Annotated in this window: 108 protein-coding genes and 12 pseudogenes (2 of these 120 running past the window's edge); 51 read left to right on the top strand and 69 right to left on the bottom strand. The window is 55.6% G+C overall.

The annotated features are described in order from the left end of the window. Together ACSQ3H_RS13110 and ACSQ3H_RS13105 are read left to right on the top strand one after the other, a co-directional pair. Positions 1–501, top strand: the 3' portion of a protein-coding gene (locus tag ACSQ3H_RS13110) for a class I SAM-dependent methyltransferase (RefSeq protein WP_436117464.1). 237 nt of this gene lie to the left of the window's left edge; only the last 501 of its 738 coding nucleotides appear in the window; its start codon lies off the left edge, out of view; the stop codon is at positions 499–501. A gap of 230 nt (positions 502–731) precedes the next feature. Then, entirely contained in the window at positions 732–1,631 is a 900-nt protein-coding gene (locus ACSQ3H_RS13105) for a hypothetical protein (RefSeq protein WP_436117463.1), read from the top strand. A 120-nt stretch (positions 1,632–1,751) separates the two neighbouring features. On the opposite strand, the gene ACSQ3H_RS13100 is transcribed toward ACSQ3H_RS13105, so the two are convergent. The 3 genes from ACSQ3H_RS13100 to ACSQ3H_RS13090 all read right to left on the bottom strand — a co-directional run bounded on the left by ACSQ3H_RS13100 (position 1,752) and on the right by ACSQ3H_RS13090 (position 5,574). Beyond that, a complete protein-coding gene (locus ACSQ3H_RS13100; RefSeq protein ID WP_436117462.1) occupies positions 1,752–3,533 on the bottom strand; it encodes a B12-binding domain-containing radical SAM protein in 1,782 nt (593 codons plus the stop codon). A 141-nt stretch (positions 3,534–3,674) separates the two neighbouring features. Continuing rightward, entirely contained in the window at positions 3,675–4,439 is a 765-nt protein-coding gene (locus tag ACSQ3H_RS13095) for an SDR family oxidoreductase (protein WP_436117461.1), read from the bottom strand. A 238-nt stretch (positions 4,440–4,677) separates the two neighbouring features. Then, a complete protein-coding gene (locus tag ACSQ3H_RS13090; protein ID WP_436117460.1) occupies positions 4,678–5,574 on the bottom strand; it encodes a LysR family transcriptional regulator in 897 nt (298 codons plus the stop codon). 136 nt (positions 5,575–5,710) lie between these two features. Between ACSQ3H_RS13090 and ACSQ3H_RS13085 the strand changes: the two genes are divergently transcribed. The 4 genes and pseudogenes from ACSQ3H_RS13085 to ACSQ3H_RS13070 all read left to right on the top strand — a co-directional run bounded on the left by ACSQ3H_RS13085 (position 5,711) and on the right by ACSQ3H_RS13070 (position 8,665). After that, entirely contained in the window at positions 5,711–6,085 is a 375-nt protein-coding gene (locus tag ACSQ3H_RS13085; protein WP_436117459.1) for an Atu4866 domain-containing protein, read from the top strand. Positions 6,086–6,227: 142 nt separating this feature from the next. Further along, positions 6,228–6,557, top strand: a pseudogene (locus ACSQ3H_RS13080) (SDR family oxidoreductase); the annotation flags it as partial. A gap of 440 nt (positions 6,558–6,997) precedes the next feature. After that, positions 6,998–7,759, top strand: a complete 762-nt coding sequence (locus tag ACSQ3H_RS13075; RefSeq protein WP_436119438.1) for a helix-turn-helix domain-containing protein — start codon at positions 6,998–7,000, stop codon at positions 7,757–7,759. Positions 7,760–7,918: 159 nt separating this feature from the next. Next, positions 7,919–8,665: an SDR family oxidoreductase gene (locus tag ACSQ3H_RS13070; RefSeq protein ID WP_436117458.1), complete on the top strand. Its 747-nt coding sequence runs from the start codon at positions 7,919–7,921 to the stop codon at positions 8,663–8,665. A 343-nt stretch (positions 8,666–9,008) separates the two neighbouring features. Here the strand turns inward: ACSQ3H_RS13070 and ACSQ3H_RS13065 are convergent, their stop codons facing one another. Beyond that, positions 9,009–9,635: a hypothetical protein gene (locus ACSQ3H_RS13065; RefSeq protein ID WP_436117457.1), complete on the bottom strand. Its 627-nt coding sequence runs from the start codon at positions 9,633–9,635 to the stop codon at positions 9,009–9,011. A 253-nt stretch (positions 9,636–9,888) separates the two neighbouring features. Continuing rightward, on the bottom strand, positions 9,889–11,739 hold the full coding sequence (locus ACSQ3H_RS13060) for an adenylate/guanylate cyclase domain-containing protein (RefSeq protein WP_436117456.1): 1,851 nt from the start codon (positions 11,737–11,739) through the stop codon (positions 9,889–9,891). A 511-nt stretch (positions 11,740–12,250) separates the two neighbouring features. On the opposite strand from ACSQ3H_RS13060, the gene ACSQ3H_RS13055 reads away from it, so the two are divergent. Continuing rightward, complete coding sequence (locus ACSQ3H_RS13055) at positions 12,251–12,520, top strand: DUF982 domain-containing protein (protein ID WP_436117455.1); 270 nt, start codon at positions 12,251–12,253, stop codon at positions 12,518–12,520. A 62-nt stretch (positions 12,521–12,582) separates the two neighbouring features. Continuing rightward, the gene (locus ACSQ3H_RS13050; protein ID WP_436117454.1) at positions 12,583–12,843 is read left to right on the top strand and encodes a DUF982 domain-containing protein; all 261 of its coding nucleotides are present in this window, start codon (positions 12,583–12,585) and stop codon (positions 12,841–12,843) included. 184 nt (positions 12,844–13,027) lie between these two features. Here the strand turns inward: ACSQ3H_RS13050 and ACSQ3H_RS13045 are convergent, their stop codons facing one another. Next, positions 13,028–13,174 (bottom strand): hypothetical protein, encoded by a 147-nt coding sequence (locus ACSQ3H_RS13045; RefSeq protein ID WP_436117453.1) that lies wholly within the window; start codon positions 13,172–13,174, stop codon positions 13,028–13,030. Between the two features lie 392 nt (positions 13,175–13,566). On the opposite strand from ACSQ3H_RS13045, the gene ACSQ3H_RS13040 reads away from it, so the two are divergent. Then, positions 13,567–14,379 (top strand): Ivy family c-type lysozyme inhibitor, encoded by an 813-nt coding sequence (locus tag ACSQ3H_RS13040; protein ID WP_436117452.1) that lies wholly within the window; start codon positions 13,567–13,569, stop codon positions 14,377–14,379. Between the two features lie 156 nt (positions 14,380–14,535). Next, positions 14,536–14,949, top strand: a complete 414-nt coding sequence (locus tag ACSQ3H_RS13035; protein ID WP_436117451.1) for a cupin domain-containing protein — start codon at positions 14,536–14,538, stop codon at positions 14,947–14,949. 100 nt (positions 14,950–15,049) lie between these two features. On the opposite strand, the gene ACSQ3H_RS13030 is transcribed toward ACSQ3H_RS13035, so the two are convergent. The 3 genes from ACSQ3H_RS13030 to ACSQ3H_RS13020 all read right to left on the bottom strand — a co-directional run bounded on the left by ACSQ3H_RS13030 (position 15,050) and on the right by ACSQ3H_RS13020 (position 19,684). Further along, a complete protein-coding gene (locus ACSQ3H_RS13030; RefSeq protein WP_436117450.1) occupies positions 15,050–15,955 on the bottom strand; it encodes a hypothetical protein in 906 nt (301 codons plus the stop codon). Between the two features lie 124 nt (positions 15,956–16,079). After that, complete coding sequence (locus ACSQ3H_RS13025) at positions 16,080–17,462, bottom strand: pyridoxal phosphate-dependent decarboxylase family protein (protein WP_436117449.1); 1,383 nt, start codon at positions 17,460–17,462, stop codon at positions 16,080–16,082. Between the two features lie 1,002 nt (positions 17,463–18,464). Beyond that, a protein-coding gene (locus ACSQ3H_RS13020; RefSeq protein WP_436115654.1) for an IS3 family transposase occupies positions 18,465–19,684 on the bottom strand; the annotation gives its coding sequence in 2 pieces (ribosomal slippage) (positions 18,465–19,345 and positions 19,345–19,684; 1,221 coding nt in all). Positions 19,685–19,818: 134 nt separating this feature from the next. On the opposite strand from ACSQ3H_RS13020, the gene ACSQ3H_RS13015 reads away from it, so the two are divergent. After that, entirely contained in the window at positions 19,819–20,181 is a 363-nt protein-coding gene (locus ACSQ3H_RS13015) for a hypothetical protein (RefSeq protein ID WP_436117448.1), read from the top strand. A 500-nt stretch (positions 20,182–20,681) separates the two neighbouring features. Here ACSQ3H_RS13015 and ACSQ3H_RS13010 read toward each other — a convergent pair whose 3' ends face one another. The 5 genes from ACSQ3H_RS13010 to ACSQ3H_RS12990 form a co-directional block, all read right to left on the bottom strand. After that, positions 20,682–22,022 carry a tyrosine-type recombinase/integrase gene (locus tag ACSQ3H_RS13010; RefSeq protein ID WP_436117447.1) on the bottom strand — a complete coding sequence of 447 codons (1,341 nt, stop codon included), beginning with the start codon at positions 22,020–22,022 and terminating at the stop codon, positions 20,682–20,684. A 40-nt stretch (positions 22,023–22,062) separates the two neighbouring features. After that, positions 22,063–22,554, bottom strand: coding sequence for a hypothetical protein (locus ACSQ3H_RS13005; RefSeq protein ID WP_436119553.1), 492 nt, complete (start codon positions 22,552–22,554; stop codon positions 22,063–22,065). Between the two features lie 27 nt (positions 22,555–22,581). Further along, entirely contained in the window at positions 22,582–22,818 is a 237-nt protein-coding gene (locus tag ACSQ3H_RS13000; protein ID WP_436117446.1) for a DUF982 domain-containing protein, read from the bottom strand. Between the two features lie 80 nt (positions 22,819–22,898). After that, complete coding sequence (locus tag ACSQ3H_RS12995) at positions 22,899–23,345, bottom strand: hypothetical protein (protein WP_436117445.1); 447 nt, start codon at positions 23,343–23,345, stop codon at positions 22,899–22,901. A gap of 947 nt (positions 23,346–24,292) precedes the next feature. Further along, the gene (locus ACSQ3H_RS12990; protein ID WP_436117444.1) at positions 24,293–24,490 is read right to left on the bottom strand and encodes a hypothetical protein; all 198 of its coding nucleotides are present in this window, start codon (positions 24,488–24,490) and stop codon (positions 24,293–24,295) included. A gap of 581 nt (positions 24,491–25,071) precedes the next feature. Here ACSQ3H_RS12990 and ACSQ3H_RS12985 point away from each other — a divergent pair. Next, the gene (locus tag ACSQ3H_RS12985; RefSeq protein ID WP_436117443.1) at positions 25,072–25,380 is read left to right on the top strand and encodes a hypothetical protein; all 309 of its coding nucleotides are present in this window, start codon (positions 25,072–25,074) and stop codon (positions 25,378–25,380) included. Here the strand turns inward: ACSQ3H_RS12985 and ACSQ3H_RS12980 are convergent, their stop codons facing one another. After that, positions 25,381–26,436: an SDR family oxidoreductase gene (locus ACSQ3H_RS12980; RefSeq protein ID WP_436117442.1), complete on the bottom strand. Its 1,056-nt coding sequence runs from the start codon at positions 26,434–26,436 to the stop codon at positions 25,381–25,383. A 205-nt stretch (positions 26,437–26,641) separates the two neighbouring features. Between ACSQ3H_RS12980 and ACSQ3H_RS12975 the strand changes: the two are divergent. Then, a pseudogene (locus ACSQ3H_RS12975) lies at positions 26,642–26,752 on the top strand (SDR family oxidoreductase); the annotation flags it as partial. 197 nt (positions 26,753–26,949) lie between these two features. On the opposite strand, the gene ACSQ3H_RS12970 reads toward ACSQ3H_RS12975, so the two are convergent. The 10 genes from ACSQ3H_RS12970 to ACSQ3H_RS12925 all read right to left on the bottom strand — a co-directional run bounded on the left by ACSQ3H_RS12970 (position 26,950) and on the right by ACSQ3H_RS12925 (position 36,247). Then, positions 26,950–27,771 carry a nickel-binding protein gene (locus ACSQ3H_RS12970; RefSeq protein WP_436117441.1) on the bottom strand — a complete coding sequence of 274 codons (822 nt, stop codon included), beginning with the start codon at positions 27,769–27,771 and terminating at the stop codon, positions 26,950–26,952. Positions 27,772–28,484: 713 nt separating this feature from the next. Beyond that, positions 28,485–29,351: a Pnap_2097 family protein gene (locus ACSQ3H_RS12965; protein ID WP_436117440.1), complete on the bottom strand. Its 867-nt coding sequence runs from the start codon at positions 29,349–29,351 to the stop codon at positions 28,485–28,487. Further along, positions 29,351–30,634, bottom strand: a complete 1,284-nt coding sequence (locus ACSQ3H_RS12960) for an MSMEG_0569 family flavin-dependent oxidoreductase (protein WP_436117439.1) — start codon at positions 30,632–30,634, stop codon at positions 29,351–29,353. The genes ACSQ3H_RS12965 and ACSQ3H_RS12960 overlap by 1 nt, the downstream gene beginning before the upstream one ends. A gap of 10 nt (positions 30,635–30,644) precedes the next feature. Further along, positions 30,645–30,932 carry an MSMEG_0570 family nitrogen starvation response protein gene (locus ACSQ3H_RS12955; RefSeq protein ID WP_436117438.1) on the bottom strand — a complete coding sequence of 96 codons (288 nt, stop codon included), beginning with the start codon at positions 30,930–30,932 and terminating at the stop codon, positions 30,645–30,647. After that, the gene (locus ACSQ3H_RS12950) at positions 30,925–32,082 is read right to left on the bottom strand and encodes an MSMEG_0565 family glycosyltransferase (protein ID WP_436117437.1); all 1,158 of its coding nucleotides are present in this window, start codon (positions 32,080–32,082) and stop codon (positions 30,925–30,927) included. The genes ACSQ3H_RS12955 and ACSQ3H_RS12950 overlap by 8 nt, the downstream gene beginning before the upstream one ends. Continuing rightward, positions 32,079–33,068 carry a sll0787 family AIR synthase-like protein gene (locus ACSQ3H_RS12945; RefSeq protein ID WP_436117436.1) on the bottom strand — a complete coding sequence of 330 codons (990 nt, stop codon included), beginning with the start codon at positions 33,066–33,068 and terminating at the stop codon, positions 32,079–32,081. The genes ACSQ3H_RS12950 and ACSQ3H_RS12945 overlap by 4 nt, the downstream gene beginning before the upstream one ends. Then, complete coding sequence (locus tag ACSQ3H_RS12940) at positions 33,068–33,610, bottom strand: MSMEG_0567/Sll0786 family nitrogen starvation N-acetyltransferase (RefSeq protein ID WP_436117435.1); 543 nt, start codon at positions 33,608–33,610, stop codon at positions 33,068–33,070. Before ACSQ3H_RS12940 ends, ACSQ3H_RS12945 begins: the two co-directional genes overlap by 1 nt. After that, positions 33,607–34,725: an MSMEG_0568 family radical SAM protein gene (locus tag ACSQ3H_RS12935; RefSeq protein WP_436117434.1), complete on the bottom strand. Its 1,119-nt coding sequence runs from the start codon at positions 34,723–34,725 to the stop codon at positions 33,607–33,609. The genes ACSQ3H_RS12940 and ACSQ3H_RS12935 overlap by 4 nt, the downstream gene beginning before the upstream one ends. Next, positions 34,661–35,695 carry a Nit6803 family nitrilase gene (locus ACSQ3H_RS12930; protein WP_436117433.1) on the bottom strand — a complete coding sequence of 345 codons (1,035 nt, stop codon included), beginning with the start codon at positions 35,693–35,695 and terminating at the stop codon, positions 34,661–34,663. Before ACSQ3H_RS12930 ends, ACSQ3H_RS12935 begins: the two co-directional genes overlap by 65 nt. Before the next feature lie 69 nt (positions 35,696–35,764). Then, positions 35,765–36,247, bottom strand: a complete 483-nt coding sequence (locus ACSQ3H_RS12925; protein ID WP_436117432.1) for an MSMEG_0572/Sll0783 family nitrogen starvation response protein — start codon at positions 36,245–36,247, stop codon at positions 35,765–35,767. Between the two features lie 352 nt (positions 36,248–36,599). On the opposite strand from ACSQ3H_RS12925, the gene ACSQ3H_RS12920 reads away from it, so the two are divergent. Next, on the top strand, positions 36,600–38,003 hold the full coding sequence (locus ACSQ3H_RS12920) for a PLP-dependent aminotransferase family protein (RefSeq protein WP_436117431.1): 1,404 nt from the start codon (positions 36,600–36,602) through the stop codon (positions 38,001–38,003). Between the two features lie 222 nt (positions 38,004–38,225). Here ACSQ3H_RS12920 and ACSQ3H_RS12915 read toward each other — a convergent pair. Next, positions 38,226–38,456, bottom strand: a pseudogene (locus ACSQ3H_RS12915) (amidase family protein); the annotation flags it as partial. Position 38,457: 1 nt separating this feature from the next. On the opposite strand from ACSQ3H_RS12915, the pseudogene ACSQ3H_RS12910 reads away from it, so the two are divergent. The 7 genes and pseudogenes from ACSQ3H_RS12910 to plsY all read left to right on the top strand — a co-directional run. Beyond that, positions 38,458–38,757, top strand: a pseudogene (locus ACSQ3H_RS12910) (hypothetical protein); the annotation flags it as partial. A gap of 148 nt (positions 38,758–38,905) precedes the next feature. Beyond that, a complete protein-coding gene (locus ACSQ3H_RS12905; protein WP_436117430.1) occupies positions 38,906–39,805 on the top strand; it encodes a transglutaminase family protein in 900 nt (299 codons plus the stop codon). Positions 39,806–39,849: 44 nt separating this feature from the next. Then, positions 39,850–40,662: a transglutaminase-like domain-containing protein gene (locus ACSQ3H_RS12900; RefSeq protein WP_436117429.1), complete on the top strand. Its 813-nt coding sequence runs from the start codon at positions 39,850–39,852 to the stop codon at positions 40,660–40,662. Between the two features lie 358 nt (positions 40,663–41,020). Beyond that, the gene (locus ACSQ3H_RS12895; RefSeq protein ID WP_436117428.1) at positions 41,021–41,521 is read left to right on the top strand and encodes a (2Fe-2S)-binding protein; all 501 of its coding nucleotides are present in this window, start codon (positions 41,021–41,023) and stop codon (positions 41,519–41,521) included. Further along, the gene (locus ACSQ3H_RS12890; RefSeq protein ID WP_436117427.1) at positions 41,518–42,534 is read left to right on the top strand and encodes an FAD binding domain-containing protein; all 1,017 of its coding nucleotides are present in this window, start codon (positions 41,518–41,520) and stop codon (positions 42,532–42,534) included. The genes ACSQ3H_RS12895 and ACSQ3H_RS12890 overlap by 4 nt, the downstream gene beginning before the upstream one ends. 11 nt (positions 42,535–42,545) lie before the next feature. Continuing rightward, the gene (locus tag ACSQ3H_RS12885) at positions 42,546–44,747 is read left to right on the top strand and encodes a xanthine dehydrogenase family protein molybdopterin-binding subunit (protein WP_436117426.1); all 2,202 of its coding nucleotides are present in this window, start codon (positions 42,546–42,548) and stop codon (positions 44,745–44,747) included. Between the two features lie 183 nt (positions 44,748–44,930). Further along, positions 44,931–45,610, top strand: a pseudogene (gene plsY / locus ACSQ3H_RS12880) (glycerol-3-phosphate 1-O-acyltransferase PlsY). Between the two features lie 260 nt (positions 45,611–45,870). On the opposite strand, the gene ACSQ3H_RS12875 reads toward plsY, so the two are convergent. Continuing rightward, positions 45,871–46,080 carry a dodecin gene (locus ACSQ3H_RS12875; RefSeq protein ID WP_106666108.1) on the bottom strand — a complete coding sequence of 70 codons (210 nt, stop codon included), beginning with the start codon at positions 46,078–46,080 and terminating at the stop codon, positions 45,871–45,873. Between the two features lie 340 nt (positions 46,081–46,420). Here ACSQ3H_RS12875 and ACSQ3H_RS12870 point away from each other — a divergent pair, with 340 nt between their 5' ends. Further along, the gene (locus ACSQ3H_RS12870; RefSeq protein WP_436117425.1) at positions 46,421–46,801 is read left to right on the top strand and encodes a hypothetical protein; all 381 of its coding nucleotides are present in this window, start codon (positions 46,421–46,423) and stop codon (positions 46,799–46,801) included. Positions 46,802–46,989: 188 nt separating this feature from the next. On the opposite strand, the pseudogene ACSQ3H_RS12865 reads toward ACSQ3H_RS12870, so the two are convergent. Beyond that, positions 46,990–47,323: pseudogene (locus ACSQ3H_RS12865) on the bottom strand (glutathione binding-like protein); the annotation flags it as partial. Positions 47,324–47,357: 34 nt separating this feature from the next. After that, entirely contained in the window at positions 47,358–47,801 is a 444-nt protein-coding gene (locus ACSQ3H_RS12860; RefSeq protein WP_436117424.1) for an SRPBCC family protein, read from the bottom strand. Positions 47,802–48,527: 726 nt separating this feature from the next. On the opposite strand from ACSQ3H_RS12860, the gene ACSQ3H_RS12855 reads away from it, so the two are divergent. Beyond that, complete coding sequence (locus ACSQ3H_RS12855; RefSeq protein WP_436117423.1) at positions 48,528–48,959, top strand: hypothetical protein; 432 nt, start codon at positions 48,528–48,530, stop codon at positions 48,957–48,959. A gap of 474 nt (positions 48,960–49,433) precedes the next feature. Here ACSQ3H_RS12855 and ACSQ3H_RS12850 read toward each other — a convergent pair whose 3' ends face one another. From ACSQ3H_RS12850 to ACSQ3H_RS12830, 5 genes and pseudogenes are all read right to left on the bottom strand, one after another. After that, positions 49,434–50,078, bottom strand: coding sequence for a phosphoribosyltransferase (locus tag ACSQ3H_RS12850; protein WP_436117422.1), 645 nt, complete (start codon positions 50,076–50,078; stop codon positions 49,434–49,436). 84 nt (positions 50,079–50,162) lie between these two features. Then, a complete protein-coding gene (locus ACSQ3H_RS12845; RefSeq protein ID WP_436119437.1) occupies positions 50,163–50,624 on the bottom strand; it encodes a DUF4126 domain-containing protein in 462 nt (153 codons plus the stop codon). Between the two features lie 539 nt (positions 50,625–51,163). Beyond that, positions 51,164–51,291: pseudogene (locus tag ACSQ3H_RS12840) on the bottom strand (efflux transporter periplasmic adaptor subunit); the annotation flags it as partial. Positions 51,292–51,295: 4 nt separating this feature from the next. Next, entirely contained in the window at positions 51,296–51,730 is a 435-nt protein-coding gene (locus ACSQ3H_RS12835) for a DUF1810 domain-containing protein (protein ID WP_436117421.1), read from the bottom strand. Positions 51,731–51,752: 22 nt separating this feature from the next. Further along, positions 51,753–52,013 carry a GlsB/YeaQ/YmgE family stress response membrane protein gene (locus ACSQ3H_RS12830; protein ID WP_436117420.1) on the bottom strand — a complete coding sequence of 87 codons (261 nt, stop codon included), beginning with the start codon at positions 52,011–52,013 and terminating at the stop codon, positions 51,753–51,755. A gap of 241 nt (positions 52,014–52,254) precedes the next feature. Here ACSQ3H_RS12830 and ACSQ3H_RS12825 point away from each other — a divergent pair, with 241 nt between their 5' ends. Then, positions 52,255–52,464, top strand: a complete 210-nt coding sequence (locus tag ACSQ3H_RS12825; RefSeq protein ID WP_436117419.1) for a hypothetical protein — start codon at positions 52,255–52,257, stop codon at positions 52,462–52,464. Positions 52,465–52,892: 428 nt separating this feature from the next. Here ACSQ3H_RS12825 and ACSQ3H_RS12820 read toward each other — a convergent pair whose 3' ends face one another. Beyond that, the gene (locus tag ACSQ3H_RS12820) at positions 52,893–53,927 is read right to left on the bottom strand and encodes a patatin-like phospholipase family protein (protein ID WP_436117418.1); all 1,035 of its coding nucleotides are present in this window, start codon (positions 53,925–53,927) and stop codon (positions 52,893–52,895) included. Between the two features lie 5 nt (positions 53,928–53,932). Between ACSQ3H_RS12820 and ACSQ3H_RS12815 the strand changes: the two genes are divergently transcribed. From ACSQ3H_RS12815 to ACSQ3H_RS12805, 3 genes are all read left to right on the top strand, one after another. Beyond that, a complete protein-coding gene (locus tag ACSQ3H_RS12815) occupies positions 53,933–55,321 on the top strand; it encodes a hypothetical protein (RefSeq protein WP_436117417.1) in 1,389 nt (462 codons plus the stop codon). Beyond that, positions 55,314–55,799, top strand: coding sequence for a hypothetical protein (locus ACSQ3H_RS12810; RefSeq protein WP_436117416.1), 486 nt, complete (start codon positions 55,314–55,316; stop codon positions 55,797–55,799). Before ACSQ3H_RS12815 ends, ACSQ3H_RS12810 begins: the two co-directional genes overlap by 8 nt. A gap of 579 nt (positions 55,800–56,378) precedes the next feature. Beyond that, complete coding sequence (locus ACSQ3H_RS12805) at positions 56,379–58,238, top strand: ABC transporter ATP-binding protein/permease (RefSeq protein ID WP_436117415.1); 1,860 nt, start codon at positions 56,379–56,381, stop codon at positions 58,236–58,238. 649 nt (positions 58,239–58,887) lie between these two features. On the opposite strand, the gene ACSQ3H_RS12800 is transcribed toward ACSQ3H_RS12805, so the two are convergent. After that, the gene (locus tag ACSQ3H_RS12800) at positions 58,888–59,070 is read right to left on the bottom strand and encodes a type II toxin-antitoxin system YhaV family toxin (RefSeq protein WP_436117414.1); all 183 of its coding nucleotides are present in this window, start codon (positions 59,068–59,070) and stop codon (positions 58,888–58,890) included. Positions 59,071–60,116: 1,046 nt separating this feature from the next. Continuing rightward, a complete protein-coding gene (locus ACSQ3H_RS12795) occupies positions 60,117–60,758 on the bottom strand; it encodes a cysteine hydrolase (RefSeq protein ID WP_436117413.1) in 642 nt (213 codons plus the stop codon). A 186-nt stretch (positions 60,759–60,944) separates the two neighbouring features. Between ACSQ3H_RS12795 and ACSQ3H_RS12790 the strand changes: the two genes are divergently transcribed. Next, a complete protein-coding gene (locus ACSQ3H_RS12790; protein WP_436117412.1) occupies positions 60,945–61,358 on the top strand; it encodes a winged helix-turn-helix domain-containing protein in 414 nt (137 codons plus the stop codon). On the opposite strand, the gene modC is transcribed toward ACSQ3H_RS12790, so the two are convergent. From modC to ACSQ3H_RS12770, 4 genes are all read right to left on the bottom strand, one after another. Then, positions 61,330–62,406, bottom strand: coding sequence for a molybdenum ABC transporter ATP-binding protein (gene modC / locus ACSQ3H_RS12785; protein ID WP_436117411.1), 1,077 nt, complete (start codon positions 62,404–62,406; stop codon positions 61,330–61,332). The two genes, ACSQ3H_RS12790 and modC, sit on opposite strands and share 29 nt — an antisense overlap. Beyond that, on the bottom strand, positions 62,403–63,104 hold the full coding sequence (modB, locus tag ACSQ3H_RS12780; RefSeq protein ID WP_436117410.1) for a molybdate ABC transporter permease subunit: 702 nt from the start codon (positions 63,102–63,104) through the stop codon (positions 62,403–62,405). Before modB ends, modC begins: the two co-directional genes overlap by 4 nt. Before the next feature lie 72 nt (positions 63,105–63,176). Beyond that, on the bottom strand, positions 63,177–63,974 hold the full coding sequence (modA, locus tag ACSQ3H_RS12775) for a molybdate ABC transporter substrate-binding protein (protein WP_436117409.1): 798 nt from the start codon (positions 63,972–63,974) through the stop codon (positions 63,177–63,179). Between the two features lie 171 nt (positions 63,975–64,145). Then, positions 64,146–64,463, bottom strand: a complete 318-nt coding sequence (locus ACSQ3H_RS12770) for a DUF982 domain-containing protein (RefSeq protein ID WP_436117408.1) — start codon at positions 64,461–64,463, stop codon at positions 64,146–64,148. A 291-nt stretch (positions 64,464–64,754) separates the two neighbouring features. Between ACSQ3H_RS12770 and ACSQ3H_RS12765 the strand changes: the two genes are divergently transcribed. Then, positions 64,755–65,303, top strand: a complete 549-nt coding sequence (locus ACSQ3H_RS12765) for a hypothetical protein (protein WP_436117407.1) — start codon at positions 64,755–64,757, stop codon at positions 65,301–65,303. Between the two features lie 532 nt (positions 65,304–65,835). Next, positions 65,836–65,988 (top strand): annotated as a pseudogene (locus ACSQ3H_RS12760) (sorbosone dehydrogenase family protein); the annotation flags it as partial. A gap of 90 nt (positions 65,989–66,078) precedes the next feature. On the opposite strand, the gene ACSQ3H_RS12755 reads toward ACSQ3H_RS12760, so the two are convergent. The 4 genes and pseudogenes from ACSQ3H_RS12755 to ACSQ3H_RS12740 form a co-directional block, all read right to left on the bottom strand. Next, positions 66,079–66,474 carry a hypothetical protein gene (locus tag ACSQ3H_RS12755; RefSeq protein WP_436117406.1) on the bottom strand — a complete coding sequence of 132 codons (396 nt, stop codon included), beginning with the start codon at positions 66,472–66,474 and terminating at the stop codon, positions 66,079–66,081. 186 nt (positions 66,475–66,660) lie between these two features. Next, positions 66,661–67,620, bottom strand: coding sequence for a substrate-binding domain-containing protein (locus tag ACSQ3H_RS12750; protein WP_436119436.1), 960 nt, complete (start codon positions 67,618–67,620; stop codon positions 66,661–66,663). Between the two features lie 38 nt (positions 67,621–67,658). Beyond that, positions 67,659–68,939, bottom strand: a pseudogene (locus tag ACSQ3H_RS12745) (ABC transporter permease). A gap of 20 nt (positions 68,940–68,959) precedes the next feature. Beyond that, positions 68,960–70,557: pseudogene (locus ACSQ3H_RS12740) on the bottom strand (sugar ABC transporter ATP-binding protein). Between the two features lie 86 nt (positions 70,558–70,643). Here ACSQ3H_RS12740 and ACSQ3H_RS12735 point away from each other — a divergent pair. Continuing rightward, positions 70,644–71,348 (top strand): GntR family transcriptional regulator, encoded by a 705-nt coding sequence (locus ACSQ3H_RS12735; RefSeq protein ID WP_436117405.1) that lies wholly within the window; start codon positions 70,644–70,646, stop codon positions 71,346–71,348. Here the strand turns inward: ACSQ3H_RS12735 and ACSQ3H_RS12730 are convergent. The 4 genes from ACSQ3H_RS12730 to ACSQ3H_RS12715 form a co-directional block, all read right to left on the bottom strand. Next, positions 71,345–71,917 (bottom strand): DUF1349 domain-containing protein, encoded by a 573-nt coding sequence (locus ACSQ3H_RS12730; protein ID WP_436117404.1) that lies wholly within the window; start codon positions 71,915–71,917, stop codon positions 71,345–71,347. The genes ACSQ3H_RS12735 and ACSQ3H_RS12730 overlap by 4 nt on opposite strands. Before the next feature lie 23 nt (positions 71,918–71,940). Then, positions 71,941–73,005, bottom strand: a complete 1,065-nt coding sequence (locus ACSQ3H_RS12725; protein ID WP_436117403.1) for an ABC transporter ATP-binding protein — start codon at positions 73,003–73,005, stop codon at positions 71,941–71,943. Then, on the bottom strand, positions 73,002–74,531 hold the full coding sequence (locus ACSQ3H_RS12720) for an ABC transporter permease (protein WP_436119435.1): 1,530 nt from the start codon (positions 74,529–74,531) through the stop codon (positions 73,002–73,004). The genes ACSQ3H_RS12725 and ACSQ3H_RS12720 overlap by 4 nt, the downstream gene beginning before the upstream one ends. Positions 74,532–74,725: 194 nt before the next feature. Next, the gene (locus tag ACSQ3H_RS12715; RefSeq protein ID WP_436117402.1) at positions 74,726–75,745 is read right to left on the bottom strand and encodes an iron ABC transporter substrate-binding protein; all 1,020 of its coding nucleotides are present in this window, start codon (positions 75,743–75,745) and stop codon (positions 74,726–74,728) included. A gap of 256 nt (positions 75,746–76,001) precedes the next feature. Between ACSQ3H_RS12715 and ACSQ3H_RS12710 the strand changes: the two genes are divergently transcribed. Together ACSQ3H_RS12710 and ACSQ3H_RS12705 are read left to right on the top strand one after the other, a co-directional pair. Then, positions 76,002–76,754 (top strand): DUF1868 domain-containing protein, encoded by a 753-nt coding sequence (locus ACSQ3H_RS12710; protein WP_436119434.1) that lies wholly within the window; start codon positions 76,002–76,004, stop codon positions 76,752–76,754. Between the two features lie 140 nt (positions 76,755–76,894). Beyond that, entirely contained in the window at positions 76,895–78,694 is a 1,800-nt protein-coding gene (locus ACSQ3H_RS12705) for a GGDEF domain-containing protein (RefSeq protein WP_436117401.1), read from the top strand. Positions 78,695–78,738: 44 nt separating this feature from the next. Here ACSQ3H_RS12705 and ACSQ3H_RS12700 read toward each other — a convergent pair whose 3' ends face one another. From ACSQ3H_RS12700 to ACSQ3H_RS12685, 4 genes and pseudogenes are all read right to left on the bottom strand, one after another. After that, entirely contained in the window at positions 78,739–80,121 is a 1,383-nt protein-coding gene (locus tag ACSQ3H_RS12700) for a virulence factor family protein (protein ID WP_436117400.1), read from the bottom strand. Beyond that, entirely contained in the window at positions 80,118–82,739 is a 2,622-nt protein-coding gene (gene mprF / locus ACSQ3H_RS12695; protein WP_436117399.1) for a bifunctional lysylphosphatidylglycerol flippase/synthetase MprF, read from the bottom strand. The genes ACSQ3H_RS12700 and mprF overlap by 4 nt, the downstream gene beginning before the upstream one ends. A gap of 191 nt (positions 82,740–82,930) precedes the next feature. After that, a complete protein-coding gene (locus ACSQ3H_RS12690; RefSeq protein WP_436117398.1) occupies positions 82,931–83,410 on the bottom strand; it encodes a hypothetical protein in 480 nt (159 codons plus the stop codon). Between the two features lie 301 nt (positions 83,411–83,711). Beyond that, positions 83,712–83,867, bottom strand: a pseudogene (locus tag ACSQ3H_RS12685) (fumarylacetoacetate hydrolase family protein); the annotation flags it as partial. Positions 83,868–83,936: 69 nt separating this feature from the next. Between ACSQ3H_RS12685 and ACSQ3H_RS12680 the strand changes: the two are divergent. Continuing rightward, positions 83,937–85,156 (top strand): IS3 family transposase gene (locus tag ACSQ3H_RS12680; protein WP_436115654.1). Its coding sequence is split into 2 segments (ribosomal slippage): positions 83,937–84,276 and positions 84,276–85,156, totalling 1,221 coding nucleotides; the frame shifts between segments, so codons are not numbered across the junction. A gap of 28 nt (positions 85,157–85,184) precedes the next feature. Here the strand turns inward: ACSQ3H_RS12680 and ACSQ3H_RS12675 are convergent. Then, a pseudogene (locus ACSQ3H_RS12675) lies at positions 85,185–85,730 on the bottom strand (fumarylacetoacetate hydrolase family protein); the annotation flags it as partial. A 156-nt stretch (positions 85,731–85,886) separates the two neighbouring features. Here ACSQ3H_RS12675 and ACSQ3H_RS12670 point away from each other — a divergent pair. Beyond that, positions 85,887–87,185: a glucoamylase family protein gene (locus ACSQ3H_RS12670; RefSeq protein WP_436117397.1), complete on the top strand. Its 1,299-nt coding sequence runs from the start codon at positions 85,887–85,889 to the stop codon at positions 87,183–87,185. A 70-nt stretch (positions 87,186–87,255) separates the two neighbouring features. Then, positions 87,256–88,167 (top strand): diacylglycerol/lipid kinase family protein, encoded by a 912-nt coding sequence (locus tag ACSQ3H_RS12665; RefSeq protein ID WP_436117396.1) that lies wholly within the window; start codon positions 87,256–87,258, stop codon positions 88,165–88,167. A 47-nt stretch (positions 88,168–88,214) separates the two neighbouring features. Here the strand turns inward: ACSQ3H_RS12665 and ACSQ3H_RS12660 are convergent, their stop codons facing one another. The 8 genes from ACSQ3H_RS12660 to ACSQ3H_RS12625 form a co-directional block, all read right to left on the bottom strand. After that, positions 88,215–88,637 (bottom strand): hypothetical protein, encoded by a 423-nt coding sequence (locus ACSQ3H_RS12660; RefSeq protein WP_436117395.1) that lies wholly within the window; start codon positions 88,635–88,637, stop codon positions 88,215–88,217. Between the two features lie 123 nt (positions 88,638–88,760). Continuing rightward, entirely contained in the window at positions 88,761–89,636 is an 876-nt protein-coding gene (locus ACSQ3H_RS12655; protein ID WP_436117394.1) for an alpha/beta hydrolase, read from the bottom strand. Positions 89,637–89,646: 10 nt separating this feature from the next. Continuing rightward, the gene (locus tag ACSQ3H_RS12650) at positions 89,647–91,266 is read right to left on the bottom strand and encodes an NTP transferase domain-containing protein (protein WP_436117393.1); all 1,620 of its coding nucleotides are present in this window, start codon (positions 91,264–91,266) and stop codon (positions 89,647–89,649) included. Then, positions 91,263–91,976 carry an XdhC family protein gene (locus ACSQ3H_RS12645; protein ID WP_436117392.1) on the bottom strand — a complete coding sequence of 238 codons (714 nt, stop codon included), beginning with the start codon at positions 91,974–91,976 and terminating at the stop codon, positions 91,263–91,265. Before ACSQ3H_RS12645 ends, ACSQ3H_RS12650 begins: the two co-directional genes overlap by 4 nt. A 2-nt stretch (positions 91,977–91,978) precedes the next feature. Then, complete coding sequence (locus ACSQ3H_RS12640) at positions 91,979–92,317, bottom strand: XdhC family protein (RefSeq protein ID WP_436117391.1); 339 nt, start codon at positions 92,315–92,317, stop codon at positions 91,979–91,981. Between the two features lie 16 nt (positions 92,318–92,333). Then, positions 92,334–93,596: a vWA domain-containing protein gene (locus ACSQ3H_RS12635; protein ID WP_436117390.1), complete on the bottom strand. Its 1,263-nt coding sequence runs from the start codon at positions 93,594–93,596 to the stop codon at positions 92,334–92,336. 1 nt (position 93,597) lies between these two features. Then, on the bottom strand, positions 93,598–94,509 hold the full coding sequence (locus ACSQ3H_RS12630) for an AAA family ATPase (protein WP_436117389.1): 912 nt from the start codon (positions 94,507–94,509) through the stop codon (positions 93,598–93,600). A 7-nt stretch (positions 94,510–94,516) separates the two neighbouring features. After that, complete coding sequence (locus ACSQ3H_RS12625) at positions 94,517–94,972, bottom strand: flavin reductase (protein ID WP_436119433.1); 456 nt, start codon at positions 94,970–94,972, stop codon at positions 94,517–94,519. A 242-nt stretch (positions 94,973–95,214) separates the two neighbouring features. Between ACSQ3H_RS12625 and ACSQ3H_RS12620 the strand changes: the two genes are divergently transcribed. From ACSQ3H_RS12620 to purB, 5 genes are all read left to right on the top strand, one after another. Further along, positions 95,215–96,297, top strand: coding sequence for a branched-chain amino acid ABC transporter substrate-binding protein (locus ACSQ3H_RS12620; protein ID WP_436117388.1), 1,083 nt, complete (start codon positions 95,215–95,217; stop codon positions 96,295–96,297). Next, on the top strand, positions 96,298–97,305 hold the full coding sequence (locus ACSQ3H_RS12615) for a P1 family peptidase (RefSeq protein WP_436117387.1): 1,008 nt from the start codon (positions 96,298–96,300) through the stop codon (positions 97,303–97,305). It abuts the gene before it with no gap. Between the two features lie 70 nt (positions 97,306–97,375). Then, positions 97,376–98,050: a ribulose-phosphate 3-epimerase gene (gene rpe, locus ACSQ3H_RS12610; protein ID WP_436117386.1), complete on the top strand. Its 675-nt coding sequence runs from the start codon at positions 97,376–97,378 to the stop codon at positions 98,048–98,050. After that, positions 98,050–98,778 (top strand): DUF2259 domain-containing protein, encoded by a 729-nt coding sequence (locus ACSQ3H_RS12605; RefSeq protein WP_436117385.1) that lies wholly within the window; start codon positions 98,050–98,052, stop codon positions 98,776–98,778. Before rpe ends, ACSQ3H_RS12605 begins: the two co-directional genes overlap by 1 nt. A gap of 95 nt (positions 98,779–98,873) precedes the next feature. Further along, entirely contained in the window at positions 98,874–100,190 is a 1,317-nt protein-coding gene (purB, locus tag ACSQ3H_RS12600; RefSeq protein ID WP_436117384.1) for an adenylosuccinate lyase, read from the top strand. Positions 100,191–100,651: 461 nt separating this feature from the next. Here the strand turns inward: purB and ACSQ3H_RS12595 are convergent, their stop codons facing one another. The 3 genes from ACSQ3H_RS12595 to ACSQ3H_RS12585 form a co-directional block, all read right to left on the bottom strand. Further along, positions 100,652–101,542, bottom strand: coding sequence for a VOC family protein (locus ACSQ3H_RS12595; RefSeq protein WP_436117383.1), 891 nt, complete (start codon positions 101,540–101,542; stop codon positions 100,652–100,654). A gap of 163 nt (positions 101,543–101,705) precedes the next feature. Next, positions 101,706–102,101, bottom strand: a complete 396-nt coding sequence (locus tag ACSQ3H_RS12590) for a type II toxin-antitoxin system HicB family antitoxin (protein ID WP_436117382.1) — start codon at positions 102,099–102,101, stop codon at positions 101,706–101,708. A 48-nt stretch (positions 102,102–102,149) separates the two neighbouring features. Then, positions 102,150–102,344 carry a type II toxin-antitoxin system HicA family toxin gene (locus ACSQ3H_RS12585; RefSeq protein ID WP_436117381.1) on the bottom strand — a complete coding sequence of 65 codons (195 nt, stop codon included), beginning with the start codon at positions 102,342–102,344 and terminating at the stop codon, positions 102,150–102,152. A 408-nt stretch (positions 102,345–102,752) separates the two neighbouring features. Between ACSQ3H_RS12585 and ACSQ3H_RS12580 the strand changes: the two genes are divergently transcribed. The 3 genes from ACSQ3H_RS12580 to ACSQ3H_RS12570 all read left to right on the top strand — a co-directional run bounded on the left by ACSQ3H_RS12580 (position 102,753) and on the right by ACSQ3H_RS12570 (position 104,590). After that, the gene (locus tag ACSQ3H_RS12580; protein ID WP_436117380.1) at positions 102,753–103,301 is read left to right on the top strand and encodes an RBBP9/YdeN family alpha/beta hydrolase; all 549 of its coding nucleotides are present in this window, start codon (positions 102,753–102,755) and stop codon (positions 103,299–103,301) included. A 114-nt stretch (positions 103,302–103,415) separates the two neighbouring features. Beyond that, entirely contained in the window at positions 103,416–104,075 is a 660-nt protein-coding gene (locus ACSQ3H_RS12575) for a glutathione S-transferase family protein (protein WP_436117379.1), read from the top strand. A 98-nt stretch (positions 104,076–104,173) separates the two neighbouring features. After that, the gene (locus ACSQ3H_RS12570; RefSeq protein WP_436117378.1) at positions 104,174–104,590 is read left to right on the top strand and encodes a hypothetical protein; all 417 of its coding nucleotides are present in this window, start codon (positions 104,174–104,176) and stop codon (positions 104,588–104,590) included. Positions 104,591–104,653: 63 nt separating this feature from the next. Here ACSQ3H_RS12570 and ACSQ3H_RS12565 read toward each other — a convergent pair whose 3' ends face one another. Together ACSQ3H_RS12565 and ACSQ3H_RS12560 are read right to left on the bottom strand one after the other, a co-directional pair. Further along, positions 104,654–104,869: a DUF1127 domain-containing protein gene (locus ACSQ3H_RS12565; RefSeq protein WP_436117377.1), complete on the bottom strand. Its 216-nt coding sequence runs from the start codon at positions 104,867–104,869 to the stop codon at positions 104,654–104,656. Positions 104,870–104,939: 70 nt separating this feature from the next. Beyond that, positions 104,940–105,173, bottom strand: a complete 234-nt coding sequence (locus tag ACSQ3H_RS12560) for a DUF1127 domain-containing protein (protein WP_436117376.1) — start codon at positions 105,171–105,173, stop codon at positions 104,940–104,942. 92 nt (positions 105,174–105,265) lie between these two features. Here ACSQ3H_RS12560 and ACSQ3H_RS12555 point away from each other — a divergent pair, with 92 nt between their 5' ends. The 3 genes from ACSQ3H_RS12555 (at position 105,266) to ACSQ3H_RS12545 (ending at position 107,389) form a co-directional block, all read left to right on the top strand. After that, positions 105,266–106,681, top strand: coding sequence for a PLP-dependent aminotransferase family protein (locus ACSQ3H_RS12555; RefSeq protein ID WP_436117375.1), 1,416 nt, complete (start codon positions 105,266–105,268; stop codon positions 106,679–106,681). A gap of 103 nt (positions 106,682–106,784) precedes the next feature. Next, positions 106,785–107,108 (top strand): type II toxin-antitoxin system RelE/ParE family toxin, encoded by a 324-nt coding sequence (locus ACSQ3H_RS12550; RefSeq protein ID WP_436117374.1) that lies wholly within the window; start codon positions 106,785–106,787, stop codon positions 107,106–107,108. Further along, positions 107,108–107,389 carry a helix-turn-helix domain-containing protein gene (locus tag ACSQ3H_RS12545; RefSeq protein WP_436117373.1) on the top strand — a complete coding sequence of 94 codons (282 nt, stop codon included), beginning with the start codon at positions 107,108–107,110 and terminating at the stop codon, positions 107,387–107,389. The genes ACSQ3H_RS12550 and ACSQ3H_RS12545 overlap by 1 nt, the downstream gene beginning before the upstream one ends. Positions 107,390–107,401: 12 nt before the next feature. Here the strand turns inward: ACSQ3H_RS12545 and ACSQ3H_RS12540 are convergent, their stop codons facing one another. Together ACSQ3H_RS12540 and ACSQ3H_RS12535 are read right to left on the bottom strand one after the other, a co-directional pair. Further along, positions 107,402–107,728 carry a DUF1330 domain-containing protein gene (locus tag ACSQ3H_RS12540; protein ID WP_436117372.1) on the bottom strand — a complete coding sequence of 109 codons (327 nt, stop codon included), beginning with the start codon at positions 107,726–107,728 and terminating at the stop codon, positions 107,402–107,404. 114 nt (positions 107,729–107,842) lie between these two features. Continuing rightward, complete coding sequence (locus tag ACSQ3H_RS12535; protein ID WP_436117371.1) at positions 107,843–108,610, bottom strand: SDR family NAD(P)-dependent oxidoreductase; 768 nt, start codon at positions 108,608–108,610, stop codon at positions 107,843–107,845. 189 nt (positions 108,611–108,799) lie between these two features. Here ACSQ3H_RS12535 and purL point away from each other — a divergent pair, with 189 nt between their 5' ends. The 4 genes from purL to grxD form a co-directional block, all read left to right on the top strand. After that, a complete protein-coding gene (gene purL / locus ACSQ3H_RS12530) occupies positions 108,800–111,031 on the top strand; it encodes a phosphoribosylformylglycinamidine synthase subunit PurL (protein ID WP_436117370.1) in 2,232 nt (743 codons plus the stop codon). A gap of 12 nt (positions 111,032–111,043) precedes the next feature. Continuing rightward, positions 111,044–111,277 carry a BolA/IbaG family iron-sulfur metabolism protein gene (locus ACSQ3H_RS12525; RefSeq protein ID WP_436117369.1) on the top strand — a complete coding sequence of 78 codons (234 nt, stop codon included), beginning with the start codon at positions 111,044–111,046 and terminating at the stop codon, positions 111,275–111,277. Between the two features lie 83 nt (positions 111,278–111,360). Then, entirely contained in the window at positions 111,361–111,699 is a 339-nt protein-coding gene (locus ACSQ3H_RS12520) for an addiction module antidote protein (RefSeq protein ID WP_436117368.1), read from the top strand. A 120-nt stretch (positions 111,700–111,819) separates the two neighbouring features. Further along, positions 111,820–111,855, top strand: partial view of a Grx4 family monothiol glutaredoxin gene (gene grxD, locus ACSQ3H_RS12515; RefSeq protein WP_436117367.1) — the 5' end (the start) only. The gene runs 297 nt beyond the window's last position; 36 of the gene's 333 nt are visible here — the first part of the coding sequence; the start codon lies at positions 111,820–111,822; the stop codon falls past the right edge of the window.

Genomic DNA, 111,855 nt, shown 5'->3' with positions numbered 1-111,855 from the left:
AGCGCCATCGACCACTATTACGGGATCGACCTCTCGCTGCAGTCATTGGAGCTTGCAAGAGAAGCGCTGAAGTCCTTGCTATGTCCTGTCGACCTGCGGTGTTGCGATTTCGTCGAGGCAATGGCCGACTGGTCCGATTCCGTAGACGTCGTGTGGATTGGAATGTCGCTTCATCATCTGCAGTCGGAAGGAAAGGTCCGACTGATGAAAAATGTGCACGATACATTGACCCGAAGTGGTCTGTTTTTGATCTGGGAACCCACCCTCCTTGAGGGGGAGAACCGGGCCGAATGGCTTGATCGATTTTCGACATATCGGATCGTATGCGCCGCAATAACCGACGAGGAATTTGCGGCGATGGAAGCTCATATGAGGCTGGCCGACTTCCCGGAATCGGCCGACACCCGGAAGGCGATGGGCCGTCAAGCCGGATTTTCCCATGCCGAACAAATATTCCTGATGCCCAATCGTTTCGGGAGAGTCTTCCAATTCTGGAACTAACATCGCGTTCGCAGTACTAAGCTTCCCGTATGATCAATTCACGTGTTGGTATGGGATTTCTCCATTGTGGAGATGATCCCGTTAACGCCTGACAGGAATTTTCGATGCATGTCGCAGCATTTGACGTGCGACCAATAGGATCGGGCTTTCGCCCTCTCCCACTCAACCAAGAACCATTGAGGCTCGACACGCGTTTTAATTCAGACGCAACCATTGTCGAGCCGCGCCTCATGGCAAACAAAGTCAATGATCATCCTCCGCCCGAAACTGAAACGCCCGGTGTTGCAGCTGCATTTCCTTATGACCGGATGACGGTGGAACGCTTTCGCGAGGCGTTTCCTCGGGCAAGATGGAATGACGAGCACAAAGCCTGGTTTGTCCCTGGCAAAACGGCAGAGCGCCGGGTCGACCGCTGGCTCGCGCGTGAGGCCGAGCAAGTGGGTGTCTATGCGGATATCAAAGGGCGCGACGCCTATGAATTCGATCCAATCGCAAGTCCCTACCTCGAGGTGGCCGACGACATGCGGATCCGAACGCCCTATTCGAGGACCGTCCTTGCCGCGTTGCGAAAAATTCCGTGGTCCCATTGGGACGACGACCTCAGGGCGTGGCGGATTCCGTTTCGATCCTATGAGGAACTTCAGCAGAGATGGCAGATAATTGAGGCGGCGGCTCGCCGCAACGAACCAGAGGAAAGGAAGCGAAGACGCGAAGCGGAACGAAACTCTCCGGAGCAACGGCTCGCCCGACTTCGGTCTGCAGAGCAGCGGCGGCGGAGGTACCCGCTTGCTGTCGAAGATGAACTCCCGCCGATCGACCGACCAGTGACAACGAAGCAATACGGCATCGTTGTCTTCACCGAGTTCGCTGGGGAACTCGCGGACGATTCCACATTGGTCACTTTCTACCCGCACTCTGTCTCTGATGGGTTCAGTTACATCTGGGGAACGTGGCGCACAGCGACGTTGTCCGAACTTGTCGCGACTTGGCCCGCGCGGCAGGATCCGGAGCCGAAAGATTTCTCCAGAGGTTGGTGGCGGCCAACCCTAAGCGAACTTCGCGAAGCGCGTCACAAAGCAAGATCCCTGGAGCGTCGCCGACAAGTGCGTTCGCCAGCTGTCGATACTTGACGGACCTGAATACTTGCGAAGAGTGGCCGTCCTTCATTCGGAGACACCATCCTGACCGCCTTGGTGACTAAAGTCTCGTTTCAGTTCCACCCACTCTGCAGCACCGCAAACACGGGCGCGTCAGATGGCTCGACCTGGGTGTGTCAGCCGCGCGATCTTTTTCATATGGTTCACCGCCGCGCTGCCACCCGTCGTTTGGGTAAAGAGGTCAAGTTTCTCGTCGCCATCAGCACCGACGGCCATCAAAGCCCGATCCAGGTATTTCCTTGAGTCCGGGCTTTGCGAGATGAAGAGTGCCGTCGAGACCAGCCGGACAATCGTAGCGGCGAGGATGACGTGCTTGGCAAGAGTTCCCCAAACGAAGCTAGGCCAAAAGATCAAGGGATTTTCCCGTGGCATTTCGGGTCGTCTTTCTGAGGGACGTTTCAAACGCAGGATGCCGCTCTGCAATGGATGCACGTGCTCGAGATGGACCATCGTGGCGAAAGCAACAAGCACCTTGACAAGACTGCCCACCGGAACGCCAGTTGCAATCGCACGACGCAGCAGGGTCTTCATGTGTTTCGGCGTGTAGTAGAGCGACCACGCCTCCCGATAAATGGCCTCCCATTCACGCTTGCTCATCTTGGCGTGGGCAGTGCAGACATGCTCTACATCGTAGATGTTGAGATCGGTGTCCATCTCGACGCCGCTTTTCCACAGGACCTGATGATCCTCCGATCCCGGCAGCGGTGTAAGGCAGAAAAACTCAATGACATCGATCGGGAGCTCTTCTTGAATGATCGCAATATCACGTCTGATTGTTTCGGGCGTGTCCGCGGGAAAGCCGAGGATGTAGCCAGCCAGCGTCATGATGCCCTGACCCTTCCACGCCAGCAGCATCCTGCGGTATTCGGTGATCTTGTTCTGGGCCTTCTTTGCCGCAATGAGGTTGTCCGGGTTGACGTTCTCCAGTCCGATGAAAACGCGGGTGACACCAGCACGCTTCGCCTTCTCCACGAAGTTTTCGATCCTGTGGCAGAGCGTATCGACCTGGATCATCAAACCAAGCGGGATTCCTTCCTTCTCTTTCAACGCTATCAGCCGATCAAAGATCGCTTCCCACTCTTTGTTTCGCGCGAAATTATCGTCGGTAATGAAGAACTTGTGGATGCCATGCGCCCAGTTGAGGCGCACCAGCTTCTCGACATCATCAGCCGAGCGGAAGCGCGATTTGCGTCCCTGGACATTGATGATCGTGCAGAATGAACATTGATAGGGACAACCGCGTCCGGCATCGAAGCTCGCGCTGAGGCCGAGTGTGTGCTCGATATAACGTTTGGGCAGGAACGGTACGGGGGCACCTTCAATACCAGGCAGATCATTCATGAAATTGTAAAGCGGTTGCAGACAGCCAGACGCAGCATCACGCAGGACGGTCTCCAGCCGGCCTTCGGCCTCGCCGGCAAACATGGCAATGCCCATCTTGCGACATGCGTCGAGCCCGACAGCGCTTCCATCAAGCATGGCCAAGCAACCCGACACGTGAAAGCCTCCCATGGCGACGGGCAGCGATGCATCTCGGAACGGGCGGGCAATATCGAGGGCGCGCGGATATTGATTGGACTGGACACCAATCAGAGCGACCATTCCAAAATTGTCGTTTCGCCGAAATTGAGCCAAGAGCACCGGAATATTGACACGCGTATTGGTCTCGTCAATGACCGTGATATCAATGGCAATATCCGAACCGAGTACCTCACGATTTGCGCAGTCAACGGCAATGCCGTAAAGAGCAGCGAGCGAATTCGAGGGAATCATGGCTCGCCACCAACGGATCACATATCCGTTGTCGTCATAGTGCGATGGTTTGATCAGAATCAGCTGGAAGCGTCGATTTCTAGCCTCTGAAACATGTGACAAATCAATCTTTCGGGGTTGGCGGAGATTCCGCAGCACTTCCGCAACTCACGCCAGTCGGTGCTGATAACGCATAAGCAATTTAACCGTATCGTACTTTCCGGTGAATGTCTTGCAGAAGACAATAGATTGTCACGCGCGCGGCTACCAACACATAAAACCGCCATCCACGACGAGATCGATACCAGTTACGAATGATGAAGCCCGGCTTGAAAGGAAAACGGCAGGACCGACTATTTCTTCGGGAACTGCCAGGCGGCCCATGGGAGTGTCCCGTTCGAATATTTTCACCTGATCAGCGACTTCAGCTCGACGGTTCATGGGTGTCAGCGTGTAGCCCGGGCTGATCGAATTGACCCGGATACCTCGATCAATCCATTCCATCGCCAGGCTTTTTGACAGGTGGATAACCGCAGCCTTGGATGAGTTGTAGTCGGCTTGTTTCAAATCACGATTGACTATCGAGCCTGACATTGAAGCAATGTTAATGATGGAGCCCCTCTTTCGGGGAAGCATTACGCGTGCTTGCGCTTGGCAGGACAAAAAAACACCCGTTACATTTACATCATAGACCCGTTGCCAGTTCTCCAGTGGAAGCGTCTCGGCATCTCCGCCAGCACCAACACCTGCGTTGTTGACAGCAACCGTCAAAGAGCCAAGCTCGTTTTCTATCAAATCGATCGCTCCCTTCAGGTCCGCGGCAGAGGTTACGGTGCCTTCGAGCGTTAAGGCTCGGCGGCCAAGAGCGCGAATTTTATCCGCCGTTCCGTTCAAACCGCCGTTTGAGAGATGGCCAAAGCAGGCTACGTCGGCTCCAGCCTCGGCCAAACCAATCGCAATAGCCTGGCCGATGCCGCTGCCCGAACCCGTAACCATCGCTACTTGTCCTTTAAGGTCGAACAATTCCATCGATCTCTTCCCTTCGTCAGAATCCTGCCTTCGGCGATAGCTGAACTGAAAATGACTATAATCTACATGGAAAAAAGTCGCGTCGGTGTTCTAACGCGCTCTGTCTCAAAAAGTCCGATTTCAACGTATTGAATATCCACCTTGCGCCAAAAGTCGACCTTCGCTTGTTGGATACGATCCGATACTAACCGCAACAGACACGTTACTGGACCAACGACGAGGCACAAAGTCCTGGTATCTAGAGCTTACTGGACTTGCGAACATAATCGACGAGCGCACGGAGCTTTAGCGGCTGTCGTTGCCGTTTAGGATAGTAGAGATAGAATCCTGGAAACGGCGGACAAAAAGTTTCAAGCAGCGGCACCAGTTCGCCCCGATCGATGTAGGATCGGAACGTATCTACCATGCCGAAAGTGATCCCGGCTCCAGCGCAAGCCATGCGGATCATCATTCCCATATCGTTGGTTGTCACCGCCGGATCGACAGAGACATCGAAATCACGACCATTCTCGGTAAACTCCCAGCGATATGGCGCAGTGTCGGGACGCGGCCGCCATCCGATGCAAACATGGGTCGGCAGGTCGCGGGGATGCTCGGGCCGGCCCCGACGTGCCAGATAACTGTACGATGCAATGGCGCACTGTTTCTGTTGCGATGAGACGGGCACTGCGATCATGTCCTGCTCGATCACCTCTCCAAGCCGGACGCCAGCATCGAAGCCTGCTTCAACGATGTCGAATTCATCGTCGGTGATGGTAATGTCGAGTTTTATCTCCGGATAGGTTTCCAGAAAGCCAGCGAGGATCGTACCGGACAGGAAGCTTTCAGCGATTGTGGATACGGTGATCCTCAGGATTCCGCTTGGACGGGTCTGCGTCTCTCGCACAGCCTGCAGAGCATCTCGGACCTGCATGACCGAAGGGCAAACAGCTTCGTAGAACGTCGCGCCGGCTTCGGTTAAACGAACACTGCGGGTCGTGCGCTGAACCAGAGCCACCCCGATCCGATCTTCGAGACGCTGCAACGCCTGACTCACCGCAGAGCGCGTGACGCCGAGCCGCTCGCCTGCGACGCGGAAATTCCGCGCTTCGGCCACTGCCAGAAATACTGAAATGCCTTCGAGATCATCCGCCATTGGTTAGATAACCTAAACAAGCTGTCTTGGATTGGCAAATCGATACCGACAAACAGAAGGTTTATTTTCGTAGTCACGATCGATTGGCGACGCGGAGACCGAGATCGCTCACTCGTTCAAACCAAAGGAGCAGACCATGCTGACACAGCCCAACAACGCAGCACTCGGTCTCGTGATCGCGTTCACGGCAGTTGGCGCGGCAACCGCGTCAGCATCAGGAGAAACCGCGAACCGAGCCATATCGGCCAAACAGCGTGCAAGCGAGAAAACAATGTCACAGCATCCTTATGTCGGCATGTGGGTCACCGATGATGGCCATGTTCGCCACGAACTCCTTCCCAATGGCCGTTATGACGAGGCGCGCGGCCAAATGGAGAGCGCCTATCGGGGTCGTTACGAAGTGTCCGGCAATCATATCGAGTACTGGGACGATACGGGCTTTACCGCCGACGGCGATTTCGTCGATGCCAACACCCTTCACCATGGCGGCATGATCCTTCGCCGCAAATGACGGCTTAATGCGCTGCGCGCAAACTTTGACGCTTGGGCGGAGGTCAGCTCAGTGCCAATTTCCCCACCTGACGCCGAGCATTTCCCTGCCTCACCGCTCGCTTCCGGCGGGCAAAACACAAAACGGAGTATAGAATGTCCAAGAGATCATCAACCTCTCCTCAATCGGTGGTCACAGCGTGTCCCCTACAGCCGCAGTCTATTGCGCTACCAAATTCGCGGTCCGCGCGATCTCTGATGGACTGCGTCAGGAAACCGATCAAATCCGCGTAACGATAATCTCTCCCGGCACGACGACATCGGAACTCGCTGACACGATAAGTGATCCTACGGCTCGAGACGCGATGAAAGCTTGGCGCGCAATCACGATAAGCCCCGAGTCCGTTGCCAATTCGATCCTTTACGCCGTCAGCCAACCGGAAGACGTTGACGTAAGTGAGATCGTCATCCGGCCAACTGCCAGCCCCCATTGAGCTTAGTTACGCGGTGCAATCCAAAGAGTTGAGCTGCTGATGCCACTCAACACACCACCATCACTCACTACTCTGGCGAAAAACTGAACTAATGGTTCCCTGGTTGGGCGGCCATTCTCGCTATAGTCCCTGTTTCCGTAGGTTCACGGTCTTGGCCCGAGACCATCGCACCCGCGATCGGTCGGGGCCACAGCGATTTTGGCAGCTCCGTAATTGCTTTTGTTGACCCTAGCTTGTTAGAACATCCACCAGTGACTTGCTCGAGTGATGTTCAAGATCCTTTAACGCCTGGAGGCAATATCCTGGTCCCGGAGCGAACGTCCGCAGAAAATTTGCGACGACATATCCACGGCAGATTGCTTGCTGGCAGCAGTGGCCAAGCATGGCGTGATGTTCTCGTCCATATCCTCTCCCATCAACAAGTGGGAGAGAGTTTGATCGTGCCAGCTGTGGCTGAACCGCTGATTGTTTGGATTTTGTCCGGATCCGCCATCATCGACGAACGCGAGCTCGGCGGCACCTGGATCTCCAACGAAGTGAAGGTCGGTGATTTCTTCCTGACCAATTCAGACACCCCCTACGAGATGCGTTGGCAGGTCACAGGACCAGAACGGTTCGAGGTGATGCATCTTTATCTTGGTTTGCCTATTTTCGAACAAGCCGTTGCTGAGACCCTTGGCACTTCGATCGAAGCGGTTCAAATTCTCGATATCTCCGGCAAACAGGACCGTATCCTCTCGCTCTTGCTGGAACAATTTCGCGTAGAACTGACGTCCGGGCACGATCCAAGTCCACTATTCGTTCAAGGCATCGCTCAAAGCCTGGCGGTGCATCTTGTCCGCAATTATGCGGTTTTGGACGAGAGGCGTATCAGCCGGCGCAACGCCCTCCCCGCTTTCAAACTGCGCCGGGTGACCGAACTTATGGCCGCTCAACTTGACAAGGAATTCAGTCTCAGCCAACTGGCGCGCGAGGCTGATATGAGCGTTTCCCATTTCAGCCGGCTGTTCAAGAAGGCGACAAGTTTTTCGCCTTCCCAATATTTCATCCAGCTTCGCATCCAGGAAGCGCAACGCTTGTTGCGTGAGACCGACCGCAGTGTGATCGATGTCGGACTCGATGTCGGGTACTCCAGCCCGAGCCATTTCGCGCAGGTGTTTCGGCGCACAGTGGGTGTCTCGCCGACAGAGTACCGCGGTTAACCGATCATCCCTTTTCGCGATGCATTTTTGAGCAAAAGTCCGACAGTTCGAGCAAGGCCCCGAGCGAGGGCCGATGCTGATCTTCCTAATGTGGTTACGTCAAAAGCAAGCCAGCCCATGGCAAACGCCGGGCGTGGCACAACCACGAAGGAAAGCATTATGACTATCAAGGGAAAAGTCGCGCTCGTAACCGGGGCGTCCAGCGGTATCGGCGCAGCAACTGCGCTCAAGCTGGCGGAAAACGGTGTCAAGGTCGGTTTGGCCGCGCGCCGTATCGATCGCCTGACGGATCTGCAAAATCAGATCCGTGCCATGGGCGGCACAGCCATCGCCATTGAAATGGATGTGGTGGATGAAGCCTCCGTCGCCGCCGGCGTTGAAAAACTGGCAAAGGAATTCGGTACCATCGACATCGTCTTCAACAATGCAGGACTGATGCCAATTTCGGACGTGGATAGTCTTAAAACCGACGAATGGCATCGCATGGTCGATGTGAACGTCAAGGGTCTCCTGAATACGACGGCTGCTGTACTGCCCTATATGACAAGGCAGTCCTCAGGCCACATCATAAACACATCGTCCATTGCCGGCCGCAAGGTGTTCAAGGGCCTGTCGGTCTACTGCGCCACAAAGCACGCGGTGACCGCTTTCAGCGATGGTTTGCGCATGGAACTGGCACCCAAGCACAGTATCCGGGTGACCTGCATCCAGCCTGGCGCAGTCGAGTCGGAACTCTTCGAACATATCTCCGACAAGGATTATGCGGACCAAATGGAAGATCTCAAGGGCCAGATGGAATTCCTGAAGGCAGTCGATATAGCCGATACGATCCTTTTCGCCCTCAATGCCCCCAAGCACGTGAACGTTGCCGAGCTCTTCGTTCTGCCGACACAACAGGCTTGGTAGCAACTCGATGGCAACACCTCTCCGGCGTCCAGCCGGAAAGGTTAGCCGCCGGCCTATTGAAGGAAACCTGCTTGCGACTTCACGGCCAAGGCTCTGGACGAGGTGAGCGGTCTGGCCGAGCTCTCGCCTATTCCCCACGATCCAGCCTAATCCCGAAGACATTTGGGGAAAGCGTGTGTTGGCACTCGCCACGGTCTATGACGCCGGCCGCGTCATTGCACTGTGCTCGGACCGAATCGGACACAGGTGTCGGAACACCTGAAAGGGCGGCCAGTCGCCGCTTTGAGGAGCACGGCCAGCCACTGCTATCGAGTGCTCGTCCTCTTTGCTTGCACTATTCTGGTCAATCGACCGCGAAACAATAAAAGAGTCCATCGCCTCCGGTAGTCTTGAAGGCCTCCAGCGTGCAGCCGCCGCGCGTGGTATGTGATGAATTCCACGACTTGGCCTCAGCGGAGTCGTTCAAGCCCGTGCGGTCACTGTGGCCGACGAAAGCGGCACCCTCCGAACCTCCCATCGTCCAGTTCCCGCAGGTTTCCGGCGCAACGGTACCGTCGCTCTTCGAACCCGTCAGGATGTCATGGCGGTTTGGTGTGTCACCGCGACCGTTGACCACTTCGCCTTTTTCATTGAGAGCAGTCTGTTTTGTCAGGGTATTCTTATCGCTGTGCAGAGACGCAACATCGTCGGCGATCTTTTCGCCCTTGGCGTTGTGCCAAGGTCCCTTGCCGATGCGATCTTTCGCGTTCTCCGTGTCCGTCGAAAGGTAGGCTTTCCAAGTCTTGCCTGTCGACCCAGCGGTTGTCGCGAGCTTGGCGCAGTAGGCGTCAGCACCAGCGAGGCCACCGAGGTCGCCGCCCTTTCCAGGATTCGCACTGGTGACGAAGAAACTCATGGCGGTGTCTTGTGCATGAAGCCCCACAACTGAATACGCCAAAGCCGCCGCCACCATTCCAAGCTTGAGTTTCATAGCGTTCCTCCCTGATACGCGTTTGAATCCCGAGCCAAACTATCGCGGGCCAGGATCGGTGTAAAATCGAAATCCCGTGATAGATTTTGGCCACAAATCACTATCAACGAGCATCTCCGGACCGAGAAAGTCCCCATATCGATCATAGGTGGCAGGGCGATGCGGATCAGCAGCAGCAAACTATCAAGCTTGTCACTCGGCTTCCTGCCACCCTCCGTATCAATTACACCTGTAAAATCAGTCCGCAGCGATGCTAGTTCTCCGGCAGCCCCGCCGTGGCGAGATCTGCAAGGTAGGTTTTGAGAAGCGGCTCGACGTATTGTGGCTGCTTCGTTGTCGGAAACACAGCTTCCTTCTGGATGGTCCAGTCCGGTTTGTCTTTGAGAAGCTTTGCAATGCTGGCACGTGCCTGGTCGAGCTTGCCGAGACGCGCGTAGGCTGCTGCCAGATTGATGTCCCATGGTGCTTTCATTTTCTGGAGCATGACCACGGAATCCGCCGGACGGTCGGCGAAATAATAGGCGATAGCCAGATTTCCGAAGTACCAGTCCATGTTCTTGGCATCGCGCCGGATCGAATCTTCCAAGTACTCGATCGCCCTGTCTGTTTTGCCGGCAGCGGCCAGATAGTATGCAAGGTCGGCGCGGGCCCAGGCATCATAGGGAACCAGGCTGGCCGCCGCCTCGGCCTCGACAACCGAGCGCGCGAAATCGCCCTCATGCCACTGGTACAAGGCCGTCATCACCCAGTGGCAAAACAAGGTCTCCAGCCGCGATTTATGTGGAATGGCCTGCGCCTCCGTACCGAGCCTCCACGCCAGTTCCGTATCGCGCCAGGGATCGTCGGTGCCGCCCCACCCGATATCATGAATGTAACTAAAGGCTATTTTCGTCCGCAACAGTGCGGAGTCGGGAAACTGCGCCAACCCTTCCTGCCAGATTGCGCGCGCCTTGGCGTTGTCTTCCTTGGTGAAGCGAAAGTACAACTGGTGGCCACGCAGATAGTAGTCGTATTCCTCCAGCACGGGAGCGGCTTTGCTCCAGGCGTCGGCTTCCTCCTTCTTCCTGATTTCGCCCCTCAACCCGGCGACGGTATCATTCACCCTGTTGGCCACGTTATCCTGCAAGAGGGCCACGTCGCTGCCCTCTTCGTCATAGCGATTGGCCCAGACATGTTCTCCCGTCGATGCATCGACGAGCTGGGCGGTGACGCGCACCTTATCGCCCGCTCTTCTGACGCTTCCTTCGATGACGTAGCTGACTTTCAGGTCTTCCCCGACCTGCTGCACCTTCATCGGCTTGTCATAGGCGAAGCTCGAGGAGCGGGAGACGACGCGCAGATCGGGAAAGGAGGACAGCATAGTGATGATGTCCTCCGCGATGCCGGAGCCGAGATAATCCTGGGCCGGATCGCCACTCATGTTGGCGAAGGGCAGGACCGCGATCGAGGGCTCGCGCGCCATGGCCGCAGGACGCTGCAGAGCGTACCAACCACCACCACCCGCAATCAGCAGAGCGAGGAGGCCGCCGACCGCGACGGCGGACCAATATTTTCCCTGTTTGACGGCGCGTCTCGGCAGTAACGGAATGCCATCAAACTTGACGCGGAAGGCCTGTATCGGTTCGGTGATGTTCTTGACCTTTTGCTCGCCCATTGCCTCAAAGCCGAAGGAGAGCTTCTTCTCCACTTCGCGTGCCACCTTGGCCGACACGCAGATGCCGCCGGGATCGGCGAGCTGTTCGAGCCGCGCGGCGATGTTGACGCCGTCGCCGTAGCAGTCGTCTCCGTCGATGATCACCTCACCGATGTTGATGCCGATGCGCACCTGAATGCGCTGGTCCTCTGAGATGTTAAGGTTGCGTTCCGCCAGGCCCCGCTGCAGGCACACCGCGCATTCGACCGCATCGACGACGCTGCCGAACTCCGCCAGGAGGCCGTCTCCCATAAGTTTGAAGATGCGGCCATGATGGCGGGCGATTTCGGGGTCGAACAGTTCTTTTCGCCCGGCCCTGAGACGCTCGAAGGTCCCCTGTTCGTCCTGCTCCATCAGCGTGGAGTAGCCAACGACATCGGCGGCAAGAATGGCAGCAAGCTTCCGGTCCATGACCGTCCCCTTGTTTGGGTCGAAGTTCCCCGCGCTCACAATAACACAAACTGGTGCAAAGGCGCGCTTTCGAACAGGTGGTTGCGGTTGGAGTTGTGTTCGCCTGGATCAACATGGTATCCGAAAAGATCACATCTCCATTTCCCGGAATCTGGCCCGCTAGTATGGATGGCGTGCTTTGTTTAGGCTCGTGGAAACAAGTTTTTGGTCGCTTGCGTCACTCGATCCGAATGATTTGACCGTCGTGCATTTCGAACACGCCGTTTTCGCCGCTTGCAATGAAATCCGCTTCAAACTCAGCCCATGCACCCATATAGCTGCCGCATGCACTGCAATGGATTGGCGTGCTCGGAGCCACGTCTCGGGTGAGGGTAAGATAGATAATTTGACAGGTTTTACATTCGAGTTGCTGTCCAGTTTTTTTCCCACATCCGTTCCCAAAGACAAAGCCAGACTCCTGAACCGTATGCTGATCATTTGGAACTGCAAATGATTTCCCGCGTTTCTGAGCATGCGCGCATTGCCCTTTCATCACGTGACAATCATGGCCCAACCTGGCGGGCAAATGCTGAACGTTGCATCGGTGGAAGAAGCCACGGAATTCCTTCTGCAGCACTGGCCCGACGAGAGAGGAAGAAAATACAAAGCCGCCCGTCAGACTTGTCTTGATGCACTGGGAGGCAGGGTTACCACGCGGCACGCGAGGTCCGCGTTCATAGCGGCGGCGAAGGAGGCTGATATCTACGTTAGAGAACGAACACCCACACCTGGTAATCCTTAGCCCAGCCATGATGGCGGCGACGTCTGCCGGAGCCGGAAATCCTCGTTGCGAGTTTTTCGGCCATGCGTAATTTGCCATTCCCATACGTGACGGTCCTCACTGGCGATGCCGATAAAACGCGGAATATTTCGTCTATCGATGAGGCGGCAGAATTTCTGTTGTACCACTGGCCGCTTCCAATCGGTGAAAAGCTTTCAGCAGCCCGGCAGGCTTGCATAGAGGCGCTGCACGGCAAAATCACTTGCACCCGAGCGCGCGACACATTTATCGAGGCTGCGAAGGAAGCCGATATTTATGTCGGTCAGCAGATTCTCAAACACTAGCTGCCGAGAAGTATCTCGCTTTACGTATAGAAATGCGCTCCGGCCCCTGTTGGCAGATTGAGGCGATGGCGTTCGGGCATGGTTCCCGCCATGGATGAGCGAAAGCCGCGCAGCTTTTGCACCTGGACATTTGCGACTGCCAGCTTGCAATGTTAACAAACTGACCAAGTTCGAAAGCGTTAAACTATGACGACTGGACCATCGCGACGGTAACCTCGCTGCCTGGACGATCTTTAGGTTTGATCGTCGATCGACCCTCGTTCAGGAGCTCTTCAACCATCTTGTCGAAATCTACTTCCGATCCGATGACAGGTTTGATTAACTCTGTCATGGCCTCAAAACTCATTCGATTTGGACCTATGACGATCTCACCGTTTGTATAGCTCGTGAGTGTAACGTCGGTCAGATGTAGATTAATGGTCTTTCTCCGCGTTGCCGGGCAACTGAACCTTGATCAGCGGAGCCTTGTCAAGTTGCGTCCAGACGTATGCCTATTCCTGCAACAGGAATAGAATGCCTGAAAGGTCCATCGGTGGCGTCGCATAGTGATGAAATCTTCATCGGTATCCGGTTCAATGTTCCGGTTATGAATGAGTAACGGGACTCGATATGAACAAAAGTCTGATTTTAGTTGGCTTATTGCTGACTATGTTGTTCGCATATCCTGGCGTCTCATTCGCGGGCTACGATCACACTTATACCGACGTCAGCAAATGCCGAGCCTTGAACACGAGTCCCGACGAATTCGTCCATTTATGCAAGGGCCCTGGCGGCATCGCTGCCGTCCTGCATTATGTCGACGGCAGGGCCATCCTCGTTTTCGGCAAAGCTTCAGGCAGCCGCGGTGATGAAGTCTCCGGAACTCCTTTGAATGCAAATGACATCGCGATAGCCGTTGGTGGCTCCGGCAAAGTCTTTGGTCCCAAAATCGAGTGGATTCTAGACTCGGGCAAGCCTTGCGCTGCTATCGTTCGCGTTTCCACCGATAAGGGGAGCAGATTGGTCACCACTGCCCTAATCAATGGCAAAGGACGGGTGTCGGTTGAAAAGGCAAATGATGCCGCTCGCGCAAGTGCCGAGATATCGTGTTCTGGCGCTGCACCTGCGACGAATTCTGCTGACGTTTCTCGGCCAGCCGACGTACCCAGATTGACACCCAGAGGGACCGCCTCCACGCCGAAAGTGGAAGCGGGTGGAGGGACGTATTTGTTCAACGTGCTCAAGGAAAAGCCCCTATACAAGGCCACACTGGCCGCGCTTTTTTCAACGCAGAAAGACCTGCCCGACTGGATGAAAGAGATACCAAATGATGGAAATCTCGTCGCGGGACCATCAATAATCGTGTCAGTCGATGGGCAAAGATTTGAAGTCTTTTACGCCTGCGAGACTCACAACTGCGCGGACAGCTTCGTCAGAATTCTCTATACGTTGGACGGGTCATCAGCGTGGGCGAAACTCTATAATAAAGGCAAGGTCACGTACGCCGGAAATCCGACAGTGGTTCAAAGGCAGGCAATGGAAATCGATGCCGAGTGACCTGTAAGAACCTTCCTACGCCGAATTTCGAATTTTGCGGAATTTGGCAGCAACTGCCATGAAAGGCGGCGTTGGGTCAAAAGCTTTTGATTTCCGCTACTGCCAATCCTTTATGTTAGTGTTCAAGCCCGGTCATGATTTCCATGGAGGATAGTGATGGACGCAAAATCAAAGCCCACCTGCCGTATTGTCAAACCCCACCACACCTATGGCGGCAAGCAGGGGCTCAACTATTTCGAGGGTATCGCGGCGGAGACGGTCGGATCCACGGGTATCTGCATGCATCTTCTGACCATCCCGCCAGGCGCGCGCGCCAAGGCGCATCTGCACGAGGCTCACGAGACGGCGATCTATGTGCTGTCGGGCGAGGCGCATACCTGGTACGGCGATCGACTGGAGGAGCATGTCGTGGTGCATGCGGGGGAGCTTTTCTACATTCCGGCCGGCGTTCCGCATCTACCCGCCAATCTCAGCAGCACGCCCTGCACCGCGATCATCGCCCGCACCGACCCGAACGAGCAGGAAAGCGTTGTACTGCTGCCGGAGCTGGATGCATTGGTGCCGGCTTAAGCCGCTGCGTCGATCAATGATTATAGAGCGATCACAATCACCGGATAACTCAAGGTTTTCCCAGGATGTATCAATTGATGGGCGTGGTGTTCTGGAAGTGTCAGGACACGGCCAGAATTTGGTCGATTGCCGCATCGAATTTTTTTGCGATCTTCTTTGAAGCTTTTTCGTTGGGGTGAAGTTCATCATGCCAATTGCCCTGGCAGCAATTTCTTGCATCAACAAGATTTACCTTTGCGGATGAATCCGCGACTCCCGCCAGCAATTCATAAAACCTGTCGACGGAGTATTTCACGATCTCTTTGGCGATATCGCTGTCCCAGGCGTATCCCAGTGCCTTGAACGGTTTGCCCAGCCATGGTCCGTTGTTGCGCGGATGCGCATAGTCGTACCCCTGCAGCAGGACATGGGTGTAGCCGCTTGACCAGACGTTGACGTTCTTCACCATCTGTCTGTATCCGGCTTTGAGTCCGTTCAGGATTACCTTGAACTCATTCTCTTTGATGTAGTCACGCGGATCACTGGAGCCTCCGCCTTGGGAAAAGCGCTTGACGTACTTGGCCAGGCTGCCGCCTCCAAGGAAGTCGTTGCCGCCACCTGAAAATATGAAAAACTGCCTTTGTCCTCCCGAAATCGGTTGCTTGTATTGGGGCGGATTTTTTGTAATTTCCGCGAACGTGTCGCCCGGAAAACCAATATTAAGTGTGTCGTACTTTGCCGTATCTTTGGCGAGGGCGTTAACAAAGGTCATTTCGTATCCCAACGCGCTTGACTCGGGCCAGAGGATGTTGATCCAAGAATCTCCCTCAGCAAGAATCTTTATCCTGCCTCCCACCGACATCGTTGTTACCAACTGCTCCGCAAGTGTTATACGCCGCATTGTCCTAACCGCATCAGATGCCGAAACACCCTTTAGCGCCGTGATCTTGAACACGAGAGCTTCTTTTGGATCGGGCTTCATCTTGAAGGCCGACTTGAAATCAAGATGAGCAGCGGTTTTAGCCATGACGGGTCCCCCCAAAAGCTTGCGCACCAGCGACAATCCGAGGCGGACGATATGCCGTCACGGAACATCCCGCCATTAAATCTTTGCCCTCAGCCGTCATGCGTAGTCGCCATACAACGGCTGATCAACGATTGAGTTCGTCGGCGACGACGATAACCTCGGACACAATCGTTCTCACATCAGCTGTGCTCGTCCGGTGATTGACGAAACAGGCCCGCAGCGCGAACTGGCCATTGATTGTTGCATTGGACAGATACACTCGGCCGCGCGCGATCACACCTCGTAAAATCGCTTCGTTGTCCTTCGCACGGTGGCGGAAGCAGACTGCGCTTAGCGGAACGGGCGCAAGCAGTTCCAGCTCCGGATGCAATGCGATTGTCTCTGCCAGCAGCTGGGCATGGTGGAGGTCGCGCGCGATGGCTTCGCGAAAGGCACGGCGTCCGTGATACTGCAGTGACATCCAAACCTTTAGCGCCCGGAAACGCCGCGAGAGTTCGAATGACTCCTCAAAAAAAGCAAACGCCTCCGTAGGATCTTCGCTCAGCGTCCTGACGTAGTCGTCGCTGTGCGAAAAGGTTGCGCGTGCGATCTGTGGATGACGATGCAGCAGACAGCCGCAATCGAGCGGCTGATACAGCCATTTGTGCGCGTCGAGCGACAGCGAATCCGCTGAAGATAGTCCCCGGAGTTTCTCCGGCAACGCCAACGCTGCCAGTACTCCGTACGCACCGTCGACGTGGAGCCATAGTCCCTCGCTCCTGGCGATATCGGCGATTTCGTGCATGGGATCGATCGCACCGGAGACGATGGTGCCGACCGTGGCCACGATGGCGATGGGCGTGTTTCCAGCTTCGCGGTCGGCCGCAATGGCTGCTTGGAGGGCGTCTACCTGCATCCTGAATTCGCCGTCGACAGGGATCAAGCGAAGATTTTTTCTACCAATACCCAGCAGCGCGACAGCCTTCGGAATGGACATGTGAACTTGCTCGGAGGCATAAACCACGCAGGGCAGCCGCGCGCCCGTTTCATTGGCGGGGGCTTTCGCTTCACGTGCCATCGCCAACGCCATGAGGTTGGCCGCCGAGCCGCCACCACACAGGCTCCCCGTGAATCCGGCGCAGCCGACTGCTTCCGCCAACCACCCGATGACCGCGTGTTCGATGGATGTCGCCGCCGGGGCTGACCGCCACGACGTCACGTTCTGATTAAGCACTGCAGCGAGCAATTCTCCGAGCGCCCCTATCGGTTCGCCTGAACCGACGACATAGCCGAAGAATCTGCCAGTTGAAGGTCGCACATGCTCGGCGATTGACTTGAAGTCCTGCAAGACGTCCTGACCACGCCCCTCCTCCAGCCAAGGCCGCGAGAAGAGTTCCGTCGTTTGTTTGCCGCTGGTCGACGGATACGCCGGACGCTCCTCAAGAGACGCCCAATAGGTTTTGGCGAGATCCAGAGCTTCGTCCGCCAAGGCTGATAGTTCCTGATTGGAAATTTCCAATTCGCGCATGTCTTCAGCTCAATAGAAATGTTGGTGCCGAACCGCAGGGTAATCTCTCGATCTAAATGCAACAACCCTTCACCATTGGGGGCGCAGACGTTGGGTCGTTGCAGCAATCTACATCCGTTGTCGAACCCAACACCCAATCGGAGCTTGGAACAGGCGGTGCATATGCGAGGATGTGGGACGAAACCGCTCCGGAGCTGAGGTAGTTGTCGCAAAATTCTTCTTGGCCCTCTTGTCCCATGCAAAAGTGAAAAGTTGCCCGAACTACGGGCAGACGGCCAAGGCCAGTGCAACGGCTTGGTTCAGTCTGAGGGCACGATGCAACTTGAGATAGGGAGGTCCTTTGTCGCAGGTCCCCAGGTTGTACGACAACTAACGTTGTTGTATCCTCCCGAGACTGACTGCCGAACACCCCCATTGCAGTCAGGAATACTGGCCGGAGTAGCTTGAAGCACCATCCCAACACGTTTCTCCCCGTGCCCTTGCTTCGCACTCCGGCCCCTTCTCCCCCGGGACTACCGCGAACCGAAGGCCTGCCCTCATGGATCGTATAATAAATGCGCTGGCGGTTGCCGTGCTCGTGCTCGGCGTCTCGTTCACGTTGGCAATCCATTTTAGCCTGACGTAAGGGCCTGTCGCAGTGAACCCCACCCCAAGGCTCCTAGTGTGGTTTGTGGTCGGGACCATCTAGGCCCTCTTCCAGCTGCATTATGAGCGCCTCTAATTTTTTGATCTCGCGCCGTTCCCTGCGAATGAATTGCTTCCGTTCAGCTTCAGTCCGTAGGCTTGCTTCCGTTCAGCTTCAGTCCGTAGGCGGTTTCGTAATTCGCGCCGTATGTGGTCCAAGTGCATGTCAATCAGCACCCTGAAAGACGCGATCATCCCTTGATGGGGCATCTCAGTTCTCCTGAAATACCCTACCACACCTCACGTGGACTTCCGACCGATCAAGGAATAACAATCTAGGCGGGGAATGTGTAGATGCCCCCGAAAGATCGGACAGTTTCACGGGTTGATTTGGTCAGCGATGAACTCTCGGGGTGAACGATATCCGAGAGCTTTGTGCGGGTGAAGAGCATTGTAGTGCTCGAACCACAAAGGCAAGGATTTAATGACGGTTTTTGCGTCTGGCGCTGGATTAACGTCGGCGTAGTCGCGCTTGAAGGTTTTGACGAGGGCTTCGGCCATGCCGTTCGATTCCGGGCTTCTGACCGGAGTGGTTCGTGCTTCCATGCCAATGTCCTTGAGCAGGGATTTGGTGTCTTTGGCAATGAAACAGGAGCCATTGTCCGTCAGCCATTCAATGGAGTGCGGCAATGTATTGACCTGGCCGAAGCGGCTTTCGACAGCAAGGATGGCGAGGTCCTGCACGTCTTCGCTCTTGATCCCTTCTGTGGTTGCGACATGGCCGATCACTTCCCGATCGCAGCAATCGAGAGCGAAGGCGACACGGACTTTTTCGCCATTGTCGCATCCGATCTCGAAGCCGTCGGAACACCACCGCAGATTGGATTGGTCAACGCTGACACGGCCGTCATGCTTGCGGCTTTCGTGATTGCCGGTATGGCGCTGAAGCAAGAGGCCATGAACCTTCATCACCCGGTGAACCCGCTTGTGATTGGGCCATGAACGGTTTTCCGCCTTGGCATTTCGGCGCAAAACTGCATGAACACGGCGATAGCCGTATGTCGGCATGGCACTAATAATGGCTTTGATCTCTTCGACCAAATCAGCATCGGGTTGTGGCGGACGGCCGCGCCGCATGGCCGGTCTGCCGGATGAGCGTTCGGCAATATTAGAGCGGGAAACATTCAAGATATCGCAGATGGGGTTCATCGGGTGCCGTCCTTCGGCCACGACAAGGACCGCAATGTCTGTTTTTTTGAATCCGTGGCGACCTCAAGGGCATCCTTGAGGATTTCCGTTTCCATGGTTTTCTTGCCTAGAAGCCGCTGAAGTTCACGGACCTGGTTCTGAAGGGCGCGGTATTGCGAAGCTGGCACAACTTCTTCTTCCGATCCCGTTGCCATCAAGGCACCCTGAGCTGCCAGCTTGCGCCAGCCAAACAGCTGATTGGGCGCAACACCCCGGCGACGGGCAACGAGACTGACCGTAGCGCCAGGCTCGTAGGTTTCCTGAACCATTTCCAGCTTCTCGGCTGTCGTCCAACGACGGCGCCGTTCCGGTCCGTTCAAAATCTCAATATGGGGCATGCGACTGGTCATATTCCTAACAATACTCCTACCACTTAATTAAGTGTGAGGGACTGTCCGGATAATTCGGGGGCTATTTCAGAATGTTCATGGAGCACAACGAAGTCGAGAGAACACACACGCGTCAAGTTAGGTTCTGGCGATGGATGGAAGTTCACGTCTACCAGTCTGCAGTCATCTTTGCGGGTCTGGCTCTCGTCTGCCTTGGCGCAGCGACACAGGTCTGGGAGTACCCCAGACCGCGAACCGACTTCGGTGCTCTAATCAAGCTCAGCCTGATGCTTGCCGTGATCGCTTGGTTTGTCCATTACAACGTGCAGGAGTATGTCCGGGACCTCGAAGCCGGAAGAGCGCGAGGCAAATGGAGCGAGGTCATTCCGCTGCTCCTCAGTTACACCATTCTTCTCGGCGTTATATTTTTCTGCGTGAACAGCATTATCGACAACCACTACGGATGGTGCCTTTTCGAAGACAGCGCGGTCTGCACCCAGAAGGCCACGACACCATAAGGAGAAACGGTGGTTGACCATTTTGCCACACATACCGCAACCCGGAACGGGTGTATTCTCTCTGTACTGACCGCGAGGTACCAACCTTGACCAAATCATCCCCCGATTAAGCGGTCGGCCTAATTGAGAGGTGGAGACGCAAACGCCTCTCTTTTCCTCCCCACAGAGGCCCCATGCGGCCTTGCGATCATCTAGGGAGCACGCGCCTGATGTTCAGCAAAATCCTTTATGCCGCGCCGTGGGTGGGGCTTGCAATGTTCATTGTTGGTATTGCGTATGTTGCCTTCTACTACACCCCTTAAGACTCCGGCTTCTGGTGCGGGTGCTGATCGCGATCATCTAGGCGTAGGAATGGTCTGACAGCCAATCGATACTATAACCACGATTACCCCAGTCCAGCTTAAGAGGTTTTGGCGGCGCTGGAAGGCCAACTCATTTCGAGAACGAGAAACATCTGCGGGATCACACCAATGAGCGTTCCATTCATCGCGGTCGATTGGTCATCCGCCATTAGTCAGAGTAGGTGGCCCCGGTGTGTGAGAACAGGCGCTAGTCGCCGCTGAGGGTAAAAGACTTGCAAAGCGCAAATTCACCTCGGACTGCCTCAACTGTGGTGCCAAATGACCGTATGTTCTTATAACGGTATTGCAGTCGCTATGTCCTAGCTGCTCTGAAACGACGATTAAAGGAGCGCCGTCCGCAATGAGCTGGCTGGCGTAGGTGTGGCGTAAGCTATGAAAGCAGAAGCCCTTTGGCAGGCCCGCTAAAGCGACCGCCTTTCTAAACAGCTCCTTGTAGTTGAAAAAGGAACGCCCGCGGGAGTTCACAAATAATAAATCGCTCGCCGCTTTGCCCGCCGCAAGATCTCGGAAAAAATCCATCCCTTCGTCCGGCAGAAAAACAAATCGTTCCCGGTAACATTTGACGGGAGTGACGTACACTCGCGGTCCATCTCGTCCCATGTCGCCTGCCGTCATGCGTAGCAGTTCGGTCACCCGGCAGCCTGTGTAGAGCGCGGCGAGCACAATGCTGTACAGGTGCTTACCGCAATGGCCAAGCAGTTCATGACATTCAGAGCGAGTTAGGTGCAGAATGCGAGGACGATCAACAACGGGCAATCGACGTATACAGCGCCATACGCGATCAGAGTCGATTTTACCATTCTCCCATGCCATTTGAACGGCGACCCGAAGTATCCCCAGTAGTGTATTGACCGTCTTTTTCCTTTTTCGTAATTGGTCCTCCGTCATCTCGCTGATCGGGCGTTTAGGCTTTAATGGTTTGTTGCCGTAACGGGGTGGCGTCTCGAGCACGTCGCGCACAAAATGTCTTACAAGTTCCCCGTTAAACTGCTCCGCACCGATGGACGCAACTCTCGGAACCAAGTGGAAGTTGATTAGAGAAATAAGCGTCAGAAAGTGCGATCGCGCTGCAGCTATGCGCTTCCACTCGACATAGTCGCGCAATGCATGTCCAAGGGTGAAAATCTGCCCGGCAGGACAAAAGATAAGTTCCTCCCTACTTCCGATTGGAATTGGGTCTATACACTCCAAGTAATTGCGCTTGTGTGAGAACCACTCCTCAGCCTTCAGCAGCGCTTCATCAAAGTTCAAGCCAATTTCACATTCGCCTTCTTTCACGGCACTTACTCGGCGTTGTCGATAATTTCCATTTTTTTGCCGAAGGCGCGCTACCCAAAAACTTCTGTCCAAAGCATAATGGTGGTATCCGATTGCCCTGCCATATTGGGTGACCTGCCAATAGGCCGGATAGCGGAGCGGCAAGGTGGCTCTGGCGGCTTCATCCGAGAGGTCGAAACCAAAAGCATTTAGGTGGGCCATTTTGGAACTCCACATTGCTTAAAAGACAGCTAGACGCCGTTTACAACGAAACAGCAAGTAACGAAGCCAGCGTCACAGCTCCAAACGCGGCAATCTCCGCAAACTTCTCGGCGACAGCTCGCTGGCCAGGGTTCCTGCGCGTATCTCCAAAAACGACAATACATGTTGCTGCTAGCCCGCTGGCTACGGTCAGGAAAACGGTGATGTAGAACGCGATTTCAAAGGGAACCATTTTTGGGCCTCCAGTTTTTCGACTGGAAGCATTATCTCTCAAGTGTTTATGGGGTGGATAAGTCGGCACGGATTTTCTGGTGGCTGGTGTGTCTGCTATGCGCCCAACACCGGACATTGCTGCTGCATGAGCAATGTTTTTGATTTTGGCATGGTGGCGACGTTCTCCCGGCGGGAGGGTCGCTTCTTCGTCCGCACAGAAGGACCCGACGGCAGAGACGCGGAGTTCGAGGTCAGATGCACATTTGCCTATGAACTTGCCGATCTCGCCAGGATTGGATTGCCAGAGAAGTGATGGCAATCCGGTTCGAATGGGTCTGACCTCGAACTATTTGCCCTTCTTCACATAATCGACGAAAATATGAGCTTCCTTGGCAGCTTCGATAAATGCAGAGCGAGCATCGGCGGCAGATGCTTTTCCGTCCAAGGCATCAAAGCACCGCTGGCGTGCTGCCTTCAATTTTTGGCCTTCGTGTACGGGCCATTTCATCAACAAAAACTCGGCAGCTTCGGTAACTGAGCAAATATTCTTGGGCTTGCCTAAGCGGCGCGATTCAATTGTCACTGGTGGAAATGGGCAGCTCATATTGCCAAAATGCGCCCGTTGTTCATTTCAATTCAATTCCCAGAATTCGGTAACAACCGTCACCAAAGTCTGCTTTGACGCAAAAAGCTGACCTCGTCCCTCGAGACATGGCTGCCGTCAAAGGAAAATGGGAGCCTATTCGCCACAACAGCAGTATGATGCAGCTCGACCAGGACGGCCATTAATTCGTCGTCGATTGTTACTAGCGTGGGAGAGTTGTGGTTCACTTTAACATCTGCGCGCACACTGCCATCTGTGACCCAGATTTCAGCATGAAACTTTGCCGATTTCTCGGTAAAAATCCTCAGTTCCGAGTCCAGTTCTAGTCTTGGTGCGACTGTTAATTCGATCAACTCGCCCGATACGAGCTTGCCCTTGAAACATCTGACGCGGTGACCGATAATCCTTTGTCGTTCAGGGTCAGGATTGAAACGAATTTCAGTACTCGCGATCAGATGCAATTTCTGATGGACCAGAAAGTTCGCGTCTCGGACTTCGATATACATTGAACGACCTTAGATTTGAGTGTTAGCCGATAATCTGACTGGCACAGCAAACTCAAAGCGACTCAGGATGTCTTGGAATTGTTCGGATGTCTTGCACCCGTTAGTCCATTCGCGCAACTCGATAGCTATCGAATGTCCAAATTTCATCGACCTACCCTCGTCTATTGCAAGCTCGCGGGTCGAATAGGTGCGATGTCGGTGGAGCCATCCTTAGCTTGCCGTAATGCAATGGATAGTTGAGACGAGCCCGGTCGAGCCGCGCCCCAATCCTGCGGAGGCATGAGCGCTGCTCCGTGAAAACAAAGCAAAGGAAATAGGACATCGCAACGGACGCGCCTGCGGAAAAGAACATTTCTATCGTCATCGGTTGAACCCCTGTTTAAGCGGGTTGCCACTGTTGTAGGCTGCTTCGCAGGGACCATAGTGTGCGAAAATGCGGGTGTTTTAAATCATACACTGGTATCAACACACCGAACCTTAGTTGCTACATGGCTCCATCAACCCTTCCGCTTTAGCGGCGCGCGGTTCACTGGCCTTCGTCCATGGTTGCACCGAGGCGCTCCATGGCCAAGGGCCGCATAGCAAATGGCTGCGTCGGCCAGAAGCGGCCAATCACAATTGTCCGCTTCGCGCCACTTCCGGACATTCATTAGTGTCGACTTCGCGCCGCCACTACCGGACCTTGCCGTGGCGATGAGCAACGTACGGCAATGTCGACGCGGCGCGACGGTTGAATTTTACTTCATCGGTCCCGCGGTGCGAGTGGGCTTTTGGACCTCGCCAAGCGGCTCGACCAGGAAATTGTCGTTTCCGATGCACTCGCCCGCGAGGTCAAGTTGCCTTTAACCGAGTTAGGCCGGTTCCAATTGCAGGGTGGCGGAACGTCAGCAAGTTTTCACGCTCTTGCGCTCCTGCGCCACTTTCGTGGCATAGTGCAGCTGAGCCGGTCAACCGATCGCTGTGACGATGTGACCAATCGCGTATGCGGCAAGCCAGGCGGACAGCATCAACAGCGTCATACCGAGGATGATGTCGGAAGCGCGCGCACGTCTGGATTTAGTGGCTTTTTTGTAGGGCAGTGGCAGTGAACCCTGCCGCATATGATGATGTTGGAGGGTTCCATGATGGATTGAGCGCGGTAGCATCGTATTTATCCTTCTTGGCATCGTTTAACGCCTCACTTCGTGCGGCACACGCCGACGATCGGAGAACGAACAATTGCAGAATGGGAAAGGACAAATATTTTTTCGATTGGTGAAGAATCGGAAAGACATCAAAATGCTATAAAGAAATTGCCAGTCTCTATCTCCAACTATACCGGAGGTGCTCTATGACGCAGCAATCCGTTATACTCCCCGTGTTGGTCGCGATGTTCGCACTATTGGCGGCACTGGCCTTTTTATCGCGGGATGAACCTCAGGGCCAACCCGGACAAACCCAACCACTGGATCAATCCGGCATTGAAGGCAATTAGACGGTGTCGCTTGGCCACGCGATCCTCGGGGCCGTACGCTTCACACCATGGTCACAACAAACTGAATTGCAGACCGTGATTTGCGTACCCATTTCCGGCAAGGCGCACGATCGTGCCCGATATTTGGTGCAAAGTGATTTCCCCATGAGGTGGTGAGCCTTCACGACTGGGTCGAGGTCAGGATGAAATGTGCTGCCATTACCGGAATACTTCGCCAAGCGCCGCGCAACAACTTCGTCCAGGAGATGTGATATGTCTATCAAACCATTGGTTTTTATCACTGTGATAGGGCTGTCGAGCCTACCGTTGACTGCATACGCCGAGGGATACTTTTACGAGTATGATCCATCTGGCGGCATTCCGTTTACGGATCATGCGCCCAACCACCTCGATATTCATGACAACGGCGGCTATGGTGACCACAATTTCCTTAACTTCGTCGGCGCAGACGAGCGGGAACCGGCGTCCGCACGTCCGGCTTGCGCCATGAGCAGTCGTCAGAGACCGAGACCCAAGCCTGTGGGAGTAGTCAATGTCGACTTGCCTCCTTTTTCGTTATGATCAGGGGATAATGCGATCCGCACGCAACCGATCGAAGGCGTCGGTGAAGGACGCAACCGTATCCTGATATTCGAGGAAGCCGAGCTTCCGGCTCAGCGTCATGTCATTGAAAGTCTCGACTTCGCGGCCGAGATCAGCGTCCGTATGCCAGAAGGATGCAACCTTGGAAAGATGATTTGGCTCAAGGGCGTATTTGGCAACAATGCCATCCCAGATCGGTGCTGTATCGGCCATGCTTGTCTCCAATGGCCCTGACTTACCCGGATAGGGTGCTGCCTCGATACCGAAGTAGGCAGCCAATCGCGGCCACAGCCAATTCCATCGGAAAATCTCGCCGTTGACCACATTAAGAGCGAGATTCTTGGCTTGAGGATTCGTGCTCGCCCAAAGCAGATGCTTCGCAAGAATTCGACCGTCTGTCACATCTATGGCCGCTTCCCATTGCTGTGGTGAACCTGGAAAGACAAATGGACGACCTGTCTCCTTGCAGATCGAAGCGTACACAGCGAGGGTGGCCGCCATGTTCATGACATTCCCTACTGCATATCCAATCAGGGTATGAGGCCGGTGCACGGACCAAGTGAAACCATCCCGCTTTGCCGCCGCGAAAACCTCATCTTCCTGAACGTAGTAGAAATTGTCGAAAGGAAGCCGCGGCTGATCCTCACGGAAGGGAGTTTCAGGCTTTGACTTGGCGTAAGCCTCGAATGGTCCAAGATAGTGCTTGGTTCCTGTGACCAAAGCGGTGTGCTCCACGCCTTGGCCCTCGACCGCCTTCAGAAGGTTGCGGACCATGCCGCCGTTAACACGGATATTCTCGACTTCGGTCGCCTGCCGCGACCATGTGGTGATGAAGACATGCGTGGGTTGCAGATCCGTCAGAACGGACTTGAGACTGGAAGGATCATTCAGGTCCGCACTTAGCGAATTCACGCCATTCAAACGGGATGCGGATCGTGACAGGCCAGAAACCGTCCATCCTCCCACGTCGAGGAGATGTTCCGCGAGATGGCCGCCCACGATTCCGGTAACGCCAGCGATGAGTGCATGTTTCATGAAAGTCGTCTCAACTGGTGAGGAGAGGTAGTTTGATGCTACGCGGAGCATCCCGACCGAATGCAATGCCTTAACGGCTCGATCAGGGCGAAATCCTGCGTCTGGATCGGTGAAAGGTCAGGCCGGTTCCCTCCAACGAATTGCCGCAGGCCGTACCCCCGAAGAAGCCAATACCTTCCTTCACCGTTAAGTTCCGCTTGGTCGGCTTGCCGAGCCCGTCGAAATGGCTCAGGTCGCTTTGTTCCTGCTTTCCGATAGAGCCTCGTATGTAAACGGCCAAGAGATCGTTGTTGACGGCGGACAGAGCATAACCTGATCTGCAAGTGAGCTCCGGTGCCATCCGGAGCTCAACTGGTTCGTGCTCAGATTCGGAGGTTCGAAGAAAAGTTCACGAGGAACAATCCGCATCCCTGCGAGCACCCATGGTGCGGCAACGCCGCAGTTACCAGTCGCCATCGCTCGGCGTCGCGATCCATTCTTGGACGCAAGAAACGAGCCAAAGAAATAGGGACTCTACGCGCGATTTTTCCAAACGCATGCGAATGCGGTGATAGGGCTGGTAAAGCCCTTTAGGCTCAGTGGCTCGGTCATTTCAAAGATATCCTGGTGTCCGCATTCGCGGCGTATATTTTCGGAAACGAAAATCTGGTCAGCCGAGGCGGCTGAGCATAAGCGGGCAGCAAGTTGAACCGTAGAGCCGAAAAGATCGTTGCTGTCCTCAACCGGTTCCCCGCAATCAAGGCCGATCCGAATATGAATTGGCTCTGAGTTGCCGTTATTGAACCGCAGAAACTGCTGCTGGATCACAGTAGCGCAGCCAATGGCCTCAGGTGTGGATGCAAAGGAGGCCATGATACCGTCGCCAGTGTGCTTTATTTCGCGCCCGCCTGAATGTTTCAGGCACCTGCGCACGATGGCATCATGAGCCCGAACCAGCTCGGTAGCTCTGCGATCGCCAAGACGCTCGGTCATCTCTGTTGACCCCACGATGTCGGTGAACATGATCGCTCGATGTCCTGAATCCACTCCTGCAGATAAGCGGCCGGGTGGCGGATCCGGATCCTGAATTCGGCCGAGGAATGCCTCCACCGCCGATAGAGCGACTTCCACGATTTCTCCCGGGACATGTCCATGCGCCTCCCGATGCACGCACTGCACGGTGCTTTCGTCCGGCGCATCAATAAGGCAGAAAGTTGTGCCGCGCTGCTCATCAAACCAGTATGTCAGGAACTTCACGCCATAGCGGTCCTGAATTTCCAGATCCTTGCGATGCGCTTCTGCGATCTCGGCCGCAGTAGCTCCCTGGAGATCATGGCGGTCCATAAATATGGCCATTGTCGCTTCCCACTGGATTCACCGCGATGACACAGGTGACCGAAGCACGACGCAGCCACCTCTTGATCGCCCGTCAAAATCTTCCGACGGCTGAAATTATTGTACTACACACGCAGCCATCAGCAAACGAGGAGCTAAACATGGAGAGGCGCAGTCATCCGCGGCTCTACCTCAATTTCAGCACGAACGTGCTATTTGAGGCGCATCTTGACTCTTTTGGATAACGGAACAAATATAGAACATACGCGGTGCGACGGAGGGAGGCTGAGGACATCCCGGTTCCCGTCATATCTTGTTCCGTTGATGAAGAGCGAAGAAGTGCCATTCACCCCGCTGCGGGCACCGCCCATAAAGTCCTTCTGAATCCTGGCATCGTAACGGCCATCGAATGCCTACATCACTTGCTGCTCAGTCATGCCAAGGCTTATGGCAGCACAGCACGTCAAGGAAATCGATGCGGCGATATAGGAATTGATTTCCTCGCGTCGCCAGGAAATCCTACAGATAGCACAGAACGGTGCAAACCCTGGACCGCTGAAGAATCTGGTGGACATTCAGACGGCTATCGATGCCCTCTACCGAGCACGCGAACAGGAAGGAGTACATTCCTGAATAAGCGGACGCAGTTCATTCGGCTGCGGAGACTGGACCGCAAGACACGTCCGATGCAGAAATCAAGGACGTCGTCGTTCGACTGGAGGCTTCAACAATCTTTAACCGCAGGTTCTTCCGCGGAGGTATATGCTCGCGATCTGCGCTCCGTTGTGCCGCAGAATACGCACGTAGGAACCGAAATCCCTCCCGGCCAGTTTGGCACTCACAAGCTCCACATCGACAATGTCCCCGGCATTCAAATTTCCTGCATAAAAGACGTCACGATCGAAACTTTCCAATTGTGCTGGGTAGAATCCGAGTTCTTGTCTGATAATGCCGTCGGCTATGGCTGGGAAGTTTGAAAAGTAAAGGAGCCCCGCGCCATTAAAATCCCGAACTACATCGGGTTCAAATGTTTTCCGTGCGCGCACTTCGGTTTGATCTAAGTGGAAACCGAAATGAACAGCAGCGGTTTTGCTTCTTAATGCAGCTGCAACCTGGGGAAAACCTCGCTGGTCGATTTCCGGCAAACCGTCGATCGAGACACGCGCGATCGAATGATTGTCACCCTCACGAGCCCGAACAACAAACGTCGAGATCATTTCCACTGAGCCGGCTGGCGTTCCGTTCGCTTCCAAATCGTGGCGACTCCAGCACTGGGTGCGGGAAATCCGCCGAACACTCGAAGAAATCGTCAGCACAGAGTTGGCCTTTATCCTCAGCAGCTTTACGCCCTTCATGGAAAGCGCCGATATCGCGGCATAAACCTCCCTGCCCCCGCGGTCGCGAAAGTCGGCATCTTCCATGTTTGCGGCACGTGCCACCAGCAACCAATGACGGTGACCAAGCTCCTTAAGCAGCCAGCTTTCAGACAGGCCAAAAGGCGTGAGATGTGGCATGCCCATGAGGACGTTTGGCGACAAGGCCCGGTCAAGCTCCGTTTGTTCCCATCGGAACTCAAGCGATGAATCCAGACGGATGTTCATCACACTCGAATCTCGGCTCGTGCCTCAGCACGCCGCATCGGTGTCTCAAGACTGTTAGCCAAATTGGCGACTACGTATTCCGCATCTTTACCCACGCCAAGGAAACGACCGGATCCCCATGTCCAAAGCCAAGGCATGCCAAGCACATATACGCCTTTCATGCTCGTGACGCCGCGACGATGTGCCGGATAGCCAGTTCCATCGAAGATCGGGAGCTCCACGAATGACCAGTCCGAACGAAAACCAGTACTCCAGACGATACTCGTAATGCCTTCGGCCACGGGATCGAGGAGCTGTAGATGCTGATCCAGCTGCCATACAGGCTCGTAATGTTTGCCTGGAGGTGCGTTAATGCCTTCGTTTTCAATGTGTCGATCAATCAGCCCGCAGATTCCATTGTAGACCGCGTCGGCCGAATCGAGGTTGCGGACAAGATCGTCGTTGAAGTGCATGCCGTCATTCGAAATCTCCGTCAGCCGGCCGTATAGTTTCATTCCATCCTTCGCGAACTGGCGCAGATCGATATCGCGACCGCCATCGCGACCCGTCAGATAGTGGTTGGCATTCTTTCGAACTTTTTCTTTAAGCGGATGGTCCTCGACCGGAAGGTCGTACTGGCCAAGGTCCGCGAGCCAATCGACCGCATCCCGGCCACGGTAAAAGCGAGGACAACGCGGGGCACTTCCGGTGACCAGATGCACCTGACGCCCGGACAAATGAAGATCTTCGGCAATCTGGCACCCCGATTGACCTGAGCCAACCACCATTGCGGCACCTTCCGGCAACTGTTTGTCGTTGCGGTACTGCGAAGAATGGATTTGCGTCAAGCTATCCGGAAGCCGTTCGGCGATCCGTGGGATGTTGGGTGTATGATATGCGCTGACAGCCAGGATCACGGCGTTGGCGGTGACGTCGCCAACGCTGCTTTCTACCCTGAATACATCATCACCCCGCGAAACGCGCGAAACGGCGACACCTTCCCACACAGGAGCAGAAATCTTCCTCGCGAACTCCTCCACGTAGGCGACGATATCGTGCTTCACCATGAAACCGTGTGGCTCATCTCCTGGATAGGGAAAATCGGGAAGCTGACATTGCCAATTCGGCGTCACCAGACAGAAGGCATCCCAGCGTTGCGTTTTCCACGTGTGAGCGATCGTATGTTTTTCGAAGATCACATGGTCAATGCCTTCGCGCGATAGATGCACACTGGCGGAAAGCCCGGCTTGGCCGCCGCCAACGACAATGACGGGATAATGAGGTCGTAGATCTGTGCGTTCCATCTGGGTTCCTCTAAATGATGAAGCTCTGACAAAGGACCGTAGCGTCGGGTTGCCCCGCGAAGGACTGGGCCCGCGCCCGAATGCGCTCAAGTTGGTGAAAGGCGAGCGAGCAGGGGAAACCGTACTTAGCCTGAACCCTGTCACTAGCGATGGTCAGCGCGTCGGTGGTGCGAACAAGAAATTCGGCAATCGGATAGCGCCCGCCTTCGGCAAGAAAGTCATTCACGACAAGTGATGGCGAATAGCAGGTCTCTTCTTCGCCATTAGGCCAGATCACGATGAAGCGCATCTCAGGCATAGGCGGACTCCTCAAGGCTGTGATAGATGCGAAGATGAGACTTGGCGACAGCCTTCCAATCGTGTCGCTTGGCGACCAAAAGCCCGCGGGGGATCACCACTTCGCGAAGGGCCGTATTCAACGACAGCTCCATGGCATCGATGATTGTTCTCAAGTTGTCGGGTTTGCACCAGATGACATCATGCTCTTCGAGATACTCGGTGAACGGTTCGATGGCCGACGTCACGACAGGAGCCCCACTCGCCATGGCCTCCAACACCACCAGACCAAAACCCTCCTTGATTGACGGGAAGATAAGGGAATCGGCGAGCCGATAGAGTGCTGGCATGTCACGGTCGTTTATCGGACCGAGAATATGAATATTCGATGCGTTTGGTCCGGCCAGCCGGAGACATGCATCAAACCGTGCGCGGTAAGTCTCGTGATCCAGGAGAGAAACACCGCCTGCTATCAAAAGCTGACTATCCGGCCGCACGTTTCTGAACTCAAGAAATGCCTCAAGAATGCTCAGGGTGTTCTTGCGCTCTTCTACTCCGCCAACGCTCAAAAAGACTGGTCCCGGCCCTAGACCGAGCTGCTTGCGAAGTTCGTGGTCGCTGAGGTTCGCTGCCGGAGAATAGCGCGCCAGGTCGACGCCATTGCCTACAACTTCGGCCTGAATTCCATAACTGGATTGCAGCGCCGCTTGCCACTTTCGGCTGACTGAAAAATGTGCATCCGCGCTCAGTATCGATCGTTCCTGCAGGGCCATCAGAGTCGGATCAACAAAGCTGTCGATGTGATGAACCGTTCGGACAAAACCGTTGATGAGCCCGCGCTCCTTCAATGTCGCCAGGGCGTTGCCGGAGATGCCGTCGTGGGCATGGAATAGATCAAAATCCTGCGTTCCCGCTTGAGCAAAATAATCAACGTATTCGGCGATCCGCTGCTCAACCATTGCCGTGATATCGAGGCTTGCGGGGCCCACAGGAATGCCGACCGCGCTGCATCGTGTTTGGCGGAAGAAACCTGTGCCACGGGAATCTGGAGCAAAGAGCCTCAAGTGGTGTCCCAGATCACTCAAAGCATCGGACAGTGCCATTGCATGGACCACGCCACCTCGCGGGTTGGTGGAATGGGTCAACATCGCAATGTGCAGGAAGCTTTTCATGCCGCTTCCTCGCCGCCTTGGGTGGGCACCGAAAGCCGCATCAGCTGCTGGGTCTGATGGTCCCTGACCAAGGCGCGCGAACTGCCGTCCGTGATCGTGACTTCACTGCCCGAATGAACGGAACCGATCACCGAGGTCGTTATTCCGCGATCGGTGAAACGACTGATGACAGCATCGACATTTCCGGGAGTGACCGACAAAAGGTAGCCGAAACTTGGAAATGTTAGCAGCCAGCGTTCGAGCTCGATGCCGTCAGGCACGGGAATGGCGGTTATATCGATCTCGATGCCGACGCCGGAACATTCTGCAAGCATGATGCTCGTGCCAATGATACCGCCCTGGCTGATGTCCTTGGCGGCGACGGCTAATCCGCACTCGGCTATCTGTGGCAGTATCTCCAGATCGCCGCGCAATCGCGCTTGGGGAGCTTTCGTTGCCGCCTCCCAATTGGAAAACGGTTCGCGATAACCACCGCGATGATCGATTGCTGCAATCAGCCGATCGCCCGGTTTGGCATCGAAACTGCTTAGTAATTTCGTCGCCCGGCCCAGAATGGCGACCGACAACTGGCCGCGGTCGGTCTGGACGTTGGTGTGGCCGCCGACGATGGGCACGCCGAACGCCGTCGCAGCTGCGCGCATGCCTTCGAGCACGGGAATGGCTTGGCTTTCGCCGTTGGCCCAGATCGCATCGGCGATGGCGACTGGCCGTCCGCCCATTGCGGCAATGTCGGAAATGTTGACCATGACGCCGCACCAGCCGGCAAACCACGGATCACCCGCCACGAACTCGTTCATAAAGCCTTCGATGGCAAAGAGCAGATAGCCGTCACCATCCGGAATGGCGGCGCAATCGTCGCCGACAGCAATTCCCTGCCCCTTAAGGCCAAGAGCCGCAGCCGCCGCGCCTATATCCTGCTTGGCCGCAACGCCCCTGCTGGCTGCCAATGTCTGCGCAAGGGAGTGAATATCCGGAACAGTTTTCATCAAGCAGCCTTTCGCGGGAGGGCGACGAATCCTGTCTCCGGCGACAAGCAAGGCGGGTAGTAATCGAGGTTTGCGGTCATACGCAGATGCGGTCGGCCGTGGATCTCGAACTCACCTTGAGTGTGCCAATGCAACCGGGTGAAGAGTGGACCGTTCTGGCTCTGCACGTTGGCGAAGAACCTTTGGCAACCCATCGCATGAGCTGACGAGACCGCCAGGCGGATCAGCGTCGCTCCCAATGCCCCAATCTTGCGGAAATCCCTTGCCACTGCGAGGCGCGATCCCCACCAGATGCCGGGCTCCTCTTCATGGATTCTGACGGTTCCCACTACCGCGTCAGCGGTGACACCGAGCATGGACAGTGCGACGATCGGGATTGCATGATCGTCGGTCTTGTCCCGGTCATCATTGGCAAAAATGCCCTGCTCGTCGCAGAAAACCGAACGACGCAACCCATGTGCCTGCTCCCGCTCCCAGCGGCACGTAGCGAATTTCACCTGGAATTCGCTTACGGAAAAGGGACTGAATGGTTCGAGGATCATCTGGTCAACATCCTTTCGTAGGTCGAGAGCGCGGAACAAGCCCCGCATTTGCCGCAGCCAGCCTTGATGTCGGCGGCCTTCAGTCCGTTTTCGACCAGCATGCTTGACAGCGGTCCAAGGATTGAATGCATGAAGTCTGGTTTCGGCGCGGGATGGCTTTCGAGTGGTGTGCCGGCAATCGGTACGAACGGCACAACAAAGGGATAGACCCCGATGGCGATGAGACGCTCGCAAATGTCTAGGATCGCTTCGCGGGTGTCACCCAGCCCCGCAAGAATGTAGGTGGAGACTTGGCCGCGCCCGAACACGGGAACGGCGGCCGCGAACGAAGCAAAGTATTTTTCCAGGCTGACTTGCGCCTTTCCGGGCATAATGCGCGCCCGTATCTCCGCCGTGACGGCTTCGAGATGCATGCCAAGAGCATCAACACCTGCCTCTTTCATACGGGCAAACCAGACATCGTCTTCCGGTGGCTCGCATTGTGCCTGAATGGGCAGGTTGACCGCGGCCTTGATGGCTCGCGCGCTGTCGGCAAGGATCGATGCTCCACGGTCGTCGCCTTTGGGCGTCCCCGTGGTCATGACCATGTGCTTGACGCCATCGAGCTCAACCGCCGCTTTGGCGACTTCCGCCAATTGGTCCGGCGTCTTGTGGGCTATCGTGCGGCCAGCAGCCAATGACTGTCCGATTGCGCAGAATTGGCAGGTCTTGGTCCGGCTTTGATAGCGTATGCAGGTTTGCAGAATGGTTGTCGCAAGGACATCACGTCCATGCAGAACGGCGATCTTCGAATAGGGAATGCCATCCGCAGTCGATCGTTCGTAGAACCTGGGTCGAAGCGGAAACGTGACTTCACCAAGGACTGTGCCATCGCGGCTGATTTGGCTCCTGCCGTCACCGTCGGGCTTTTCAATCAGATAGGGACTGTCGAAAGCTGGGGCCGTGTGCACGGGCACCATCACGGTCATCCCGTCAATGGTAACAGCCTTATGGTCCGACGGTCCTGCTCCGCCGCGCCTGCTTTCGAGGCCAACCTTTGGATCAACAAGCCTAACGCCGAAGGACTGCAACTCGTTGATCAGTTGCTCCGTTGGCAGCGCTGTCGTCTTCTGCATCGTTCTGTGTCCCTTTGTTGGTTTTGGAAAAGGCCTCTGGAAGCTCTGCCATGGGTTGTGTCTGGCGATTGTCGAGAACGAGTTGCAGGAGTTCGGGCCGGGCATAATGACCAACCGAATCCATCATGCGCTTTCGTTTGACGATCAGGCTCATATCGAGATCGGCGATGAGTATGCCCTCGCCCTCTGTCAGCGGCGGCACGATGTGGCTTCCCTCGGGGGATATGATGGCGGTCATGCAGCCGCCCCGCAGTGTTTTTTGCAGCCCTTGGTCCGGGGTGACGGAGGCTATTTGCTCATCCGTCAGCCATCCGGTTGCATTGACGACAAAGCAGCCGCTTTCCAGCGCGTGGTGCCGGATCGTGACTTCGATCTGCTCGGCGAATATCGGGCCGACAAGGGAGCCTGGAAACTGCGCGACATGTATCTCCTCATGCTGCGCCATCAGCGCGTAGCGGGCGAGCGGGTTATAGTGTTCCCAGCAGGCAAGCGCGCCTACACGGCCAACTGCCGTCTCAACCACTTGCAGCCCTGATCCGTCGCCCTGCCCCCAAATCATCCGTTCGTGAAAAGTCGGAGTGATCTTCCGGCGTTTGAGGGCGAGGCGACCATCAGCATCGAAAATCAGCTGCGTATTATAAAGCGAACCGTGATCGCGCTCGTTGATACCGAGGACTACAACGATGCAGTTGTCGCGGGCGCAGGCAGCTACGCTGTTTGTTTCGTCACTCGGAACAGGGACGGCTTCCTTGTACAGCCGGATGTGCTCTTTCCCGGAAAGTACGGGAGGCAGGACGAACGAAAAATATGGATACCAGGGGACAAACGTTTCGGGGAAGACCACGAGATCAGCACCCTTGGAAGCCGCCTCGCGGATGGCGTCCAGTACCTTCACCATTGTCTTGCTGCGCGATGTCAAATCAGGTGAAATCTGCACAGCAGCTGCCCTGATTGTTGGTGTATTAGACATTGCAGGTCTCCTTGAAAGCGGCGATCAAGAGGACGGACATTGCCCGCCCTCTCTGCTGAAAAAATCCGATCAAAGGGTCCAGGTATCGAGCACGAAAGCTCCATCGCGGCGGTGGAGAAGAATGAGGTCAAGGACATCGAGCGGACTGATCGGCTGAATGCCTTCAATCAAAGAAGGCTCACCGTGGCCGTAAAGGGCCTGCAGCGCAAAACGGCAGGCATAGACCTTGCCACCTTCGGAAATGAACTTGCTGATCTGGTTGTTGAAGTTGAGATGACCTGGAAAGGCCTCATCGCCGAGTTTCGGGAAACCCCGTTGCACGCCCAACGTCACACCGGGCCCGTAAAGCAGGATCGACGTTTCGAAACCTTTGCGCTTCAAGCGCGTCGCTTGCAGCAGGTTGACGAACCCGATCGATCCCTCAAACGCAACGGTATGGAACGTGACAAGGGCCTTCTCGCCATCCTTGGCTTGAACGTCCTCAAAGACCTTCTCTTCATAGTCGACAAAGAAATCACCCTTCTCGTGGGCTGGCTTGGTAACTGCGGGCATTGGCGGCTCCTGACAAATTTGAACGAGCGTTTCATACGCAACAGGAGCGTTGCAATAACCGTGCCAAATTGAATGTGCCTAATTAGCAGTCAATTATATCCAATTTCCATTCAATTATGCATTCATTGTCCGCTGAAATATTGAACATCGAGACTCGTGCTGTTCGTCGGAGAATATTCCGCTGAAGCATTTTTGTGCACACATGCACTGGATCGATGCGCTCAATCTACCGTCAATGTGCTACGGCTCATTCGAACACCTAGTCGAATGCTTAAGTTTTCCCGACTCCTCATTTCCGCGTGACAGTTGGAGGCAGCCGCAATATACAGTCAATCCGATCAACCCATTAGGGATGTCGAAAATGTGGAATCCCGACCTGTCAGTCAGTGCTGGGCCTTTGTATCTGGCTATCGCAGAGGCCATCGCGTCGGATGTGCGCAGCGGTCGACTGCGTGCAGGCGATCGATTGCCGCCGCAGCGTGAACTTGCCAGGCGGCTCGACATAGACTTCACGACAGTGGCCAGGGGATACGTCGAAGCGCGGAAACGCGGGCTCGTCGACGCCCACATCGGGCGAGGAACCTTTGTGCTCGCGACGCCCGAAGCGCAATTGTCGATCCTCCCTATCGGCACGCCAGATCCAAAGCGGCAGGAACTGATAGATTTATCAATGAATCTCCCACCTGAACCGGACGATCCTGATTTGATTGCCAGAATGCGTGAGGGGCTATCGACTGTCGCCGCGAATATGGTGCCCCTGCTCCGCTATCAGAGCTTCGGCGGCTCTGCTCAGGACAAGGAAGCGGCTTCGGCATGGCTAAGTCGCCGCGGACTTGTACCCTCGCAGCAACGGGTATTTGTCACACCGGGGGCGCACCCTGCGATACTCGCGATCTTTAGCATGCTAGCCAAACCTGGCCAGACAATCCTGTCGGAAAATATAACTTATCCTGGTGCTCGCTCCATTGCGGCACAGCTGCGCTTACACATGCATGGACTGCCAATGGACGAAAAGGGCATATTGCCGGATGCGTTCTCGGATGCCTGCGAAAAGATGGCTCCAAAGGCCCTCTACCTCAATCCCACCCTGCAGAATCCGACCACCATCACAATCCCTGAAGAACGACGAGCGGAGATATGTGCAGTTGCACGTCGCTTCCATGTCCCCATTGTTGAGGATGACGCCTATGGTTTCATTCCCGTGCATGCCCCCGCCCCGCTCGCCACGATCGCACCCGACCTGGTGTGGCATATAGGGGGCCTGGCGAAATGCATCGGTGCGGGCCTTCGGCTGGCGTACGTTGTGGCCCCTGATACTCGCGCGATCTGGCCGTTTGTAAGCGCGATGAAAGCTTCCAACGTCATGGCCTCCCCGTTGACCGTTGCTCTGGCCACGCGCTGGATCGAAGACGGAACGGCCGATATGATCTTGCGCTTTATCCGGAAGGAAACCGGGGCCCGCCAGGCAATGGCCGCTGAAATGCTTGCTCCGGGAAGCTTCAAAGCGGATCCGCTTAGTTTCAATATTTGGCTGCCGTTGAGCAATGGCTGGACCAGGTCCGGATTGATAAATCACATGCGCGCGTCAGGTATTGGGGTCTTGGCAAGCGATGCCTTTACAGTGGGCGGAACCCCGGCAGAAGCCGCTAGGGTGTGTTTGGGAGGGCCGATATCGCGACCACAGCTAAGACTCGGGTTGGAATATCTTGCGCACGCGCTGGAAGGGTCTCCGGAAATGGCATCGGCATTCTTCTGACGACGCGCTCAGGGGACAATTCCTTGATGGGTACGATCAACGACCGTTCCAATCTTAAGCTGAAAATGTGAAGGGACGTCTTAGACTTTGCATCCCTGCCAACTGCCGCTATTGGCGCAAAGTGGACATCGGCTACAATAGCTGCACTCGGCTCAACCTGCCCCGATCACTCAATCTGGAAGGACCGAGTTGGGTGGAGAGCCGCCAAGCCTGAAACCAGGTTCAGTCAGGTGAGCGTGGGTCGATTGGCGTCATTCGGCGCAGATTCAGAACGAGCTCAAGGGCACGCGCTGCAGCCAGGACACGTCCCTCGGCACGCGCGCGCCCAACCATTTGCAATCCTACCGGGCGTCCATCAGAGGTGAATCCGCAAGGAAGACTTAGCGCTGGCGAAGTCGTTAGCGTGATCGCATACGCTATCGCCAGCCACTCGACATAATTCGAGAAGGTGTAGGGGTGGCTGCTGTTGCATTCCAGCCTCAGTTACGGATGCGTTCTGGGCGGGTCAACGCCGGCTCTCTAATCCTCGAGGAACCCGACAACCATCTGGACATAGATTCGATCGAAGCGGTCGAGGCAGGGCTGCGGGCCCATGTCGGCGGGCTGCTGGTCGTCAGCCATGATGAAACGCTCCTGGAAAGCGATCGGGGGTTCCAGGAGGCTGGGCCTGCCAATCGGCCGCGACCAACGAGATGAATGCCAAATTATTATGCGGCCTTGTCGAAAAGCCCCAGCTTTCGGGCGCGTAATCTGAGGACACGAGCTTCTTCGGCCGCCTTTTCCGCCGCAAGACGGGCTTGTCCCCGGCGCACTATCGTCTTCGTTTTGGCTCGTTGCACCAGGCACTGAACACAAGTAGAAAAATCTGATAAAACTGAAACTTTCTCCGCGTTGAGATTACCATGACTATTTTCTCCGTGAGACATTCGACGGTCTATCGCTATGTGAGACCAGTCGCATTCGGAGAGCATCGTTTGATGTTTCGTCCGCGAGACAGTTTTGACCAGCGCCTGCTTGAGGCGACATTGGTTGTCGAACCGGAACCCACACGAATACGCTGGATTCACGACGTGTTCGGCAATTGTGTCGCGCTCGCGGAAATCTCTGCAGCTGCGTCCGAGTTGCGCTTTCAAAGTCATATTCGCCTCGACCACACGCCGGACGTCGCGCTCGATCTGCAGATCGATGAAGAGGCGCTCACCTATCCCTTCGCTTATGATAACGATGAGATTGCCGATCTGGAGCACACAATTGAACGTCACTATCCCGATCAGGACGATGAAGTCGGCCACTGGGCCAGACAGTTCGTTCGGGTCGGCCATCCTACGGAAACGGGCCACCTGCTAATGACGCTCTGCTACGGAATTCATGAGAGCTTTGTGTATGAGCGTCGCGCAGCGCGGGGAACGCAGTCCCCTGTTCAGACGTTGCAACTACGGCGAGGCACCTGCCGGGACTTTGCCGTGCTGATGATGGAGGCCGCCCGTTCATTGGGTTTAGCGGCGCGCTTTGTCACTGGTTACATTTACGTACCAAGTCGCGATGGCTCGATAACTCGCGGTGGCGGATCGACTCATGCGTGGTGCCAAATCTATCTCCCCGGAGCCGGATGGGTGGAATTCGATCCAACGAATGGGATAGTCGGAAACAGGGATTTGATCCGGGTGGCTGTTGCCCGTGACCCGCGGCAAGCCATTCCATTGACGGGAAGTTACGACGGTGCCGCCTCCGACTATGATGGAATGTCGGTGCAGGTGAATGTCACAACAGAGAACACAAGAACTATGATCGAGGGCTTGTAGGGAACCGTCGCGACTTCTTAGCGTTCCCGGATCAAGGAGAGACGATGAAGATACGCGCAGGGTTCACGCTGGGCTACGAGTACCCGAAACCGACAGCAATGTTGCTCGTGCTTAATATTCATCCCTCCCGTCGCGTCGATCTTCTGACCGAACAGAAATTGACCTTCAACCAACCGATCGATGCGTGGGGCTATAGGGATGGCTTTGGCAATGCCTGCACCCGTATTGTTGCCCCGCGCGGGCTGACAACAATATCCACTGAATTCGAAATTTATGACAGCGGCGAGCCCAACTTCATTCCCCGAAATGCGGCCCAGCACGAGATCAAGGATTTACCCGACGATGTCCTCGTCTTCCTCCTTGGCAGCCGCTATTGCGAAACGGACCGACTTGGCGACTTTGCCTGGTCGCGGTTCTCATCAACACCGTTGGGATGGCCACGGGTCGAGGCCATCCGGGACTACGTCCATGACCACATAACCTTCGACTATCAGAAAGCCGATCCCCTAAGAACAGCCTATGGCGCATATACGGATAAGTCAGGTGTATGCAGAGACTTTTCCCATCTCGCCATCACCCTGTGCCGCTGCATGAACATTCCCGCGCGCTATTGCACGGGCTATCTTGGCGACATCGGCGTGCCATTCAATCCAGATCCCATGGACTTCAGCGCATGGTTCGAAGTCTATCTTGGCGGACACTGGCATACTGTCGATGCCCGCTTCAACACGCCGCGCATAGGGCGCATACTCATGGCCACCGGGCGTGACGCAACCGACGTGGCCATATCGACCAGTTTTGGTCCATCGTTACTAACTCGCTTCGAGGTGATTACAGAAGAAATAACGACGGGTTAACGATCGCGCTTCAGGATGTCTGCCACTGTGTCCGCTTCGGGCCAAAACCGGACGCTCGCTTGGCGAAGGACCAGTTTCATGCGCCGCGGATGGTCTGCTATTGTCATGTTGGTCCAGGCATGAGCTCAGGCACCACTGCGCGCTATGTTCGCAGATTCCTTGCCTCGAAACAGACGGGGAGAATTGGCTGGCTGCTAAAAGTGCTTGCGATATAGCGTTCGCGGCTTTTGCTTCGCTCAGGGCTAAGGGGTCAACTCGCTGTTTGCATAAAGGTCTGCTTTCAAACTTGTCAGAGCGTTGATGCGCGCCTAGAGTTTTTTACCCGCATCGATACGAGCTCGAGTCCAAAGGGACGAAGATGGAAGCGAGGTCAAAGACAGCACTCCACGTGACACTGACCATCAACGGCGTTGCCCGCAACGCCAGTATTGAACCGTGCGTGACATTGCTTGATCTGCTGCGTGAGGAATTTCACCTTACAGGCACGAAAAAGGGCTGTGATCACGGCCAGTGCGGCGCATGCACGGTCCTCGTCAATGGAACGCGTATCAATAGCTGCCTGGTGCTCGCCGTGAGCCGCAATGGCTCCGAAATCACAACGATTGAAGGAATTGGTACGCCCAACGAACTCCATCCCCTACAGGAGGCATTCGTGCGGCATGACGCCCTTCAGTGCGGTTATTGTACGCCCGGCCAGATATGCTCGGCTATGGGCCTCATCTCGGAAGGCAGGGCCAAAACGCGTGACGAGATCCGAGAGGCAATGAGCGGCAATCTTTGCCGCTGTGGTGCATACATTGGCATTGTCGATGCGATCGAAGAGGTCATTGCAGCTCCCAAGCGGAAGACGGTGCCATGAGACGTTTTGAATATTTGCGCGTGGCGAGCATCAGTCAAGCTATCGAGAGGCTTTCTGACGAGCCTGGCGCAAAACTCTTGGCAGGCGGCACCAACCTCGTCGATTTGATGAAGTACGATGTAGCGACCCCGACCACCATCATTGACATTAACGACCTGCCGCTTCGGGATATTAGCGAAACCTCGGACGGGGGCCTCAGGATCGGCGCTCTCGTGACGAATTCGGACGTGGCTTTCCATCCAGTCATCGAAAACCGTTATCCCTTGCTGGCGAGCGCCATTCTCGCGGGTGCATCTGCGCAGCTCCGCAACGCTGCCACAGTCGGTGGCAACCTGCTGCAGCGCACGCGTTGTTCCTATTTTTATGACGTGATGACACCGTGCAACAAACGAACACCCGGCACCGGCTGTCCTGCGCGGAATGGACTAAATCGGAACCACGCCATTCTTGGCGCAAGCCAGGACTGCGTAGCCACCCACCCTTCCGACATGTGTGTCGCTCTTGCCGCGATAGGAACGATGATCGTCGTGCAAGGCCCTAACGGAGCGCGCTCGATTTCGCTGGCAGATTTTCATCGACTGCCCGGCGATACACCCGAGCAGGACACAACTCTGCGAAACAACGAGATCATTCTTGGAATCGAGTTGCCCCCTGCGCCCGAGTTTCAGCGATACAGCTATCTAAAGATCCGCGACCGCTTGTCCTATGCTTTTGCGCTCGTATCGGCTGCAGCGTTGCTGACAATCGATGATGGCGTGATCTCGACGGCGCATGTGGCCTTGGGTGGTGTGGCGCACAAACCCTGGCGGGACACGGCTGCGGAAGTCGTGCTTGTCGGGCGACCCGCATCCCGCGGAAATTTCGATCAGTTTGCGTCGATGCTGCTGTTACGGTCCGATGCGCTGTCGGAGAATGGCTTCAAGATAGAACTCGCCCGCAGAACTGCCGTTCGGGCGCTCGAACAGGCCGCGTCGCGAATGCCGCAGTCGCAGTCCGACAAGCACATCCATTGAAAGAGCCAATTATGGATCAGGGACCTGCTATCACGGGCAAGAGCATCCCTCGGATTGACGGGCCGCTGAAGGTTCGGGGTCAGGCAAAATACGCCGCGGAATATGAAGTTGCGGATCTGCTGCATGCCGCCATCGTATCTGCATCGATCGCAAAAGGCCGGGTGATCTCGATCGATAGCGCAGCCGCAAAAAACTTCCCCGGCGTTGTCGCGGTGCTCACCCATAAAAACCGCCCCTGGTTCTGGCCGTTCAGCTTTCTCTACAAGGATCCCGTTGGCCCGCCCGGCCAACCCTTCCGGCCCCTGTACAATGATCGGGTGCATTTCAGCGGCCAGCCGGTGGCTCTCGTTGTCGGCGACACCTACGAAGCGGCACGCGATGCGGCGGCGTTGGTCCGCGTCTCCTATCACCGCGAGCAACACGCGACTGACTTGGCGGCAGAAGTATCAAGAGCCTATAAGCCCCCGAGACATCGGCTCGGTCTTGCTCCAACACCGCAGCCCGCCGGTGATGCTGACCGCGCATTTTCGGAGGCTCCCGTCAAGGTTGAGGCAACCTACACGACCGCTGCTGAAAACCATCATCCGATGGAACTGTTCGCAACAACGGTTGAATGGAGCAACAAGACCGTCACAGTCTATGACAAGACACAGAGCCCCAAGAGCGTGGAGATTTTTCTTAAGGTCGCCTTCCGCCTGTTTCGACGCAAAGTGCGTGTTGTAAGCAGCTTTGTCGGCGGCGCGTTCGGTCTCGGTCTTCGACCTCAGCAATCCGTTTTCCTCGCGGTTCTGGCAGCTAAGGCGCTCAAGCGATCCGTTCGGCTGGTGCTCGCGCGCGACCACATGTTCGCGCTCGGGTACCGCGCTAATGCCATACAAACCGTCTCCCTCGGTGCCGACGAGAACGGCCGCCTGCTCGCGATCAAGCATCGAGCCATTGCAGCCACGTCGCGAAACGAGGACGCCCAAGATCCGATGCTGAATTTCTCGGCGAGCCTTTACCGCTGCGATAACGTCAAACTCGCCTACGAACTCGCAAAACTTGACACCGTTTCGCCGTGCGACATGCGCGCACCCGGCGCGGCCACCGGTATGTTCGCGCTGGAATGCGCGATGGATGAGCTGGCTTACGCCATCAATGTTGATCCGCTTGCCCTGCGCCTCGCAAACTACACGGAGCGCGATCAGAGCGAAAACCGCCCGTTCAGCAGCAAAGCCCTCCGCGAATGCTATGCTCAAGGTGCCGAGCGCTTCGGTTGGGCGAAGCGCAGCCACGCGCCACGATCGATGCGTAAGGGGAAAGATCTGATTGGGTGGGGTATGGCAACCGGGGTTTGGGAGGCGGCAATGTCACCCGTGCCCGCACGTGCCAAGGTCAGCCTTCTTGCCGATGGCCGGTTCGAAGTGACAACGTCTATTACGGACATCGGCACCGGAACCTACACGATCCTTACCCAAATTGCCGCCGATGCGCTCGGAGCGCCCATGGAACGAGTGGTTGTCAAGCTTGGTGACTCCGCCCTGCCTTTCAATCCCATTCAAGGAGGTTCATGGACTGCCGCAACCTCAGGCTCTGCCGTCCAAGCGGCCTGCGACAAGCTGAAGAAGACGATCCTGTCGTGTGCGAAGCAAGCCGGGATTGTGGGAAATGGGCAAGCAACCGAATTGCTTTCTCCGGCTGCTCTCGCTGATTTATTGAAACTGTCGGGCCGCCATAATCTGAGCGCCACCGCAACCATCCTTAAATTTCCCTTCGGCAAGAGATACACGAGCGCCACTCATTCTGCGGTTTTTGCCGAGGTCCGCATCGATGAAGAACTTGCGGTCGTTCGGGTCACCCGGCTTGTATGCGCGGTCGCCGCGGGGCGCATCCTCAATCCTGCAACAGCCCGAAGCCAGATCATCGGTGCGTCCGTCATGGGGATCGGCAAGACCCTCTACGAAGACGCGGCCATCGACCATAATCTAGGGCGATGCATGGCTCACAGTTTCGGAGACTATCACATCCCATCGAACGCCGATGTCTATGATATCGAAGTCCTGTTCGTTGAAGAAACTGATAACAAAGTCAGTCCGATCGGTGTGAAAGGTGTGGGCGAAATCGGCTCGGTCGCGGTCGCTCCGTCGATCGCAAATGCTATATTCCATGCAACAGGGCAACGGATGCGGGATCTTCCAATTACCATTGATCGTCTGGCACGATCGAGAGATTAGACCCAACGATCTGCTCGTCCTATTATCTGCACCGGGCCGGCAGCGGACGATATGATTAATGTCCGCTTAGCGCCACAAGCGGTCATGCGAGGATATACGCGCTTGACTTTGATGCTGGCCGGACGACTGTGCGGCTAACAGGGGTACAATAATGATGATGATCTGCGAGGAAGAGTAGGTTCCATGGCATTCTGGATAGGAAATGCCGTTGGATTGATGATTGCTTATCTCTTCGGCTCTACGCCCACGGGCTACTTGGCGGGTAAACTGCTTCGGGGCATTGATATCCGAAAGCACGGCTCCAAATCAATCGGGGCAACGAACGTACTGCGAACGCTAGGCAAATGGCCAGCGTTGGTCGTGCTTCTCGTAGATGTACTAAAAGGTGTGGCCGCGATTGTCTTTGCTCGCTGGTTTTATCCTTGGTTCTCTACGTTACCGTCTTTCACGCCACACACAGCGCTTGATCTTCAAACATGGGTGCCTTGGGCTGTTTGCTTATCTGGACTAGCGGTGTTGTTGGGGCATGGCCGTTCGATTTGGTTGAACTTCACAGGCGGCAAATCCGCTGCAACGGGACTCGGCGTGTTGCTGGCGATGTCTTTGCCGTAGGCTTAGGCGCGGTGGCGGTTTGGGGCGCTGTGCTGGCTATTTTTCGAATTGTTTCCCTCAGTTCGATACTCGCCGCCTTGACTGCAATCGCACTCGTCTTCAGCTTCGAGCAACCGCTGCCCTATCGGTTACTGGTGATCGCAGGTGGCATGTATGTGATTGCGCGCCATCGCGCCAACATTCATCGGCCTTTGGATGGGGCAGAGCCACGGCTGGAGCAAAGTGGCCCGGGATCGAACGTGGGGCAGTAAATTTGTGGAGGCGATTGTCCGCGTCGCGCCAAAAACGGTCACTGTCGGTGACGCCGTTGACCAGCTCAAAGTAATTATGCGCGATGAATTGAACGGCACCCTATTCCAAGCCGAAGCAACCACTTGGACGGTCTTTTGCTGCGTTCACAACGCCCGCTCCAAAGCACACGGCCCAGCGACGGTTAAAGTGCGCTTAGGGTGGATCCCCAACTGCTGGGTATTCATAATCGCGCTGATATCGAAAGGCACGCGCCCGCTCTTTAGTCCAAGCGGAAGCCGGCTTTAAGGACGACTTGGAATCGGGCCACCTTGCCATCTTGAATGTGCCCCCTGATCTGATCGACCTCGAACCAGTCGAGTTGTCTCACGCTCTGGGATGCGCGCGCGATGGCATTCTTGATCGCTGAATCAACCGAATCGGTTGAACTGCCAACGAGTTCGATCTTCTTGTAAACATGATCCTCACCCATAAGATCCTCCTCTCGGGCTGCTCGCGCCATGGTTTCGGCATGTTCGGCATTCAACCCACACCGATATTCTGGGCCGACCAGGTGCAAATGTGAAGTTTCATTCAGCACTCCCTAATCCGGCACATATGAAATCGGTATGACATCTTATTCATGAGAGGCGCGTGTAGCTACGCTGGATTGAAGTCCGCAATGCGCGAAGGCAAGACTTACTCAGCCGAAGTTTGCCGTATGGCCAAGATGAAATAGTCGTCGTAGGCTGCCCCAAAAATCAATTTTGACGAATCGGGGGCGCATCAGCTTGAGTCACATGAGCCTTTTGAGGAAATGCAAGACGCTCGCCGTGATCGCCTTTATCCTGTTTTTCGGCCAAATTACCCCCTCTTTTGGCGACGCTGCCAAGAGCTGCGTAATCGGAACCGAAAACGAAAAAGGTTGGCTTTTCGTCAACACCTGTGATCGCGAAGTGGTCATCGAAATCTGCTTCGAGGAGACATCCGATGAACCATTGAATTGTGCCAGCGTAGTACAGCACCAAGGTGATCGGTTATATCCGGCCACGGTGATCGCCGCAAAGGCGGGATTGCAGCTTTTGAGCGTTGGTGGGCGTGCCCGGATCAGATGGGGCGCTTGTTATCATAACCCAGGGGGCGACAGGAACCCAGGAAAGCCTGAAGGAGAATATAAATTTACGTACCGCTGCAAGGACTCCAACGTCGAGTGACCTGATCAGTCATCAGGGACGCAGACAAAGGCCGTGAAAAAGCGGATCGGACAGCATCAGCCTATATCTGGTTCCGAACTGCGACGATGTTCGACTACGTCGGAACAAGGACCTCGTCTGAATGGCTCCTATAAGCCAACAGCGGTCGTGCACAGCTCGCAACTGTCAGCTTTTGGTCCACGTGATGCTCAGTCTGCCGCAGCAAAATGCGCCATCTGGTCTGCGTGTGCCTTTACGAAGGACCGGGCGGGCCGTGGCGCGCTCGACATAGTCACGACACCCGGGATGTCCCGCCAGCCCGTCGAACCGATCGACAAGGCGCAGCACATCCGCCATGAGTATGTCGGCGACGGAGAAGGACCTGGCCAGCCATTCGCGTCCTGCCAAGACCGGCTCCAGGTGCTGGAGCCGGGATTTGAGGAACTCGTCCAAACGTTTCCATCCCGGCGTATCACCTGTGTCACCAGAGAATATCAGTATGGGCCAGGGCAGACTTGCCGCCTCGACAGAATTGAGCGACGCGATCCGATTGCCACCCTTTGCTTGACTTGATGCGCTATTCGTTGATCTCCGGCTCGACGAGCCTTGCCAAGTTTTTCAGCGACTCCTGCCAACCGAGATAACAAGCCTCAGGTGGAATGACGTCTGGCACGCCTGCCTGCGTTATATGGAGCTCGGTCCCGACCGACACTTTGTTCAGCGTCACAGTTACCTCCATTTCGCCGGGAAGGTTGGGGGCGTCGAATTTGTCCGTGTAGCGTAGGCATTCACCTGGAACGAGCTCGATGTATTCGCCGCCAAACGCGTGGCACTTGCCAGTTGTAAAGTTCCGGAAGGACATTTTGAACCTGCCGCCGACCTTTGGTTCTGAGTGATGCACAGTACAAACAAAACCGTTGGGTGGAAGCCACTTGGCGAGCGCGTCCGCCTCGATGAAAGCGCGATAAACCTTGTCTGGGCTGGTTGCCAGAACGCGGTGCAAGCTTATGGTATTCGGCATGGTCGTGATCCTCCTAAATTGCCGGAATATAGGCCCTTAGGACGAACGAGACTTTGCCAATCCGACACCGGTTCGAGCTGTTAATGTGTGCCGCTAATCCTGGCGCGCAGGGAAACCGAAGCTGCATTTTCCAACGACTTGATGATGCGGTCATAGGACGTCCAATTGATCCAGCTTCAGGATTCCCGTCCGATGGGCCCCACGTTCGGCTGAGGTCGGGCTTGGTACCAGCTATCTCAATTTATCACGCCCTACGGCGCATCATTTCGGGATGTTTTCCCGGAAAATTGATAACTTAGCGTTAAATGTTCAACCCAATTAGCTACTGTCGAGGCAATCTACAGAGGGATATAATTTGTGGGCTGAGGTACTCCACCACCCCGGGATTTCAGCGGAGGCCTGGCGTCTCCTCTCCAACCCTGATGCTGGGCCTCACGGGCGGGTGTCAATTCTACCTCGCGATTGACTGGAGCGCCGTAGGTGGACCAATCCTACTTGATCATTACGTCCGACATTTAGAGGGGGCGGCACGCCTGCCGGAGTTTGCTTTAGAAAGTCGACTATGAATATTTGATTGATATTGGTTGCCAGGCAGACAATTTTGGATGCACAGCGCTGGCAGCCGATTATAGCTTTTCTTCCCGAGGTTGTCTCTTTCAGCGCGCCTGCAGAAGGGAACGTTTTTGACCACCCGTGGTTAATGTCGCACATTCAATGGAGGAGAAAATGAAGCACTTTGCACTCGAACAATTGCAAACCGTTGCCGATGTCGCGAGGGACCAGCCGCCCCTGTCTCGCAATAAACGCATTGAGCGCTGGGCGGAACTGCTTGAACTGAACCCCGGTCAGCGTCTCGTGACGCTGTATCAGACAGAAAACCTGCCGTCCAAGGAGCGAGAGTGTATCCGCGCCGATGGATCGCCGATCTCGGTGGCTTTCAAAGACCCCATTCTACGTGCGGCCGGATTGGAAGGTGACAGTTATGGCGACGCAAAGCGGTTTTTCCAGCTGACCGATTACCAATTGCACAGGGCTCTATGCTATTGCCATTTCGGAGTGACCGTAACCGCGGCAACGGCAGCCCCCTACGTTCGCAAGGCAGTTGGCAACAGGCGGCGGAATCTGATCGCGTGGTTATGGGATAAACTGGCCGACTAGCGCAGATCCGTTGTGATGAGAGATGCTTGCCCGCACTCGTTTCATCAGGGGAGCCACTGAAGCGGTCCTCCTTGCGGCTCTAGAACGGCGCATTTTTAGGCATGAGGCCGTCGTTACTTCATCGTCTTTATCGTCAGTCAAGCCATGAGAAACAGCTCGCCCTGCCCGGATCTCACTCGTCCCTAAAGCAATGAAATCTAGACAGTTTCGAGCCACCGCGCCGACGGCAGATATGGCTGTCTCATATGTCGATCGTTGACGCAAGCAACTGCGTCGCTGGCATTGTCACACAATTCGACCCGATTGCAGCTCTATTTCAGCAACGCCACTCTGGAACAGCAGGATGAGCTCGACGGGGACATCAGGCACACCAAAGCAGCTTAGTCGGCCTATTCGTCACATAAGGTTGATACACGACAATCCTGTTCCTCGATCAGTGATGTTGACGGTGTTTTTTGCTTCCTCTGCGCCAGTTCACGCCAACCGCAGGGACGATATCGATTCCAGGATCTCATCGTCAGTCAACTGCGGAAAGTCGCCATAATGCAAGCTGATCGCATCGAGCGCCGCGGGTTCCTCAAGGCAGACCATTTCATCGACATCTTGCCTCAACGCTTCAATCGTTTCGCTCGCTCCGACCGGCACGGCGAGAACGATCTTACGCGGTCCGGCCTGCCTCAGACCGACGATCGCCGCCCGGACCGTTGCTCCTGTGGCGATGCCGTCGTCGACGAGTATCACCGTACGTCCGACGATATCGATCGGAACCCGCCGCCCGAAATATTGCCGACGACGGCGATCGATTTCCTCCATCTCCTTCGCACATTCATTCTGGAACTCTTCTTCAGAGATTCCATAGCTGCGAATGACGTCGTCATTACGGACAGTTACCGCATGGGAGCCGTCCATGACCGCCCCCATGGCGAGCTCCGGTTGATACGGAACACCGACTTTGCGCACGATGAGGACATCAAGCGGCGCGCCGAGCTCCCTTGCAATTTCAACCGCAACGGGAACCCCACCCCGTGGAAGGGCCAATACAATGACATCTGGGCTGCGGTAGCCCTTCAAGGCTTTGGCCAATTGTTTGCCTGCATCGACTCTGTCTTCGAACATCATGAACACCCTCCGGAGTCTAAACGTTCGACGGCGCTTGTTGATTCGGCCCTGCTTTTTATGGCGAGTGCAGCCACTGAGCGAAGCTCAGGGCAACGTAGCCACGATCAGAAATGCGCCGCCAATGGCCACGGCGTCCTCGATGAGCGCGGCCGGACGATCCTGCCCAAAGCTTCTGGCGAGCCGCCCGCGGACATCGGCACCCTCCAGAGTTCCAATGACGGCACCGATTGCCCCTGCGATCGGGCCGCCAAACAGCGTACCACCACCGATACCGCTGGCAGCACCACAGAGTGCTCCCATAACAATCCGCACACCGAATTGCATCGGCACTCTACGGCTTGGCGTGGACGGCAATTGGTCGGTGACCAATTCGGCGATCGCCAATACGGTCAATATCCACGGCGTGAACGTATAGCCGAGGAAAGCGAGCCAGCTGTCACCGAGGTTGAGCCAACCGAGATGCGCTGCCCAACTGACTGCCGCCGGAGCTGTCATTGCACGCAGACCTGCGATGATTCCGATCAATAGTGCCGGCAACAAAGTCATCACCATCGCTTCATCCAATTCGCAGGCAGGACACGTTTTTTTACCGTGCTAACGATGTCACAAAGATGGTCAGCTTGCGTTCATCAAATTAAAAACCAGAGCCATTCCCCTCTTCGTTGGCAATGCCCTGAATACGCAACAATCCACTGAGGAGGTCGGCTCGATCGCCACCGCTGTGGTTCATCGTGGTCGTATTGGATCAAGTAGAGCAAACACCGTCAACAACTGAACAACAGCATTTTTTTAACGGCCGTCCGGCGTGCACAGGCAGATCCACTTGTTGTTCACAGCCTCATAATGCTCTTCCGGACGATATTCCGCGACCTGCAAGCTGATCTGCCCATCCCTATAACACCTTGCTCGGCGACGCGAATCCGACGGATTCCACGCAAATCGTCTGGCGGCCGTGCGGTAATTCACGTTCAACCGATAGTCCGCCAGCACTATGTCGCATGGCGCACTATCGATACGCCTGGCGTCTAATAGGTAAGTTGGGCTTAACAGCACGCTGTGTCCATGAGCCGTCCAGACTCTCCAGTTCAAAACGGGTTCACGTAGTTTGTAATGGCGACTTGGCGAAGAAACACCTTTCGATCACATGGGCTGCATTAACATGATCCGTAAAGATCGCCGCACTGCCCGTACTACCCGCTGGCAGGCGGCGGGCGGCCTCAACCCGAACGCAAGAGTTCCAGGGTCCGGCTGTCCATATGGCCGCCGCAAAACTGATCTAGCGCCCGATCGAAGATAAAGGGATCACTGGACGCGTGCGAGAACAACGTCATCGACGATCGGAATTTCAGGTCGTCGGGTGATCCCAGTATCTGATTGAGGGATTTGTCGGTATGGCCGAGCAGGGATTCGGTGCAGAGGACAAGCCTCGGTCCAAGAAGGCCGTGGCCCAGATAAGCCCGCGCTTCTCCAAGCGACACAATGCCATAAAATCGGGCCGTCGATGAATACCCGAGGCCCTTCAACTGTGGAAAGATGAACCACATCCAATGGCTGCGCTTTTGACCTGCCCTCAGCTCTTTGAGGACCTGCAGAAAGATGGGTTCCTGCGCCTCCACGAACCGTTCAAGATCGAATTGCAATCCAAGGGTCATTGGCTAGCGTTATTCACTCCCGCTATGCTGCAGATCGTCGAAACATCCTGGCGATGGCAATCAAAATGCAGGCACCAATAAAGCCCGCGATCAGATAGCCGAGCCAGCCGCCAAGGACCACGCCGAACAGGGACAACAGCGCGTTGGCAATAAGTGCTCCAACAATCCCCAGAACGACGTTCATGATGACGCCCATGTTGCTCTTCATGAACATCTCGGCCAGCCAGCCTGCGATGCCGCCGATGATGATGGCTGCGATCCAACCAATTCCGGCAGTTTCCATCAGATGTCTCCAATTCCCGTTATTTTGATCCCACCCACACAACCCCGGGTGCATCGGATTGTTCCGATGCGCCTGAGATGAGCGTCGCTGAGTTTATGCAGGTGCGTTTTTCCCAACGGCCGGGAACACAACCAACTGAGCGAAGTTGCGTTGTGAAATCGGCCTCGAGGATCAGGACGCTCGCACCCTGTCCATAAGCGAGGACAAGCGTTGACGACAAATCCGATCGTGGAGGAAATAAATGGAAAACAATTCAAAGCAAAATGACCCAACATACCATTCCACTTGCGCTAACGATGCGCCCTTGGTGGATCAGGTATTGCAGCAACCCGAGAGGGAGGCTCAACTGACGGTTTTTGAAGAAGCTGACATGTCAGAACAACTTTCGGCCATGCGACTGGAAACCCTCCCAGCGCTTCAGCATGTGTTCGACGGTTCGTGGAGCACATAGATATGGTCCCAAAAATTGTTTGTTTGTGGCACCCGGCTAATCGAACTTTCGCAAATGAATTTCAGCTTCCCACCGTCCGGGCGCGGCGGCCCCGTCTTCAATTTCCGATCGGAGGGACGACGCTTTCGGTCACATAGTGGCGTTCGGCTCCCGGTCTCGGAACGAATAGAAATATGGCTTCAGCCGGCGCATTCTTCTTGGAGACCTCTGCCACAGGTAGGACGCTCGTGCCCCCGATTCTTGCAATCCCCATGGTGCTTACTTCTATTCGCGGAAGGGCACTGCAGCGGCGAGGCCTACGAATGTTTGACAAATACCTGATGGCGATTGTCATCGGGTGACCTGTTCTCTCAATGAGCCTGCCCCTTAGTCGGACGATGACTTCGGAGGTCGTCAACGCATGGCCGCACCTCATTGGCAAGCTCATCTCAAAAATCCGGGCGGTGCCTTTTTCCATGGCAGCCGTTGCGGCCCATCTCGTAGCCTTCTGCGTACAGGGCGCGCATGAACGTGTTGTCGAAGGGGCTCTTCGCTTTAAGGGTGAAGTCCGTCGGGATGTCTATGTAGTTGTAGTCAATCCCATCACGTTTGGCGATCGCGTAGAGCCGATAGAGGTCGCCGATGCCTTGCGCCTTGATCAGCGACGAGACCGCCTTCTCGGCGATATCCGGCAGGCCGGCTTTGACCGAGCTGTACTCCGGCGTGGTCCGACCGTTGCGGATCACGTACAGCCGTACCTTGACCCTGGTGTGGAAGGTCTTGTCGAGCTCGCCGAGCGTCAGCCCGGCTGGCATGAGAAAGACCTCGTTGGCGGTGCCGCCGTCCACATGCATCTCGTGATAGGTCCTGCCGGCTGCGGTCACTTCCAGGTTGACGGGTGGAAAGATACCAGGAACGGACGTGGAGGCGAGGATGACCTCCTTGAACAGCTTCATGCGATCCGGCCGCCTGCTCGCTGCAATCGCTCCCATGTCCCAGATGACAGCCCGATCGGCATCAAGGTTGGTCGTACCGACGAACAGGCGACGTCCCTTGGAATACTCCCGCGCGACTTCATCAAGCATGCGGTCGGTAATGTGTTCGTCGAGCAGCTTGGCCAGCGGTGCATTGCTGGCGAATGCCCCGTCGGCGAGTGCCGCGAGCAGTCCGCGCTTTATGTAGATGTTGGCATCGGTGACCGTGGTGAAACCTGCCTCGATCTCGGCATCATAAGCTGGTCCAAGGAAGGCGAAGGGCGCAATCAGCGCGCCTGCGCTGATCCCGGTGACGATATCGAACTTCGGTCTGGTCCCGGCCTTGGTCCAGCCGACAACCACTCCGGCTCCGAAAGCCCCGTTGCTGCCACCGCCCGACAGCGTGAGGGCGTTAAGTTCTCTCAACTTAATAGAGGTGTCGGTCTTGGACGCCTTGAGCCGCTCGTTGCGCAGCCGGACCAGTCGCTGGTCCGGATATGGCGAGCGCATCGGAAATGCGCGCGAAGGCTAAGAAAAAAAAGGCATATAGCAACGAGTACGTAACTGAAATTATTTCTCGTGGGATCTGGATGAACGAGAATCTTTCTGAATCAGTTATCGAATGCTGGAGGATGACTGAAGAAATAAACGCAAAATGGTCTGGTTCTAAAAGCAATATTCCACAATCGTTGAAAGATGCCAGAAACGCCATCATTCAAAATTTTGATTGGCTAGATAGTTTCGGCAATCCGATCATGAAATTGCCATTCAATATTAAACAACGAACCCACCGCCAATACTACGAATTCTCAAATAGATGGCCACCGACATACGCTACGCTGTTGCTGGTCGTGGGGATCATTCAAGCCCTCAACTTTAACAAGATCGCGTTTTGTACTGGAGGTAGGCACAGCGAGAATGCTGGGGCCGACGCAACATCGGAACATGCGTTAGCCAACAACCAACTGGTTTCGCAAACATACAAGCACGTTGATGTGATTGGAGGAGCCTCCCGTGACTGGCCTCTTCATCCCATGGCGGTGCGAGCGCTTTTACTTCAAGATTCATTGGCCGATGTCATAAGACCAGATGGAACGAAGCATATTTGGGTTCAGTTTTCGGACTACAAAGACTCAAAACGAGGGTATCCCTTGGCCAATATGTCGATGGTCCTGTCTGAGGCGGTAAAAAATCTTGATTTAGCAGATAAAAGTGAAGGCTGGGCCCAAGCCCAACGTTGGCGTCATACAATGGCTCACTTAATCGCTTTGACCGTCGTCGACGCCGTACAAGTTCTCTATGATCTGTTCGGTCATGCCGACGTCGAGGCAACGATGCACTATATGCTGTCGGACGGTGTTCTCGCGTCCGAAGCTATGCGGGTTTCGATGGAAGCGTCGATTGCAATGGCCGAAGATGCAATATCAGAGGTACTTGATCACAAGGCTGGGGGCCCGGCAAAGCCCAACCTTTTATCAGGACTTAACGGCATGGCTATGCGGTTGGGCATTGACACGTTCGGAACTGATGACATTACAAGGGCTGCGAAGATACTTACTGCGAATGGGATCGCATGGATCCGGGTTCGACCAGGCGTACTTTGTACGAAGGCACCCGGACAATTTGGACCGTGCACGCAGGCACGGGGCGAAGCGGATCCTGGAAACTGTAGAACCACTTGCCTCCATCGGTTGGAACTAGATCTGGGAAAATCTCAATGCCGCCAGCAGCTCCAAATGTTGCGCGAAGATCATGACCATGCGATCGAGGATGGTAGAGTGATGCAGGCGGTCAATTTCGCCGGTCAGATCTTGGCAAATTTACACCGCTGGGACGATGTCCGAGATGAATTTTTGCAAGAATTTCCCCACATGCGCGGCATATGGAGTACCTCAAATGCATGAAAAGGGTTACAAACGTGGTTCCCGCAATATTACAGCGGTGGTTCCAACCAAGCAGAAGCACCGCGTGAAACGGATGTTCGTCCCATCAGCTCCAGATGGACTATCATCGTTGGCGAAAATCGATTGGGCTCTCAGATCGATTATGAAAGAGGTCAAGAATGGAAACGGTAACTATCCATACGGAACCCTTAACATCCAAGAGGTAATTCGACGAGCTGGAGTGGGCAGGACGTATTTGGAGAGTAAAGGATTAAGCAAAAACATAGAGAATTCTAAGGTAGGATGTAAAAATAAAATAAAGAGAGTTATACGCATACTAAAAGGAAAATACTACTACGATATCGTCGATACCAATCCGGTGACGACTACGCTAATTTATCAAAAGATGGCGATTGATATCAAACAAAAATGGGTTGAGGCTGAGCTCGAATACATCGAGATGTCGAATAGATTGAAGGCTTACGAAGACGGAGCATGAAACAGAAAAAGCTGAAATACTTATCCGGTCGCTCAGGTAGATACCATATATAGATATTGGCTTGGTGAGAGATGGCTCCTCCTCGAGCCGTGGCAGGCGCTGCCAGCGGGGTACTTTCACGTCATAGGTGGATCAGATTCGCTCGGCAGGACCTAACAGCGGCGCGACATCCTGCCGGAAGTGGGATGCGAGGATTGCTTCGCCTTGCACGGGGAACAGCGATCAACCTCTTTGCTAGGGACATGTCGCGCTGTCCAAGGCATAGAGCTGACGTCTGGTTGCAGGCACCATTGCCACAGGGCAAGTGACGAGGAAAGCTTCAAATAACCTTCCAAAACGATCGAGGTGCCATCGGGACTACTCCAATTGGGGAATTGAGCAACGCCGGGATCAGCTAAAATGGTTCCTGTTGCAGATTTGACTCGGTCTGCGAGCTAAATCTAATCACCCGGTGTTTCAATGCGCAAGACTATGTTACCGTTTTGAGCGATTCGAAGTGGGGGTGTCCAGTTGGAGCAGCGAAGTGAACGGGGGAACAGCCGAGTCCGGAACAATCCGGTTAGCGGTCCCGTGTCGTCGATGCGCACATTCTGGGGGTTGATGAGAGCCTACTGGTTCTCGGATCGCTGGATGGAGGCTTGGCTTCTCACCGTCGCCATAGGGCTGCTGACGGCGGCCGCAAGCAAGGCCAGCGTGTGGATGGCCGTGGCCTCGGGTGAACTTCTCAACTCGATCGTCGGCATCCGCGAGCCTTTCGTCGCCAATCCTGTGACTGCAATAATGGCGAAGGCCGGGTTTCTGGTCCTCTTGATGGTCATGAAAGAGGCGGGCTTCATCGGCTTTCGCCATCTACTGTCGACGACGCTTCATCGAAAATGGCGCGGCTGGCTGAACGGCAGGTTCAATGAGGCCCTGCTCGACAACAACCACACCCACTATCACCTGCAGCAGGGATCGGCTGCGGACGACGGCATACAGATGCCTGAGGCCATTGATCAACGCATGCAGGAATCGATAAAGTCGATGACCGGAGGCGCGATCGGTCTGGCCATGGGAATTCTGAGCGTCGCCATGTCCGTCCTTTTCGTCGGTCAGAAGCTGTTGGAGATGTCGACTGAGGTCGTGGGTCTGGAATTTCTCGGAAGCTACGGCAGCGCGGTGCTCGCCTTTGCCGCGATCGTCGTCTACGTGCCTTTCAACACCTGGTTCGCCGTAAGGATCGGAGCGGTGCTTGAGAAGCTGACGATCCAGATTCAGCTGACTGAAGGAAGCTACAGAAAGGAATTGACGACGTTCCTGCGTCGCAGTTTCCACGTTGCGGCATCGAGCGGCGAAAATGTGCAGAAGTCCGTAAACGAGAAGCTTTACTCCGGCGTGGACAGCGCTTGGGGACGCTTCAACAAGTATGATGCATTCTATATGTCATTCTCGTCGATCTACAATTTTTTCGGCGCGAAGATCGTCGCGTATCTGCCGGGGCTCCTGCCCTACATGGGCAACACCGTCAGCCTCAAGACCTACATTACCGGCGCGGAACTGGTCGGCTCCATGATCAACGAATGCTCATGGTTCATCCAAGTGATGCCGGCGATCGCCAACCTGAAGGGGAACGCAAAACTCGTTACGGAAATGGCGGAGGCAGTCGCGGTGGTTCGACATCCGTCGGCCTTCTATCAATCGAACGGCGTCAGTGAGTTCAGATACTCGACCCAACATGACCGTTTCGGACTGAGCGTTCGCAATCTTGAACTGATGCACCGTGATCGGGATGCCGCCCCATTTTTGACCGTGGCGAACGTCAGTTTCAGGAAGGGTGACTGGACCTATCTGAAAGGCGGCTCGGGTACCGGCAAAACTTGCCTCTTGAAAGCGATAAACGGTCTCTGGGGCTACGGACGCGGGGATGTCATTTACCCCGAAAGCGCGTCTATCATGTATGCCGCCCAAGAGGTCAAGCTCCCGAGCGTTTCATTAAAGCAGCTTGCATGCCTCCCGTTGGACGAAAGCGAATTCACCGATGCTTCCGTGGCCGCCGCTCTTTACCGTGCGGGCATGGGAGAGTTCATCGAACATTTGGAACAGGATGCCCGCGACGGCAGTTCATGGGACGAGTCCCTTTCCGGCGGACAGAAACAGAAACTGGTGCTCGCACGCATACTCCTGCACAAACCGGCTATCTTGTTCCTGGATGAGGCAACCGGACAACTTGACCCGGAATCGAAGACCGCCTTCCATCAAGCCATCAAAAACCACTGCCGCACGATCATCGTCATCAGCGTCATGCACGAACAAGAACCACCCAAAGCTGCCGACGGCACCGACTTCTATTCCCATGTGCTGGAAATCCGGGACGGTCGTGCCGAGTTGATGGTCCATGACACGGTCGCTGACGTCATGCCGCATCCTGACGTGGCAATTTCGCTGGTCGCCGCAGAATAACTGAGCCGGGATTTCAGGCCGTACCTGCACTTGAACCACAACCCGCTTTTGGTATCATCCTTTTACACTCGGACGGCCCAGGGGAACATGTGATCAAACGGAGGACTGCGCATCTCGCGGTTGCTGTCGCCACGTTTCTCGGGACGCTGACACATTCCCATGCGCGAACGATCGATCCTGAACAGAACGCCGTTTGCGCGGCAATGGCACAGAGTATTGTCGGCGCGTTGGGTGCAATGATAGCGAACAGAACTGACGCTATATACTTCCTTGCGATCGGGGACTTCAAAGACATCCATTTTATTTGCGACAGGACCAATTCCTTGAGGCAGTTCGACGGCATCGACATCTCGTACAACGACGGAGGAGAACCGCCGGAATCGTGGTGGACGATCCTCGGGCTCGCCGGAGCGGCCTACTCGGGGCGGACCAAAACGCGGAGTTGGCGAGGTCCTGTCTTGCCGATGCGGCCGGCGATGCGCTTGGCCAGATCACGTCAAATCAGATTCACATTGAATGCAGTACCGGACAACCGGGAACACGCACCTATGTCCGCATTTTCCCCGAACGAGAGAACTGAGCGAAAGGCGCGGGATTATGTAGCCACTCGCGCGGCCGTATTACGATTTGGCCCTAGTGGCGGCTTTTTTCAGCCGACAGTTTTTCTGTCGGACGCAGATTTCTCCAGAGTCACGCAATCGTCAGGAGGATTGCCGCTGTTCACCATGTCCTTGAAAACCTGATACGCATCAGTTTTCGAACCGCGCGTCTTCAACGTTTCTGCATCATTGACCCATGCGAAAATGATGATCTTCTTCGCATTGCTATTCATTCCATCACGATTGACTCCGTTCTCTAGAGCACAACATGCGCAGGTAGTTAATGTTCCGTTGTCTGTCGCAAAGTAAACTGGCAACCATGTCTATGAGCCGGAACGCGGACCGCCCTCCGGCAAGTCGTTTAAGTGGCACAGGGCCAAAAGGCGCGGCGGCGGGCGTAGCTGCGTGAGGAGAAACGACGGCCCCATAACAGCGACAGCTTCTGCAGCGATTCTGATCACTAGCTAGCTCGTGATCAATCCTTGGGCTTTGTGATTTTCACGCCTCTTTTGATTGCGACAGCTGGACCCCGTCCTTGGGCGGGCGGCAAGAACTCAATTCCCGAATCCTCTAAAGCCAGTCGAACTTTTTCGATTTGTTTCCAAGCGATGCCTTCGTCGCCCGTCTCGATGCGCTGAATCGTGGCTCGCTAAGCCAAAGCGATCGGAAGCGTCGCGATGGCGTCGTGCCGTGCATTAAGCGGGACATGCCATAGCCCGGCATCATCTCGGACTTGGCACCGTGGAGCTCGTCACAATCAACGGTGCATCCGGTCAATCTTGCGTGGAGGGACAAGTCGACGTCGACTCCGAAGATACCGGCGGCTGCGGTTAAATCGAAGAACGGGCGATGGATATGAAACCCGCAGTCTGCCTCTAATATGCGAGCGGGTTCGTTGATCTTCCTTCCTCGTCGAACAAAAAAATCTAGCGGCGTACATGAAACAGCCAGCAACCTCTACGATGAAGTCCACCTCACGAGTACTTTTACGGAGTACGAATAGCCCAAGCCATTGTATTACATACGAATATTCCTTACCCCCTCATAAATAACAGGAAATACTTCCGGGTGCAGTTGAGTGGCGGATGAGGAGTAATAAAGTAATTCCATCCTGACGGAGTAAATGCCCGTCATGTCCGAATTCGCTGAGCGATATCGAGAGTTCGATATCGCTCAGTCCCGCGTGTCAAAACCCCTCGTGCAGGTGAGAAACACCCTCACTACCGCAATCGCACACTGCCTTGGCGTTCCTGGGCCGCCCCCATTTTTCTTCCACAGTTCATCTACTAGCCCAGACAGCCGACAGCTCCTCAATCGTGCAAAACATCGCGTCGCCCTTGTACTTCATGCCTTCCATCGCACGGCCGGCCGCTTCTGCATCACCGCCGCCGCAAGCATCGGTCACCACGATCGGAATAAGTCCAAGGTCAGCGCCATGACCTACGGTGGGTTCAATCCCGATTTCAGTGGCGATGCCGCAGATAATAAAACTCTTCAGACCACAGTCGCGCATGGCAATCGCCAGAGGCGTTCCCTCAAAGGCTGAGAATGTGATTTTGTCAAAAATCGCTTCGTCCTCACGCACCTCGAGTTCCGGGGCAAGTGCGAAACCTGGGCTATCACGCAGAAACCATGGATCCACGTCGTCCGCCGACGTTTTGCGCTGCCAAGCCATCATTTGCCGGACCTGGAAAATGCCAGCCATCCGTTTCGGCAAAGACATATGGCGCATGAAGAATATGCGTATCCCTTCCGAACGGGCAATTTTCAGAACCTGCAGCACGCGCTCCAAAACCTTTGGGCCATCCTTCAATTGGCGCAGTATGCCAATCTGCATGTCGTAGACAATGAGAGCTGTTGTCTGCGGCAACGCTGCTTCAGCGAGGTTCTCGGGAACGATAAGGCCGTGAAAATTCTGCATCGAGTCTTCTCCTTGGCTGACCTTGGGCAACTTGTTTCCTATGACAAATCAAAATCTACGTTATCACCATCGCGTCTAGAAATTACAACCGGCCACCGGGATTAGGCATAGAGTTCAGATGGCCGTGTACATCCCTATGCGCATTGCTATAGATAAATGCGACAGTCCAACGGTGCGGTCACGACAATGGGTCCATCTTCAAGTAAAAATTTGAGAACAGTTTTGCGTATCGATTTTCCGGACAAGGAGAAAATCGGTCGTGGAAAGATGCAATTGCTCGAGCACATTCGTGAAACGGGCTCCATTTCAGCCGCTGGTCGTGCCATGGATATGTCGTATCGCCGCGCCTGGCTTCTGGTCAGTGCGATGAATGCAATGTTCTCCCAACCGGTCGTGGACTCTCAGCGCGGCGGTAAACAAGGCGGCGGCGCTGTGGTCACCGAATTCGGCGAGAAATTGCTCAGCCGCTTTCGCACCATGGAAGAGAAAATCGAAACCGCAGTTGCTTCAGATATTGCCTGGCTTGACGCCAATCGCAGCCCGAGCACGTCCTCGGCATCCAAGACCGATATTAATGAGGCTCCAATGCGGCGGTCTTGATAATCGCAAAGACCGGCATGTCCGGCTGCAGACCAAGCCTTTCGCAGGATAATTCGGTAATTCGCGCCAATATTGCCGTTCCCTGGCAATCGACCTGAACATCGACTGTGCCCGCCTTGTCAAACCCGATGGTATTTATCGTCCCCTCGAGAATGTTGAGCGCGCTCAGCTGCTCGGGCCGAACCCTGGAGAGCATGACATCCTTGGCAAGAATGTGGACGCGAACTGCCTTGCCTTCTGCAATTTCGGTACCTGAGACATAGATTCGCAAGGTTTTGAACCCGATCGTCGCCAGCTTGTGTTTTGGATCGTAATTTACGACCTTTCCCTCCACTAGTGAACCTGCTTCGCGTCGATCTGTTGCGATTGAAATTGAGGTTTGGCTCAAGACATCGGCGGCCGTACCGGCCATAGCTACCTTGCCATCGCTCATTACGATGACGCGATCCGCAAGGCGCGCCACTTCCGAAACCGAATGGCTGACATAAATGATCGGGATCTTCATTTCATCCCGCAAAGCTTCGAGGTAGGGAAGAATTTCCATCTTCCTCGTATCGTCGAGCGCAGCGAGCGGCTCGTCCATCAGCAGCAGGCGCGGCGACGACAACAAGGCACGGCCAATGGCGACACGCTGCTTTTCTCCACCTGATAGTTTGCCCGGACGCCGGTCCAAAACCGCTCCGATACCGAGCAGATCGACAATCTTCGATAGATCGTCCGCTCGTCGAGGTTTCGGAGTAAACCAGCGGCCGTAATTGAGATTTTGTTGAACTGTCAGATGCGGAAAAAGCCGCCCTTCTTGAAATACGTAGCCGAAACGGCGCTTGTGTTTGGGAACGAATATTCCCTTCTCCGTATCAACCAGTACGTCGCCGTCAAAGACGATCCTGCCCCGATCGGGCTGTGCAAGTCCCGCGATAATGCGGATGATCGACGTTTTTCCAGAACCGGAACGTCCGAACAACGCCGTGACGCCCCGGTCGGACGCGAAAGCTGCGTCAAGGACGAATTTTCCAAGCGTATGTTTTGATTTAAAGGTCAGCGTCATTGGATGTCCACTCTGCGTCCAACAAGGTAGCCCAAGAATTCAGAGGCCATCAAAGCCGCCATGGAAATGACGACTGATATGATCGTCAGGCGAAATGCACCCGCATCGCCGCCCGGTACCTGCGTGAAGGTGTAGATTGCAGCGGACAATGTCTGTGTCTCTCCCGGGATATTGGAGACGAATGTAATCGTCGCACCAAATTCGCCCATTGCCTTGGCAAAGGAGAGGATCATGCCGGCAATGATCCCTGGCAGGATGAGTGGCAAGGTCACCGTCGCAAATACCCACGACGGACTTGCTCCGAGCGTTCCCGCGGCATCTTCAAGTTTCCGGTCCACTGCTTCTATGGACAGCCGGATGCTGCGGACCATTAGCGGGAAACCCATCACCCCGCAGGCTAATGCTGCGCCCGTCCAGCGGAACGACAGGACAATACCGAAATGTTCGGCCAGAAACCCACCGATCGGGCCACGTCGACCAAAGAGTATCAGAAGAATAAAGCCGGTGACGACGGGAGGAAGAATCAAAGGAAGATGGACCAGACCATTGAGGATCGATTTGCCCCAGAATTTTCCTCGTGCCAGCAATAGACCCACGAGGATGCCAAGAGGCAGGCTGGCAAGCATCGCGACGAACGCAATTCGAAGGCTGAGGTGAACTGCAGTCCATTCTTCATTGCTCAATGAGAACCAGTCCAAAACGTCAGGCCCCCGCCCGCTTATATTCTATTTGCAAGGCTCCCGCCGGTGCTGGCTCGGGAGCCCGCAGGATTACTTGAGTACCGTAAATCCCTGCTTTTCGAAGAATGGCACAGCCTTTTCTGATTTGATGTAATCAAACAGCGACACCGCGTCAGCATTCTTGCTCTCGCTGAGGATAGCAATCGGATAGATGATTGCAGGGTGGCTGTCGTCGGGAAAAGTGCCGACGATCTTGACTTCTTTGTCAGCAGCCGCATCGGTTCGATAGACGATGCCATAGGGCGCTTCGCCGCGCGATACAAGCAGAAGCGCAGCACGCACGCTTTCGGCGCCGGCAATTTTGCCTTCCACTGACGGCCACACACCCAGGGATTCCAGAGCGGCCTTGCCATATTTGCCTGCAGGAACGGAATCAACCGCCCCCATGGCGAGACGACCGCCATCTAAAAGTTTCGCGAGGTCGAAACCCTTCTTAATCTCGATTGGCTCTGCCTTGTCTTTCGGCGCAACCAGAACGATGCGATTGCCCAAGAGATTTTTGCGGGTATCTGCCTTGATCAGGTTCTTCTTCGCAACATAGTCCATCCAGTCGAGATCAGCCGAAATGAAGATATCGGCAGGCGCACCAGACTCGATCTGCTTGGCCAGAGCCGAACTCGCGGCGTAGGAGATTGTAGCTTCCTTGCCAGATTCCTTCTGCCATGCGGCTGTTATGTCGTCGATTGCGTTCTTAAGGCTAGCGGCCGCAAAGACAGTAACCTTCTCCGCCGCTTGCGTCGGCACTGCCAGCAGCGTCGTTGTACCAAGCCATGCTGCCGCAAATGCGGCGACAGTCGTTTTTATCCATTGACGACGATGAATGCCCATATTCAACCTCCGATAGGCGTCCGAAATGTTTTCCTGAATATATCGACGCTTCACAGATAGCCAGCGTTATATTTATGAAAATATATTGTTCGGAGACGAATTTCTTTCCATCGGGATGCTCTTTGATTATTGTTTGAGCAGTCACGATGGAAGGCGCCGGTTTGATTGTGGCTAACGGTGGCGCTCGTCGATGTAAATCGATGCCTCTTTCGCAGCTTCGATAAAGGCATTCCTGACTTCTAAGGGATCCAGCCGCCCTGCATAGGCGTCAAGGCAAGCTTGCTGCGCCGTGACATATTTTTCACCGCAGTTTTTGGGCCAGTATTTTGCAAGAACTTCAGCAGCCGATTCTACGCATGACACGTTTCTTACGCGGCGCATGCGATCTGTGATGGTGACGTGTTCAAAAGCCATTCTTGTCATAATATTTGAACGCAAAAGTTCAATTTGAGTTCCGCGGACCGGCTGTCCAAGATCAAAAGTGATCATGGCACAGAAAAGAAACCCACCAGCATGTGCCTTAAAAGGGACCGCATGGCGCGGTACCGACCATCTCACTACTAATCAGGGCATTCACGTCCGCTCTCAGCATTCATTCAAACATGATCAATACGCTCGATGGCCGAAAAGTCGGGATTCTCATCGCTGATGGAAGCGATGCAGCGGCGCTAACCGCTCGGACGGAAACAAACGAAAGCCGATGGCCAGTTGCTCGGATCACCCTCGCAATTATTCGACGCAGTGGTAGTCTTGCTCTCGGAAGATAGCGCCAAACTTTTGATGAAGGAAGGTGCTGCCACCCAGCGGCTGATGGATGCTTTCGGACATCTGAAGGCCATCAGTACACCTCTGCATCTCGTTCCCTGCTCGATAAGGCTGGAATCGAACCCGACGACGGTGTGGTTGAACTGGATAGGAACTTTACCGAAAGAGCCAAGAAACGTTATTGGCAACGCGAACCGAAAATACGGTTCTGGCCTAATACAAAGGGAAAGCATGGTAAACGACTGGCTTGCGCGATTGAAAGGCCATGCTGACCTTGTTCAGCGGTTAGTGAAGGAGATTCCTAAGGCGCTGGAAAAACCCGGCCTTACGCTCGAACAGGCATTGCGCCTGCATGCGGTCATTCGAAAGGGTGCCCAGGATTTCGACCAGCTGGTCGGACTCATGAATGGGTTGGAACTGGATGAATCCTATCGCAGAGCGGCAGATAGTCTCGCAAAAATCTGGTCGCATTTATCGAATGCGGCCGCGGACAGAGTCCGTGGTTTACAGGACTCCGGCGACGCCGAATACGATGATGGTGTATCGGGCGAACCAATCGATTAGCAAGCCCGGAGCGATCGCTACACAGCTGCGTGTGGGAAGCCCTGTCTTCAGTCATCTACTGTTTGGCTTCTATCCCGGCCTGATGGTCTGGGGCGGCTCATATCTACGACCGTCGTGTCCAATCGCTAACTCCCTTCACCCGCCAGTCAAGCGCCGTTCGCGTCCAGGAGAATTCTTGTCAACTGCGGACCGCTTGCGCGCTAGCAACGATGAAACTGGAGAGCGGCAAGCATTAAGCAGGCCCTTTGTAGCAACGCATATACTTCGCCCAAATTTAACACGAATTTAATTCACTCTACTTAGGGTTTAGCGAGCACAGTCAACACAATGGCAATCAGATGCGTAGAGCTCATCATAGACAACTTGAACCCAGAGATTTCCTGATCCTGGCCATTCTATTTGTTCTGGTTCTTGGGGTATGCTGGCTTGTAGGTGCAAGTTTTATGGATTCAGCTAAGGCCGACCATACTCCGAATACCAGGTTGGTAAGCGAAGCCCCTTGATCTGTGTCCAAGTCCAGATGGCAAAAAGCTCTAACAGCAATGTTGGGGAAAACGGCATGGCGGTGGAGGAAGACCGCGCGGTTGTTCTGGAAATTGATCTGACCAGCCATAAGAAAAGAATGTTTGCGGCGGGATTGCGCAACCCGAATGGGCCCTCGCTGAAGGCGGACGATGGGTCGCTTGGTCAGCGTCCCAATCGATAAAACTGGTGCGCTGCCAGTTGCTGACGATGTTGGCAATGCGATCTGGCGCGTCGAGCCGTCAAGATGACATCACTGCGTCGTAACCATCGGACCACTGTCCGAATCTTTTGGCGCAGTGAATGGCATGGTGAATACCTGACCAGCGATGCCTTCTGCCAGTCCTGACGAAAAAGTCAAAGGCGTGCAGCTGCTCAGCGCATCGATCGCCGACGCAATAAATTGCTGACGGACCTTATCGTCTCCGTCGACAGCGATACTCGTTGGCTGGGGCTTGCCGATCAGCGTTCCATCACGCTTGAAGCTGAAGCTCAGCGTCACGGATCCTTTGGAGTCTGACGGCGCTTTCCAGCAGGTATCAATCGCACGCCCGACGTCATCCATCGTCTTCAGGGGTTCTGCCCTGGATGGCGTGGATAGACAGATCAGAAGTGCGCCTGTGACTGCAAGAGGTTTAAAAACGTTCATTTCGTTACTCCTACACTTCAATGCCACAAGAGCAGAATCGATTGCAGCATGAACATCATCGTGATCGCAATAAGTATTTTACCACCATATTGCTGCGATAAAACAGAATTCGGCACAAAAAACGGAGGATAGGGTAAAGATTGGCAAGCCGCACGATCAGCACGACCTGCCATTTTTATTCAATTGTTACAGCCCGTTGGCTTTCAGGATAGCCGGAGCGTTTTCTTTGGTAATGGCTTCCGTATCGAGGACGATCTTCTTTTCCACCTTCTCGCCAGCTAGCACTTTCAGAGCCTGACGCAAGCCTTCGGCTCCCGGCGTCGGGTAGAGGAATGTCGCCGCCAATTCCCCCTTGTTCACCCATTGGACGCCTTCATTCGGTAGTCCATCCACGCCGATGAAGAGAATATTCTTCTCGCGGCCAGCGTCCTTTGCAGCGAGATAGGCTCCATAAGCCATCGGGTCATTGTGACCATAGACAAGCGTTATGTCTTCATGGTTGCGCAGTGCCGTCGCCATGATGTTATAGGCCTGATCCTGCTTCCAGTCGCCTGATTGCTTATCGAGGAGATACTTGATGCCGGGCTCAGCGTCGGTGTTCTTGTGAAAGCCGTTGCTCCGATCGTGGCTGGCCTGGGTCCCGAGTCCGCCCCAAATTTCGACGACTGTACCCTTGGCTTTGCCCTTGCCACCAAGAAGTTCAACGGCATATTTGCCCGCCGCTTCACCGATGACGACGTTGTCGCCACCAATCCACTGCATGTATTTCTCTGTGTCGACATTACGATCCAGCACAATGACCGGGATTCCGGCATCCATGGCTTTCTCGACAACGCCCGTCAGGCCTGCGGATTCCTTCGGAGAAATCAGGATCGCATCGACTTCCTGACGAATAAAGTTTTCGACATCCGCGACCTGCTTTTCAGTCTTGTCCTGCCCGTCTGCGACCAGAAGTTCAACATTGGCGTGTTTCTTGGCTTCAGCTTCGAGGTCCTTGTTGAATTGGACACGCCATGGCTCAACAGTTGTCGTCTGGCTGAAGCCAATCACATATTTATCCTTGGCATCCGCGATGGACGCATTGAATGCGAGTGGCGCGATCAATGTTGTCGCCATCGCCCATTTGGCAAATTGTCTACGGGTAATGCTCATTGTCTCTCTCCCTTTGTGCTTTATTTGCTGTGTCAGTCGCCGGGTCCTTGCGGATTCTTGATTGGGTTGGGCGCGGATTTGTCCAGCACATCACCTGCCCTGAGTTGCGACAGAAAGAACAACCAGCCGCTTGAACGCCGCTCCTGCAGCAGAACCGCGATGATGATGATCGCGCCTTTCAGAACAAGCTGGGTGTTGCTATCGATATTGTTAAGTTGGAGGATATTGCTGAGAAAGCCGAATATCAGGACACCAACCAGCGTTCCGATCATCGACCCTCGACCGCCCATGAGGCTTGTGCCACCGATCACAACGGCTGCAATGGCATCGAGCTCGAGCCCCATGCCGGCATCTGGTTTTCCCTGCCGGTACTGGGCAACATAGAGAATGCCGGCGAGCGCGGCCAGATAGCCCGAAATGGCATAAACCGTGATCTTTACACGCCAGACAGGCACACCGGCGAGACGAGCCGCTTCCTCATTGCCGCCAATGGCGTAGATATAGCGACCGAACTTCGTAAACTTCAGGATGACCCAGAACAGCGCGATTATGGCGGCGAAGATTACACCAGGTACCGGAATTATCCCGAATATCAGCGAACGCAGCGCCTCGAAATCTTCCGTTGCATTGCTGCCGGTATAAACCGGCCAGACAGCAGTGTTCTGACCGGCGGTCAATCGTGCGATCCCGAGGCCCGCGACCATCATGGCCAAGGTGACAATGAAGGGTTGCAAGCGGCCACCGACAATGATCAACCCGTTGATGGTGCCAAGCATGAAGCCGACCGCCGGCACGACCAGGAGAACGAGTAGAACCCCGGCCTTCCCGTCGGAACTCAACGCCACCCCAAAAGCTGCGGCTAAGGCTGCAAGGATAGCAATAATCAGAGCGAACTTTGACGTGGCGGGCAGGCTGTGCCCCGCCTGTAGCTTGATACCGAATGTGAGAATGCCGAACACCAGCAAGAATGCCAGGAGAAATATTGCAGGAACACCGAGAAGGTAGGCGGAGGACCAACCTTAATTGGTTAAGAGCATGGCGCAAACGACCGATCCCAGTGCCAACACCGAACCGACTGAAAGATCGATCCCGGCGATGAGAATAACCAATGTCATTCCGACGGCCGTGATGCCTGTGACAGAAATTTGCCGAAAAACATCGGACAGATTTCCAAAGGATAAGAAGATGTTATGGCCTTTTGATGAGACAGGTGAGGAAACCACCCCCACCAGAAAAAGCAGCACCAGGCCCCAATAAAGCTTTGTGGCCTTCAGAGCGTTTTTCAATCGTTCCGTGCTGTTTGATGATGGCATGATCTGCTCGCTTATATTCGTCATGCAGCCTCTCCCTTGAGCGCATTTCCCAGGGGTGTCGCAAGCTCCATTACCCGTTCTTCCGAAAACTCATGGCTTTCGATGATTCCCGTCGCCCTTCCCTCACACATCACAAGTATGCGGTTCGAAAGTGCGAGAAGTTCGGGCAACTCCGAACTGACCATCACGATCGCCACCCCTGATTGGGCAAGCTTTCTCAGAAGGTCATAGATCTCGTCTTTCGCACCGACATCGATCCCTCGCGTCGGTTCATCGAGCAGCACGACGCTTGGCTTCGTTTCGAGCCATTTGCCAAGAACGATCTTTTGCTGATTTCCGCCACTCAGTTCATCGATCTGCTGATCGGGACCCTGGCAGCGAACGCGCATCGCCCTGATCATCCGGTTGGCAACGGCATTCTCCTGAAATCGCGTCACCCAGCCGCGCGGCGCAATCCATGCAGCGAAGGCAGAACAGCGTTCGATCGAATATCTGCATGCATCAAAAGCCCCGTGCCCTTGCGATCTTCAGTGAGAAATGCGAGACCTCTGGAGACCGATCCACGCGGTGTCAGCGATTGAGCATGGGAACTGACTCCGGCGCGTTGAACCGAACCCGAGCGCTTGCCGATCGCTGCACCGAATATGAGTTCCAGCACTTCGGTCCGGCCCGAGCCGAGCAGCCCCCCGATGCCGAGTATTTCACCCGCATGAAGGTCGAAACTCACGTCATCGACCACACTATGAATCCGGCCGCGCGAGTTCGGTCTCTGCAGACCGAGATTTCTGACGGATAAGACGATCGGATTGCTCGAAACGGATGCATTTGCTTCCTGCTTTTTTAGCTCACGTCCCACCATCATCCGGATCACATCACGCTCGCTGATATCACCAGACCGCCGCGTTGCAATAAAATTACCATCGCGCAGCACAGTGATCTTGTCGGCCAGAGCAAAAACCTCGCTCATGCGATGCGAGATGTACACGATTGCCACGCCTTGACGCGCCAACCCGCGGACGAAGCTCGCGAGGCGCTGGGCCTCGGCTTCCGACAAAGCAGATGTAGGCTCATCAAGTACGAGCACATCCGCATCGAGGGAAAGCGCTCGCGCAATCTCCACCAGTTGCTGCTCGCCAACACGCAGGTTTTCTACGTCCGCACGCGGGTCAATATCGATGCCGAACCTTGCGAGAATTTCTGCACTTCGGGCTTCGATTTCCGCGTAGTCGATAAACAATCCGGCTTTTAGAGGTTCCCGTCCCAGAAAAATATTCTCTGAAACACTGAGGCTCGGAATGAGATTGAGCTCCTGATGGATAATTGCGATGCCGTTGCGTTCCGCTTCTTTGGGCGTCGCAAAATCGACCTCGCGTCCACGAACAGTCATTTGTCCGCCACTTCGGCGATGAACGCCGCTCAAAACCTTGACGAGTGTTGATTTGCCTGCGCCGTTCTCACCCATGACGGCATGGATTTCGCCAGTGTGTATATCGAGATCGATGCTTCGTAGCGCTACTACGTGAGCAAAGGATTTGCTGATCCCGCGCAACGAGACGATTGGGGACTGACTATCCAAAATGCTCCTCCCAAAACATTCTTTCAAGTTAGCGTGTAACATGTTAGATGTTATTGGATCAGAGTCAAATAGTTTAGTTTCGAGCGTTTCACCAGCATTTTGCGCAACCACAATGGGGAGTTTTGAACTTGCAGCTTCGTTCTCCGAGCAAAAACTTCAAGGAGCAAAAAGTTGTCTCGGTCACGCGCAAAGACCAAGTTTACACTATACTGAGGCAAGCGATCATTTCTTCGCAATTGTCACCGGGCGAAACCATCCGCAAGGAACTTGTGGCTGCGCAGTTGGGCGTTTCCCGTACCCCGGTGAGCGATGCAATAAACCGGCTCGCGGATGAAGGCTTGGTTGAGATTTACCCGCAAACAGGGACCTTCGTTGCGCGGCTATGGCTCGACAAAATCGAAACGGCGCAATTTGTCCGCGTGGCGCTTGAGACGGCCGCAATTCGCCGCACCGCTGAACGTGCCAGCCCTGAAACCATCGCTCGTTTTCGGCAGAATCTGGAACGACAGCGCAAAGCCGCTGACAAGCAGGATTTCGAACAGTTCTATGAACTCGACGAAGCCCTGCACGATCTGATTTGCGATGCGGCAGGACTGGTGGGCCTGCGTGAAATCGCATCAAAAGAAAGAAGCCAGATCGATCGTGTGAGACGCCTTCTGCTCCACTACGAAACCCGGATGATCGAAACTTTGGCAGAGCACGAAGCGATTATCTCGGCCATCGCCGATAAAGATCCCGACCGGGCTGCAAAAACGATGGAGGCCCATATCGCCCAGATGGGTAAAATGCTCTTGCATCTACGCGAAAAACGGCCGGAACTGTTCGGACGCTAGTCGTGAAGACTACGCGCAATAGCAGGGCCAACGCTGAATTCTCGAAACACGGCTTCGAAGCCGCCTCTTTCCGGCGAGCAGGCCATGATTCCTACTGAAGCGTCGGCGGTTGAGAATGGCGCTAAACGGGCGAGTTGCCATGCTGCACCATTGATCGAAAACTGCACCCGTACCGCATCCCCGTGACGCGTCAGCCGCACCGATACCTCGTCATCTTTACTCGAACCGTGGAGCGGGATAACTGACCAATCCGACGTGCTATTGGTAACAACGACGCTGAAATGCATCAGCCCGTCCGTATATTCGATGCCAGTTTTAATCCAATTGCATTGGTCGATGCGCAGCATAAGCCCTGCTTGGTCGTAGAGTTGTTGATAGTCACCGCAAACCGTGACGCTGGCCGTGAAATCACCACTGACCGGCGTCAGGTAGGCATGGCCATTGTCACGCTCGAAACCGTAAAACGTCCGCTGCCAGAAATCGGTTTTTTCCCTGGTGGTGAGGCTCAATCCGTCAGCATTGCCGCTGAAGGTCGCCGGTTCATTCAACCAGCTGAATATATTGCCCATAGATCACGACCTCGCACCTAAGTTTACTCGAAGACATGTGCCTTACCAAGCAGGACTATCTGAACACGACTCCCTACCGGCGGCAAATTCATACTTGTCGTCCTAATCACCAACGAAGGCGTATTCAGTACGTCGTGACTACGATCAGTTAGCGAAATGGCGATAGAACACGATGCACCACCGAACTCAATTCGGGTGATATCCCCGTAAACGCTACCTGCATCATCGTTGGCGTCAGAAGAGACTGGAGAAAGAACCACCTGTTCCGGCCTTAGCATGATCTTGGCGGGACCTGCACGCAGTGAACTGGCTTCGATGCGGCCGAGTGCGCAAACAGCCCAACCATCGTTCAGTTCGGCACCCAAGATAATGGCATCCCCCAAAAAGGCGGCAGTGTATGGATCGCGTGGGTTCAAATAAAGATCCTGCGGCGCACCGACTTGTAGAAGCTTGCCTTCCCGCAAAATCGCGACCTGATCGGCAAACGAAAGAGCTTCGGCCTGATCATGGGTGACCAATATGGCAGTGATCTTCTGAGTGCGCAGCACCTCGGCCACCGATGTCCTGATACCTTCGCGGAGACCTGCATCGAGGGCGGAAAACGGCTCATCGAAAAGCATCAGTTTCGGCTGTCTCGCAAGCGCGCGAGCAAGCGCGACACGCTGTTGCTGACCGCCGGACAGTTGGTGCGGACGTCTATCCAGCATCGTTCGCGTGAGTTCGACCAAATCCATCAGGGCCAGAATGCGCTGGTCGCGTTGCGGAGTATTTCGTTCGAGTCCAAACCCGATGTTGTCGCTGACAGTCAAATGCGGAAACAAAGCACCGTGCTGCGCGACGATACCGATACTGCGACGATGTGCAGGTACAACGGCAGGTCCGTTCGCCAGAACAGTTCCGTCCAACACGACACGACCGGCATCGGGTATTTCGAATCCAGCAATCAAACGCAGCAGCGTAGTCTTTCCCGACCCAGAGGATCCGACGATAGCGGTGCGGCTCCCTGCCGGAACATCGATACTGACATTGTCGAGGCCGACAACTTTTCCGTAGCGCTTGCTGACGCCCGTGACAGTTAGAAAGGTCATCGCCCGCCCATTCTTTTCGATTGTGCATAAAGCAGAAGTGTCATGGGCAGTGACAAGAGCACCATCATGAGCGCGTATGGTGCCGCGCCCACATAGTCGATCTCGCTGGTCAGCGACCAGAATTGCATGGCAAGCGTCCGGGTGCCGTTTGGCGCCAGCATCAGTGTCGCGGTCAATTCGTTGGTTATCCCGAGCCCCACCAGCGCCATACTGACTGCAACGCCGGGCGCAGCAAGCCGCATGGTAATTTGCGTCACGGCTTGCACGGGTGACCGCCCAAGAGCCATGGCAGCCTGCTCAAGCTCTACAGGCACTTGCGCGATACTTGCACGCAAACCAACGAGCGATCTGGGAAGAAACAGCAGGGCATAGGCAAGCAGCAACGTCAATACTGTCTGATAGAAGGGAAGAGCCACACGCACCGTGATTGTCACCAGCGCCAGTGCGACCACGACGCCTGGCAACGATCCTACATAGTAGTGGCACGCCTCCATGATCCGTTGAAAACGGCCCGGCGCGCGGACCGAAAGCCAAGCCATTGGCACTGTGATTATGGTGGTCAACAGAGCTCCCGCGACAGCAAAGATTACAGTTTGGCCGAAAGCCATGCCGATCAAATCCAGGCGCCAGACGCTGGTTCCGCCGATGACAAGCCAACGGCCGAGGGTGACAAACGGAACACCGAGAGACAGCCCAGCCGTGAGCAGGCAAATCAGAAAGCCCGGAATCGCCAGCCAGTCTAATCTTTGCTTGACCGGATTACGTGCAGCACCGGAGCCAACCCGCGCATAACGTTCATTGCCTCGCAAAAGTGCCTCAAGGCCCAAAAGTCCGAAGCAGCAGACAACCAACACGCCACCAAGCATATTGGCGGCAGGGCCATTAAAGGCCGATTGGAACTGGTCAACGATCGCCGTCGTGAACGTGTCGAACCGTATCATGACATAGAGGCCATATTCGGCGAGGAGATGTAGCCCGATGAGCAACGAGCCCCCGCAAATGGCGAGACGCAACTGCGGGAGTACGGTGAAAAAGAAGACCCGCCAAGGACCATTGCCGAGCGAAGCAGCCGCGTCCTCAATTGCCGGATCAAGGCGACGAATCTGCGCGGAGACTGGCAGGTACAAAAATGGAAAGTACGCCAAAACAGACACCAGAACGCCGCCGAAAAGCCCATGCAGGCTCGGCGCGAAGCTTACCCACGCATAGCTGTGAACAAAGGCCGGCACCGCAAGCGGCGCCACAGCGAGCCAGGCCCAGATGCGCGCGCCACGGAGATCCGTGCGCTCCGTCAACCATGCAAGCGTGACTGCAAGCACGATCGAGATCGGAATGGTGACTGCTAGTAATAGAACGGTATTGATTAGAAGTTCACCAACTCGGGGGCGGAAAATCAAGGCGGAGGTGGTTTCCCAACCGGTCTGGATACCTATCCAGATGACAAACCCGACGGGCAGCAACGAGAAAAGCGAAACAATCGCAGCTGCCACAACCACAGGCGCATGCGATATCCCACGGCGCCGGATGAGCGTGTGGGAAGCTTGGAGAAGTTCGCCTGGCTGGTAAACTGACTGGCTTGGCGGCAACGTAAATTGCTTTCATTGTTGCAGCTGCAGTTCACTCAAAGACTGCACTGGAGCTGCCTGGAATTGAACAACATCCCCGACGGACACGTCGGGGATGTTGCTGGCGAACTGTTAGCTCGGCCGGTGCGTTACGGCTAGAGCAAACCAGCAGCGGTCATGAGATCGATGACCTTTTTGCTATCGAGCTTCGACGGCTCGACTCTAGGGGCCTGCAGGTCAGCAAGCGGTACGAGCTTCGGATTCGATTCCGCACCCTCGCCTACCGCATACTCGAAAGATGTACCATCACGCAGAACTTCTTGACCGCCCTTACCGGTAATCCACTTCAGAAACGCCTGTGCCTGATCCTTGTGCTTGCTGGACGCTAAGATGCCACCGCCAGAGACGCTGACAAATGCACCCGGATCCTCATTCTTGAAATAGTGCGTGGCAACGTTCTTGCTGTTTTCACCGGTCTTAGCCTGATCACCAAAGTAGTAGTAGTGGTAGATAACTGCGCCTTCGATTTGACCAGCGTTGACGGCCTTCATAGCTGTGCTGTTGCCCTTGTAGGCAGTAAAATTTTCCTTCATCGCCTTAAGCCAGGCAGCTGTCGCCTCTTCGCCCTTGAGCTGTAGAAGCGCACCGACTATTGCCTGGAAATCGGCACCAGACGGCGATGCGGCCCAACGGCCTTTCCAGCTCGCATTGGCGAGATCCAGCATCGACTTTGGCAGCTTGTCCTCGGTCAGCTTGGTCTTATCATAGACAAACACAGTTGAGCGGGCGGCAACGCCAACCCAATGACCGTTTGCCGGGCGATAATTGTCAGGCACCTGGGCAAGCGTATCGGCATTCAGAGGCTCGAACAGGTTTGCTCTGTCGACAAGTGCCATCCCCGGTGAATTTTCGGTCAGATATACGTCCGCAGGCGAGGCAGCACCTTCCTGGACAAGCTGGTTTGCGAATTCCATGTCACCGCCATTGCGGAGGGTCACCTTGATGCCGGTCTCCTTGGTGAAACCATCAGCCCAAGCTTGGGTCAGGCTCTCATGTTGTGCGTTGTAGACAACAATGCCTTCCGACTCGCTCTGTGCCGTTGCCAGCATTGTCGAGCCCGCAAGACCGGCGGCGAAAGCCACAACTCCAGCCAGGGATGATAGAGAAAATTTCATGGCGACCTCCGTTTTATGGGCATGCGGCTTGAACAGCTACAATCGCTCCCCGATAACCATTTATGAGGAAAAGTGTCAACTTATATTATCGCACTAAGAGGATAGTCGCGAATGGCATACACCAGTGATTTTCGCGGCGTCCGATTGCGTTCATATCGCCGACAAATACATCTGACACATTGCGACTACCATGCGATTCGCACCGGTTCCCAATCTTCTGATTCCCCTCAAAGTGCACCACATGCTAGGAGTTTGCATGTCCCAATCTATTAAACCATCATCCCTCGCCCGATATGCAGCCAACGGCAATTCCGACGTGCCCAGACATTTGGGAACGCGCTATAACGCGAACGGGACCTTCCTGCCGGAACCGGGCAATACCGTTGTCTGTCATCTGGTGAGGGGTTCTACTTCGGAACGCGCTGTGCTCGGGGTGAGGGATCGGATGCTATCGATGCCCGATGCCAGCAAATTAACGTTCACACCTGTATCCAGTCTGCACATGACCCTGTTTCAAGGCATCATCGAATATCGCCGTGCGTTGCCGTACTGGCCCGAAGATGTTCCGCTCGGCACCAGCATCGATGCGATGACTCGTCTCTATCTGAACCGTCTGGAAGAATTTGAAGGCTGTGGCTCATTCAACATCAAAGTTATCGATGTCACGCCCGTGGGCCTGACGGTCAAGGGAGCAACCCTAGGGGACGAGGCAGTCATCAAGGCATGGCGCGACACTCTAGCTGTGCCATTCGGATATCGTCACCCCGATCATGATACGTACGTCTTTCATATTACCTTTGCCTATCCCATCGATTGGTTGGCCGATGACCGCCTGCCCGCATGGCAGGAATTGTTCGATGATTGTCTCTCCCATCTCGAACAAGCGGCACCGATCATCGAGATTCAACCGCCTGCCTTTTGCAGCTTCAACGACATGAACCACTTCGAAGAACTGCTGGTTCTGGGCAACAAGTATCATCGAGCATCTGCGTTGAGCATGGCGAAATAAGCATACGCATCGCCGTCTCGGTTGCGCCGACTGCCGGGCGGCCTGTAACTTCATAAAACTGTCACATTGGGGAAACGGAAAATTGAAGGGTCAGGGGAAAATATACATCTAAATGATTACCTCTTCCCCGGAGTTTTCCCATGAGTTTCCGCCCAGCCGAAATGTTGGTTTTGCGTCGTTTCGGCGATGATCAGCTCGTTACACTCGCTAAACTGGCCATCGAAACCGCCTTTCAGCCCGTTGTTGAAGCCGCAAGCGGCGCGACATTTGGCTATGAATCGTTGATGCGTGGCTATGACCGCCTGGGCTTCCAATCGCCTTTGGAACTTCTGGACAAAGCTCACGACGTCGGTCAATTGCTGGAGCTCGAGCAAATGGTCAACAGTCGCGCCTTTGCCGGGTTTGGCGGACTGCCCGGCTATAACCAGCGAATGCTCTTTATCAATATGGATGCAAGGCTCATTGGCCTCGGCAGCGATACCGTGGAACGCCTCACCAATCACCTGACCAAGGCGGGGATACGCCCCTCCTCAATCTGCTTCGAATTGTCTGAACGCTTCGACAACGCGCAGGATCCGGCATTCTTCGAACTCATCAAAAAGCTCCGGCATTCCGGTTTCAAACTGGCCATCGATGATTTTGGTGTCGGCTTCAACGGCCTTAAGCTGCTCTGCGACTATGCAACGGACTATGTCAAAATCGATCGCCACTTCGTGTCGAAGCTGGATGCCACACCGCGCAAACGGCACATCGTCAAACAGATCGTTCAGACCGCGCATATGCTTGGCGCCAGGGTCATCGCTGAAGGGGTTGAAACCGAAGCAGAATTTGTAATCTGCCGGGAACTTGGCTGCGATCTCGTACAAGGATATTTCATCGCACGCCCTACCACGCATTTTGGCGAATTGCAGGATTCGTATCCTCATCTCGAACAGGCAGGGTCGTTGCGTAGGCAGACAACAACGTTGGACAGCATCCTGATCAGGGCGCAGGTACAACGCCTGCCTGCCGTGCGGGAAAATGATGATCTCGACAAGGTCTTCGAGCTTTTTCGCAAGAACCCGCAACAGAGCTTTTTCCCGATCCTCGGCGCTAATGACGAGCCACGCGGCGTACTGCATGAGCATCATGTCAAGGGCAGAATTTATCACCCGTTCGGTCGTGACCTGCTGAAGAACCGCATCTACCAGCGCGGCATCGCGCATTTCGTCACCGATTCTCCCATTGCAGATATCAATACGCCTGCTGAGCAGATGCTGAAAATTTTCGCTGGCATGAATGGCAGCGATTGCGTGATCCTGACAGAAAACCTTCGTTATGCCGGCGTTCTCTCAGCCTCGTCGCTTCTGAAAATCATCAATGAGAAGTTGCTCAAGACCGCTCAGGATCAGAATCCGCTGACCAGCCTTCCGGGTAACAGATCCATTCGCGACTATGTTCAGGATGTCATGCGTGACGGCTCTGACACACGGTATTTCTGCTATTTCGACTTCGACAATTTCAAGCCATTCAATGATCATTATGGCTTTCAGAAGGGCGACCTCGCTATTGCCCTTTTTGCCTCTTTGCTCAGGCATCATTTCGTCGGAGAGGATAAATTCCTCGGCCACGTTGGTGGCGATGACTTTTTCGTTGGCATAACAGGAGGAACACGCGGTGAGCTGGAACCAATACTGACGCAACTGTTACGGGATTTCAGCGCCAATGTCCGCGAACTCTACAGCCCGGAAGATCGCGCGGCTGGTGTTATCCTCGCCCATGACCGGACAGGCGGCGAACGTCTATTTCCGTTGATGCGCTGCAGTGTTGCAGTGCTGGAAATCGCGGAAGGTCATATGCAGGTGGACCTAAACCGTGTCAGCGCATCAATCGCCGCCATCAAGGCTTCGGCAAAGGAAAGCGTGACAGGTCTAGTTTTCAGCGGATTGAGCGAAATGTAGCGGTCGCAGCCCACGGATAGAAGCGCAGGCTGCGACATAAATTGTTACTTCGGCTGTCGCGCTGCAACCGCTTCCATCAGTTTGCCAGCAAGCATCTCATACTTCTCGTCGTAGTGATGATCGCCTTCCAGTTGAATCTTCTGGACCGCAGCCAGAGACGGAGCTGTACAGGCTGTATCGTCCTCTTCCGAACCATAGACGCATAGGACCTTGTCCAGCGGCAGCTTCGCGACTGCGGGCGCTACTTCATTGTCGCCGCCCAATCCGAGCCACGCGCCGACAGAAACCTGAAATGGCGTGGTTTCCTCCGTGCCGATCAAGCCGACAAGGGAGACACGGTCTTGCAACGGCTTCGGCAAGAAAGGCCAGGAAAACGGTATGGTATTGGCGCCGAAGGAATAGCCGAGCAATACCACTGGCAATTTGCCCGTGGGATCGGCCTTGGCGACAATCCTTGTAATGTCCTTTGCAATGTCTTCCGGTTTGCGCAGCGACCAGAAATAACGGAGCGAATCTACGCCGACCACGTGAACACTCTTTTTCGCGATGATATCACCAACGGATTTGTCGATATCACGCCAGCCGCCGTCGCCGGAGAAAAATACAGCCACATATTTCGCCGGTCCATTGCCTGCGGGAATGTCAATGATCGGCAAAGCCTCCGCCGAAGCGTCTTCCTTGGCGATATCGACTGCTGCGTCAGCCGCCATTACAAAACGCTCAGCCTTGGTCGCGCCAATTTTTTCCTGCGCCAGGAAGAACCCGGCGCTTGGAGGACCTTTGGGATCAGCGTCGGGTTTTTCCCGAACAATGGTCGCCGGATTAGGCAGATCAGCGTCATAGGAATAGCTGAACCCCTCGCCCGGAACGGCTTCATAATCTGCACCTTCGCATGAAGGCAATTTGGTCTTCAGCGCCACCGATGGATCAACCGCTACCGCACCGGCAAGCGTGGCGGCCGGAGCATCGGACATCGACGCGTAAGCCATGACACCACCCTCGCCAATACCAATAACCACTGGATGCATATAGGTGTCGACAGCAATCTGACGCTGAGCTTCCTTTGCCACACCTTCAAGATCGGAAACGAAATAAGTGCAATCCCCCGTATCCTGATCGAGTTCCTTGCGCCATTTTTCCAGATCAACCGTCAGCACAAGAAAATCGCGGTCCAGCAATAGCTTTGTCAAAGCTTCATCATCAGCACCGAGACCGCCCTTTTGCGACACGAGGATGGCAATGCCCGTCGGCTTGCCGGCTGGCTGCAACAGCGGCACGTCATTCAGGCGCTCGGAAGAAATCAGGATTCGCTTGCCCAATGGCCCGAAACCAAACCGCGGGAGAAAGTGAAGCGTGGCGGAAAGAGCGATGCTGACAACAAGAAGTGCAAGAATGGCGAGAAGGTAGGGCCTGCGTAGAAATTTCATCGTTTAAAGACCTCGAAGGGGCTGCCGCTCACCAGGTTCGTCGCATCGATCAGCGAACGAGGTGTCGCGAGACCCGGGGGGCAAATCAGATAGTAGGGTGTCCATTTCGGGCCGAACTTATCCTTGAAAGCGCGCAATCCGTCAAATCGATAAAATTCCGCGCCGCGACGATAGATAAACGAGCCGATACGGTTCCATCGAGAGGCCAGATGGCTATCGGAAAGGCCTGACAGCGGCGCAGCGCCAAGATTGAACCAGCGGTAGCCTTCACCCTTCGCAGCCATCAGGAGATTGGCGAACAGACCATCCATGATGACACTGGATGCATCGGGTACATGCCGCATCAGATCGACGGCAATTTCCTGATTATCCGCCCCGCGCCAGACGTTGGCGAAGGCCACGATCGTGCCTTCCTTGCGCAGGACTGCGATATCGAAGTGGGAAAGATACGCATTTTCAAATGAACCAAGCGAAAAACGCTTTTCGGAACCGGATTTCATTTCGAGCCAGGCGTCGGATACAGTGCGAAGCTCATCCATGATGTCCGGCGTCTGGTCTCTCGACATGATCTCGAAACTGATCCCCTCCTTTTCCAGACGACGGGCCGCATAGCGCAGTGGTTGGCGCTTGGAGCCCTCCAGCGAGAAATCGCTGAGGTCCACCCGTGCGACTTCGCCAAGCTTCAGCGCCGTTAACCCCATGTCGAGGAACAGAGGCAGTCTTTCCGGACCTACGCCATAGAATACCGTTCTCGTACCGGTACGATCGGCCAGCCCTCGAAACGCCCAGGCGAGGTCTGCCACCGCGTCATCGCTGCCTACCGGCTCACCCATCGAAACCAGACTTCCGCCCGAACGGGCATACATGACAAAGCCTTTTCCTTTGGGGTCCATCAGGAAGCGCTTGTCGCCAAGCAGCGCAAGCGCATCGGAAGCTCTTGGGGACGCAGCAACGAAATCAGGTACCTGTTCTGGAATAGGCTGCGCACGCAGTTTACCGCGGCCAACACCATTGATGATTGTATTGATCGTTATCGCGGCGAGAAACGTCAGGACGAGAACCGAGACACGCAGAAAACGCGATGCCTGGGCATCCCAGGCAAATTCCCACCAGAGTTCATTCGCGTATTCCACATGCCGATAGGCAAAAAGACCGAGCCAGAGAATAGCAAACGCCGTTGTGCCGACACTGGCCAACCAGCCCCAGGACAAGCTGAAATGCTCCCCTAGCGGTTTGCGATAGAATGAATCGCGAAACAGCAGAAGCGTACCGGCCATCAGAGCCAGTATGAGAGCTTCTTCCCAAGCCAGGGCCTTTGTCAGCGCGAAGATTGACCCGAGGCTGAAGAGGACCAGCGCCAGGAACCAAGCTCGCCAGAGACGCCGTGCCAAGCCGCGCGCAACGATCAGCAAGGCCAATCCAACGAAACTCGCGCCAAGATGAGACATTTCCAGAAACGGCATCGGCAATATGTCAGCAAGCATTTCCAGGCGGTGGTGAAGATCGGGAATGACCGCTGAAATCAGCAGGACGATGCCGCCAAGGAAGGCAATACCAGCCGAAAGCGGCGGGATGAGCGGCTCGAACATTCTCACAGCTGAAATGGTTGGGCCGGCGATCAGATGGCGGCGGCGCAGGAATTCGGAAACGACGAAACCGGCTATTGCCAACAGAAACGGTATGAGGGTGTAGATGACGCGATATGCGACAAGCGCCGCTATAGCGTCCGGATTTTGCCCCAGACCCAGACCCGCAACAATGGTCGCTTCAAACGCACCGATGCCGCCCGGTGCATGGCTTATAATACCGAGAGCAACCGCTACCACATAGACAAGAGCAAACGCTGGAATACTGTTCACAGAGCCTGTGGGAAGCAGAACATAGAGCGTTGCAGCAGCAGCGGCCACATCGACCAGGCCCGCCAGGATTTGCATGAGCGCGCCCTGCGACGAAGGCAGGCGAACAGATAGCCGGCCAATATTGAGCGTGCGCTCGCGCCGCGAAAGCCAGTACAACAGTACCGCAACAGCAAGGAGGACCAATAGGCCGATCATCTGATCGACAACCGGTCCGAACGACAAGATCCATGGAATCCGCGATGGATCGATGACAAGGGCGACCGCAATCAGGATGGTGAAGGCAAACCAGATCGCCATCCAGGAGGTGCCGATAATCCTGCCGATATCGGCGATATCGATGCCCTCGGCAGCGTAGACTCGGTAGCGAAGCGCACCGCCGGTAAGCAGCGAAAACCCGAGCGCATTGGAGATTGCATATCCCGCACCACCCGCCATGGCGGATATGTGATAGGGCACCCGCCCCGGTGCAATCGTTTCAACCGCGACGACGTCATAGAGCGCAACGGCCGCGAAACTCACGAATGTAAAGAAAAGCGCGGTCAACAGAACACTGCCTGGTATGGCATGGATGGATTGTTTGACATCGTGGAACGAAATGCCGCTCGAAAGGTGATCCAGAACCAGCAAGCCGATCACCGCAACGGCAATTCCGAAAAAAGCGAACAACGCCGATTTTGTTTTCTTGCCCCACGGCAGTCTTGACTGCGCGCGAGCTTCAATCCTCCGTATTTGCTTTTCGTTGCCAGGAATAGACGTCATGATGTGTTCCGAAGCCAGAAACGGATTAAAACAATGCCGATTTCACCATGAAATTGGGACGGCGTCATTGGCCCTGCAATAATGGCGGGATTGCGCCGAGAACACAGGCAAAACTAGACTACGTCCGGATCAACGCCGGTTGAAATACTTCGGACCTGTTACTTGAATATTGGCGCTATGGCAACTTCGACTTAAGCCGGATCCAACACCAGATGGCGATGGCTTCCTGGCGCTTTGACTCGCCCAACGGCTGCCGATGGTGGTTTCAGGCCCATGCCTTCTGCAATAGCCGTTGCCACGGAATTGCTGTTCTGGATGAGAAAGGAATAACGCAGTTTTGAAAGCCGAATTCGCTCGGCAACATCGACAGCTGCACGCCAGCGCGCTGCAATGGATGCAAAATTGCCTTCCATCAGCAACGTCGTGCGCGACGTAGGACGCACATAGAATTCAGGACAGTAGACGAGATCGCGTTTCGCATAATCAGTGACAACAGCGGTCAGCGGCCCGCGGATCGCGCAATAGTTGAAACTGCCGTCCGCATTGGCCGCACCGCCATTGATTTCATAGAGCGGCCTGTCCGTTTCATCGGTCCAGACGACAAAATTATGGCTGGCAATCCCGGCGAAACGCGGAATTGGATAGGAGCCAAAAAGAATGCGGTGGTTCATGAAGGGTTGCTCTGGATGACGGAATTATGACTAAAGAGACTCCTCAATAGACCATTTATTTTCAAAGACAACACTCAGGTTCTTCACGGAATGTTGACCAGTTTATACTAAGCCGAAACACTATCCCCGCAATTAAACGCAACAACGGAAAATTCCTACCGAAACCTCGATTTCTCGCCTAAACCGCAATTATTCGTCGGAAACATTGTGTCGTTTACTGAAAATAATGCGATCAAATTTATTTTGCCTGTTCTGCAAATTGACAGTAGCAACTATTTCATTCGTTGACGAAGCATCGGCGTCAAACAACACGCACCCGTATTTCGCTAATTCCATCCACGCGGCCCATCATTTCATCACCCCGCACGACAGGCCCTACACCCGCTGGAGTACCCGTATAGACGAGATCACCGGGTTGCAGTTTAAACAGGGTCGAGAGATAGGCGATCGTCTCCGGTGAAATAGCCCCCGAATTATCCGGACAGTCCCTCACACTTAATTAAGTGGTAGGAGTATTGTTAGGAATATGACCAGTCGCATGCCCCATATTGAGATTTTGAACGGACCGGAACGGCGCCGTCGTTGGACGACAGCCGAGAAGCTGGAAATGGTTCAGGAAACCTACGAGCCTGGCGCTACGGTCAGTCTCGTTGCCCGTCGCCGGGGTGTTGCGCCCAATCAGCTGTTTGGCTGGCGCAAGCTGGCAGCTCAGGGTGCCTTGATGGCAACGGGATCGGAAGAAGAAGTTGTGCCAGCTTCGCAATACCGCGCCCTTCAGAACCAGGTCCGTGAACTTCAGCGGCTTCTAGGCAAGAAAACCATGGAAACGGAAATCCTCAAGGATGCCCTTGAGGTCGCCACGGATTCAAAAAAACAGACATTGCGGTCCTTGTCGTGGCCGAAGGACGGCACCCGATGAACCCCATCTGCGATATCTTGAATGTTTCCCGCTCTAATATTGCCGAACGCTCATCCGGCAGACCGGCCATGCGGCGCGGCCGTCCGCCACAACCCGATGCTGATTTGGTCGAAGAGATCAAAGCCATTATTAGTGCCATGCCGACATACGGCTATCGCCGTGTTCATGCAGTTTTGCGCCGAAATGCCAAGGCGGAAAACCGTTCATGGCCCAATCACAAGCGGGTTCACCGGGTGATGAAGGTTCATGGCCTCTTGCTTCAGCGCCATACCGGCAATCACGAAAGCCGCAAGCATGACGGCCGTGTCAGCGTTGACCAATCCAATCTGCGGTGGTGTTCCGACGGCTTCGAGATCGGATGCGACAATGGCGAAAAAGTCCGTGTCGCCTTCGCTCTCGATTGCTGCGATCGGGAAGTGATCGGCCATGTCGCAACCACAGAAGGGATCAAGAGCGAAGACGTGCAGGACCTCGCCATCCTTGCTGTCGAAAGCCGCTTCGGCCAGGTCAATACATTGCCGCACTCCATTGAATGGCTGACGGACAATGGCTCCTGTTTCATTGCCAAAGACACCAAATCCCTGCTCAAGGACATTGGCATGGAAGCACGAACCACTCCGGTCAGAAGCCCGGAATCGAACGGCATGGCCGAAGCCCTCGTCAAAACCTTCAAGCGCGACTACGCCGACGTTAATCCAGCGCCAGACGCAAAAACCGTCATTAAATCCTTGCCTTTGTGGTTCGAGCACTACAATGCTCTTCACCCGCACAAAGCTCTCGGATATCGTTCACCCCGAGAGTTCATCGCTGACCAAATCAACCCGTGAAACTGTCCGATCTTTCGGGGGCATCTACATCCGGCACCTTCCAGATCAATTGATCGAGGTCGCCGCGCTGTCGTTCCGCTCCGTTGACTTTCAACCAGACGGCACCTTGGGCTGGATGGCCGATGCTTGTAGCAGGCACGATAGCCGAACAGGGCGCAGAAGCTTCGAACGCCTTTCCGACTTCCCATGGACGTCCAAGCTTCTTTGCTTCGCCTTGCAGATCGCGGCGGGTCATATCGAGACCGACTGCATAGCCAAATACGTGATCGAGCGCATTTTCAACAGCAATGTCAGAGCCACCCTTTCCAAGTGCGACAACCATTTCCATTTCGAAATGCACATCCCTTGTCGCGGATGGATAGGGGAAATCGCGACCCTCAGTGACAAGGCAGTCCGGATTCTTCTGGAAGAAAAACGGCGGCTCGCGGTCAGGATCATGCCCCATTTCAATGGCATGATCGGCATAGTTACGCCCGACACAATAGATCCGATGAACCGGAAAAAGTTTGTCCGAGCCGATCACCCGCAAAGACGCTTGCGGAAGCGGGTCGAAAACAAATTGATCTTTCTGCATTTTCACGCCTTCACCTCTAATTTATTGGTTAACCTCTATCTCTGTCTTCTCAGGCAGCATCACACATACTAGGTGTTATAGAGATCAGACAAACGGCCGATGCAACCCGTCATATGCAGCGGCATAACGCCCTCTACAAGGAATTCTGACCCTCCCATGCATCAGAGACTTGATTTGCGAAATCCGCCGAATGCGGACGACAGCGATGACTTCCTGCTGGAGCAGGTGCAACGGGCGAGTTTCCGCTATTTCTGGGAGGGGGCTCATCCGCAAAGCGGTCTTGCGCGTGACCGGTCCGGTCGAACCTCTGATCCAAACAATGACCTTGTAGCTATTGGCGGATCAGGCTTCGGTTTCATGGCTCTACTCGTTGCCATTGAGCGTGGCTGGACTACACGCGATGATTCCGTCGTCCGCATTGACAAGATGCTGTCGGCGCTCGAACGCGCAACACGCCATCAAGGCATCTTTCCCCATTTCATCAATGGGAGGGACGGTACGACCGTGCCCTTCACGCGTCTGGATGACGGCGGCGATCTGGTGGAAACCTCGCTGCTTATTCAAGGACTGATCTGTGTCCGGCAGTATTTTGCTTCCAACGCCCCTGAAGACATCGCCATTCGTGGCCGGATCAATCGGCTCTGGCGATCGGTCCAGTGGAATTCCCACATCAAACCGGGCGAAAAGGTTCTCTATTGGCATCACAGTCCAAAATTTGGCTGGGCGCGCAATGTGCCGATCCGGGGCTGGAACGAAGCTTTGATCACTTACGTTCTGGCTGCCGCATCGTCTGCCTATGGTATCGACCCCGAGATCTATCACGAGGGCTTTGCGGCAAACGGCGCCTTTCTCAATGGCCGCGATTATTACGGCGTGACGCTACCCTTGGGTCCTGACTTCGGTGGTCCTCTGTTCTTTGCTCATTATTCCTTTTGCGGTCTCGATCCCCGTGGCCTTGCAGACCAATATGCTGATTACTGGTTGCAGAATTGCAACCACGCGCAGATCAACTACCTGCATAGCGTCTACAACCCCCATGGTTATATCGGCTATGGTCAGGATTGCTGGGGCCTGTCATCGAGTCATGGCCCCAAAGGCTATATGATTAGTTCGCCCGGCTCGGATTTTGGTCTCATTGCGCCTACGGCAGCCCTCAGCAGCCTGCCTTATCTGCCTGAGCAATCCATGCGAGCCTTGCGCCATTTCCTGACGCTCCCGCATGGCAAGATCAACGGCCGTTTCGGCTTCGTTGATGCGTTTTCGCCTGCCTGCAAATGGTTCGCCAGAACCTATCTTGCCATAGACCAGGGTCCAGTCATCGCCATGATCGAAAACCACCGGAGCGGATTATTATGGAAACTTTTCATGAGCGCGCCGGAAATACAGGATTCGCTGCTAAAACTGGGCTTTGCGAGCCCTCATCTCCCCGGGAAACCGGAACCAAACAAGACCTGAGGCATTGCTTCTGTCGGGACGATTGATCATTTCTGGTCAAACTCCAAGCCTACTCAATCAAGGATCCGACATGAAAGTCCATGCTGTTTTCAACCGCGATGGCGGTACATTTCGCACCATGGACATGAAGTTGTTTGCTGAAACAGCCAAGGAAATCTTTGAAAAGCATGGCCATACGTTCGAAAGCGAGATCGTAGCAGGAAAACATATTGTGAAAGCGCTCAAGAGCGTCGCCTCTGAGGCCGGCGAGCACGTGCTGATGGCCGGCGGTGGCGATGGCACTATCTCAGCCGCTGCTGATGTGGCGTGGAAGGCAAAGGTGCCGCTGGCTGTTCTTCCCGCCGGGACAATGAACCTTTTCGCACGGGCGTTGAAAATCCCGTTGGAACTAAATGTAGCACTGGAAAGCCTCGCGAGTGGTACGATACAGGCCGTCGACATCTCCACTGCCAATGAAGAGAGTTTTGTGCATCAGTTTTCGATCGGCTTCCAGCCGCGGATGATCAAGCTGCGCAACACGCTGGAGTATCGCTCCCGTTGGGGCAAACGGCTCGCAAGCATACGCGCCTTTGCCAAAGCCATGGGCAATCCCCCGCGCTTCATCGTACGCATGGTCATCGACGGAGCCCCCGCTGAGCGAACCGTTTCCGCTATCTCGATTTCAAACAACCCCTATGGCCAAGGCATGTTGCCCGTACCGGACGCAGTCGATCGCGGTGAGCTTGGCGTGTACATTGCTGGCCGATTGACGCCCGCCGCACTGATGAAACTGGCATTCACCGTTCTGACCGGATCGTGGCGCCGCAATCCCGACGTCGACGAAATTCTCGCGAAGGAAGTTGAACTGCACTTTCCGCATCTGAGACGCGGCGCGAAAGCCACCATCGATGGGGAGTTGATCCCTCTGCCGAAGGACGTCAAGATCACGATTCACGCGGGTGAACTTCAGGTGCTCGTTCCACCAGATCTGCTATCCAAATGAAAACGGCGCGATTTTGACCGCGCCGTTCAATCCCGCTGGATGCAATATCAGCTGCTTTTCTTTGATTTCTTGACCGGCGCCGGCTCACCAGCAGCCTTTTTTGCCGCGGCTTCCTCTGCAGCGATCTGGTCGGCACTCTTCGGCATCGTGTCGACAACGGAACGAACTTTGCCCTTGTCGGTAACCGTGCACATGGCGTCACGGATATCGACCTTCAAGCGCACCTGGTTTAACCCGCCACCCACTGGTTCGGCATCAACGGCTTTGATGTTGCTTTCGCCCATGAAGTATTTGGAAGACGCTGCCGCAATGCACGGTTGAGCCAGAGCGGCGTTCACAGGCGGTCGTATGGGTGCAAACGTCGGTATGGTCGGCATCATGCTGGGCGCGCCGGTCGTAGAACATGCTGCCAGTGGAATAAGGATTACCAAAGGCGCAATCCGGTTCAAAATATGGGTAGGCAGGCGCATTGTTCTCTCCGAAAAGTCTCATCGCAGGACTGGATATAGGCCGGAAACTATTCGCTTTTCGCCATTTGTCTAGTGGCACAACTGCCACAATGGGACTTTATTGCCACAAGGGCGCGTCAGCCTTCAGGGAGACACTGACAGCATCCAGTTGAGCACGCTGCGCCAGTCAGTCATACGGATCGGTGTACCATGGTTGCCGCTCTCAAACCGGTGAAACCGCACGGGATAGCCCGGTGCCGATACCCGTATCTTCTGGAAGAATGCTTCCTGCTTGTCGACAGCAAAAACCGAATCGCGGCTGCCATGGCCGAAGAAGACAGGTACACGCCGCTTGAACGGGGCAGACCCGATGAAATGTTCATCCCACAGCGATCCGAGAATGACCAGACCCGAGATGTTCCTGGATGTTTGAGCATCCCGCGCGAGCCTCCAGCACAAGGCTCCACCCATCGATCCGCAGGCGACAAAGAGCTTGGCTTGGGGCGATTGCGCCTTGAAATAATCTACCACACCCGCAACTTCGCTTTCGCCCTTGTCCCCGAAGTCACTGAATTCCGGCGTGATATAGAGTCCTCCATTGCGGTCCATCAGGTTTTTCAGGCGATTGAAGTTACCGCCGAACGTAAAGTCGTTCATACCCTGCTGGCGATTACCGCCCTGGCCGTGCAGATAAATGGTGATGATAGACGCGCCGGCGAGCTTACCGACTGCCATGACTTTTACCGGACCGTTGTTCGTGGTGACAACAAGGTCTTTTTGCGAACGTTTCGGCTGCAATGAGATGTAGTTCTGTTTGACACGCCGTTCCGGCACCTGATCGCGGCCGTTAATATCGCGCATTTCGTTGTAATCGACGACGACAAAATCACCGCCATCACCAGTCTTCAAAACACCGGGATAGGCAAAGAGATCGTCCTTGTAAGGTTCAAGCTGCAATGCTGACGCGGAGGCCGAAAGGCAGACGAAAGCCAGCGCGCCGAGAATAAAAGACCTGATCAAGCGAAATTTCCTATCGGATGGGCTCTGTGATAGTACCACCCGCGCGATGCAGCATATCGGGCGTATCGACGTCAAGGGCAGCCGCCTCGCCGAGTTCCACGTCGATCACCGGAACATCGCCGCGCTCGATCAGGTGCCTCGCACCGACATCGCCGGCAAGCGTGAATACCTCATCGAACATGATACGCGGCAAGATAACAGGATTGCCGCGCTTGCCTTCAAAAGTCGCTCTCACCACGGATTGCCCGCCAGCACTTTGAAAACGCCTGACCATATTCTGCAGATCGGCTGTGGACAGCGCGGGCATATCGGCCAGGAGCATCATCACGCCATCAGCTGACGACGGTATGTTCCTGATCGCGGTTTGCAATGACGAAGCAAGCCCGCTGGCATAGTCCTTGTTGAGGGCGATCACCACGTTGAGCCCGTCCAGTGCCGCACTGCACTGCTCTGCCATATGCCCGAGCACGGCGACGACAGGACGTCCCCCTGCCTCGATCGCTGTCTGCGCCGAACGACGTATCAGTGGCACGTTATCGAAGGTTGCCAGCAGTTTGTTCGGTCCCATCATGCGGGTCGATTGACCGGCGGCCAACAACGCGATTGCAACATTGGGCCGCGCCGCCGTCGGGCGTGGATCGCGCGGTTGCGGACGTGTCGGAATTTCCATCAACAGACCTCCGACGCCCATTCCGACAATATCTGTTTTGGTCACGGGAATATTGGCCATCAGCCGGTCGAGCACCCAATCAAACCCGTTTTCCTTCGGACTACGTGCGCAACCCGGTGCGCCGATCAACGGCTTTTCGTCGAGTTCGCCAAGGATCAACAGGTTTCCCGGATCGACCGGCATGCCGATGTGATTGACTGTTCCGCCCGCCTCCCTGATCGCCGCAGGTACGATATCATTCTGATCGACCACCGCGGAGGCGCCAAAGACAACAACGAAGTCATTTGCATTCTGCAGTTCACGTATCGCTTCCGCCAGCGGTTTGCTGGCATGGGGCGGGCGCAGTTCGGACATGACAAATCCGTGGTTCGCCGCAACCCGCGCTTCGATAACACGGCGGGTCTTGTCGAGTACAGTTGCCTTGACGGACGGCAACGTCGTCTGGATCAACCCGATACGCGAGCCGGCGAAACCTCGCACCCCGAAGGCTGTGCGATTCGTTGCCAATTCGGCAATCTTGCCAATTACAGACGCAGGGACGGCAAAGGGGATGATCTTGATGGTCGCAACCATTTGCTGCTGCTCAACCCGATCGAATGCTTTTAGCGTTGCGATCGTCACCGAAGGATCGACCGCATTAATGGCATTGATCAAGTCCACGTCGACCGTGAAAAGCCCGGCTATCTCCGCGTAGCAGTTGACACGGCCCGTTGATGCTGGCCCTGCCCGCACGCCAAACCACTGCAAAGCTTGGGTTATTCGCCTGGCCGCTTCATTTTCTTCGAGATCAGCATCTTGCAAGCGTGCTGCAATGACGTGGGTCACTCCTGCTTCGCGCAATTGCCCAATATCGTCTACGGTGAGCACGTGGCCCTTTTTCAGCTTCAGCAGGCCCGCATGGGTCGAGTGCGCAAGGATGGCGCCAAGCGCATCTTCGAGAGGGATTTCGCCAAAAATCATGCTGTCTTTTCCAAATGCCGCGCGGTTTGGAGCCCTCGTGCACGGAATGCCTTGATAATTTCACCCATAACTGCAACCGCAATCTCCGCGGGACTGGCCGCGCCGATATCAAGACCTATCGGCGAATGGATCAGAGCTATCTGATCCTCGCTGAGCCCTAGTGCCTTGAGCCGCTCGACGCGCTTTGCGTGGGTCTTGCGGCTGCCCAGTGCGCCAACGTAGAAGCATCCAGCCCTTAGAGCGCGCTCCAGCGCCTGATCGTCGATTTTCGGATCGTGCGTGACGACAGCAACCGCCGTATAGGGATCGAACGGGCGCGTTTCGAGCACATCCTGGGGCCATTCTGCAAAGAGTTTGACGTCGGGGAAGCGCTCCGATGTAGCAAACGCCGTACGCGGATCGATGATTTCCATATCGTAACCCGCGATTTTTGCCATGGGAGCCAGAGCCTGGCTGATATGCACGGCGCCAATCACCACAAGCCGGGGTGGCGGCACATGGACGTTCAGGAAGAACGACCGGCCCTCGATCTCGGCGACTGCCGATTTTCCAGACAGGAACGCCTGCCTGACCGCATCGCCGAGCAAACCGGCAACCGGGTCGCCCTCCTTGATCACGCGGTCACGCCCGTCGCCAAGATCGGTCAGCAGCAATGCCGCGCGGCGGGCTTGCCGTTCTTCATTGAGTTTCTTGAGACAATAGGGATCCATGCTCAGCCCAGCCGTTCGACGTAGACTTTGATACGCCCGCCGCAGGACAGACCAACCTGCCAGGCTGTTTCGTCGGCGACACCGAATTCCAGCATGCGCGGTGCGCCCTGGCTGATAACATCCATGGCTTCGGCGATTACCGAACCTTCGACGCAGCCGCCAGAAACCGACCCTTCGAAATTGCCGGCCTCATCGATCACCAGATGGCTGCCGACCGGGCGCGGTGCCGAGCCCCAGGTTTCGACGACAGTGGCAATCGCCACGTCGCGGCCTTCAGCCATCCAGCTTTCAGCTATCATCAGTGGATCAAGTGTCTGTTCTGTGGAATTTTGCGTAGCCATGATCATGCCTCCGGCATCAATATGGGTGCAAGCCGCCTTCAGAAAAAGAGGTGCGTTGCAACCAGCGTTTAGGATCATCGTTTTTCTCGCTCGGACGGCTGAGTACCCTGCATAGATCATCCAGTGCATCCAGATTGTGAACGGCGCGGAAATCGTCGACATAGGGTAGCATGGCTTTTACACCACGTGCACGCGGCTCGAAACCTTCAAAGCGCAGCAATGGATTAAGCCAGATCAACCGGCGGCAGGATTTAGACAACCGCTCCATCTCCACTTCGAGGCCGCCCGTATCCTCCCGCTCCAGCCCGTCGGTGATGAGCAGCACCACTGCACCTTGGCTGAGTACACGTCTCGACCAGTGGCGATTGAATTCCCGCAGGGTTTCGCCAATGCGTGTACCGCCTGACCAGTCCTGTACAGCTCCGGTGCAATGGGCAATCGCGTCATCCGGATCGCGATAGCGCAGGGATCGCGTGATATTGCTAAGCCGCGTGCCAAAGACAAAGCAATGGACCCGGCGGCGTTTCGTCATCATCGCATGCATGAAATGCAGGAAAATCCGGGTATATTGGCTCATGGAACCGGAAATGTCGGCAAGCACGACCAATGGCGGGTGCACCTCGCGGCGTGACCGGAATTTTGGCAAAATGAGATCGCCACCAGTCCTTAGGCTCGCCCGCATCATCGCCCTCGGATCGATCCGCGTGCCCTTGGGATCGCTGCGGAAACGTCTGGTCTCGACCTCATCGACGGGCAGCGTCAGCTCAACCATCGCCCGGCGCGCCTGATTGAGTTCGTCGGCCGACATCTGGGCGAAGTCCTTGGTCCGCAGCACTTCCTTGCCGGAAAATGTGAACCGTGCGTCCACATCGATCTCGGGCGGTGGTTCTCCAGGCTGGTTGCGCGAGCTGCCTTTGAACAGTGCTTCGGCAACTCGAGCCTCGGCAGCCTTTGGCTTCGATCGTTCGCGGGCCACGGCGACGGGCGAGAACATGGCCAGCATTTTCTCGATCAGCTCGCGAGAGCGCCAGTAAAGCCGGAAGGCCTCGTCGAATGTCGCGTGGTCTTCGTGCCGGGTGATCAGTACGCTGTGCAGTGTCCAATAGAAATCATCCCGAGAGCCTATACCACCGGCCAAAACCGCCTCGATCGCGTCCCGAACGGAAGCCGGACCAACCCGCAATCCGGCCTTGCGCAAGGTCCGGGCAAAATAAACGATATTGTCCGCGAGGCGGCTGTCCGCGCGTGCTATCTCGGGTGCTGAGGCGAATGCTTCCATGTCACGCCGCGTTCAGTTCCGCCTTGACTTCGTCGAGTATACGTCGTCCCTCACCGCCGGAAATCCGGGCTATGTCATCCTGATATTTGAGCAGAACGCCAATGGTGTCCGATACCGTTTCCGGATCGAGCGCGAGCTTGTCCATTTCGGTCAAAGCGCCAGCCCAATCGATGGTTTCAGCAACCCCCGGAAGCTTGAACAGGTCCAAATCGCGCAGCTTCTGTACATAACGGACGATCTCATCCGACAGGCGTTCATTGGCTGCTGGAACTTTGCGGCGGACGATCTCAAGCTCCCGCTCGGCGGAGGGATAGTCTACCCAATGATAGAGACACCGGCGTTTCAACGCGTCGTGAATCTCGCGCGTCCGATTGGTCGTTATGATGACGACCGGAGGTTCGGCAGCACGGATGGTTCCAAGTTCGGGAATCGTGACCTGATAATCCGACAGCACTTCAAGCAGGAAGGCTTCGAAGGCTTCATCTGTCCGGTCAAGTTCATCGATCAGGAAGACCGGCGCTTTGCCCGGTTCGCTTGACAGTGCCTGCAGAACAGGCCGCCGGATCAGGAATTTCTCTGAAAAAACATTACGTTCGATGGTCTTTTTATCCACCTTGCCGCTGGCTTCATCCAGACGAATCTCGATCATCTGCGCCGCATAGTTCCACTCATAGACAGCAGAAGAAACGTCGAGCCCTTCATAGCATTGCAGGCGGATCAGCGGCCGGTCCAGGGTTGCCGCGAGCACTTTTGCGATCTCGGTCTTGCCAACTCCCGCCTCGCCCTCGAGAAATAGCGGCCTTTTCATGCGTAGGCTGAGGAACAGCACCGTCGCCAGCGCACGGTCCGCGACATATCCGCCAGCCTCAAGCAGAGCCAGGGTATCTTCGATCGATTGCGGCAGTTCAGCCATCCTGACCCTAGTCCCCTGCACTGCGATAGGAGCGATTGAGATAGATCAATGATCGGCCAGGATCGCCTATATTGATGGCGGTGACCTTGCCATAGATAACATAATGCGTTGCCACATCATGCGTTGCGATGATGCGGCAATCGAAGCTCGCCAAGGCGTTCATGAGCACGGGTGCACCGGTTTGCAGTGTCTGCCAATGCCCTAGCGCGAACCTGTCCTGCTGGGATAGATCGCCCTTACCGGAGAAAGCTTCGGAAAGTGCCTGTTGTTCAAAGGACAGCGTATTCAGGGCAAAAACCTGATTTTCGATGAACAGGTGATTGAAGTCATGATTGCGGTTGAGACAAACGAGCATGGTCGCCGGATCGTCGGAAACCGAGCATACTGCCGAAATCGTAACGCCGCGGCGGCCCGCCGGGCCATCCGTGGTAAGGATATGAACCGCTTCGGCAAAATGGCTCATGGCATTGCGAAATGCGAGCGGCTCTATTTTCTGATCTTTGGCAATTAGCACAATTCTATTTCCGTTGTCCGAACCATCACTATCGCAACATTCGCCCCAACCATAGGGGCAGATCATTTTTTCCGATAACTTCCTTTTATATAGCGCGAGATTGCGCAGAGTGAAGGAAACGGTTACCGAAAACATGGTAGAGCAGAACTTGCTCTAGTGGTTCCCATCCAAGAGGAAACGGCATTTTCGCAATGAACCCCATGATACGCGCCGCAACATTTGGCCTTTGCTTGGCTGCCAGTAGTGTCGCACATGCGGAAGACAAGATTGGCGTTATCGCGCCGCTTTCCGGTCCCTTTGCGCGCCTGGGAACGCAAGTTGTCGATGGTGCGACGATTGCGATTGCTGCGAACAAGAGCGGCCAGGCTGTCTCGATCACAACTGCTGATGACCAATGCAGCGCGGCAGGCGGCGAGGCGGCAGCAAAACAGCTGGTCCAGGCAAATGTCGTGATAGTCATTGGCTTTCTTTGCGCTGAATCGCTCGAAGCAGCTCTGCCTATCCTCAATCAGAAGGGCATTCCAATCATTACCCCGGCAATACGGGCGCAAACACTGACAGAACTGCGCGCCGATCAGCCTTATCCGGTCTTCAGGATCGCGCCGTCCGACCGCAATGAGGCTAACGAAACCGGTGATACCCTCGCCGGACTCTGGCATTCGGAACCTTTTGCCATCATTGATGACGGCACGATCTTCGGGCGGGAACTTGCGGCGGGAGTGCGGGCCCGTTTGGAAGAAAAGGGCCTGAAGCCGGTCTTTGCCGATACTTACCGTCCCGGTCTCGATAATCAGAATGCACTGGTCAGTCGGCTGAAACGCGCCGGCGCCACACAGGTTTTCGTCGGCGGCGAACGCGACGACGTTGCCGCCATAGGCCGAAGCGCTGTGGCGCTCGCCTATCCGCTGGTCATCGTCAGCGGCGAAGCGTTGAACGCTACCGGGAACCGCAGCGATCTTGCCATCGGAACACTGATGATCGCGCCACGCGAGCCGCAAACGCTGGAAAGCGCCCGAAACGCCAAAAATGCGATCGAATTGGCCGGAAAAGTCCCGGAAGGCTATACAATACCAACCTATGCGGCTGCAGAAGTGACACTTCAGGTGCTGACCGCGGCGCAATCACAGCCCGGATCCCTGACGGAACTCCTGCGCAAGAATGTCTTTGAAACCGCGCTTGGTACGATACAGTTCAACGCCCGTGGCGAGCGCATCGCCGATAGCTACCGCCTGCAGAAATATGACGGGAAGCAGTTCGTACTGGAGACAAACTGAATGGCGATGAAGGCCGGCCCGCGCAATCTGATCACCGACGTCGCCGGGCTGACAGTCGGCAACGCCACGGACAACAAGATCAAATCGGGCAGCACCGTCGTGTTGTGCGAAAACCCGGCAACGGCGGCGGTTCAGGTGCTGGGCGGTGCACCGGGAACACGGGAAACCGACCTTCTTGAGCCGCACAATACGGTCGAGGCGATCAACGCGCTGGTTTTGTCGGGTGGATCGGCGTTCGGGCTCGACGCAGCTTCCGGCGTTCAGGCGGTTCTTCGCGAAAGGGGCATTGGCTTCGAGGTCGGCACGCAGCGTATTCCGATCGTTCCAGGCGCGGTTCTCTTCGATATGCTGAATGGCGGTGACAAGGACTGGGGACGCTACCCGCCCTATCGCGAGCTTGGCTATGAGGCCGCACAGGCGGCATCTGGCGATTTCGCCCTTGGAACCATCGGCGCTGGGACCGGCGCAACGGTCAAAGGCCTGAAAGGCGGGCTCGGCTCGGCTTCATCGCTGCTCGAAAGCGGCACGACCATAGGCGCTCTCGTCGCGGTCAATGCGCTCGGCTCGGTAACCGTCGGAAAAAGCAGACATTTCTGGGCGGCGCCCTTCGAAATCGGCGGCGAATTCGGCGGGCTTGGCCTGCCGCACCCTCTCCCCAGCGACGCTGTCGAGGTTAGAACAAAGTTCAGCAATGCGGCGCGGGATGCCAATACGACCATAGGCGTCATTGCCACCGATCTTATGCTCACCAAGGCCCAGGCGAAGCGTCTCGCTATCGCCGCCCATGATGGTTATGCCCGCGCAATCTGGCCTGCCCACACGCCTTTCGACGGCGATCTTGTGTTTGCTCTGGCTACAGGAACCAGCGGCAGAACGCCGGAAATAGCTGAATTCATTGACCTTTGTGCCGCTGCAGCCTCGACCATGGCGCGCGCCGTAGCACGCGGCGTCCATGCCGCTACACCTGCGGATAACGATCCCTTCCCGGTCTGGCGCTCGCTTCGCTGAACAGTTTCGATTGTGCCATGCTGCCGCGCGTGATAACCGGCGCCCACAACATTTCTACCGGAGACAGATCATGAGCCGTCCGCTCGTCATATCACCTTCCATCCTGGCTTCGGATTTTTCGAAGCTTGGCTCGGAAGTCACCTCTGTTTTGCAGGCGGGCGCCGACTGGATCCATATCGATGTGATGGACGGGCATTTCGTCCCCAACATCACCTTTGGCCCGGAAGTGGTGAAATCCATCCGACCGCTGACGGACGCGGTTTTCGACACGCATTTGATGATTTCGCCCTGCGATCCCTATCTCGAGGCCTTTGCCAAAGCCGGTTCGGACATCATTACCGTCCATGCGGAAGCCGGACCGCATTTACATCGTTCACTGCAGGCAATCCGCACACTCGGCAAGAAGGCCGGCGTCGCCATCAATCCGGCCACTCCGGAATCCACTATCGAATATGTGCTGAATGACGTTGATCTTATCCTCGTGATGACGGTGAATCCCGGTTTTGGCGGGCAGAAATTCATTGCGGAAACCTTGGAAAAGATCAAGAATATCAAGGCGATGATCGGTGATCGCCCGATCGATCTCGAAGTCGATGGCGGTATCACCGCGGGGACGGCACCATTGGCCGTGGCCGCGGGGGCCAACGCATTGGTAGCTGGATCAGCCATCTATAAGGGCGGGACAGAGGCGGCTTACAAGGTCAATATCGACCTCCTCCGCAGTTCAATCCGCAGGGGATCGTGATGGTTTTCCGCTGCGCTTTTCTCGCCTCGCTTGTTGCGTTCCTGCCAGTCACAGCATGGGCTGGAGACGCGGCAAAGCTTGATATCATTGGCTTTTCCAAGGATGGCAGAACCTTCGCCTTTGAGGAATATGGCGTGCAGGACGGCTCTGGCTTCCCCTACGCCAACCGGTTCTATATCGACACGGCAACCGACAAGTTTTTAGCGAAGACGCCGGTTCGGGTCAGGCTGGATGATGAAAATTCATCGGTGGAAAACGCCCGCGACAAGGCGGGACGCGATGCGCAAGGCGTGACTTCCCTCAGCGATGAAGAACTGCGCGCCAATGCAGGTAATGCCGTGGCATCGAACCCCGTAACGGAGCTTTCGGCCGACCCGTTCAAGGTGAAAATCAACCCGAGATTCGTGTTTCCCGCTGTCGATCCGGCACTGACCTTACAGCTCGAAGAGATCGCTGTTCCGCCGAGTGAAACGTGCCAAAATCTCGGTGAAATCAAAGGCTTCCGGCTGACGCTTGTCGAAGACAAGCCGGACGCCAAACCTGAAACTCTGCACGAAGACAGTGCCGTTCCGGCCAGTCGCGGCTGTCCGCTAGGCTATAGTATTGGCGCGGTCCAGACCCTATATCCAGACGGCGGAAAACCGGTAATCGCGGTGATGATTGCGGTCCGTGGAACAGGTTTCGAGGGCCCGGATTACCGCTGGCTGGCGGTCACCAAGCAACGATAGGCGCGCCCCATAGCAAAAAGTGGACAAAAGGTGCGTTGAGTGATCGGCTTCGCTCTGATAGACCGCGTCTAAAGCCTACAAGGACAGGAAAACATATGATCCCGCGCTATTCGCGTCCCGAAATGGTCGCCATCTGGTCCCCGGAAACGAAATTCCGCATCTGGTTCGAAATCGAGGCGCATGCCTGCGACGCGTTGGCGGAGCTTGGTGTCATCCCGAAGGAAGCGGCGAAAACCATATGGGAAAAGGGCGGCGCGGCCACTTTCGACATCGATCGTATCGACGAGATCGAGCGCGAGACCAAGCACGATGTCATTGCTTTCCTTACACATTTAGCCGAGATCGTCGGTCCCGACGCGCGTTTCGTGCATCAGGGCATGACCTCGTCGGACGTGCTCGACACCTGTTTCAATGTGCAATTGATGCGCGCCAGCGATATCCTTCTCGCCGATCTGGACAGGCTCTTGGCGGCCCTGAAGAAGCGGGCTTTCGAGCACAAGGACACGGTCACCATCGGCCGCAGCCATGGCATCCACGCCGAGCCGACAACCTTCGGCGTCAAGCTGGCCCAGGCCTATGCCGAGTTCGAACGCTGCCGCAATCGCCTCGTCGCAGCACGCGCGGAGATTGCAACCTGTGCCATCTCCGGTGCGGTCGGCACCTTCGCCAATATCGATCCGCGCGTGGAAGAACATGTCGCCAAAGCATTGGGAATGCAGGCAGAACCGGTTTCAACGCAGGTGATCCCGCGTGACCGCCACGCCATGTACTTTGCAACCCTTGGTGTTATCGCTTCGTCGGTCGAGCGGCTCTCCGTCGAGATCCGCCACCTGCAGCGGACGGAGGTTCTTGAGGCAGAAGAGTATTTTTCGCCGGGCCAGAAGGGTTCGTCGGCCATGCCGCACAAGCGCAATCCGGTGTTGACCGAGAACATGACCGGCCTCGCCCGCATGGTCCGCGCCTTTGCCCTGCCAGCGATGGAGAATGTCGCGCTATGGCATGAACGCGATATTTCGCACTCTTCGGTCGAGCGCATGATCGGCCCAGACGCGACGATCACCCTCGATTTCGCGCTGGCACGCATGGTCGGCGTCATCGAAAAACTGTTGGTCTATCCAGATAACATGTTGAAAAACATGAATAAATTCCGAGGCCTGATCCACTCACAGCGCGTGCTTCTGGCGCTGACGCAGGCTGGTGTTTCGCGCGAGGATTCCTACCGCCTGGTGCAGCGCAACGCCATGAAGGTATGGGAACACGGCGCCGATTTCCTCGAAGAACTGCTGGCCGACGCCGATGTTCGCGCCGCCCTGCCCGAAGCGACGATCCGCGAGAAGTTCGACCTTGGCTATCACACCAAACACGTCGACACGATCTTCAAGCGGGTGTTTGGCTCAACTGGCAACAACTAAATTAAAGCTTCAGGTTGATAAAAGCATCCCGGATTCGAGGATTCTTGCATAGGAATCGGATGTTCTTGTGTGAGAGTCGCTTGGGTTTGCGCAATTCATGCGGTGGAATAGCGGTTTCGCACGGCGAAACGGCAAAAAACCGCCAGTAAAAACGGGATGATTCGGGAAATTAATTGAACGAGCGTTCGATTAATTTTTCCGGGATTTTACAGGTTGGAGTTGTAACGGGTTGAAACGCCGTAACGGCGGGTACGGAGCGCCTCTCTCTGAACTCTCTGCCAGCACTTCTCCATTGTCCTCAAGCACCCGCCTCTCCGTCATCCTCGGGCACCCACCTCTCCATCCTCGGGCGCCTCCCTCTCCGTCATCCTCGGGTCAAGCCCGAGGATGACGGAGAAGGAAGTGCTCGACGATTGTTGGAGATGGAGGTGGCTGACAACGAGGGAGCACGTAAGCGCCCACTAACCCTTCATCGGCACAATGCGGATGACGTTACCCCAGGGGTCGACGATCTCGCGCTCGCCCTTGGCATCGGAGGAGCTGAACTCGGCCCACGCCAATCCGGAGCGGTCGTTGTCGCGCCGGCCGGCGCCGCGGCTCTGCCACGAATTCGCTGCGACGTGGTGATGGTAACCGCCGGTTGACATAAACACCGCGCTGCCGCCAAACCCCGCAACCGTCTGCAACCCCAATTCATTCTGCCACCAGCTTTCGGCCTCTTTGGCGTTGCCGACGCGCAAGTGCAGATGGCCAACCATCGTCCCATCCGGCGCCATGTCAAAAGGCACCTCATTGCCGGGTTCGCCGAGCAGATTGCCGACATCCAGCGCCTCGGTGCCCATCTGCACGGAAGTGCCGTTCCATTTCCAGTTCTCATGCGGCCGGTCGGCGTAGATCTCGACGCCGTTGCCTTCCGGGTCGGTCAGATAGATCGCCTCGCTGACCAGATGGTCGGAAGCGCCGACAATCGGCGTGCGTTTGTCGATCGCCCGCCTCGCCCAGCGGGCAAGATCGGCACGCGCCGGCAGCAAAAACGCCGTGTGGTAAAGACCGGCGCTGTGCGGATCATCGGCACGAACAGCCGGCGCCTGCTCGATCTCCAGCAGCGGCGTTTCGCCCGCACCAAGAATAACCGACTGGCCCTTGCGCGAAATCTCGCGCAGACCGACAACGTCCTCATAATATTTCGCCAGCGCATCGGCGTCCTTGGCCTTGATGCCAACCTTCGACACATGGGTCGGTGCTGTCGCTGCAAAAGGTATATTATCCATCTTTATCTCCGCGCGGGCTGTTCCCGCCGTCGCGACAAAGGCCGCTGCACCACCAACCACATCCCGGCGTGTGAGCTTCATCCGCATCTCCTCGCAACATATCAGTTTCGTTATGGATAAGGTCGGCTTTATCCACGCTGGAGACAAGCCCAGCAGGATCGAACAGCATGTTCACAAATAGTGAACTGATCGAAGGGGATTGTTTACTGCAATTTCTTCTGATCGATTGTCCCAAAGACGATAATCACGCTGCCTCAATTTTTTCCCGCGCAGCGCTCGCTATAAACGCGGAACGAGTCACCCCTCGTAGCGTCGCTGCCTCATCTATAGCATCCAGCAATCCTGCATCCATTGTGAGATTGGCCCGTACTGTTCGTCCTGAATCGAGAGCCAGTGGAATCATAACGGCCATTTCGCCGGCTTCAAGCTCACCTGATGCAAGGATGGCCGAAATCGAAGTTGGAGCCGGAATTTCGAACCCACCGCCGCGCTTATGAGCCATCACGTCGCGAAGTGCGATTGTCACGTCAGCAATTGCTTGTTCCGGGCTTGCACCCGCACCAACACAGCCCGGTACATCGGGAATGCGTACACCCCAGACAGCGTCAACTCCATCCAAGATTCCAACATAATAGGTCATTTTGCTATGTTCCTTTCAGTCGTGGCCTATAGGCCAACAACGGATCGCTTACATCCAACCCGCTGCTTTTGCGATAGATCTCGCAGTTCCGGGGGATAATTCCCGGTGACGTGGCACCGGAATCATCAGTTCCGGTTTATCCTTGCGAATAAAGCGGTCGTGATTGCCGCCACCGACATTGACCCACCCCTCAGCTTCCAGCCGCGCCACGATCTTGCGTGTGTTGATCTCTGGCTTGGGCATCTCAATCCATCGTTAGTGCAATATAATGCACCAATCTGGCACGAAGATCAATGACATTCGTGCATATAAATGCACCATTACTGCAAATCCGAAGAAGGGTAGTATCTGGAAGCTCGAGCGTGCAAAGTGCCGGCAAATAGCAGAAGCCGGCTATCTCTCCCCTTGCGGGAGAGGTAGCGATTTCAGCATCTTAGCTCTTGCTAAGTGCTAGAAATCGCAAGAGAGGCGAATATGTTCAACATGCTCAAACAATCCCCTCTCTCTGGGATTTTCTAAGGATTTAGCAAAGGGGCCAAATCCAAGAAAATCCTTTCTCTCCCGCAAGGGGAGAGATAGTCGGCATCGGCTGTCGCGACCTGCTCACCGTGCTGTATTGCGATCCCGCCGCAATTTTCCTAAATACGGCGCATGAAAGTCAAAGACACCGATATTCTCATCGTTCCCGGTTATACCAATTCCGGCCCCGACCACTGGCAGACACGCTGGGAGGCAAAGCTTTCCACCGCCCGCCGCGTCGAGCAGGCGGAGTGGGCGAAGCCCGTGCGCGAAGACTGGGTGGCGGAGGTAGTCAAATCCATCAACGCCGCAACCCGCCCGGTGGTCGTGGTCGCGCATTCGCTCGGCGTGCCGACCTTCATCCACGCCATTCCCGAGATTGGCGACAAGGTCAAAGGCGCCTTCCTGGTAACGCCGCCGGACGTTTCCAACCCGAAGATCCGGCCGAAGCATCTGCTGACATTTGGCCCCTACCCGCTTGAGCCCTTCACTTTTCCATCCATCGTCGTCGCCAGCCGCAACGATCATTATTGCTCTTACGAGGTGGCCGACGAACTCGCCGCATCATGGGGTTCGATGATCGTTGATGCCGGCGATAGCGGCCACCTCAATTCGGAATCCGGCCACGGCCCCTGGCCGGAAGGCTCGATGGTTTTTGCTCAATTCCTGTCAAGGCTCTGATCTGGCAGCCGGAAGGAAGAGATGTCTTCCTTGATCTCTGCGGACATTGCTATAGGCTCGACCGAAGCAGTGTCTGCGGACACCAAAAACTGCGCTTAAATGGAGGAACCAGACATGAAACTCTACTCGCGGCCGCTATCCCCCTACTCCTCCATCATCCGCAGCATCGCCTATTACAAGCAAGCCCCCATCAAGATAGTCGCGCCGCCGCCGGGTTTTCCAATCCCGGAAGAATTCCGCGCCATTTCGCCGTTCAACCGCATTCCGGTGCTGATCACCGGCTCCGGCCTTACCATCATCGAGGCCTCGGTGATCGCTGAATATCTGGAAGAGCATTTCCCCGAGCCATCTTTGCTCCCCGAAGATTCCCGCGATCGCGCCATCGTGCGCATGACGGCACGCACCGCCGAACTCGAGGTTCTGGCGCCGGTGATGGAACTTTTCGAACTGTTCTTCATGAAGTCGAAGGATGATGCGCGCATCAGCAAGCTGTTCAAGCAGATGGAAATCGGCCTGACCGAGATTGAGAAGCGCATCGGCAACGGCCCTTACGCGCTGGGCGACCAGATGACTCTGGCAGACGCCTGGCTGACACCGACACGCTTCGCCTTCAATAATTTCCGCGTCATGTCCGGCCGCGAAGACCTGCTCGATCCCTATCCGAAATTCGATGCCCTTCAGCAACTTATTATTCAGGATCCGGTGCTATCGCTGGTCTGGTACGAGATGACGGACGGGCTCAAAGTGTTCCAGGGTGAACTCGAGTCCGCCTGAATTTCCCCTTATCGCGCATAACCCAAGCGCAAATTTAAAGTGCACCTGCGTCCCTTGCTCGCCCAAGGGGCTCACGGCGCAGGTGTGGAGAATGAAGCATGAAGACGCCGACGATCGCAATCGCCGTAATAATTTCGCTCGCGGCGCTTGCCGGATGCCAGTCGAAAGGCAAACCCGGACCTGGCTCGCTGGCCTTCGCATCGGAAAAAGCCGCCCTGCCAACGATGGAGCGCGTGGCGATCGCCGCCAATAATTGCTGGTTCAAATCGGGCGATTCAAGCTTCAAGCCTTACCGTCTGGCGCCGGAACTGAATTCCTATTCGGGACGCCCGCGCATTCTGGTCGTCCCTGCGAGCAATCCGGGCGGACGCCCGCTTCTCGTCGTGCACGCGGAAGGCAACCCGGCCAAGGTCGAAGCCTTCGGTCCGCTCATGAGCAATTCCGCCAGCAATCGCATCGCCGCCGATGTGCGGCGGTGGGCCGGTGGGCAGACATCCTGCTCGGCGACGTCCTGATAAATCCACCCCGATGGTCATCGGACTGAATTCTCGGAACGCCGCTCGGCGAGATGTCAGTTTTCAAGCGGAGAAGTAATTCTCGAGGTCTGCTTCGACGTGATCGCGTGTCAGGCCGAGATCTTTCAGCCCGTCATCACCAAGACGTCCAAGTTGAAGTCGCGTCTGGCGCTTCATGACTGCATTTTCAAGCCAAGCCACGACACGGGTGAGTGTTTCGTATTGAAATAATGCCAGGCCCGGATGATCTGGCCTGGGATCTACATAAATCGGACCCATATTCGCCTCCATGTGACGAGCGATCGACCTCTATATCGGTACCGGCATCGTCCCACACAAGATGCTCCATTCAATCCCAGAAGAAACGCTTGATCTCGCGCCTTGCGTCAGCCGGATCAACGCCAATGTCGTCGAGCAGATCATTGTTGAGCTCGCTCAGATGCATGCGCGTCCGGCGCTTCAACATCGCTCGACCAAACCAGGCGAACAAAGCCGGGATTGTACCTGACATTGCGCGCCTCTCAGCGCTACCGCCACGGCCTTCAGCAAGGCATTCCGTCTTGATTGTATCAATTGTGCTCATAATATCGATCCTTTCAAGCCACATTGACTCGAATTTCAGACGATTGTTCTATGTATTGACTCAATTGGAATCGCAATATTACAATTGTCACCATGACAAATTGGCTCCCCGATCTAGAACAAGGCAAGGGTCCGCTTTATCTGCGACTGGCAGAGCGGATCGAAACCGACATTGCCGAGGGCGTTCTCGCGCCCGGCACCAAACTGCCGCCGCAGCGCAATCTCGCCTTCGATATCGGCGTGACGATCGGTACTGTCGGCCGGGCCTATAATCTCATCCGCGAGCGCGGCCTTGTCAGCGGCGAAGTCGGGCGCGGCACCTATGTGACCGATCACAAGCAGATTTCGCTGGTTCAGGCGCCACCGCACACGGAGCCGTTTGGCGGCACGCGCGGTCCGGTGGCAACACCCGGCAAGATTCGCATGGACTCGACGGCTGCAATCGAGGTCGGCCAGTCCGACGCGATGGAACGGCTGCTGGCGGAGATCACCAGACAATTCCCGCGCGAGATGTCGAGCTATTCCCGCACCCTCCCCGCATCATGGCAGGAGGCGGGAAGTAAATGGCTGTCCGGTGCGGGCTGGGCTCCGGAGCCGGCCTCGATTGTGCCGACGCTTGGTGCGCATTCGGCGATTCTTGCGGTCATCGCGGCGATCACAGTTCCCGGCGACAGGGTCGCCTTCGAGGACCTGACCTATTGTTCGGCGGCGCGCAGCGTCAATCTCATGGGGCGGCGCAGCATCATCCTGCAAACGCAGAACGGCAGCGCCACGCCCGACGATTTCGAGCGGCTTTGCGCGCAGCAGCATCCGAAGCTGGTCTTTCTCATGCCGTCACTGCACAACCCGACGGCGACGACCATGCCGGAAGAACATCGCAGGGCGATTGTCGAGATCGCGCGGCGGCACAATGTCTGGATCATCGAGGACGAAATCTACGGTTCGGTGATGGGCCATGATCATGTCAAGATCGCCGATCTCGCTCCGGAGCGGACATTTCATATTGGCGGCCTGTCGAAATCCGTGGCTGCGGGTGTGCGCGGCGGCTGGGTCGCCTGCCCTCCGCATCTGGCAGCACGCGTCCACACCGCCCACAAGATGGTCACCGGCGGCATGCCCTTCATCATGGCGGAACTCGGCGCACAACTGGTCAATTCAGGCGAAGCCGACACGATCCGCGCCAAGGTCCGTACCGAGATCGCAGCGCGCGAGGCGGTCGCCCGCTCGGTTTTTGCCGGCATGGAGTTCTCCTCGCAGCCGCTTTCGCCATTTCTCTGGATGAAATTGCCCGACCCGTGGCTGTCAGGCACGTTCAAGAGCGCGGCGCTCAATGAGGGCGTGCTGATCGACGACGAAGACGAGTTCAAGCCGGGCCGCACGGAGAAGGTATTCCACCGCGTGCGCCTCGGATTGACGGTGCCGAACACGCGCGATGAGGTGACACAGGGCTTCAGCATCCTGCGGCGGCTGATGGAAACGGAAAATGCGAGTTATGATAGTTATTCTTGAGATATCATTTCGACCGTCGAACAGATAAGCTCGCGTTCATATTCTGACGCGGTCGTTTTTAAAGAGATTGATTTATGCTTTTTTTGATATTAAATGATGTGCCATGAGATGGCGCGTTGAAGTTCTCAACAACGCCGTCGCCGGTGATTTGGATGCATGGCCAGTTGAAGTTCGTGCCGCGCTCGTCAAAATCATTGAACGAATTGAGGTAGTTGGCCTCACCAAAATGAGAGAGCCACATGTCAAACATTTGCGAGGCAAGCTCTGGGAAATGCGCCCAAGTGCGAGCGGAAATGATGGCCGGGCTCTTTATGTGACCGCCCGGGGATCCAGAATTATCATTGTGGCGGCCTTCATGAAGAAAGGCCAGAAAACCCCACAGAGGTGGCTTGATCTGGCGGAAGAAAGAGCGAAAGACGTGATCTGATGACCATTCCCTTCAAAACATTGAAAGAACGCTGGAACGCCGATCCTGCATTTCGCGAAGCTTATGACAAGATCAGCCCCGAAATGGAGATTGCTTTTGCTATTGCCGAAGCGCGCCATCGCGCCAAACTTACTCAGTCACAGTTGGCGGAAAAAATAGGCTCCTCCCAGGCAATGGTGGCGCGCTGGGAGAGAGGCACAACTATGCCTTCGACCAAATCCTTGACGAAGGTGGCGCAGGCGACGGGTTCGCGCCTGCGCGTTCAGCTGGAAGCCGAGTAGCGCCCTCTATCCTCAGCCCTTGCCCAAATACGGGATAGTCCCGACTATATCGGTATCGTCGATGAGCTGGAAACGGCTTTCGCTGCCATCCTGACGGGCATTCGCAAAAGGGGCGTATTCGGGATCATTCGCGAAGGCTTCGGCTGCTTCAGCGGTCGGAAACTGCAAAATGGCGATGAGCGTCGTCTCCAGCGGCTTGCCCTCGAGCACTTTGATGTTGCCGCTGCGTGACAAATACTTGCCGCCGTGCTTGTGCACGATATCATGCACCGCGGCTGCATATTTCGGCACCCATTTGTCATCAGTCACTTTCACGTCCGCGATCAAGTAAACCGTCATTGTCCTACCTCCCGGTATTCAGGTGTTCGTCTGGAGTGCCCAGCCGCAGTCTGGCACGGGAAAGCCGGAAGTTCCAGTTCAGGAACTGTACCGGCATACGGCAACGTCCTCGCCTCAGATCGCTGTAAATCCATTATCCACGAAGAGATGTGTGCCGGTGATGAAGCTCGCTTCGTCGCTGGCGAGGAACAGTGCGGCGCGCGCCACCTCCTCCGGCTCGCCGATGCGCCCCTGCGCCGCGCTCATCGCCTCATCCGAGACGTCCACACCTCGCTTTTGCAATTCGTCCACCTCGCGCAACCCATGCGGCGTGCGGATGAACCCCGGGCAGACCGCATTGCACCTTATGTTCTTGTCGCGAAACTCGACGGCGATGGCCCGCGCGAACATATGACACGCACCTTTGGTCGTATCATACAGGACTTCCATCGGCGTTGCCGCCACGGCTGAAATGGACGATGTGCAGACGATCGAACCACCACCCGCCTTTAGCATTTGCGGGATGACGGCCCGTGTCATCAGATACATCGAGCGCACATTGACCGCATGCAGCCAATCCCACTCTTCGACTGTCGTTTCGAGAAACGGCTTGATGACGATGGTGCCGGCATGATTGAAGAGAACGGTGACGTTGCCGAATTTGCCGGCAACGCCGGCAACGGCCTTCTGCACTTGTGCCTCATCCGAAACATCGGCAACGAAATAGCTGGCCACACCGCCATCTGCAGTGATTTCCGCTACGGTGGCAGCAGCCGCCTGCTCGTTGCGGTCGATGATTGCCACTTTCGCGCCCTCGGCAGCGAAAAGTTTCGATGCCGCGCCGCCCATCCCGGTTGCGCCTCCGGAAACGATTGCCACCTTGCCTGCCAGTCTGCCCGTCATTTGAATCCCCCTTGAGCCATATTATTGCTTGTGAGAATAACGTTACGCCGGGCGATAGGCCCGGACAAGCGCCGCATCCTCCACCCGCGACTCTCTCTGTTGATTCAGCCCTTTTTCCTATCGCGCCGCAGGACTACATAAGCTAAAGAAGGCCAAAAGCTCTTCCCACGCACGGATATTCCAGGACCCATGACCATTTCCAATACTGTCAAGATCACACCGGAACTCGTGGCTTCGCACGGCCTGAAGCCGGACGAATATCAGCGTATCCTCGATCTGATCGGTCGCGAGCCGAGCTTTACCGAGCTTGGCATCTTCTCCGCCATGTGGAACGAGCATTGCTCCTATAAATCTTCGAAGAAGTGGCTGCGTACGCTGCCGACCACTGGGCCGCAGGTCATCCAGGGCCCGGGCGAGAACGCCGGCGTCGTCGATATCGGCGATGGCGATTGCGTGGTCTTCAAGATGGAAAGCCACAATCACCCCTCCTACATCGAGCCCTATCAGGGTGCGGCGACCGGCGTCGGCGGTATCTTGCGCGATGTGTTCACCATGGGCGCACGGCCGATCGCAGCGATGAATGCGCTGCGTTTCGGCGAACCGGCGCATCCGAAGACGCGTCATCTCGTTGCCGGCGTGGTCGAGGGCGTCGGCGGCTATGGCAATTCGTTCGGCGTGCCGACGGTTGGCGGCGAGGTCAATTTCGACGCGCGCTACAATGGCAATATCCTCGTCAACGCCTTTGCCGCCGGTCTTGCCAAGACCGATGCGATTTTCCTGTCCGAAGCCAAGGGCGTGGGTCTGCCCGTCGTCTATCTCGGTGCCAAGACCGGACGCGACGGTGTCGGCGGCGCGACCATGGCATCGGCGGAATTCGACGAATCCATCGAGGAAAAGCGCCCGACCGTACAGGTTGGCGATCCCTTCACCGAAAAATGCCTGCTGGAAGCTTCGCTGGAATTGATGGCGTCCGGCGCGGTCATCGCCATTCAGGACATGGGCGCGGCGGGTCTCACCTGCTCGGCGGTGGAAATGGGTGCCAAGGGCAATCTCGGTATCGAGCTCGATCTCAATACAGTGCCGGTGCGCGAAAAACGCATGACCGCCTATGAGATGATGCTGTCCGAGAGCCAGGAGCGCATGCTGATGGTGCTGCGCCCGGAAAAGGAAGAAGAGGCCGAGGGCATCTTCAAGAAATGGGGGCTGGATTTCGCCATCGTTGGCTACACGACCGACGACCTGCGCTTCCGCGTGCTGCATGATGGCGAGGAAGTCGCCAACCTGCCGATCAAGGATCTCGGCGATCAGGCTCCGGAATATGACCGTCCGTGGATGGAACCGGGCAAGCATGCGCCGCTGCCTGCCGCCAATGTGCCGGAGGTCGAGGATTATGGCGCAGCGCTGCTGCAAATGCTCAATTCACCCGATCTTTCATCGCGCCGCTGGGTCTACGAGCAGTATGATACGCTGATCCAGGGCAACTCCCTGCAGGTACCGGGCGGCGACGCCGGTGTGGTGCGCGTCGATGGCCATCACAGCAAGGCGCTGGCGTTTTCGTCGGATGTGACGCCACGTTATTGCGAGGCGGATCCCTATGAGGGCGGCAAGCAAGCGGTGGCCGAATGCTGGCGCAACCTCACTGCCGTCGGTGCCGAACCGCTGGCAGCGACTGATAATCTCAATTTCGGCAACCCGGAACGGCCCGAAATCATGGGGCAACTGGTGAAGGCGATTGGCGGCATCGGCGATGCCTGCCGCGCGCTGGCCTTCCCGATCGTTTCGGGCAATGTCTCGCTTTACAACGAGACCAACGGCCAGGCGATCCTGCCGACGCCAACCATCGCCGGCGTTGGCCTCATCCCCGATTGGACCAAGACCGCGAAGATCGGCGGCATGCGCGATGGCGATGTGCTGATCCTGCTCGGCGGTGATGGTACCCATCTCGGCCAGTCGATTTACCTGCGCGACCTGCATGGCCGTGCCGATGGCCCTGCGCCGGCAGTCGATCTCAGCGTCGAGAAACGCAACGGCGATTTCATCCGCTCTGCCATCCGGAACGGCCAGGTGACCGCCTGCCATGACCTGTCCGATGGCGGCCTTGCCATCGCCTTGGCGGAGATGTGCATGTCTTCAGCCAAGGGGGCGAGCGTCGAAATCGGTGAAACCCATCCGCATGCCTTGCTTTTCGGTGAAGACCAGGCGCGCTATCTTGTCGCCGCCTCTCCGGACATGGCCAACGTCATCACCCTGAACGCAGAAGGATGCGGTGTTCCGTTCCGCAAACTCGGAACAGTTGGCGGCAATGCATTGACGATCGGACGGCATCTCACCATATCTGTAACGGACCTGACAAAAGCCCACGAATCGTGGTTCCCTGACTATATGAGCGGTCAGGCAGAAGATAGAATACAGGCCGCTTGAGGAGAACGACACATGGCAATGGACGCGCACGATATCGAAAAAATGATTCGAGACGCCATTCCGGACGCAAAGGTAACAATCCGCGATCTGGCGGGTGACGGTGATCATTATGCCGCTGAAGTCGTCGCGGAAAGCTTTCGCGGCAAGTCGCGGGTGCAGCAGCACCAGATGGTCTACGATGCGCTGAAGGGCAATATGGGCGGCGTCCTGCACGCCCTCGCCTTGCAGACCAGCGCGCCGGATTAAAATCCGGCTATTTCCAGCATCTATCCTTTGACAAAAAGATATTAGAACGGCCAAACAAATCGCCGCCGAGTGGAAAGATGACAATGGCTGAGAAATTCTACGATTTCGACCCTGCGGAAATGCTCGACTCCGACGAGGCCGTGGAAATATTCCTGACCGAAGCTATGGCGACCGGTGACGCAAAGTTTATTGCAGCTGCCCTTGGCGTGGTGGCACGTGCAAAAGGCATGAGCAAGATTGCCAGTCAAACAGGGTTGGCACGTGAGCATCTTTACAAATGCCTGAGCGAAACCGGGAATCCCACGCTGGAGACAACATTGGCTGTCCTGAAAGCCATGGGATTCCACTTGGCTCCCAGACAAGATGGAGCAACGGCAAGAAATCCCCTTATTGATTGTCGAGCCCCGCACTCCCAACTATAGACAAGTTACTTGCGTTCACGTGCCCATCGTGCTTTTTCTGGGCAAAGAATTGAGGTAGATTGACCTCAAAGCGTTTTTTTGGCCGTGATTCCTCCCTCGCGGCCGCGAAAGGAACCCGAAATGAGCGGTATCAACGAATTCATCGACAATGAGGTC

It is taken from the genome of Phyllobacterium sp. LjRoot231, assembly GCF_964253365.1.
GTDB lineage: Bacteria > Pseudomonadota > Alphaproteobacteria > Rhizobiales > Rhizobiaceae > Phyllobacterium.
Note: the sequence above shows the minus strand (reverse complement) of the source record. Positions and strands in the feature narration are given on the sequence as shown.

What these genes read in the sequence shown, in the direction of transcription:
- ACSQ3H_RS12795 (WP_436117413.1), bottom strand. Translation starts at nt 60,758, where the DNA reads ATGCAGAATTTTCACGGCCTTATCGTTCCCGAGAACCTCGCTGAAGCA.
- ACSQ3H_RS12730 (WP_436117404.1), bottom strand. Translation starts at nt 71,917, where the DNA reads ATGGGCAATATATTCAGCTGGTTGAATGAACCGGCGACCTTCAGCGGC.
- ACSQ3H_RS13065 (WP_436117457.1), bottom strand. Translation starts at nt 9,635, where the DNA reads ATGAAACTCAAGCTTGGAATGGTGGCGGCGGCTTTGGCGTATTCAGTT.
- ACSQ3H_RS13085 (WP_436117459.1), top strand. Translation starts at nt 5,711, where the DNA reads ATGCTGACACAGCCCAACAACGCAGCACTCGGTCTCGTGATCGCGTTC.
- ACSQ3H_RS13060 (WP_436117456.1), bottom strand. Translation starts at nt 11,739, where the DNA reads ATGGACCGGAAGCTTGCTGCCATTCTTGCCGCCGATGTCGTTGGCTAC.
- ACSQ3H_RS12925 (WP_436117432.1), bottom strand. Translation starts at nt 36,247, where the DNA reads ATGCCCGCAGTTACCAAGCCAGCCCACGAGAAGGGTGATTTCTTTGTC.
- ACSQ3H_RS13035 (WP_436117451.1), top strand. Translation starts at nt 14,536, where the DNA reads ATGGACGCAAAATCAAAGCCCACCTGCCGTATTGTCAAACCCCACCAC.
- ACSQ3H_RS12955 (WP_436117438.1), bottom strand. Translation starts at nt 30,932, where the DNA reads ATGCCTGAGATGCGCTTCATCGTGATCTGGCCTAATGGCGAAGAAGAG.
- ACSQ3H_RS13010 (WP_436117447.1), bottom strand. Translation starts at nt 22,022, where the DNA reads ATGGCCCACCTAAATGCTTTTGGTTTCGACCTCTCGGATGAAGCCGCC.
- ACSQ3H_RS13055 (WP_436117455.1), top strand. Translation starts at nt 12,251, where the DNA reads ATGCGCGCATTGCCCTTTCATCACGTGACAATCATGGCCCAACCTGGC.
- ACSQ3H_RS12920 (WP_436117431.1), top strand. Translation starts at nt 36,600, where the DNA reads ATGTCGAAAATGTGGAATCCCGACCTGTCAGTCAGTGCTGGGCCTTTG.
- modA (WP_436117409.1), bottom strand. Translation starts at nt 63,974, where the DNA reads ATGGGCATTCATCGTCGTCAATGGATAAAAACGACTGTCGCCGCATTT.
- ACSQ3H_RS13050 (WP_436117454.1), top strand. Translation starts at nt 12,583, where the DNA reads ATGCGTAATTTGCCATTCCCATACGTGACGGTCCTCACTGGCGATGCC.
- ACSQ3H_RS12575 (WP_436117379.1), top strand. Translation starts at nt 103,416, where the DNA reads ATGAAACTCTACTCGCGGCCGCTATCCCCCTACTCCTCCATCATCCGC.
- ACSQ3H_RS13015 (WP_436117448.1), top strand. Translation starts at nt 19,819, where the DNA reads ATGGAAGTTCACGTCTACCAGTCTGCAGTCATCTTTGCGGGTCTGGCT.
- rpe (WP_436117386.1), top strand. Translation starts at nt 97,376, where the DNA reads ATGAGCCGTCCGCTCGTCATATCACCTTCCATCCTGGCTTCGGATTTT.
- ACSQ3H_RS12985 (WP_436117443.1), top strand. Translation starts at nt 25,072, where the DNA reads ATGTCTATCAAACCATTGGTTTTTATCACTGTGATAGGGCTGTCGAGC.
- ACSQ3H_RS12770 (WP_436117408.1), bottom strand. Translation starts at nt 64,463, where the DNA reads ATGATCACTTTTGATCTTGGACAGCCGGTCCGCGGAACTCAAATTGAA.
- ACSQ3H_RS13030 (WP_436117450.1), bottom strand. Translation starts at nt 15,955, where the DNA reads ATGGCTAAAACCGCTGCTCATCTTGATTTCAAGTCGGCCTTCAAGATG.
- ACSQ3H_RS13025 (WP_436117449.1), bottom strand. Translation starts at nt 17,462, where the DNA reads ATGCGCGAATTGGAAATTTCCAATCAGGAACTATCAGCCTTGGCGGAC.
- ACSQ3H_RS12905 (WP_436117430.1), top strand. Translation starts at nt 38,906, where the DNA reads ATGACTATTTTCTCCGTGAGACATTCGACGGTCTATCGCTATGTGAGA.
- ACSQ3H_RS12970 (WP_436117441.1), bottom strand. Translation starts at nt 27,771, where the DNA reads ATGGCCATATTTATGGACCGCCATGATCTCCAGGGAGCTACTGCGGCC.
- ACSQ3H_RS12645 (WP_436117392.1), bottom strand. Translation starts at nt 91,976, where the DNA reads ATGGATCCCTATTGTCTCAAGAAACTCAATGAAGAACGGCAAGCCCGC.
- purL (WP_436117370.1), top strand. Translation starts at nt 108,800, where the DNA reads ATGACCATTTCCAATACTGTCAAGATCACACCGGAACTCGTGGCTTCG.
- ACSQ3H_RS12900 (WP_436117429.1), top strand. Translation starts at nt 39,850, where the DNA reads ATGAAGATACGCGCAGGGTTCACGCTGGGCTACGAGTACCCGAAACCG.
- ACSQ3H_RS13090 (WP_436117460.1), bottom strand. Translation starts at nt 5,574, where the DNA reads ATGGCGGATGATCTCGAAGGCATTTCAGTATTTCTGGCAGTGGCCGAA.
- ACSQ3H_RS12860 (WP_436117424.1), bottom strand. Translation starts at nt 47,801, where the DNA reads ATGCCGAATACCATAAGCTTGCACCGCGTTCTGGCAACCAGCCCAGAC.
- ACSQ3H_RS12660 (WP_436117395.1), bottom strand. Translation starts at nt 88,637, where the DNA reads ATGCGCCTGCCTACCCATATTTTGAACCGGATTGCGCCTTTGGTAATC.
- ACSQ3H_RS12585 (WP_436117381.1), bottom strand. Translation starts at nt 102,344, where the DNA reads ATGCCCAAGCCAGAGATCAACACACGCAAGATCGTGGCGCGGCTGGAA.
- ACSQ3H_RS12875 (WP_106666108.1), bottom strand. Translation starts at nt 46,080, where the DNA reads ATGGGTGAGGATCATGTTTACAAGAAGATCGAACTCGTTGGCAGTTCA.
- ACSQ3H_RS12830 (WP_436117420.1), bottom strand. Translation starts at nt 52,013, where the DNA reads ATGGAAACTGCCGGAATTGGTTGGATCGCAGCCATCATCATCGGCGGC.
- ACSQ3H_RS12590 (WP_436117382.1), bottom strand. Translation starts at nt 102,101, where the DNA reads ATGACCTATTATGTTGGAATCTTGGATGGAGTTGACGCTGTCTGGGGT.
- ACSQ3H_RS12715 (WP_436117402.1), bottom strand. Translation starts at nt 75,745, where the DNA reads ATGAAATTTTCTCTATCATCCCTGGCTGGAGTTGTGGCTTTCGCCGCC.
- ACSQ3H_RS12525 (WP_436117369.1), top strand. Translation starts at nt 111,044, where the DNA reads ATGGCAATGGACGCGCACGATATCGAAAAAATGATTCGAGACGCCATT.
- ACSQ3H_RS12570 (WP_436117378.1), top strand. Translation starts at nt 104,174, where the DNA reads ATGAAGACGCCGACGATCGCAATCGCCGTAATAATTTCGCTCGCGGCG.
- ACSQ3H_RS12885 (WP_436117426.1), top strand. Translation starts at nt 42,546, where the DNA reads ATGGATCAGGGACCTGCTATCACGGGCAAGAGCATCCCTCGGATTGAC.
- ACSQ3H_RS12690 (WP_436117398.1), bottom strand. Translation starts at nt 83,410, where the DNA reads ATGAACCACCGCATTCTTTTTGGCTCCTATCCAATTCCGCGTTTCGCC.
- ACSQ3H_RS12545 (WP_436117373.1), top strand. Translation starts at nt 107,108, where the DNA reads ATGACCATTCCCTTCAAAACATTGAAAGAACGCTGGAACGCCGATCCT.
- ACSQ3H_RS12945 (WP_436117436.1), bottom strand. Translation starts at nt 33,068, where the DNA reads ATGAAAACTGTTCCGGATATTCACTCCCTTGCGCAGACATTGGCAGCC.
- ACSQ3H_RS12665 (WP_436117396.1), top strand. Translation starts at nt 87,256, where the DNA reads ATGAAAGTCCATGCTGTTTTCAACCGCGATGGCGGTACATTTCGCACC.
- ACSQ3H_RS12765 (WP_436117407.1), top strand. Translation starts at nt 64,755, where the DNA reads ATGAAGGAAGGTGCTGCCACCCAGCGGCTGATGGATGCTTTCGGACAT.
- ACSQ3H_RS12930 (WP_436117433.1), bottom strand. Translation starts at nt 35,695, where the DNA reads ATGTCTAATACACCAACAATCAGGGCAGCTGCTGTGCAGATTTCACCT.
- modC (WP_436117411.1), bottom strand. Translation starts at nt 62,406, where the DNA reads ATGACGCTGACCTTTAAATCAAAACATACGCTTGGAAAATTCGTCCTT.
- ACSQ3H_RS12855 (WP_436117423.1), top strand. Translation starts at nt 48,528, where the DNA reads ATGAAGCACTTTGCACTCGAACAATTGCAAACCGTTGCCGATGTCGCG.
- ACSQ3H_RS12560 (WP_436117376.1), bottom strand. Translation starts at nt 105,173, where the DNA reads ATGAGCACAATTGATACAATCAAGACGGAATGCCTTGCTGAAGGCCGT.
- ACSQ3H_RS12935 (WP_436117434.1), bottom strand. Translation starts at nt 34,725, where the DNA reads ATGCAGAAGACGACAGCGCTGCCAACGGAGCAACTGATCAACGAGTTG.
- ACSQ3H_RS12540 (WP_436117372.1), bottom strand. Translation starts at nt 107,728, where the DNA reads ATGACGGTTTACTTGATCGCGGACGTGAAAGTGACTGATGACAAATGG.
- ACSQ3H_RS12950 (WP_436117437.1), bottom strand. Translation starts at nt 32,082, where the DNA reads ATGAAAAGCTTCCTGCACATTGCGATGTTGACCCATTCCACCAACCCG.
- ACSQ3H_RS12940 (WP_436117435.1), bottom strand. Translation starts at nt 33,610, where the DNA reads ATGATCCTCGAACCATTCAGTCCCTTTTCCGTAAGCGAATTCCAGGTG.
- ACSQ3H_RS12535 (WP_436117371.1), bottom strand. Translation starts at nt 108,610, where the DNA reads ATGACGGGCAGACTGGCAGGCAAGGTGGCAATCGTTTCCGGAGGCGCA.
- ACSQ3H_RS12640 (WP_436117391.1), bottom strand. Translation starts at nt 92,317, where the DNA reads ATGGCTACGCAAAATTCCACAGAACAGACACTTGATCCACTGATGATA.
- ACSQ3H_RS12820 (WP_436117418.1), bottom strand. Translation starts at nt 53,927, where the DNA reads ATGCGCTCGCCATATCCGGACCAGCGACTGGTCCGGCTGCGCAACGAG.
- ACSQ3H_RS12605 (WP_436117385.1), top strand. Translation starts at nt 98,050, where the DNA reads ATGGTTTTCCGCTGCGCTTTTCTCGCCTCGCTTGTTGCGTTCCTGCCA.
- ACSQ3H_RS12635 (WP_436117390.1), bottom strand. Translation starts at nt 93,596, where the DNA reads ATGGAAGCATTCGCCTCAGCACCCGAGATAGCACGCGCGGACAGCCGC.
- ACSQ3H_RS12895 (WP_436117428.1), top strand. Translation starts at nt 41,021, where the DNA reads ATGGAAGCGAGGTCAAAGACAGCACTCCACGTGACACTGACCATCAAC.
- ACSQ3H_RS12850 (WP_436117422.1), bottom strand. Translation starts at nt 50,078, where the DNA reads ATGATGTTCGAAGACAGAGTCGATGCAGGCAAACAATTGGCCAAAGCC.
- ACSQ3H_RS12650 (WP_436117393.1), bottom strand. Translation starts at nt 91,266, where the DNA reads ATGATTTTTGGCGAAATCCCTCTCGAAGATGCGCTTGGCGCCATCCTT.
- ACSQ3H_RS12805 (WP_436117415.1), top strand. Translation starts at nt 56,379, where the DNA reads ATGCGCACATTCTGGGGGTTGATGAGAGCCTACTGGTTCTCGGATCGC.
- mprF (WP_436117399.1), bottom strand. Translation starts at nt 82,739, where the DNA reads ATGACGTCTATTCCTGGCAACGAAAAGCAAATACGGAGGATTGAAGCT.
- ACSQ3H_RS12580 (WP_436117380.1), top strand. Translation starts at nt 102,753, where the DNA reads ATGAAAGTCAAAGACACCGATATTCTCATCGTTCCCGGTTATACCAAT.
- ACSQ3H_RS12800 (WP_436117414.1), bottom strand. Translation starts at nt 59,070, where the DNA reads ATGAATAGCAATGCGAAGAAGATCATCATTTTCGCATGGGTCAATGAT.
- ACSQ3H_RS12615 (WP_436117387.1), top strand. Translation starts at nt 96,298, where the DNA reads ATGGCGATGAAGGCCGGCCCGCGCAATCTGATCACCGACGTCGCCGGG.
- ACSQ3H_RS13095 (WP_436117461.1), bottom strand. Translation starts at nt 4,439, where the DNA reads ATGGAATTGTTCGACCTTAAAGGACAAGTAGCGATGGTTACGGGTTCG.
- ACSQ3H_RS12960 (WP_436117439.1), bottom strand. Translation starts at nt 30,634, where the DNA reads ATGGAACGCACAGATCTACGACCTCATTATCCCGTCATTGTCGTTGGC.
- ACSQ3H_RS12705 (WP_436117401.1), top strand. Translation starts at nt 76,895, where the DNA reads ATGAGTTTCCGCCCAGCCGAAATGTTGGTTTTGCGTCGTTTCGGCGAT.
- ACSQ3H_RS12965 (WP_436117440.1), bottom strand. Translation starts at nt 29,351, where the DNA reads ATGAACATCCGTCTGGATTCATCGCTTGAGTTCCGATGGGAACAAACG.
- ACSQ3H_RS12815 (WP_436117417.1), top strand. Translation starts at nt 53,933, where the DNA reads ATGCGCGCGAAGGCTAAGAAAAAAAAGGCATATAGCAACGAGTACGTA.
- ACSQ3H_RS12625 (WP_436119433.1), bottom strand. Translation starts at nt 94,972, where the DNA reads ATGAGCCATTTTGCCGAAGCGGTTCATATCCTTACCACGGATGGCCCG.
- ACSQ3H_RS12810 (WP_436117416.1), top strand. Translation starts at nt 55,314, where the DNA reads ATGCATGAAAAGGGTTACAAACGTGGTTCCCGCAATATTACAGCGGTG.
- ACSQ3H_RS12995 (WP_436117445.1), bottom strand. Translation starts at nt 23,345, where the DNA reads ATGTATATCGAAGTCCGAGACGCGAACTTTCTGGTCCATCAGAAATTG.
- purB (WP_436117384.1), top strand. Translation starts at nt 98,874, where the DNA reads ATGATCCCGCGCTATTCGCGTCCCGAAATGGTCGCCATCTGGTCCCCG.
- ACSQ3H_RS12890 (WP_436117427.1), top strand. Translation starts at nt 41,518, where the DNA reads ATGAGACGTTTTGAATATTTGCGCGTGGCGAGCATCAGTCAAGCTATC.
- ACSQ3H_RS12755 (WP_436117406.1), bottom strand. Translation starts at nt 66,474, where the DNA reads ATGAACGTTTTTAAACCTCTTGCAGTCACAGGCGCACTTCTGATCTGT.
- ACSQ3H_RS12565 (WP_436117377.1), bottom strand. Translation starts at nt 104,869, where the DNA reads ATGGGTCCGATTTATGTAGATCCCAGGCCAGATCATCCGGGCCTGGCA.
- ACSQ3H_RS12630 (WP_436117389.1), bottom strand. Translation starts at nt 94,509, where the DNA reads ATGGCTGAACTGCCGCAATCGATCGAAGATACCCTGGCTCTGCTTGAG.
- ACSQ3H_RS12790 (WP_436117412.1), top strand. Translation starts at nt 60,945, where the DNA reads ATGGGTCCATCTTCAAGTAAAAATTTGAGAACAGTTTTGCGTATCGAT.
- ACSQ3H_RS12825 (WP_436117419.1), top strand. Translation starts at nt 52,255, where the DNA reads ATGGAAAACAATTCAAAGCAAAATGACCCAACATACCATTCCACTTGC.
- ACSQ3H_RS12700 (WP_436117400.1), bottom strand. Translation starts at nt 80,121, where the DNA reads ATGAAATTTCTACGCAGGCCCTACCTTCTCGCCATTCTTGCACTTCTT.
- ACSQ3H_RS12725 (WP_436117403.1), bottom strand. Translation starts at nt 73,005, where the DNA reads ATGACCTTTCTAACTGTCACGGGCGTCAGCAAGCGCTACGGAAAAGTT.
- ACSQ3H_RS12670 (WP_436117397.1), top strand. Translation starts at nt 85,887, where the DNA reads ATGCATCAGAGACTTGATTTGCGAAATCCGCCGAATGCGGACGACAGC.
- ACSQ3H_RS12555 (WP_436117375.1), top strand. Translation starts at nt 105,266, where the DNA reads ATGACAAATTGGCTCCCCGATCTAGAACAAGGCAAGGGTCCGCTTTAT.
- ACSQ3H_RS12980 (WP_436117442.1), bottom strand. Translation starts at nt 26,436, where the DNA reads ATGAAACATGCACTCATCGCTGGCGTTACCGGAATCGTGGGCGGCCAT.
- ACSQ3H_RS13070 (WP_436117458.1), top strand. Translation starts at nt 7,919, where the DNA reads ATGACTATCAAGGGAAAAGTCGCGCTCGTAACCGGGGCGTCCAGCGGT.
- ACSQ3H_RS12710 (WP_436119434.1), top strand. Translation starts at nt 76,002, where the DNA reads ATGTCCCAATCTATTAAACCATCATCCCTCGCCCGATATGCAGCCAAC.
- ACSQ3H_RS12550 (WP_436117374.1), top strand. Translation starts at nt 106,785, where the DNA reads ATGAGATGGCGCGTTGAAGTTCTCAACAACGCCGTCGCCGGTGATTTG.
- ACSQ3H_RS12845 (WP_436119437.1), bottom strand. Translation starts at nt 50,624, where the DNA reads ATGACTTTGTTGCCGGCACTATTGATCGGAATCATCGCAGGTCTGCGT.
- ACSQ3H_RS13105 (WP_436117463.1), top strand. Translation starts at nt 732, where the DNA reads ATGGCAAACAAAGTCAATGATCATCCTCCGCCCGAAACTGAAACGCCC.
- ACSQ3H_RS12620 (WP_436117388.1), top strand. Translation starts at nt 95,215, where the DNA reads ATGAACCCCATGATACGCGCCGCAACATTTGGCCTTTGCTTGGCTGCC.
- ACSQ3H_RS13045 (WP_436117453.1), bottom strand. Translation starts at nt 13,174, where the DNA reads ATGACAGAGTTAATCAAACCTGTCATCGGATCGGAAGTAGATTTCGAC.
- ACSQ3H_RS12835 (WP_436117421.1), bottom strand. Translation starts at nt 51,730, where the DNA reads ATGACCCTTGGATTGCAATTCGATCTTGAACGGTTCGTGGAGGCGCAG.
- ACSQ3H_RS12520 (WP_436117368.1), top strand. Translation starts at nt 111,361, where the DNA reads ATGGCTGAGAAATTCTACGATTTCGACCCTGCGGAAATGCTCGACTCC.
- ACSQ3H_RS12595 (WP_436117383.1), bottom strand. Translation starts at nt 101,542, where the DNA reads ATGAAGCTCACACGCCGGGATGTGGTTGGTGGTGCAGCGGCCTTTGTC.
- ACSQ3H_RS12990 (WP_436117444.1), bottom strand. Translation starts at nt 24,490, where the DNA reads ATGCTACCGCGCTCAATCCATCATGGAACCCTCCAACATCATCATATG.